The sequence below is a fragment of the Streptomyces sp. NPDC091387 genome, assembly GCF_044756945.1.
Lineage (GTDB): Bacteria > Actinomycetota > Actinomycetes > Streptomycetales > Streptomycetaceae > Streptomyces.
The window spans coordinates 168175-281362 of the sequence record NZ_JBIVTZ010000009.1 but is presented as its reverse complement, the minus strand read 5'-3'; the positions used below and the strand labels follow the sequence as shown (position 1 = coordinate 281362).

98 protein-coding genes, 4 pseudogenes, 1 CRISPR repeat array and 1 riboswitch (1 of these 104 cut by a window edge) are annotated in these 113188 nt (G+C 71.4%); of the genes and pseudogenes, 54 read left to right on the top strand and 48 right to left on the bottom strand.

Annotated elements, in window-relative coordinates; all coding sequences use genetic code 11:
• The first annotated feature begins 276 nt into the window (after nt 1-276).
• The 6 genes from ACIQM0_RS20585 to ACIQM0_RS20560 all read left to right on the top strand — a co-directional run bounded on the left by ACIQM0_RS20585 (nt 277) and on the right by ACIQM0_RS20560 (nt 10508).
• Complete coding sequence (locus ACIQM0_RS20585) at nt 277-4566, top strand: discoidin domain-containing protein (RefSeq protein WP_401288586.1); 4290 nt, start codon at nt 277-279, stop codon at nt 4564-4566.
• A 330-nt stretch (nt 4567-4896) separates the two neighbouring features.
• Nucleotides 4897-6324, top strand: a complete 1428-nt coding sequence (locus tag ACIQM0_RS20580; protein ID WP_401288584.1) for an extracellular solute-binding protein — start codon at nt 4897-4899, stop codon at nt 6322-6324.
• A gap of 88 nt (nt 6325-6412) precedes the next feature.
• Complete coding sequence (locus ACIQM0_RS20575; RefSeq protein WP_401288581.1) at nt 6413-7372, top strand: carbohydrate ABC transporter permease; 960 nt, start codon at nt 6413-6415, stop codon at nt 7370-7372.
• A 15-nt stretch (nt 7373-7387) separates the two neighbouring features.
• Nucleotides 7388-8347 (top strand): carbohydrate ABC transporter permease, encoded by a 960-nt coding sequence (locus tag ACIQM0_RS20570; RefSeq protein ID WP_401288579.1) that lies wholly within the window; start codon nt 7388-7390, stop codon nt 8345-8347.
• A gap of 118 nt (nt 8348-8465) precedes the next feature.
• Entirely contained in the window at nt 8466-10091 is a 1626-nt protein-coding gene (locus ACIQM0_RS20565; RefSeq protein WP_401288576.1) for a glycoside hydrolase family 13 protein, read from the top strand.
• A 90-nt stretch (nt 10092-10181) separates the two neighbouring features.
• A complete protein-coding gene (locus tag ACIQM0_RS20560) occupies nt 10182-10508 on the top strand; it encodes a cupin (RefSeq protein WP_385032056.1) in 327 nt (108 codons plus the stop codon).
• Between the two features lie 10 nt (nt 10509-10518).
• Here ACIQM0_RS20560 and ACIQM0_RS20555 read toward each other — a convergent pair.
• Nucleotides 10519-11349 (bottom strand): annotated as a pseudogene (locus ACIQM0_RS20555) (RNA polymerase sigma factor).
• 54 nt (nt 11350-11403) lie between these two features.
• Entirely contained in the window at nt 11404-11760 is a 357-nt protein-coding gene (locus ACIQM0_RS20550; protein WP_401288573.1) for a YciI family protein, read from the bottom strand.
• Nucleotides 11761-11913: 153 nt separating this feature from the next.
• Here ACIQM0_RS20550 and ACIQM0_RS20545 point away from each other — a divergent pair, with 153 nt between their 5' ends.
• From ACIQM0_RS20545 to ACIQM0_RS20500, 10 genes are all read left to right on the top strand, one after another.
• A complete protein-coding gene (locus ACIQM0_RS20545) occupies nt 11914-12540 on the top strand; it encodes a GNAT family N-acetyltransferase (protein ID WP_401288571.1) in 627 nt (208 codons plus the stop codon).
• Between the two features lie 99 nt (nt 12541-12639).
• On the top strand, nt 12640-13512 hold the full coding sequence (locus ACIQM0_RS20540) for an ABC transporter substrate-binding protein (RefSeq protein WP_401288569.1): 873 nt from the start codon (nt 12640-12642) through the stop codon (nt 13510-13512).
• A gap of 188 nt (nt 13513-13700) precedes the next feature.
• Nucleotides 13701-13964 (top strand): type B 50S ribosomal protein L31, encoded by a 264-nt coding sequence (locus tag ACIQM0_RS20535; protein WP_401288567.1) that lies wholly within the window; start codon nt 13701-13703, stop codon nt 13962-13964.
• 175 nt (nt 13965-14139) lie between these two features.
• Complete coding sequence (locus tag ACIQM0_RS20530) at nt 14140-15381, top strand: beta-ketoacyl-[acyl-carrier-protein] synthase family protein (RefSeq protein ID WP_401288806.1); 1242 nt, start codon at nt 14140-14142, stop codon at nt 15379-15381.
• A gap of 69 nt (nt 15382-15450) precedes the next feature.
• The gene (locus tag ACIQM0_RS20525; protein ID WP_401288565.1) at nt 15451-17358 is read left to right on the top strand and encodes an acyl-CoA dehydrogenase; all 1908 of its coding nucleotides are present in this window, start codon (nt 15451-15453) and stop codon (nt 17356-17358) included.
• A 246-nt stretch (nt 17359-17604) separates the two neighbouring features.
• A complete protein-coding gene (locus ACIQM0_RS20520; protein WP_401288563.1) occupies nt 17605-17865 on the top strand; it encodes an acyl carrier protein in 261 nt (86 codons plus the stop codon).
• A complete protein-coding gene (locus ACIQM0_RS20515; protein WP_401288560.1) occupies nt 17862-19085 on the top strand; it encodes a beta-ketoacyl-[acyl-carrier-protein] synthase family protein in 1224 nt (407 codons plus the stop codon). Before ACIQM0_RS20520 ends, ACIQM0_RS20515 begins: the two co-directional genes overlap by 4 nt.
• 89 nt (nt 19086-19174) lie before the next feature.
• A riboswitch (cobalamin riboswitch) is annotated at nt 19175-19363 on the top strand.
• 35 nt (nt 19364-19398) lie between these two features.
• Nucleotides 19399-20466 carry an ABC transporter substrate-binding protein gene (locus ACIQM0_RS20510; RefSeq protein WP_401288557.1) on the top strand — a complete coding sequence of 356 codons (1068 nt, stop codon included), beginning with the start codon at nt 19399-19401 and terminating at the stop codon, nt 20464-20466.
• Entirely contained in the window at nt 20463-21572 is a 1110-nt protein-coding gene (locus ACIQM0_RS20505) for a FecCD family ABC transporter permease (protein ID WP_401288555.1), read from the top strand. Before ACIQM0_RS20510 ends, ACIQM0_RS20505 begins: the two co-directional genes overlap by 4 nt.
• Nucleotides 21569-22357 carry an ABC transporter ATP-binding protein gene (locus tag ACIQM0_RS20500; protein WP_401288553.1) on the top strand — a complete coding sequence of 263 codons (789 nt, stop codon included), beginning with the start codon at nt 21569-21571 and terminating at the stop codon, nt 22355-22357. The genes ACIQM0_RS20505 and ACIQM0_RS20500 overlap by 4 nt, the downstream gene beginning before the upstream one ends.
• Nucleotides 22358-22454: 97 nt before the next feature.
• Here ACIQM0_RS20500 and ACIQM0_RS20495 read toward each other — a convergent pair whose 3' ends face one another.
• A complete protein-coding gene (locus tag ACIQM0_RS20495; protein WP_401288551.1) occupies nt 22455-23465 on the bottom strand; it encodes a PRC and DUF2382 domain-containing protein in 1011 nt (336 codons plus the stop codon).
• 406 nt (nt 23466-23871) lie between these two features.
• Between ACIQM0_RS20495 and ACIQM0_RS20490 the strand changes: the two genes are divergently transcribed.
• The 6 genes from ACIQM0_RS20490 (at nt 23872) to ACIQM0_RS20465 (ending at nt 30729) form a co-directional block, all read left to right on the top strand.
• The gene (locus tag ACIQM0_RS20490) at nt 23872-24672 is read left to right on the top strand and encodes an IclR family transcriptional regulator (RefSeq protein ID WP_401288549.1); all 801 of its coding nucleotides are present in this window, start codon (nt 23872-23874) and stop codon (nt 24670-24672) included.
• Between the two features lie 114 nt (nt 24673-24786).
• Nucleotides 24787-26454 carry an OPT/YSL family transporter gene (locus ACIQM0_RS20485; RefSeq protein ID WP_401288547.1) on the top strand — a complete coding sequence of 556 codons (1668 nt, stop codon included), beginning with the start codon at nt 24787-24789 and terminating at the stop codon, nt 26452-26454.
• A 74-nt stretch (nt 26455-26528) separates the two neighbouring features.
• Complete coding sequence (locus tag ACIQM0_RS20480) at nt 26529-27593, top strand: hypothetical protein (RefSeq protein ID WP_401288544.1); 1065 nt, start codon at nt 26529-26531, stop codon at nt 27591-27593.
• A gap of 93 nt (nt 27594-27686) precedes the next feature.
• Complete coding sequence (locus ACIQM0_RS20475; protein WP_401288541.1) at nt 27687-28988, top strand: alpha/beta fold hydrolase; 1302 nt, start codon at nt 27687-27689, stop codon at nt 28986-28988.
• 51 nt (nt 28989-29039) lie between these two features.
• Nucleotides 29040-29765 (top strand): adenosylcobinamide amidohydrolase, encoded by a 726-nt coding sequence (locus ACIQM0_RS20470; protein ID WP_401288539.1) that lies wholly within the window; start codon nt 29040-29042, stop codon nt 29763-29765.
• A 55-nt stretch (nt 29766-29820) separates the two neighbouring features.
• A complete protein-coding gene (locus tag ACIQM0_RS20465) occupies nt 29821-30729 on the top strand; it encodes an NAD(P)-dependent oxidoreductase (protein ID WP_401288536.1) in 909 nt (302 codons plus the stop codon).
• A gap of 54 nt (nt 30730-30783) precedes the next feature.
• Here the strand turns inward: ACIQM0_RS20465 and ACIQM0_RS20460 are convergent, their stop codons facing one another.
• The 15 genes from ACIQM0_RS20460 to ACIQM0_RS20390 all read right to left on the bottom strand — a co-directional run bounded on the left by ACIQM0_RS20460 (nt 30784) and on the right by ACIQM0_RS20390 (nt 48322).
• Entirely contained in the window at nt 30784-32049 is a 1266-nt protein-coding gene (locus ACIQM0_RS20460) for a sulfite oxidase (RefSeq protein ID WP_401288534.1), read from the bottom strand.
• Nucleotides 32050-32092: 43 nt separating this feature from the next.
• The gene (locus ACIQM0_RS20455; RefSeq protein ID WP_401288804.1) at nt 32093-33265 is read right to left on the bottom strand and encodes a homoserine O-acetyltransferase; all 1173 of its coding nucleotides are present in this window, start codon (nt 33263-33265) and stop codon (nt 32093-32095) included.
• Nucleotides 33262-34623 carry a bifunctional o-acetylhomoserine/o-acetylserine sulfhydrylase gene (locus ACIQM0_RS20450; protein WP_401288531.1) on the bottom strand — a complete coding sequence of 454 codons (1362 nt, stop codon included), beginning with the start codon at nt 34621-34623 and terminating at the stop codon, nt 33262-33264. The genes ACIQM0_RS20455 and ACIQM0_RS20450 overlap by 4 nt, the downstream gene beginning before the upstream one ends.
• A 130-nt stretch (nt 34624-34753) precedes the next feature.
• Nucleotides 34754-34846, bottom strand: coding sequence for a putative leader peptide (locus tag ACIQM0_RS20445; protein WP_363021751.1), 93 nt, complete (start codon nt 34844-34846; stop codon nt 34754-34756).
• A 260-nt stretch (nt 34847-35106) separates the two neighbouring features.
• Nucleotides 35107-35604: a thioesterase family protein gene (locus tag ACIQM0_RS20440; protein WP_401288529.1), complete on the bottom strand. Its 498-nt coding sequence runs from the start codon at nt 35602-35604 to the stop codon at nt 35107-35109.
• Nucleotides 35601-36629, bottom strand: a complete 1029-nt coding sequence (locus ACIQM0_RS20435; RefSeq protein ID WP_401288526.1) for a 3-hydroxyacyl-CoA dehydrogenase NAD-binding domain-containing protein — start codon at nt 36627-36629, stop codon at nt 35601-35603. Before ACIQM0_RS20435 ends, ACIQM0_RS20440 begins: the two co-directional genes overlap by 4 nt.
• A 53-nt stretch (nt 36630-36682) precedes the next feature.
• Nucleotides 36683-37576 (bottom strand): 3-keto-5-aminohexanoate cleavage protein, encoded by an 894-nt coding sequence (locus tag ACIQM0_RS20430; protein WP_024490438.1) that lies wholly within the window; start codon nt 37574-37576, stop codon nt 36683-36685.
• A gap of 115 nt (nt 37577-37691) precedes the next feature.
• Entirely contained in the window at nt 37692-38579 is an 888-nt protein-coding gene (locus ACIQM0_RS20425; RefSeq protein WP_401288524.1) for a TetR family transcriptional regulator C-terminal domain-containing protein, read from the bottom strand.
• 101 nt (nt 38580-38680) lie between these two features.
• Nucleotides 38681-39553, bottom strand: coding sequence for an RNA polymerase sigma factor SigF (locus ACIQM0_RS20420; RefSeq protein WP_401288801.1), 873 nt, complete (start codon nt 39551-39553; stop codon nt 38681-38683).
• 437 nt (nt 39554-39990) lie between these two features.
• Nucleotides 39991-40593 carry a helix-turn-helix domain-containing protein gene (locus ACIQM0_RS20415; RefSeq protein ID WP_401288521.1) on the bottom strand — a complete coding sequence of 201 codons (603 nt, stop codon included), beginning with the start codon at nt 40591-40593 and terminating at the stop codon, nt 39991-39993.
• A gap of 68 nt (nt 40594-40661) precedes the next feature.
• A complete protein-coding gene (locus tag ACIQM0_RS20410; protein WP_401288518.1) occupies nt 40662-42596 on the bottom strand; it encodes an ABC transporter ATP-binding protein in 1935 nt (644 codons plus the stop codon).
• Nucleotides 42596-43423 carry an ABC transporter permease gene (locus ACIQM0_RS20405; RefSeq protein ID WP_401288516.1) on the bottom strand — a complete coding sequence of 276 codons (828 nt, stop codon included), beginning with the start codon at nt 43421-43423 and terminating at the stop codon, nt 42596-42598. The genes ACIQM0_RS20410 and ACIQM0_RS20405 overlap by 1 nt, the downstream gene beginning before the upstream one ends.
• Nucleotides 43420-44478, bottom strand: coding sequence for an ABC transporter permease (locus ACIQM0_RS20400; protein ID WP_401288513.1), 1059 nt, complete (start codon nt 44476-44478; stop codon nt 43420-43422). The genes ACIQM0_RS20405 and ACIQM0_RS20400 overlap by 4 nt, the downstream gene beginning before the upstream one ends.
• Entirely contained in the window at nt 44475-46634 is a 2160-nt protein-coding gene (locus ACIQM0_RS20395) for an alpha/beta fold hydrolase (RefSeq protein WP_401288510.1), read from the bottom strand. Before ACIQM0_RS20395 ends, ACIQM0_RS20400 begins: the two co-directional genes overlap by 4 nt.
• A gap of 44 nt (nt 46635-46678) precedes the next feature.
• Nucleotides 46679-48322, bottom strand: coding sequence for an ABC transporter substrate-binding protein (locus tag ACIQM0_RS20390; RefSeq protein ID WP_401288508.1), 1644 nt, complete (start codon nt 48320-48322; stop codon nt 46679-46681).
• Nucleotides 48323-48746: 424 nt separating this feature from the next.
• On the opposite strand from ACIQM0_RS20390, the gene ACIQM0_RS20385 reads away from it, so the two are divergent.
• The 8 genes from ACIQM0_RS20385 (at nt 48747) to ACIQM0_RS20350 (ending at nt 56028) form a co-directional block, all read left to right on the top strand.
• Nucleotides 48747-49667, top strand: a complete 921-nt coding sequence (locus ACIQM0_RS20385; RefSeq protein WP_401288505.1) for an NADP-dependent oxidoreductase — start codon at nt 48747-48749, stop codon at nt 49665-49667.
• Nucleotides 49664-50422 (top strand): GNAT family N-acetyltransferase, encoded by a 759-nt coding sequence (locus ACIQM0_RS20380; RefSeq protein WP_401288502.1) that lies wholly within the window; start codon nt 49664-49666, stop codon nt 50420-50422. The genes ACIQM0_RS20385 and ACIQM0_RS20380 overlap by 4 nt, the downstream gene beginning before the upstream one ends.
• Nucleotides 50423-50611: 189 nt before the next feature.
• Entirely contained in the window at nt 50612-51820 is a 1209-nt protein-coding gene (locus tag ACIQM0_RS20375) for a PP2C family protein-serine/threonine phosphatase (RefSeq protein ID WP_401288499.1), read from the top strand.
• Between the two features lie 170 nt (nt 51821-51990).
• Nucleotides 51991-52662, top strand: coding sequence for a TetR family transcriptional regulator (locus ACIQM0_RS20370; protein ID WP_401288496.1), 672 nt, complete (start codon nt 51991-51993; stop codon nt 52660-52662).
• On the top strand, nt 52659-53432 hold the full coding sequence (locus tag ACIQM0_RS20365; protein WP_401288493.1) for an SDR family NAD(P)-dependent oxidoreductase: 774 nt from the start codon (nt 52659-52661) through the stop codon (nt 53430-53432). Before ACIQM0_RS20370 ends, ACIQM0_RS20365 begins: the two co-directional genes overlap by 4 nt.
• Before the next feature lie 58 nt (nt 53433-53490).
• Nucleotides 53491-54531, top strand: a complete 1041-nt coding sequence (locus ACIQM0_RS20360; RefSeq protein ID WP_401288491.1) for an NAD(P)-dependent alcohol dehydrogenase — start codon at nt 53491-53493, stop codon at nt 54529-54531.
• A 111-nt stretch (nt 54532-54642) separates the two neighbouring features.
• Nucleotides 54643-54969: a DUF6191 domain-containing protein gene (locus ACIQM0_RS20355; protein ID WP_363021777.1), complete on the top strand. Its 327-nt coding sequence runs from the start codon at nt 54643-54645 to the stop codon at nt 54967-54969.
• A gap of 75 nt (nt 54970-55044) precedes the next feature.
• Nucleotides 55045-56028: a tetratricopeptide repeat protein gene (locus tag ACIQM0_RS20350; protein WP_401288487.1), complete on the top strand. Its 984-nt coding sequence runs from the start codon at nt 55045-55047 to the stop codon at nt 56026-56028.
• A 71-nt stretch (nt 56029-56099) separates the two neighbouring features.
• Here the strand turns inward: ACIQM0_RS20350 and ACIQM0_RS20345 are convergent.
• From ACIQM0_RS20345 to ACIQM0_RS20335, 3 genes and pseudogenes are all read right to left on the bottom strand, one after another.
• A pseudogene (locus tag ACIQM0_RS20345) lies at nt 56100-56780 on the bottom strand (SMI1/KNR4 family protein); the annotation flags it as partial.
• A 199-nt stretch (nt 56781-56979) separates the two neighbouring features.
• Nucleotides 56980-57582 (bottom strand): phosphatase PAP2 family protein, encoded by a 603-nt coding sequence (locus tag ACIQM0_RS20340; RefSeq protein WP_401288484.1) that lies wholly within the window; start codon nt 57580-57582, stop codon nt 56980-56982.
• Nucleotides 57582-58226, bottom strand: coding sequence for a DedA family protein (locus ACIQM0_RS20335; protein WP_401288481.1), 645 nt, complete (start codon nt 58224-58226; stop codon nt 57582-57584). Before ACIQM0_RS20335 ends, ACIQM0_RS20340 begins: the two co-directional genes overlap by 1 nt.
• A 266-nt stretch (nt 58227-58492) precedes the next feature.
• Between ACIQM0_RS20335 and ACIQM0_RS20330 the strand changes: the two genes are divergently transcribed.
• The 3 genes from ACIQM0_RS20330 to abc-f all read left to right on the top strand — a co-directional run bounded on the left by ACIQM0_RS20330 (nt 58493) and on the right by abc-f (nt 61750).
• Entirely contained in the window at nt 58493-58849 is a 357-nt protein-coding gene (locus tag ACIQM0_RS20330; RefSeq protein ID WP_401288798.1) for a BlaI/MecI/CopY family transcriptional regulator, read from the top strand.
• Complete coding sequence (locus ACIQM0_RS20325; protein WP_401288479.1) at nt 58846-59784, top strand: M56 family metallopeptidase; 939 nt, start codon at nt 58846-58848, stop codon at nt 59782-59784. Before ACIQM0_RS20330 ends, ACIQM0_RS20325 begins: the two co-directional genes overlap by 4 nt.
• Nucleotides 59785-60106: 322 nt before the next feature.
• Complete coding sequence (gene abc-f / locus ACIQM0_RS20320) at nt 60107-61750, top strand: ribosomal protection-like ABC-F family protein (protein ID WP_401288477.1); 1644 nt, start codon at nt 60107-60109, stop codon at nt 61748-61750.
• Between the two features lie 11 nt (nt 61751-61761).
• On the opposite strand, the gene ACIQM0_RS20315 is transcribed toward abc-f, so the two are convergent.
• The 6 genes and pseudogenes from ACIQM0_RS20315 to ACIQM0_RS20290 form a co-directional block, all read right to left on the bottom strand.
• Complete coding sequence (locus ACIQM0_RS20315) at nt 61762-62268, bottom strand: NUDIX domain-containing protein (RefSeq protein ID WP_401288475.1); 507 nt, start codon at nt 62266-62268, stop codon at nt 61762-61764.
• Nucleotides 62269-62323: 55 nt separating this feature from the next.
• A complete protein-coding gene (locus tag ACIQM0_RS20310) occupies nt 62324-62734 on the bottom strand; it encodes a PTS fructose transporter subunit IIA (RefSeq protein WP_401288472.1) in 411 nt (136 codons plus the stop codon).
• Entirely contained in the window at nt 62731-63345 is a 615-nt protein-coding gene (gene dhaL, locus ACIQM0_RS20305) for a dihydroxyacetone kinase subunit DhaL (protein ID WP_401288469.1), read from the bottom strand. Before dhaL ends, ACIQM0_RS20310 begins: the two co-directional genes overlap by 4 nt.
• A gap of 59 nt (nt 63346-63404) precedes the next feature.
• Nucleotides 63405-64391 (bottom strand): dihydroxyacetone kinase subunit DhaK, encoded by a 987-nt coding sequence (dhaK, locus tag ACIQM0_RS20300; RefSeq protein ID WP_385346099.1) that lies wholly within the window; start codon nt 64389-64391, stop codon nt 63405-63407.
• A gap of 250 nt (nt 64392-64641) precedes the next feature.
• A pseudogene (locus ACIQM0_RS20295) lies at nt 64642-65539 on the bottom strand (right-handed parallel beta-helix repeat-containing protein); the annotation flags it as partial.
• A gap of 13 nt (nt 65540-65552) precedes the next feature.
• On the bottom strand, nt 65553-65948 hold the full coding sequence (locus tag ACIQM0_RS20290; RefSeq protein ID WP_401288466.1) for a molybdopterin-binding protein: 396 nt from the start codon (nt 65946-65948) through the stop codon (nt 65553-65555).
• Nucleotides 65949-66187: 239 nt separating this feature from the next.
• Between ACIQM0_RS20290 and ACIQM0_RS20285 the strand changes: the two genes are divergently transcribed.
• Both ACIQM0_RS20285 and ACIQM0_RS20280 read left to right on the top strand, forming a co-directional pair.
• A complete protein-coding gene (locus ACIQM0_RS20285; RefSeq protein ID WP_401288464.1) occupies nt 66188-67693 on the top strand; it encodes an MFS transporter in 1506 nt (501 codons plus the stop codon).
• 10 nt (nt 67694-67703) lie between these two features.
• Complete coding sequence (locus ACIQM0_RS20280) at nt 67704-68735, top strand: glutathione S-transferase C-terminal domain-containing protein (RefSeq protein ID WP_363021798.1); 1032 nt, start codon at nt 67704-67706, stop codon at nt 68733-68735.
• Between the two features lie 6 nt (nt 68736-68741).
• Here the strand turns inward: ACIQM0_RS20280 and ACIQM0_RS20275 are convergent, their stop codons facing one another.
• A complete protein-coding gene (locus tag ACIQM0_RS20275) occupies nt 68742-69242 on the bottom strand; it encodes a tetratricopeptide repeat protein (protein WP_401288461.1) in 501 nt (166 codons plus the stop codon).
• 194 nt (nt 69243-69436) lie between these two features.
• Between ACIQM0_RS20275 and ACIQM0_RS20270 the strand changes: the two genes are divergently transcribed.
• The 4 genes from ACIQM0_RS20270 (at nt 69437) to ACIQM0_RS20255 (ending at nt 75582) form a co-directional block, all read left to right on the top strand.
• Nucleotides 69437-71659, top strand: coding sequence for an NADP-dependent isocitrate dehydrogenase (locus ACIQM0_RS20270; RefSeq protein ID WP_363021801.1), 2223 nt, complete (start codon nt 69437-69439; stop codon nt 71657-71659).
• A gap of 327 nt (nt 71660-71986) precedes the next feature.
• Nucleotides 71987-73714: a cytochrome c oxidase subunit I gene (gene ctaD / locus ACIQM0_RS20265; protein ID WP_401288459.1), complete on the top strand. Its 1728-nt coding sequence runs from the start codon at nt 71987-71989 to the stop codon at nt 73712-73714.
• 29 nt (nt 73715-73743) lie between these two features.
• Entirely contained in the window at nt 73744-74091 is a 348-nt protein-coding gene (locus ACIQM0_RS20260; RefSeq protein WP_401288796.1) for a hypothetical protein, read from the top strand.
• Nucleotides 74092-74220: 129 nt separating this feature from the next.
• Entirely contained in the window at nt 74221-75582 is a 1362-nt protein-coding gene (locus ACIQM0_RS20255) for an NAD(P)/FAD-dependent oxidoreductase (RefSeq protein ID WP_401288457.1), read from the top strand.
• A gap of 58 nt (nt 75583-75640) precedes the next feature.
• Here the strand turns inward: ACIQM0_RS20255 and rho are convergent, their stop codons facing one another.
• The 4 genes from rho to mutA all read right to left on the bottom strand — a co-directional run bounded on the left by rho (nt 75641) and on the right by mutA (nt 82176).
• Entirely contained in the window at nt 75641-76798 is a 1158-nt protein-coding gene (gene rho / locus ACIQM0_RS20250; protein WP_401288454.1) for a transcription termination factor Rho, read from the bottom strand.
• 306 nt (nt 76799-77104) lie between these two features.
• Complete coding sequence (gene meaB, locus ACIQM0_RS20245; RefSeq protein WP_401288451.1) at nt 77105-78103, bottom strand: methylmalonyl Co-A mutase-associated GTPase MeaB; 999 nt, start codon at nt 78101-78103, stop codon at nt 77105-77107.
• A 12-nt stretch (nt 78104-78115) separates the two neighbouring features.
• Nucleotides 78116-80317, bottom strand: coding sequence for a methylmalonyl-CoA mutase (gene scpA, locus ACIQM0_RS20240; protein ID WP_401288449.1), 2202 nt, complete (start codon nt 80315-80317; stop codon nt 78116-78118).
• Nucleotides 80317-82176, bottom strand: a complete 1860-nt coding sequence (gene mutA / locus ACIQM0_RS20235; protein ID WP_401288446.1) for a methylmalonyl-CoA mutase small subunit — start codon at nt 82174-82176, stop codon at nt 80317-80319. The genes scpA and mutA overlap by 1 nt, the downstream gene beginning before the upstream one ends.
• A gap of 221 nt (nt 82177-82397) precedes the next feature.
• Here mutA and ACIQM0_RS20230 point away from each other — a divergent pair, with 221 nt between their 5' ends.
• From ACIQM0_RS20230 to ACIQM0_RS20215, 4 genes are all read left to right on the top strand, one after another.
• Nucleotides 82398-82826 (top strand): DUF6325 family protein, encoded by a 429-nt coding sequence (locus ACIQM0_RS20230; RefSeq protein ID WP_401288444.1) that lies wholly within the window; start codon nt 82398-82400, stop codon nt 82824-82826.
• A gap of 54 nt (nt 82827-82880) precedes the next feature.
• Nucleotides 82881-83156 carry an SHOCT domain-containing protein gene (locus ACIQM0_RS20225; RefSeq protein ID WP_401288441.1) on the top strand — a complete coding sequence of 92 codons (276 nt, stop codon included), beginning with the start codon at nt 82881-82883 and terminating at the stop codon, nt 83154-83156.
• A 348-nt stretch (nt 83157-83504) separates the two neighbouring features.
• Nucleotides 83505-84302: a tyrosine-protein phosphatase gene (locus ACIQM0_RS20220; RefSeq protein ID WP_401288439.1), complete on the top strand. Its 798-nt coding sequence runs from the start codon at nt 83505-83507 to the stop codon at nt 84300-84302.
• A gap of 141 nt (nt 84303-84443) precedes the next feature.
• Nucleotides 84444-85379, top strand: a complete 936-nt coding sequence (locus tag ACIQM0_RS20215; protein WP_401288436.1) for a hypothetical protein — start codon at nt 84444-84446, stop codon at nt 85377-85379.
• A gap of 75 nt (nt 85380-85454) precedes the next feature.
• Here ACIQM0_RS20215 and ACIQM0_RS20210 read toward each other — a convergent pair whose 3' ends face one another.
• Nucleotides 85455-85913 carry a hypothetical protein gene (locus ACIQM0_RS20210; RefSeq protein ID WP_401288434.1) on the bottom strand — a complete coding sequence of 153 codons (459 nt, stop codon included), beginning with the start codon at nt 85911-85913 and terminating at the stop codon, nt 85455-85457.
• Nucleotides 85910-86485 carry a hypothetical protein gene (locus ACIQM0_RS20205; RefSeq protein WP_363021819.1) on the bottom strand — a complete coding sequence of 192 codons (576 nt, stop codon included), beginning with the start codon at nt 86483-86485 and terminating at the stop codon, nt 85910-85912. The genes ACIQM0_RS20210 and ACIQM0_RS20205 overlap by 4 nt, the downstream gene beginning before the upstream one ends.
• Between ACIQM0_RS20205 and ACIQM0_RS20200 the strand changes: the two are divergent.
• Together ACIQM0_RS20200 and ACIQM0_RS20195 are read left to right on the top strand one after the other, a co-directional pair.
• Nucleotides 86466-87068: pseudogene (locus ACIQM0_RS20200) on the top strand (recombinase family protein); the annotation flags it as partial. The gene ACIQM0_RS20205 and the pseudogene ACIQM0_RS20200 sit on opposite strands and share 20 nt — an antisense overlap.
• Before the next feature lie 64 nt (nt 87069-87132).
• A complete protein-coding gene (locus ACIQM0_RS20195) occupies nt 87133-87813 on the top strand; it encodes a hypothetical protein (RefSeq protein ID WP_401288432.1) in 681 nt (226 codons plus the stop codon).
• Here ACIQM0_RS20195 and cutA read toward each other — a convergent pair.
• Together cutA and ACIQM0_RS20185 are read right to left on the bottom strand one after the other, a co-directional pair.
• On the bottom strand, nt 87810-88133 hold the full coding sequence (cutA, locus tag ACIQM0_RS20190) for a divalent-cation tolerance protein CutA (protein ID WP_401288429.1): 324 nt from the start codon (nt 88131-88133) through the stop codon (nt 87810-87812). The genes ACIQM0_RS20195 and cutA overlap by 4 nt on opposite strands.
• A gap of 970 nt (nt 88134-89103) precedes the next feature.
• The gene (locus tag ACIQM0_RS20185) at nt 89104-92853 is read right to left on the bottom strand and encodes a hypothetical protein (RefSeq protein ID WP_401288427.1); all 3750 of its coding nucleotides are present in this window, start codon (nt 92851-92853) and stop codon (nt 89104-89106) included.
• A 202-nt stretch (nt 92854-93055) separates the two neighbouring features.
• Here ACIQM0_RS20185 and ACIQM0_RS20180 point away from each other — a divergent pair, with 202 nt between their 5' ends.
• Entirely contained in the window at nt 93056-93247 is a 192-nt protein-coding gene (locus tag ACIQM0_RS20180; protein WP_401288424.1) for a hypothetical protein, read from the top strand.
• Nucleotides 93248-93498: 251 nt separating this feature from the next.
• Here the strand turns inward: ACIQM0_RS20180 and ACIQM0_RS20175 are convergent, their stop codons facing one another.
• The 7 genes from ACIQM0_RS20175 to ACIQM0_RS20145 form a co-directional block, all read right to left on the bottom strand.
• Nucleotides 93499-94221, bottom strand: coding sequence for a type I-E CRISPR-associated protein Cas6/Cse3/CasE (locus ACIQM0_RS20175; RefSeq protein WP_401288421.1), 723 nt, complete (start codon nt 94219-94221; stop codon nt 93499-93501).
• Nucleotides 94218-95066, bottom strand: a complete 849-nt coding sequence (cas5e, locus tag ACIQM0_RS20170; protein ID WP_401288418.1) for a type I-E CRISPR-associated protein Cas5/CasD — start codon at nt 95064-95066, stop codon at nt 94218-94220. The genes ACIQM0_RS20175 and cas5e overlap by 4 nt, the downstream gene beginning before the upstream one ends.
• Entirely contained in the window at nt 95063-96412 is a 1350-nt protein-coding gene (locus tag ACIQM0_RS20165; protein ID WP_401288416.1) for a type I-E CRISPR-associated protein Cas7/Cse4/CasC, read from the bottom strand. Before ACIQM0_RS20165 ends, cas5e begins: the two co-directional genes overlap by 4 nt.
• Nucleotides 96409-96993, bottom strand: a complete 585-nt coding sequence (gene casB, locus ACIQM0_RS20160) for a type I-E CRISPR-associated protein Cse2/CasB (protein WP_401288414.1) — start codon at nt 96991-96993, stop codon at nt 96409-96411. The genes ACIQM0_RS20165 and casB overlap by 4 nt, the downstream gene beginning before the upstream one ends.
• Nucleotides 96990-98528, bottom strand: a complete 1539-nt coding sequence (locus ACIQM0_RS20155) for a type I-E CRISPR-associated protein Cse1/CasA (protein WP_401288412.1) — start codon at nt 98526-98528, stop codon at nt 96990-96992. The genes casB and ACIQM0_RS20155 overlap by 4 nt, the downstream gene beginning before the upstream one ends.
• A gap of 957 nt (nt 98529-99485) precedes the next feature.
• Nucleotides 99486-99815, bottom strand: a complete 330-nt coding sequence (locus ACIQM0_RS20150; protein ID WP_401288409.1) for a DUF6233 domain-containing protein — start codon at nt 99813-99815, stop codon at nt 99486-99488.
• A 5-nt stretch (nt 99816-99820) separates the two neighbouring features.
• A complete protein-coding gene (locus ACIQM0_RS20145) occupies nt 99821-100171 on the bottom strand; it encodes a hypothetical protein (RefSeq protein ID WP_401288793.1) in 351 nt (116 codons plus the stop codon).
• Between the two features lie 399 nt (nt 100172-100570).
• A CRISPR array of direct repeats spans nt 100571-100727; the repeat unit is 29 nt; unit sequence GTGCTCCCCGCACCCGCAGGGATGGTCCC.
• Between the two features lie 96 nt (nt 100728-100823).
• Between ACIQM0_RS20145 and ACIQM0_RS20140 the strand changes: the two genes are divergently transcribed.
• Nucleotides 100824-101393 (top strand): GNAT family N-acetyltransferase, encoded by a 570-nt coding sequence (locus ACIQM0_RS20140; RefSeq protein ID WP_401288406.1) that lies wholly within the window; start codon nt 100824-100826, stop codon nt 101391-101393.
• 44 nt (nt 101394-101437) lie between these two features.
• On the opposite strand, the gene ACIQM0_RS20135 is transcribed toward ACIQM0_RS20140, so the two are convergent.
• The 3 genes from ACIQM0_RS20135 to ACIQM0_RS20125 form a co-directional block, all read right to left on the bottom strand.
• Nucleotides 101438-101827, bottom strand: coding sequence for a VOC family protein (locus ACIQM0_RS20135; RefSeq protein ID WP_401288403.1), 390 nt, complete (start codon nt 101825-101827; stop codon nt 101438-101440).
• A 179-nt stretch (nt 101828-102006) separates the two neighbouring features.
• Entirely contained in the window at nt 102007-102834 is an 828-nt protein-coding gene (locus tag ACIQM0_RS20130) for a VOC family protein (RefSeq protein ID WP_401288401.1), read from the bottom strand.
• A 176-nt stretch (nt 102835-103010) separates the two neighbouring features.
• Complete coding sequence (locus ACIQM0_RS20125) at nt 103011-103343, bottom strand: DUF6479 family protein (protein WP_401288399.1); 333 nt, start codon at nt 103341-103343, stop codon at nt 103011-103013.
• A gap of 198 nt (nt 103344-103541) precedes the next feature.
• Here ACIQM0_RS20125 and ACIQM0_RS20120 point away from each other — a divergent pair, with 198 nt between their 5' ends.
• The 7 genes from ACIQM0_RS20120 to ACIQM0_RS20090 all read left to right on the top strand — a co-directional run bounded on the left by ACIQM0_RS20120 (nt 103542) and on the right by ACIQM0_RS20090 (nt 112488).
• Nucleotides 103542-103931, top strand: coding sequence for a hypothetical protein (locus ACIQM0_RS20120; RefSeq protein ID WP_401288397.1), 390 nt, complete (start codon nt 103542-103544; stop codon nt 103929-103931).
• A gap of 139 nt (nt 103932-104070) precedes the next feature.
• Nucleotides 104071-104637: a 2Fe-2S iron-sulfur cluster-binding protein gene (locus ACIQM0_RS20115; protein WP_401288395.1), complete on the top strand. Its 567-nt coding sequence runs from the start codon at nt 104071-104073 to the stop codon at nt 104635-104637.
• Nucleotides 104634-105620 (top strand): FAD binding domain-containing protein, encoded by a 987-nt coding sequence (locus tag ACIQM0_RS20110; RefSeq protein WP_401288392.1) that lies wholly within the window; start codon nt 104634-104636, stop codon nt 105618-105620. The genes ACIQM0_RS20115 and ACIQM0_RS20110 overlap by 4 nt, the downstream gene beginning before the upstream one ends.
• A 19-nt stretch (nt 105621-105639) precedes the next feature.
• Complete coding sequence (locus ACIQM0_RS20105) at nt 105640-107739, top strand: xanthine dehydrogenase family protein molybdopterin-binding subunit (protein WP_401288389.1); 2100 nt, start codon at nt 105640-105642, stop codon at nt 107737-107739.
• Nucleotides 107740-107936: 197 nt separating this feature from the next.
• Nucleotides 107937-108452, top strand: coding sequence for an ATP-binding protein (locus ACIQM0_RS20100; protein WP_401288386.1), 516 nt, complete (start codon nt 107937-107939; stop codon nt 108450-108452).
• A gap of 189 nt (nt 108453-108641) precedes the next feature.
• Complete coding sequence (locus ACIQM0_RS20095) at nt 108642-110054, top strand: NADP-dependent succinic semialdehyde dehydrogenase (protein WP_401288383.1); 1413 nt, start codon at nt 108642-108644, stop codon at nt 110052-110054.
• A gap of 46 nt (nt 110055-110100) precedes the next feature.
• Nucleotides 110101-112488, top strand: a complete 2388-nt coding sequence (locus ACIQM0_RS20090) for a phosphoketolase (RefSeq protein WP_401288379.1) — start codon at nt 110101-110103, stop codon at nt 112486-112488.
• A 64-nt stretch (nt 112489-112552) separates the two neighbouring features.
• Here the strand turns inward: ACIQM0_RS20090 and ACIQM0_RS20085 are convergent, their stop codons facing one another.
• Both ACIQM0_RS20085 and ACIQM0_RS20080 read right to left on the bottom strand, forming a co-directional pair.
• Nucleotides 112553-112876, bottom strand: a complete 324-nt coding sequence (locus ACIQM0_RS20085) for a plasmid stabilization protein (RefSeq protein WP_207314601.1) — start codon at nt 112874-112876, stop codon at nt 112553-112555.
• Between the two features lie 41 nt (nt 112877-112917).
• Nucleotides 112918-113188 carry the final stretch of a chemotaxis protein gene (locus tag ACIQM0_RS20080; RefSeq protein WP_401288376.1) on the bottom strand. 845 nt of this gene lie beyond the right edge of the window, so the window shows 271 of its 1116 coding nt (coding positions 846-1116); its start codon lies off the right edge, out of view; it ends in the stop codon at nt 112918-112920.

Genomic DNA, 113188 nt, shown 5'->3' with positions numbered 1-113188 from the left:
TTTACGCAAATCGTTTGCGTAAATTGCAGGCTGCTTGCGAGCGCGTCGATGAGCCATCTATTGCCTTATTTGTCACGGCAGTTGAGGCGGTGTGGGGTAGTCCGTTTACGTTTCAGGTTCTGCCGCGACAGTGGACTACCCATCAATTCTCTGCAACTCTCTGACCGCAATACGCAAAAGCCCATCCTGTGGGTGCAGGAATCCATGCCCCAGCAGGTACGCAGAAAGAGCCGCGCCTTGGACGCGCCCTGCGCCGAGGCCGAAGATCGGGGACATATGAGACCGCAACGCTGGAGATGGCGGGTCCTTTCCGCCACTGTCACCACCAGCCTGCTGATGATCGGCTGGCCGGCACTCAACGCCTCTGCGGCCGGCGGCCCGAACATCGCCGCCGGCCAGAAGACGGCCGCGAGCAGCGCCGGCAGCGGGAAAGCCGCGGGGAACATCTCCGACGGTGACCAGTCGACGTACTGGGAGGGGGCGAGCAGCGCCCTGCCCCAGTGGGTGCAGAGCGACCTGGGCAAGGTCACCCGCGTCGACCAGGTCACCCTGAAGCTTCCCGCCGACTGGAAGAGCCGCCGGCAGACCCTGTCACTCCAGGGCAGCGCCGACGGCACCAGCTTCTCGACGCTGAAGACCTCGGCCGCCTACACGTTCGCACCCGGCAGCTCCAACAAGGTGACCATCAGTTTCCCGGCCACCCGGGCCCGGTTCGTACGGGCGAACATCACCGCGAACACCGTCGCGAAGAACGGCCAGCTCGCCGAGCTGGAGGTCCGCGCGGCGGCCGAGTCGTCGGTGAACCTGGCGGCCGGCCGTACGCTGACGGCCAGCAGCTACACCCAGACGTACACCGCCGCCCAGGCCAACGACGGCAACGCCGCCAGCTACTGGGAGAGCCGCAACGGCGACCTGCCGCAGTGGATCCAGGCGGATCTCGGGTCCTCGGTACGGGTGGACCGGGTGGTGCTGCGCCTGCCGGACGGCTGGGAGACCCGGAGCCAGACGCTGAAGATCCAGGGCAGCGCCAACGGCTCGGACTTCACCGACCTGACGCAGTCCAAGGCGTACACCTTCAGTCCGACGGCCGGTGAGTCGGCGACGATCACCTTCGACGCCACGACCACGCGCTACGTACGCGTCCTCGTCTCCGCCAACTCCGTCCAGCCGGGCGCCCAGGTCTCCGAGCTGGAGATCTACGGCCCCGTGTCCGGTGACACCCAGGCGCCGACCGCGCCGACGCAACTGGCGTACACCGAACCGGCCACCGGGCAGATCAAGCTGACCTGGAAGGCGTCGACGGACGACACCGCCGTCACCGGCTACGACATCTACGCCAACAACACGCTGCTCACCAGCGTGGCCGGCAACGTCACCACGTTCACCGACACCCGTCCGGCCGGTGCCACCGTGTCGTACTACGTCCGGGCCAAGGACGCGGCGGGCAACACCTCGGCGAACAGCAACACCGTGACCCGTACCGGGGATTCGGGTGACACCCAGGCGCCGACCGCACCGGGCAACCTGAGCTTCACCGAGCCGTCCGCCGGGCAGATCAAGCTGGTCTGGCAGGCCTCCACCGACAACAAGGGCGTCACCGGGTACGACATCTACGCCAACAACGTGCTGCGCAAGAGCGTCGCGGGCGATGTCACCACCTACACCGACACCCAGTCCGCCGCGACCACGGTCTCCTACACCGTCCGCGCCAAGGACGCGGCGGGCAACGTGTCGGGCGACAGCAACACCGTCACCCGCAACGGGAGCACGAGCGCGGCGTCCAACCTCGCGATCGGCAAGCCCATCTCCGCCTCGTCCGTGGTGCACACGTTCGTCGCGGAGAACGCCAACGACAACAGCCTGACCACCTACTGGGAGGGCGCCGGGGGAAGCTACCCGAACACCCTGACGGTCAAGCTGGGCGCCAACGCGGAGACCGAGAGCGTCGTCGTCAAGCTCAACCCGGACAGCAGCTGGGGGGCCAGGACCCAGAACATCCAGGTGCTCGGCCGTGAGCAGAGCGCCTCGGCCTTCACCAGTCTGGTCGCGGCCAAGGACTACGCGTTCAGCCCGGCCGGCGGCAACGCGGTGACCATCCCGGTCAGCGGCCGGGTGGCCGACGTCCAGCTCAAGTTCAACTCCAACACCGGCTCCGGTGCCGGTCAGGTCGCGGAGTTCCAGGTCCTGGGCGCTCCGGCACCCAACCCGAACCTCCAGGTCAGCTCGGTGACCGCGGCTCCCTCCGCGCCCGTCGAGTCGGACCCGGTCACCCTGACCGCGACGGTGCGCAACAGCGGTTCGGTCGCGGCGCCGGCGAGCAAGCTCGAATTCCGGCTCGGCGGTTCCAAGGTCGCCACCGCGTCCGTGGGCGCGCTGGCCGCCGGGGCCTCCACCCAGGTCAGTGCGGAGATCGGACCGCGTGACGCGGGCAGCTACGAACTCAGTGCCGTCGCCGACCCGGCGAACGAGGTCATCGAGCAGAACGAGACCGACAACACCTACACCAGCGCGACCGCGCTGGTCGTCAAGCCGGTCGCCAGCTCGGACCTGGTGGCGACCGGGGTCAGCACCTCCCCGTCCGCCCCGTCCAACGGGCAGAACGTCACCTTCTCCGTCGCCATCAAGAACCAGGGCACGGTGGCGTCCGCGGCGGGCGGCCACGCCATCACGCTGACCCTGCTGGACTCCAAGGGCGCCACGGTGAAGACCCTCACCGGCACCTACACCGGGGCCATCGCCGCGGGCGCCACCAGCGCCCCGGTGAGCCTGGGCAGCTGGACGGCGGCCAACGGTTCGTACTCCGTGAAGACGGTGATCGCGGACGACGCCAACGAACTCCCGGTGAAGCGCGAGAACAACACCTCCACCAGCTCGCTCTTCGTCGGCCGCGGCGCCGACATGCCGTACGACATGTACGAGGCCGAGGGCGGCGTCACCGGCGGCGGCGCCCAGGTCGTCGGTCCGAACCGGACCGTCGGCGACGTCGCGGGCGAGGCTTCCGGCCGCAAGGCCGTGACCCTCAACAACACCGGCAACTATGTGGAGTTCACCACCAGGGCGAGCACCAACACCCTGGTGACCCGGTTCTCCATCCCCGACTCCGCCGGCGGCGGAGGCATCGACTCCAAGCTGAACCTCTACGTGGACGGCGTCTTCCTCAAGGCGATCGACCTCACCTCGAAGTACGCCTGGCTGTACGGCGCCGAGACCGGTCCCGGGAACTCCCCGGGCGCGGGTTCGCCGCGGCACATCTACGACGAGGCGAACGTGATGCTGGGCAGGACCGTCCCGGCCGGCAGCAAGGTCCGGCTCCAGAAGGACGCCGCGAACACCTCCACCTACGCGATCGACTTCGTCAGCCTGGAGCAGGCCACCCAGATCGCCAATCCGGACCCGGCCGCCTACGCCGTGCCCGCCGGATTCACCCACCAGGACGTCCAGAACGCCCTGGACAAGGTGCGGATGGACACCACGGGCAAGCTGGTCGGCGTCTACCTGCCGGCCGGTGACTACCAGACCGCGAGCAAGTTCCAGGTCTACGGAAAGGCCGTGAAGGTCGTCGGCGCCGGTCCCTGGTACACCAGGTTCTTCGCACCCTCGGGCCAGGAGAACACCGACAACGGATTCCGTGCGGAGGCCAGCGCGAAGGGCTCGTCGTTCGCGAACTTCGCGTACTTCGGGAACTACACCTCGCGCATCGACGGCCCCGGCAAGGTGTTCGACTTCTCCAACGTCTCGGACATCACCATCGACAATGTCTGGAACGAGCACACGGTGTGCCTCTACTGGGGTGCGAACACCGACAGCATCACCATCAAGAACTCCCGGATCCGTGACACGTTCGCCGACGGCATCAACATGACCAACGGCTCGACGGACAACCACGTCGTCAACAACGAGTCCCGCGCCACGGGCGACGACAGCTTCGCCCTGTTCTCGGCGATCGACTCCGGTGGCTCGGACATGAAGAACAACGTGTACGAGAACCTCACCTCGATCCTGACCTGGCGCGCGGCGGGTGTCGCCGTCTACGGCGGCTTCGACAACACCTTCCGCAACATCCTGATCGCGGACACCCTGGTCTACTCGGGCATCACGGTGAGCTCGCTGGACTTCGGCTACCCCATGAACGGATTCGGGACCGAACCGACGACGATCGAGAACGTGTCGGTCATCCGCTCGGGCGGCCACTTCTGGGGGACGCAGACCTTCCCCGGGATCTGGCTGTTCTCCGCCTCCAAGGTGTTCCAGGGCATCAGGATCAACAACGTCGACATCGTCGACCCGACGTACAGCGGCATCATGTTCCAGACCAACTACGTGGGAGGACAGCCACAGTTCCCGATCAAGGACACCGTGCTGACCGACATCTCGATCTCCGGCGCCCGCAAGAGCGGGGACGCCCTGGAGGCCAAGTCCGGCTTCGGGCTGTGGGCCAACGAGATGCCGGAGGCCGGCCAGGGGCCCGCCGTCGGTGAGGTCACCTTCAACGGCCTCAAGCTCAGCGGCAACGCGCAGGACGTGAAGAACACGACCTCCACCATGAAGATCAACATCAACCCGTAGCGGCCCTTGCGCACAGGGACGCCGTCCGGTCAGCCGGACGGCGTCCCGTGGTGCGCAAATTCCTTGCGTCCGCACGTGCGAAGTTTGCGGGAACGGAACTGGCGACCGGTCACGAACCATGCGGAACCACCCCTGGCGTGCTGTCTCGGCTCTCTGGAGCCGAGTGGCACGCCTCTGTCGTGCATCACACGGGGCATGCAATGGACTGTCAAACTTTTACGAAAACTGCGCGAGATATTGCGTTCACATGTCGGCGCTGGTTGAGTGTGCCTCGCCCCGGCAGAGAGCCGGCCGCGGGCCTTCCATGCTCATGCCCGAAGGGGACCATCGATGAGAAGTGCTGGGTTCAGCCGCACACGCCGTACAAGCCGTGCCTCAGCGGCCGCCCTCGTCACCGCACTCGCCCTGACCGCTCTCGCCTCCTGCGGCACGAGCAGCAGCAGCGACAGCGGTGACAAGGACAGTGGATCCAAGGGTTCGTCCGACCCGTCGGCCCCGCTCGACCCGAAGACGAAGGTGACGATCTCGATCGACTGCATGCCGCCGGCGGCCAAGGCCGCGGAGCTGCGTGAGTGGAACGAGGACATCAAGACGTTCAACAAGACCTACCCGAACGTCACGATCAACGGAAAGTCCACCCCCGGGCAGTGCCTGGAGCCTCCCCGCTTCACGGCCATGCTGAAGGGGAAGTCGCAGCCGGACGTCTTCTACGCGTACTTCACCGACCTTCAGCAGGTGCTGGACAACGACGGGGCCACGGACATCTCCGCCTACGTCAACGACAAGTCGGTGCCCGCGCTCAAGGAGATCCAGCCCCAGGTCATCGATGTGGCCCGCAAGGACGGCAAGCTCTACGCACTGCCGACCAGCAACTACACCATGGGCCTGATGATCAACCGGAAGCTGTTCACACAGGCCGGTCTCGACCCGAACACCCCGCCCGCCACCTGGGACGAGGTCCGCGCGGCGGCGAAGAAGATCGCGGCTCTGGGCAAGGGCATCGCCGGCTTCGGCGAGTACAGCGCCGGCAACAACGGCGGCTGGCACTTCGCGGCCACCCAGTACGGCCTCGGCGGGGACGTCGTGGACGCCTCCGGCAAGAAGGCGGCCTTCAACGACGCCTCCGGCAAGCAGGTCCTCCAGCAACTGCACGACATGCGCTGGGAGGACGACAGCATGGGCAAGACGCAGCTGCTGAAGTGGGGAGATCTGCAGAAGCAGATCTCCACCGACAAGCTCGGCATGTTCCTCGCCGCCCCCGACGACATCGCGTACATGGTGCAGCAGCTCGGTGCCAAGTACGAGACCTTCGGCCTGGGCCCGATCCCCGGGGCCAAGGGCACCCTCTTCGGCGGCAACAACTACATGATCAAGAAGGGCAGCTCGCCCGACCAGATCAAGGCCGCTGTCGCCTGGCTGAACTTCAAGAACCTCACCCCGGGCAAGGGTCAGTTCGACTGGGCCCGCACCAAGGCCGACAAGTTGCCCGTCGGGCTGCCGCAGCCGAACTTCTTCCTGGGTGACAGCAAGGCCAAGGACGACGCCTCACGCACCACCAACGCGTCGATGCCCATCGAGAACTTCAAGGCCTTCATGGACAACCCCGTCCAGGGCAAGGCCGAGCCGCCGAAGGCGCAGGAGATCTACAAGATCCTCGACAACGCCATGTCCGGTGTCCTGACCAACAAGGGCGCCGACATCGACAAGCTGCTCTCCACCGCCGAGCAGCAGGTCAACCAGGTTCTGGCGAACCAGTAACGGACGCGCGGGGCCGGGTCACGCGGACCCGGCCCCGCATCCGGACCCGTCCGACTGCGCTTCAGTTCACCGGCACCGAGGAGACACCATGTCGGCCCCTACCCTGTCCAGCGGCAAGGCGACCAGGCCACACCACGGACACGCAGGACCCACCCGCCCGAACTCCGCCCGCGACGAGTTCCTGCGTGTTCTGCGCCGCAACATCTCAGCGCACGGCTTCCTGATCGGAGCGGTGCTCTGCTTCTCGTTCTTCTCCTGGTATCCGATGGTCCGGGAATTCATCCTGGCCTTCCAGAAGACCGAGAACGGCAAGACCACCTGGGCCGGCTGGTCCAACCTGTCCTACGTCGTCAACGACCCGGCGTTCTGGCAGGCCTGGCGCAACACCCTGCTGTTCACGGTGCTCGCGCTGGTGTTCGGCTTCGCCGTCCCGTTCGTCGTCGCCGTCGTGCTCAACGAGTTCCGGCACGGACAGGGATATCTGAGGCTGCTGGTCTATCTGCCGGTGATGCTGCCGCCGGTCGCCTCCGTACTGCTCTTCAAGTACTTCTACGACCCCGGCTACGGGCTCTTCAACCGCATCCTGGAAATCCTCCATCTGCCCGCACAGCAATGGCTCCAGGACACCGACACCGCCATGCTCTCGGTCGTCATCGCGGCGACCTGGATGAACATGGGCGGCGCGACGCTGATCTACCTGGCCGCACTCCAGGGGATTCCAGGTGAGCTGTACGAGGCGGCGGAACTGGACGGCGCCGGACTGCTGCGCAAGGTCTGGCACGTCACCATCCCGCAGACCCGGCTCATCCTCTCGCTGCTCCTGCTGATGCAGATCATCGCGACGATGCAGGTCTTCACCGAGCCGTTCCTGCTCACCAACGGCGCCGGCCCCGAGGGTTCCACCACCACCGTCGTCTACCTCATCTACCAATACGCCTTCAACTTCAACAACTACGGCAGCGCGGCGGCACTCGGCCTCGTCCTGCTCGTCGTCCTCGCGGGAGTCTCCGCGGTGTACGTACGACTGAGCCGCAGCAGCGAAGACTAGGACGGGAGCACGACCATGGCATCGAACACGCTTGTCTCCCGGCGCGGGAGCGACGGACGCAAGGCCGCACGGCGCAAGGACCGGCGCCCCGCCGACGTCGCGCGCCAGCGCACCCTGATCTCGCCGGCCCAGCTCGGCAGGGGCCGCGGCAAGGCCGTCTACTGGATCATCTTCGCCGCGGTGATCCTCCTGTTCACGATGGTCTTCCTTGGACCGCTGTACTGGATGGTCACCGGCGGCCTCAAGACCACGCAGGAAGTGGTGCAGAGCCCGCCCACGGCGTTCCCCAGCTCGATCCACACGGAGAACTACAGCCGGGCCTGGTCCGTGATGGACCTGTCCAAGCTGCTCTTCAACACCCTGTACTACGCCTTCGGCGCGCTCGCCTTCCAACTGATCTTCGACGTCGCCGCCGCCTACTCGCTGTCCAAGCTGCGGCCGGTGTTCGGCAAGGTCATCCTCGGCATGATGCTGGCCACCCTGATGATCCCCGCCACCGTCCTGGTCGTACCCCAGTACCTGACCGTCCTGGACGTGCCGATCTTCCAGCGCAACCTGCTGAACTCGCCGTGGGTGATCTGGCTCCCGTCCGTCACCAACGCCTTCAACATCTTCCTGCTGAAGCGGTTCTTCGACTCCATCCCGAGAGAACTCCTGGACGCCGCCGCCATCGACGGCGCATCACCCCTGCGCACTCTGCGCTCGGTGGTCCTGCCGATCTCCCGGCCGATCCTCGGCGTCGTCTCCATCTTCGCCGTCGTCGGGGTGTGGAAGGACTTCCTCTGGCCCATGCTCACCCTGCCCGACCCGAGCAAGCAGACCCTGAACGTGGGGATCTACTCGCTGGCCAACGGAGTTCCGGAGAACGTGCTCATCGCCGCGCTCACCATCGCGTCCATCCCGACGCTGCTCATCTTCCTGATCTTCCAGCGCAACATCATGGGCGGTCTGACCGCGGGCGGCCTCAAGGGCTGACGCCTCCGCCACACCACCCGCACAGCCGTCCTCCCCTCAGCACTCCGCCGCCGGCTCGACCGTCCTGCCCCGCATGCGGGCCGGCGGCGGAGTACCACCTGCCCGAAAGGAACGTCACGTGGCAGCCAACCGTCCGTCCGAGGCCACCGCGAACTGGTGGCGCGACGCAGCCATCTACCAGATCTATGTACGCAGCTTCGCCGATGGCGACGGTGACGGCACCGGCGACCTCGCGGGGGTACGGGCCAGGCTGCCCTACCTCGTCGAACTCGGCGTGGACGCACTCTGGTTCACCCCCTGGTACCTCTCGCCGCTCGCCGACGGCGGCTACGACGTGGCCGACTACCGCACCATCGACCCCGCGTTCGGCACCCTGGCCGAGGCGGAGAAACTGATCGCCGAAGCCCGCGAGCTCGGCATCCGCACCATCATCGACATCGTGCCCAACCACGTCTCCGACCAGCACGCCTGGTTCCGGGCAGCCCTGGAAGCCGGTTCCGGCAGCCCCGAGCGCGACCTCTTCCACTTCCGCAAGGGGCGCGGCCCGGACGGTGCGATTCCGCCCAACGACTGGGTCTCCGAATTCGGCGGCACCCCCTGGACCCGGCTGGACGACGGCGAGTGGTACCTCCACCTCTTCGCCACCCAGCAGCCCGACCTCAACTGGGCGCACCCGGCGGTCCGCCAGGAACACGAGGAAGTGCTGCGGTTCTGGTTCGAACGCGGTGTCTCGGGCGTACGGATCGACTCCGCGGCCCTGCTCGCCAAGGACCCCGCACTGCCCGACTTCGTCGAGGGCAGCGACCCGCACCCCTTCATCGACCGCGACGAACTGCACGCCATCTACCGCTCCTGGCGCGCCATCGCCGACGAGTACGGCGGCGTCTTCGTCGGCGAGGTCTGGCTCCCCGACACCGAACGGTTCGCCCGCTACCTGCGCCCCGACGAACTGCACACCGCTTTCAACTTCAACTTCCTGGCCTGCCCCTGGGACGCCGGACTGCTGCGGACCGCCATCGAGGACACGCTCGCCGAGCACGCCTCGGTCGGCGCCCCCGCCACCTGGGTCCTGTGCAACCACGACGTGACCCGCACCGTCACCCGCTACGGCCGCACCGAGACCGGCTTCGACTTCGACGCGAAGACCTTCGGCACGCCGACGGACCTGGTCCTTGGCACCCGCCGCGCCCGCGCCGCCGCCCTGCTCTCGCTGGCCCTGCCGGGTGCGGCCTACCTCTACCAGGGCGAAGAACTCGGCCTTCCAGAGGTGGACATCCCGCTGGACCGCATCCAGGACCCGATGCACTTCCGCAAGGGCGGCACCGACCCCGGACGCGACGGCTGCCGGGTACCACTGCCCTGGTCGGCGCAGGGACCGTACGCCGGATTCGGCGCCACCGCCGAACCCTGGCTCCCGCAGCCGGCCGACTGGCCCTCGTACGCCGCCGACCTGCAGAGCGACGATCCGGAATCGATGCTCACCCTGTACCGCGAGGCGCTTCGGCTGCGCCGCGGCGAACCGGGGTTCGGGACGGCGGGAGAGCCCGGCATCCGCCGGCTGACCTGGCTGGACGCGGCGCCCGGCGTGCTCTCCTTCGCCCGGACCGACGGACTCGTCTGCGTGGTCAACCTGGCCGCGGAGGCGGCCGAGCTGCCCCGCCACACCGCGGTACTGCTGGCCAGCGGCCCGCTCGACGGAGCGGGCAGGCTCCCACAGGACACCGCGGTGTGGCTGCGGGCCTGACCTCCGGACACCGGACGCACCTGCCCATGGGCCCGGCGGGGCCCATGGGCAGGATCGCGGGGGAACGAGGGCTGCGGCACAGTAGGGCATATGGACGCTCCGAATGACCTGAATGCCCTCGCCGACGAGCACCTGGCCGCAGCCCGCACTTCCCCGCACGGCCGCAGCGCCCACCTCCTGCTGCACGAGGACCCGCTGCGGCAGACCGTCATCGCGCTGACCTCGGGCTCCGCGCTCGATGAGCACAACGCCCCGCCCGCCGCCTCCCTCCAGGTGCTGCGCGGCACGGTCCGGCTCACGGCCGCCTCCGGCGATGTGGAACTGGCACCCGGACGGCTGCACCCCATCCCGCAGGAGCGGCACGGGCTGCTCGCGCTGGAGGACGCCGTGGTGCTGCTGACGGCGGTCAACGGCTGACAGCCCCCGGTCAGCCGTCGGGCAGCGCCCGGCGGCGGCGCAGCAGGAAGTCCCGCCCGGCCGTGTTCCGCGTGCGGTCCGCCGCCGCGTCGTAGGCGGACGCGGCCTCCTGGGTGCGGCCCAGCCTGCGCAGCAGATCGGCCCGCACGGCATGGAACAGGTGGTGGTCCGCCTGCTCCAGCTGGTCGACCAGTGCCGGCGCCGCTTCCGGACCGGCCACCTCGGCCCGGCCGCAGGCACTGCCGCACGAGCGACTGCCCCTCCGTGATCAGCTCGTTGAAGACCAGGTACACAACGGCGAGCACCGAGCGGAGCCGCTCGGGCAGATCGGCGTCGGAGGCACCCGGTAAGGGATCCGGGCGTCACGGATCTTGGCCTTCGCGCGCACCAGCCGCTGCGCCATGGTCGGCTCCGGCACCAGGAAAGCGTGAGCCGGTTCCGCGGTGGTCAGGCCGCCGAGCAGCCGCAGGGTCAGGGCGATCCGCGCGGTGGTGGGGAGCGAGGGGTGGCAGCAGGTGAACATCAGGCGGAGCCGGTCGTCGCGCACGGGGCCCTCCTCGGGCGGTTCGCTCCCGGCACGCAGCAGCGCGGCCTGCGCGTGCCGGCCGGTGCGGGAGGCCTCCCGGCGCAGCCGTTCGACGGCCCGGTTGCGCGCGGTGGTGATGATCCAGTCGGCCGGTGCGGGCGGCAGCCCGGTCACCGGCCACCGGTCGAGCGCGGTGGTGAACGCCTCCTGGACCGCTTCCTCCGCGATGCCGATGTCACCGAACGCACCGACGAGCACGGCGACGCACCGGCCGTACTCGGCGCGGAAGAGACGCTCGATCTCCCGCGCGGACAGGGCCGGTTCGTCCGGTCCGCCGCTGCCGGGCGGGCCGGACGGGAGGGCCCGTCATCAGGCCTCCACCTCACCCTCGAACGGGCGGACCTCGATGGGCAGCCCGATCGCCAGTGCGGCCTTGCGGCCCCAGTCGAGCCCGGCGTCCAGATCGGGGGCCTTGATGATGCTGAGCCCGCCGAGGTACTCCTTCCCCTCGATGTACGGCCCGTCGGTGAGCACCGTGCCGCCGTCCTCCGCCCGTACGACGGTGGCCGTGCTCGGGGCACTCAGGCCACCGTCGAAGACCCAGGCCCCGGCCTGTCGGAGCTCGCGGTGGAACTCCTCGACGTCGCGCATGATCCGTTCCATCTCCGCGGGCTCGGGCGGCACACCGTCGGCCGGTGTGACGACGCTGAGCAGGTAGTGCTTCATGGAGTGCCTCCTCGGGTACGACGCCGGTGACGTACCGGCCTCTCACCCTCTATACGAACGGCCGCCGCCCGGATCGACACGGAACACGGCCGTGTTCGACGATTTCTTCTTCCTAGTCTTTTGGGAGCGCTCCCAAAACGGCAGGATGAGGGAATGACCCCGCGAACCGGCCCTCGCGCCTACCACCCGGACGACCGTGCGGCCCTTGCCGACATCTGCGTCCGGACGGCGGACAACGGTGGCGACTCCCGGCACCTGTACCCGGACCTGGAGCTGATGCCGTCGATATTCGCCGCACCGTACGCGTACCTCGAACCCGACCTGGCCTTCGTGATCGACGACGGCACGGGCCGGGCGGTCGGATACATCATCGGGACGGCGGACACCCCGCGGTTCGTGACGGAGTTCCGCGAGCGCTGGCTGCCCCGGGTCGAGGACCGCTACCCGCGACCCGTGGACCCGCCGCGCGGGCCGGCCGACGAGATGATCGCGCTCCTGCACGACCCGGAGCGGATGGTCCTGCCCGAACTGGCCTGCCACCCGGCCCACTTGCACATCGACCTGCTCCCCGAGTGGCAGCGCCGGGGGTACGGGAGAGAGCTGATGCGCACGTTCCTGGCAGCCCTGCGCGCCAAAGGGGTCGAGGGGGTGCACCTGTCCATGCTCACCGCCAACACCCCGGCCAGGGCCTTCTACGACCGGCTCGGCTTCGCCGAGCTCCCGGTACCGGACCCCGGGCCCGTCAGCTATCTGGTGCGCGGCACGCAGCCGGACCTGTAGAGCGACGCCGTGCCGGGGGTGCCACGCCGGAACGCTGGGCAGGTACAGGTGTACGAGCCCGAAACGGGGCGAAGCGGCCGGTGGCGAGAGGCGTGTGACGTGAGCGAACAGACCGTATGGCAGTTCTCCGACGACCGTGGACAGGTGTCGTCCGCCGAGCGGCGCCCGACGCGGGTGCTCGCCTACGTCCAGGCCGGAGCGACCTTATGGGACCACGGGATACAGCCGATCGGGATATTCGGCTCCGGCCATGACGACCCGGCCGTGCCCGACACCGCGAAGACCGGATCGCTGCCCCTGACCGAGGTCGCCTACGCCGGCGCGGGCGCCACGCTGGACGTGGAGACGCTGCTGAGCGGCGAGCCCGACCTCGTGGTGGCCGTCAGCTACGGCGGCGGCCAGGTCTACGGCCTCGCCCCGGAGACGGCCAAGCACCTGGAGGAGCACGTCCCCGTCGTCGTCATCGACGTGGGCCAGGCACGCACCCTCGCGGAGACCGGCGACCGCTTCGCCCTGCTGGCCCGCTCGCTGGGCGCGGAGGAGCCCCCGGCGGCCGCGCGGGAGCTGGATGCTGCCCGGGACCGGCTGCGCACGTTCGCCGCGGGACCGGACCGGACCAGGGTCCTCGCCCTGTCCCCGGCCGGACAGGAACAGGCGCACCTGGCCCGCCCCCGCATGTGGCCCGAACTGCGGGTGCTGGCAGAGCTCGGCATCGACCTGGTGGAACCGGCCGAGGGCCCCGGTGCGAACTGGTCCACGGTCGGCTGGGCGGAGGCCGGGGCGCTGCGCCCCGCCGTCGTGCTCGCCGACATCCGGGTCAACGCCACCCCTCTCGACGAGCTCCGGACGAACGAGGCGTGGGCGGCGATCGAACGCACCGCCCGGGTGGTGCCCTGGAACCCGGAACCGGTGTGCAGCGCGCGGGCCCACGCCCGGTTCCTGGCCCTGGTGGCCGACGCGCTGGAGGCGTAGGGGCCTTCGTTCGGATCAGGCCGGAGCAGGACGGAGCAGGACGGATCGGGGAGCGGGCGTACGGCGCCACCGCGGCAGACGTGCGCCGATGCCCCCGTACGGACGTGTGCGATCGCGCGGGACGCCGCGGTTCGCGAGGCTGGCCGGGAGTGTCCGTCCCGGTACCCGCACGTCCCCAGGAGCAGGCCATGCAGCAGGACAAGCACCCTTCCTACCGTCCCGTCGTCTTCCGTGACCGTTCGGCGGGCTACGCGTTTCTGACCCGGTCCACCGCGTCGAGCGAGCAGACCATCGACTGGGACGACGGCAGCACCTACCCCGTCATCGACGTGGAGATCTCCGCCGAGAGCCACCCCTTCTTCACCGGGAAGGCCCGGGTGGTCGACACCGAGGGCCAGGTCGCCAAATTCGAGCGCAGGTACGGCGAGGACGGAGGCGCGGACGCCTCCTGACCCGTACGGCATCCGAGTCCCCGGCCCCTTCCCACCGGGCCGGGGACTCCGCCCGTCCCGACCGCACGCGCCGCCGCACGGGAAGTGACCCGTTCGGCCCAGTGTGCGCAACCTGGACCGGGGCCCGGCCGTTCGACCGAGGGCGGGCGTGAACGATGACGGGGAGGGCCGCGGCATGGTGCGGGACGGGTCGGCGACGGTGGTGACGGGCCTGGGGCTCGTGACCCCGGTGGGCGCCGATGAGCAGACCTTCTGGGCGGGGCTCTGCGCCGGGACCGGAGTGGCCCGGCACTGTGAGGAACTGGCCGGTCTGCCGGTCGACTTCGCCTGCCGGGCCGACGGACCGGACCTGGACGAGGCGGTCGGCGGGCGCGCGGTCTTCCGGATGGCGCGGTTCGTGAAGATGGCCCTCGTCGCCGCCCGCCGTGCCGTGGCGGACGCCGGGCTCCGCCCGGACCGCTGGGACGGCGGCCGGGTGGGCGTCGTACTGGGCGTCGGCGTGGGCGGTGTCTCCGTACTCGTCGACAACGTCCGCAGGCTGGACGCGGACGGGCCGCTCGCGGTCTCCCCGCTCCTCGTGCCGATGATGATGCCGAACGCGGCCGCCGGGGAGGTCGCCATCGACCTGCGCGCCCACGGGCCGAGCCTGGCCCCGGCCACCGCCTGCGCGTCGGGCGCCACCGCGATCGGCCTCGCCCGCGACCTGCTGACGAGCGGCCAGTGCGATGTGGTGGTGGCGGGCGGCGCGGAGTCCGTGGTGACTCCGCTGGTCGTGACCGCGTTCGCCGGGATGGGGGCGCTCTCGGTACGCACCGGTGATCCGGCGGCCGCGTCGAGGCCGTTCGCCGCGGACCGCGACGGGTTCGTCCTCGGCGAGGGCGCCGCCGTCCTCGTACTGGAACGGGCCGGGGACGTCCGGGCCCGTGGCGGGCGGGCGCGGGCGGTGCTGGCCGGTACGGGCGCTGCCACGGACGCCCACCACCCCACCGCACCCGACCCGGGCGGCCGGGGCGCCCAGCGAGCGGTCGAGGCGGCACTGGACCGGGCGGGCTGGGCCGCCCGCGACGTGGACCACATCAACGCACACGGCACCTCCACCCCGCTGAACGACGCCATAGAGAGCGCGCTCATCGCCCGGCTCTTCCCGCACCGGCCCTCGGTGACCGCACCGAAGGGCGTCATCGGACACACCCTCGCGGCGGGCGGCGCGATCGAGGCGGTGGCCACCGTACTGACCCTGGAACACGGCCTGGTCCCGCCGATCGCCAACCTCGACGCGCCGCCGGCGGAGTCCGGCCTCGACTGTGTGACCAAGGAACCCCGCAGACAGCGCGTCGAGCGGGCCCTCAGCCACTCCTTCGGATTCGGCGGCCACAATGTCGCTCTCGCCTTCCAACGGGCCCCGACACCCCACTGAACAGGAAGAAAAGGTCGGTCAATACCGGAAATCCGGGTGTCCTGACTGTTTCCTGATCGTTCCTGTCGTATGACCACAACGATCGACTGCACCGCTGTGACCGAGCCCGCCACGGAACGCGTCGCGGACCGGCTCACCACGGTGCTCCTCGGCCCGCACGCCCGCGGGGAACACGGCTTCTGGCAGCGGATCATCGCCACCGAGCCGTTCCGCAGGCCGGCGTTCCCCCCGCCCGGCCCCACCTCCGACGAACAGCTCGCACTGGCCTACGCACGCCTGCGCACACTCAACAACGCCCTGGACAGCGGCGCCAGGCTGGCCGCCGACCCCCGCGGCCTGGCCGCACTGCACGAATGGCTCGCCCCGGTCGACACGACCCTCGCCACCGTCGCGGGAATCCACTACAACCTCTTCCTCGGCAGCCTGCTGGACCACGACACCGACCGGTCCCGCGATCTGTCGGACTTCCTCGCGATGCGACGCGTCGGGACCTTCCTCTGCACGGAGGTGGCGCACGGCAACGACGCCGCCGCGGTCGAGACGACAGCTACCTACGACCGTGCCCGGGACGGATTCGTGCTGCACACACCGCACCTGGGCGCGCAGAAGTTCATGCCCAACACCAGCCAGGCCGGCGGCCCCAAGTCGGGGCTCGTCGCCGCCCGGCTGTTCGTCGGGGGAGTCGACCACGGAGTCTTCCTGCTGCTGGTACCGCTCACCGACTCGTTCCAGACCCTGCCCGGGGTACGGATCCGCAGGCTTCCGGCACGGATGGGCAGCCCCGTGGACCACTGCCTGACCTCCTTCGACCAGGTATTCGTGGGACGTGAGGCGCTGCTCGGCGGCGCACAGGGGCAGGTCGGCGACGACGGGGTGTTCCGCAGCGGCACCGCCGGCCGCAGACGCCGATTTCTCGCCTCCATCGCCCGCGTGACCACGGGCCGCATCTGCATGAGCGCGAGTGCGGTCGGCTCCGCCCGGACCACGCTCGCCATCGCGGTCCGCTACTCCGGCCACCGGTACATCTCCGGGGGCCGCGCGTTGCCGCCGCTGGCGGTGATCGCCCACCGCAGCCACCACGGCCCGCTCGCCGGGGCCATGGCCACCGTCTTCGCGATGAGCCTCCTGCACCGGCGGGCCCTGGACCGCTGGGAGGCGGCGATGCACGGCCCGGCGCCGGAACGCGAGGCAGCAGGACAGCTGGTCGACATCGCCAAGGGATGGATCACCTGGCAGGCCAGGTCCGTGATCGTCGAATGCCGCGAACGGTGCGGCGCCCAGGGCCTGCTGGAGAGCAACGGGATCACCGAACTCGTCACCGGGGTGGAGGGTGCCATCACCGCGGAGGGCGACAACCTGGCCATCCACACCAAGGCGGCATCCGAGATGGTCATCTCCGCGATGCCCGCGGCGCTGGACGAGGGGGGATTCCCGGACGGCTCGCCGGCCTGCGGCCTGGACGATCTGCGGTACCTCGGCCGGCTCCTGGCCCAGGTGGAGCGGATCCAGTTCGCCCGCTCCCGCGCACGCATGGCACGGGCCCCGCACGGTGGACCGCTGAAGCGGTGGAACGCGGGGTCGGGGCCCGCGCTGCGAGGCGTCGAGGCGCACGCGTACCGGCAGGCGGCCGACGCCTACGCGGAGGCCGTCGAGGGCCTGCCCGAGGGGTCCGCCCGCGAGCGGCTGACCGATCTGGCCCGGCTGTTCGCGCTGCGCTGGATCGAACGCAACAGCGGGGACCTGCTCGTCGCCGGCCACCTCACGGCCGGCCAGGTCGACGGACTGACGGAGACCATCGAGCAGCTCGTCACCGCCGTCGCCGCCCACCTGCCGGAACTCGCCGCCTCCTTCGGGCTGCCGGAGGAACTGCTCGCCGACTGGCCCATCGCGGGAGCCCGCTACGCCGAGGCGTACGACGACCCGGACGCGTCCTGGCACACGGGCGGACGGCTGGCGCCCGCCGGGGCCGAGTGGTGAGGGCCCGGCCGCTGCTCCGTGCGGCCGAGGCGGCACAGGGGCTGGGAGTCGGCGTCGTGCTCCTGGCCTTCTGGGGCACCGCGGCCGTGTTGTCGCGGTGGTGTCCAGGGGCACGCGCCCACTGAGGCGAATCGGTTCGCCGCAAGGCGTAACTGGACGGACTCTGCTCAGTTACTCCGGCGTCGGGGCGGTGAGAGGCACCGCCCCGTACACCCCCGCCGGACGGGCATGATGGAGAGGAAGACCATGAGCGCGATTCACCCCACGATCACCGAGGTACTCAGCCGTACCTTCAGGGTGCCTGTGGCCGAGATTCTCCCCGAATCCACGATGGACAGCCTGGACATGGACTCCCTGGCAGTCGCCGAGTTCGCCGTCGTCATGAGGGAGGCCCTCGGCGTCGAGCTGGACCCGAACACCCTGCACAGGGACACCAGCCTCGCCGGGCTCACGGAGTTCCTCCGGGCGTCGGCCGGGGGCGAGGCCCCGGTGGGCGCCGCCCGATGAAGACGCCGGCCATCGCCGTCACCGGCCTGGGAATGATCACCCCGGTCGGTAACGACACCGAGTCCACCTGGGACGGCGTGTGCGCCGGGGTCAGCCCGGCCCGCACCGTCCCCGCACTCGCAGGGTGCGCGATCGACTTCGCCTGCACGGTCGACGGCATCGACCTGGACGCCGCGATCGGTCGCCGTACGGCCTTCCGCATGGGCAGGTACGCCAAATTCGCCGTACTCGCCGCGCGGGAGGCGGTCGCCGACTCGGGGCTCGACCCGGGCGGCTGGGACGGCAGCCGGGTCGCGGTCGTCGTCGGCACCAGCAGCGGCGGCTCCGCCGGTCTCACCGATCAGGCGCTGGTGCTGGAGCGGCGCGGGCCCGAGGCGACCTCGCCCTCCGGGATCCTGCTCACCATCCCGAACATGCCGGCCGCCGAGATCGCGATCGAGATGGGCGCCACGGGCCCGAGCCTGGCGCCCTGCACCGCCTGTTCGTCCGGGATCACCGCACTGTCCGTGGCCCGGGACCTGCTCGTCACCGGGCAGTGCGATCTGGCCATCGCGGGGGCCACCGAATCGACCCTCTTCCCGATCGCCATGACCGGATTCGCCAGATCCGGCGCGGCCGCCCACGCGGACGGGGACCTGTCCCGGCTCAGCCGGCCCTTCGCGGCCGACCGGGCCGGGCTCGTCATGGGGGAGGGCGCCGCCGTCATGGTGCTGGAGCGCGCGGCCGACGCCGAGGCCCGGGGCGCCGAGCCGCGCGCGCTGCTCGCGGGCACCGGCGCCACCACCGACGCCCACCACCCCACCAGCCCGCACCCCGACGGCCGGGTCGCCCAGGCCGCCGTCGAGGCCGCGCTGCGCGACGCTGGCTGGCAGGCCGCGGATGTCGAGCACATCAACGCCCACGGCACGGCCACACCGCGCAACGACGCGGCCGAGGCCGCCCTCATCGGCCGGGTCTTCCCGCACCGGCCGCCGGTCACCGCGCCCAAGGGCGTACTGGGCCACTGCATGGGCGCGGCCGGAGCGATCGAGGCGGGACTGACGATCCTCACCCTCCAGCGCGGAATCATCCCGCCGGTCGCCAACCTGGACGCGCCCGCGCCCGGGTTCGACATCGACTGCGTCACCAAGCAGCCGCTGGTGCTGCCGGTCCGGCGCGCCGTCAGCCACTCGTTCGGATTCGGTGGACACAACGCCGTGGTCGCGCTCCTGCGGCCCTAGCGACCGGGCCGGTGGAGGGGGCCGGTGGAGCGGGCCGGGACCCCGCCCGTTCTGTCGGCCGCACCGCCGCTGAGCTGCGTGGAAGCCCGTGGTAGCGTGCCTGGGCCAGTCGAACTCCACGTAGGGGTCAGGGAATCCGGTGCGAATCCGGAACTGACGCGCAGCGGTGAGGGGGACGGGCGGGGCCAACGGCCACTGGGAGACCCATGGGTTCCCGGGAAGGCGTCCCGACCGTACGAACCCGAGTCCGAAGACCTGCTGGCACCCGCGGTCCGGCACCGGGTCGCGGAACTCCGTACACCGGGCCCCGCGCATGGGCCCAGAGACGCCGAGGTACTCCGTGCCGCCCATAGCCGGCCACGCCCGCTCCGCCGCCCTGCTCACGGCCGGAATCGTCCTGCTGACCGCCTGCGGCGGTGGGGGTGACAGCTCCGCAGCCAAGCCCACCGGGGGCGAGGGCTATCCGGTGACCCTGAAGAACTGCGGGCGCACCGTCACCGTGGACGCCGCCCCGCGCCGGGCCGTCCCGGTCGACCAGGGGTCCACCGAGATCCTCCTCTCGCTCGGCCTCGCCGACCGGCTGGCCGCCACCGCCACCTGGACCGACCCGGTGATGAAGGGGCTGGAGAAGGCCAACGCCGGCGTCCCGAGGATCTCCGAGAACCGCCCCTCGTCGGAGAAGGTCCTGGACCAGGAGCCCGACTTCGTCAGCGCCTCCTTCGAGTCGACGCTCGCCAAGGGCGGCGTCGCTCCCCGGGAACAGTTCGAGAAGCTGGGCGTCCCCACCTACGTCTCGCCCGCCGACTGCACCGCCAAGGACAACAGCAAGGACGGCGACGGAGTCCGGACCGGAGCGCTGACCATGGACAGCGTCTACGGCGAAGTACGCGAGCTGGCGAAGGTGTTCGGGGTTCCGGAGCGGGGCGAGAAGCTCGTGGCGCAGCTGCGTGCCCGGGTACGGAAGGCCACCGACGGCATCGACGCCTCCGGCGCCACCCTGATGTACTGGTTCGCCAACGCCGAGTCCCCGTACCTGGCGGGCTGTTGCGGGGCGCCCGGCGTCATCACGCGCGAGCTCGGCGCGAAGAACGTCTTCGACGACACCCATGAGGAATGGCCGCAGATCAACTGGGAGACGGTCGCCGACCGCAACCCGGACGTGCTGGTCATCGGCGATCTGACCCGCAAGTCGGAGACCGCGGAGAGCGCCTCGCGGAAGATCGCGTTCCTGGAGTCCAACCCCGCCACGAAGAACATGGACGCCGTACGGCACAAGCGCTACGTGCTGCTCAGCGGCCAGGCCATGAACCCGTCGATCCGTACGGTCGAGGGCGTGGAGCGCGTCGCCGCCGGGCTGCGTACCTTCGGGCTCACGGGGTGACGGACACCGAACGGGCCGCGCAGGCGGGGGAGCGCGCACTCCCCGCTGCCGGTGAGCGCGGACGTCCCGGCACCAGGGGAACCAGAGGCATCCGCGGCATCCGCGGCGGACTCCTGTGGGCCGGTGGGTTCCTGCTGCTCGTCCTGTCCGTCGCGGTGGCCGTCACCATCGGCCCGGCCAGGATCTCCGTCGGCGACGTCCGGGACACGGTCGCCGCCCACCTCGGGCTCGGGGAGTCGCCGCTCAGCCCGATCCGCGACGGCATCATCTGGAACCTGCGGATGCCCAGGACCCTGCTCGCCGCCGTCTGCGGCGCCGGGCTCGCGGTCTGCGGCACCGTCATGCAGTCGCTGCTGCGCAACCCGCTCGCCGACCCGTTCGTCCTCGGCGTCTCCTCCGGGGCGTCGACCGGCGCGGTCGTGGTCGTCGTCCTCGGGGTCGGCGGGGGAGCGGTGTCCCTGTCGGCCGGCGCGTTCATCGGGGCGCTGTGCTCCTTCGCGCTGGTCCTGCTGCTCAGCCACACCCTCGGTGGCAGCACCGACCGGGTGGTCCTGTCCGGGGTCGCGGCCATGCAGCTGTTCTCCGCGCTCACCTCCTTCGTCGTGATGACCGCCGCCGACGCCGAGCAGACCCGCGGCGTGCTGTTCTGGCTGCTGGGCTTGCTCGGCGGCGTCGGCTGGACCGATGTGTGGACCTGCTCCGCCGTGCTGGCCGTCACGCTGCTGATCTGCCTCGGCCATGCCCGTACGCTCGACGCCTTCGCGTTCGGCCAGGACGCGGCCGCCACCCTCGGCGTCCATGTCGGCCGCACCCGGATCGTCCTGCTCTGCACGACCGCGCTGCTGACCGCCGCACTCGTCAGCTCGGCCGGCGCCATCGGCTTCGTCGGCCTGGTGCTGCCGCACGCGGCCCGCGCGCTCACCGGTTCCGGGCACCGCAGGCTGCTGCCGGTCACCGCGCTGGCCGGGGCGGTGTTCCTGGTCTGGGTCGACACCCTCGCGCGCACCGTCCTCGATCCGCAGGAGGTTCCGGTGGGCGTCGTCACCGCCCTGATCGGCGTGCCCGCCTTCGTCCTCGTCCTCTACCGCACCCGGCGGTCCGCATGATCCCGCCCGCCCGCGGCGGGCTGCGGGCCGAGCGGGTCAGCCGGGAGGCGGGCGGCCGCCTCATCCTGGACGGGGTCTCACTGGAGCTGCCGCCCGGCGCCACCGTCGGGCTGATCGGCCCGAACGGATCGGGGAAGTCGACCCTGCTGCGGATACTGGCCGGAGTCCTCGCCCCGGACGCCGGCACGGTCACCCTCGACGACGACCCGCTGGCCAGGATCGGCCGCCGCACGGTGGCCCAGCGGGTCGCGGTCGTCGACCAGCACTCCCTCACCCAGGTCGAGCTGAGTGTCGTGGACGTCGTGCGCCTCGGCCGTATCCCGCACCGCCGCGCCTGGTCGGCGGCGACGGCCGCGGACGAGGCCGCGGTGGGCGAGGCGCTGGAGCGGACCGGCCTCACCGGCCGCCGGGACCAGTCCTGGCACACCCTCTCGGGCGGTGAGCGCCAGCGCGTCCAGATCGCCCGCGCCCTGGCGCAGCAGCCGCGCGAACTGCTGCTGGACGAGCCGACGAACCACCTGGATGTCCAGCACCAGCTGGAACTGCTGTCCCTGGTCACCGCGCTTCCGCTGACGGCCGTCATCGCCCTGCACGACCTCAATCTGGCCGCGATGTTCTGCGACCGGATCGTGGTGATGAACGCGGGCCGGGTGGTCGCGGGCGGAGCCCCGGACGAGGTGATCACCCAGGAGCTGATCGCGGAGGTCTACCGGGTCAGGGCCGTCGTGACTCCTGACGGCCCGGAGGGGCGGCCCTCGGTGCGCTTCCGGCCGGGGCGGCCCTGACCCGGGGGGCCCGCGGCACACGAGAGGGCGGACCCCGCGGTGCGGGTCCGCCCCTCGCTCCTGTCCGGTACGGCCGGTACGGCGCGGTGCGCGGGGGTCAGCGGCGCCGTCCCTGACCGAACTCGCCGCCCATGTCCTTGCCGCCGATGTCCTTGCCGTCCTTGGTCATGCCGTCCGCGTAGTCGATCTGCTCCTTGCGCAGTTCCGCGGAGACTTCCTTCTGCTCGGTCACCTTCTCCGTTTCCATCCGCACCCGCTCGACCGGCACGGTCTCCTTCCGCATCGTGGCGCGTTCGGCGTGCAGGGTGACCTCCACGTCCTGTTCGTTGATGTCCGAGCGGGCGGCCTTGTCGCCGGGCTGGAGCGGTTCGCGCACCACGCGCACCTCTTCGTGCGACACGGGCACGGTCCGGGTGACGTTCTCGGTCACGACGTACTTGTGCAGCCGGGCCTTGCCGCTCTCGTACTCCTCGGTGCCGATGCGCAACTGCTCCTCGGAGCGGATGAGTTCCTCCCTGCCGCTCAGGCCGGCGGCGGACCGTTCGGCGCCCGCTCCGGCCAGCGGCCGGGCCGTACCGGAGGTGTCGGCGTCCCGGTGCTTGCCCGTGCCGGCGCCTGCCGTACCGGCGGTGCCGGCCGTCGCCCTGCGCTCGGCGGAGGCGGCGCCCACGGCCCCGGCTCCTGCCCCGGCGGCAGCGCCCGCTCCGGCCGCGCCCATGGTTCCGGTCCCGGACGTCGTCGGGGCACCGGTGCCGGCGGCACGGTCACCGAGCTTGCCGCCGGTGTTCCTGGTCAGTCCGTAGTGCCGGTAGAGCTCTTCCTCCTCGGAGACGGAGAGATGAGCGTCCGCGTCCACCCGGGGGGCTTCCTTGACGCGGTCCTTCGGATGGGAGATGTGCAGGTCGGAGCCCACGCGACGGGCTCCGGCGAGAGGCACGAAACTCTCCTTCATACCGAACAGGCCGGTCTTCACCGTGATCCAGTCCGGTCGGCCGGTGTTGTCGTCGACATACACCCGCCCCACGTTGCCGATCTTCTCGCCCGCGGTGTCGTACACCGTCAGGCCGTCGAGCTCTCCGGAATCCGTGAAACCGTCAGCGGCTCCCATGACCGATTCCTCCTACCCCGGGCGCGTCCTGTGGGTGGGTCCAGCAGGGAAGGCGCGTCCGGATTCCATCGCGCCTCACCCGGATGGACGCTGCAACTTCCCGGCCGGTGGGGGCGGGGTGCCGTACCCCCGGTGTGTGGGCGCAGGCCCCGTGCGATGCCGCTGTGGGCCGTAAAGCCGAGTTAGGCCAATCGAGTGACGGGCGGGCGGTCGCGGCCCGCACGCTGGGCCACCGGTGCGCGGTCCTCCGTCATGGCCCCTGAGCAGGCCGTTCCCGCCGCGAGGCGAATTTCCGGCAAACCCTTGACACCCGTTGGGCGTGGCAGCATCCTTTCGCCAGAAATCGCAACGCCGTTGCGATTTCCGCACCGACAGATGGACGAAGTGGACGAAGGAGGCCCGGCCCATGGCTGAGCGCGGCACGGACACCACCACCGCGGCCCGCGACGGACAGCAGGCCCCCGGAGTGCTGCAGACCGTCGACCGGGCCCTGCTCGTCCTGCTCACGTTCACCGAACAGCGGCCCGAGTGGGGCGTCAGTGAACTGGCCCGCCACCACGGCTGGGACAAGGCGGTCGTCCAGCGCCTGCTCACCACCCTGAGCGCGCGCGGCTTCCTGCTCTGCGACGACAACAGCCGCCGCTACCGTCCCGGTCCGGCCCTGTCCCGGCTGGCCAGGGTCAGTGAGCACAGCGGAGTGCTGTCCTCGATCTCCCGGCCGGTACTCGCCCGGCTCCTCCGCGAGACCGGCGAGAGCATCGTCCTCAACGTCCCGCACGGCGGCAGCTACCGCTGCGAAGCCGCCGTCGACGGCACCGGACCCGTCCGCTACACGGCGATCATCGGCGCCGTCATGCCCGGTCACGCCGGGGCGTCCGGGCACACGATCTTCGCGTACCACCCCGAACGCGAGATCCGGCAGATGTTCGGCGCCACCGGACTGACGCGCTTCAACGACCGCACCATCACAGACCTGGACGCCCTGCTCACCTGCTACGCACAGGTCCGCGCCGACGGGTACTGCGTCAGCCACGGCGAGTACGACGAGGCCGTCACCGCGGTCTCCGCCCCCGTCTTCCAGGGCGACGGCGTCCCCGCCTCCCTCACCGTCATCGGCCCCTCCCACCGCGTGGACCGGGCCGCCGGCACCCTCGTGACGCTGGTACGCGCCGGGGCGGCGGAGATCACCGCCGCCCTCGGCGGCTGAACCAGCCCAGCCCAGCCCCGCCCGCGGCCTCCCGTAATGCCGCACGCCCCGGCTCCGCCCTGCCGCGGAGACCCGGACATGCCTCTCAGCCCTGCAAACCGAAGGGGGTGCCCCATGGCGCACCACGTCTCCGCGCCGCACCCTGCCCCGCCGCCGTCCGTCCCCGACGAGCCCCGGTCGCACCCCAGGGTCATGGAACCCGTGCTGCTGGTGATCCTGGTGGTGCTCTCCGCCGTGGGAGCCGTCATCGGCATCGACCTGGTTTCCAAGCTGGGCATCTCCGCCAACACCTCGGTCGTCGGCGCACTCGTCGCCATGCTCATCGGCCGCATCCCCCTGGGCTTCCTGCGCCGGATGCGGTCCGTGCACCGGCAGAACCTCGCCCAGAGCGCGATCTCCGCCGCCACCTTTGCCTCCGCGAACGCTCTGCTGACATCCGTGGCCGTGCCGTACGTCTTCGGGCGCACGGACCTGGTCTGGCCGATGCTCGCGGGCGCGTTCATCGGGCTCGTCGTGGACGCCTGGGTCCTCTACCGCGCCTTCGGCTCCCGGCTGCTGCCCGCCGACGCGGCCTGGCCGCCCGGCACCGCGGCCGCCGAGACCATCAAGGCCGGCGACCGCGGAGGACGCCGGGCCCTGATCCTCGCAGGTGGAACCGTAGTCGGCCTCGCCGGAACACTCTTCAGCCTGCCGCTCTCCGCGGCCGGGGTCGCCTTCCTGGGCAACGTCTGGGCGCTGATGATGTTCGGCATCGGACTGATGCTGCGCCAGTACGGCCCGGACCTCTTCCACACCGATCTGGGCGCCGGATACATCCCGCACGGCGTCATGGTCGGCGCCGGAGTCGTGGCACTCGGCCAGGCCGTGCACCTGCTGCTCGGCCGTCGCGAGCGCAAACGAACCGAGGCCGTCGAGGAGACCCCGAACGCCGCACCCGTCGAGGAGGCGGACCCGAGCACCGCGTACACCGTCGACGAACGCGCACTGCGGCTCTCCCTGATCCGCGGCTACGCGCTCTTCACCGGGGGCGCCGTGGTCCTCGGCGTGCTCGGCGGGCTGATCGGCGACATGAGCCCGCTCGGCCTCGTCGGCTGGGTGCTGTTCGCCGCCTTCGCCGCGCTGGTGCACGAACTGATCGTCGGCCTCGCCGCCATGCAGTCCGGCTGGTTCCCGTCCTTCGCCGTCACACTGATCTTCCTCATCCTCGGCCTCGCCATAGGCATCCCGTCGGTGCCGCTCGCGCTGCTGGTGGGATACGTCTCCGCCACCGGCCCGGCCTTCGCCGACATGGGGTACGACCTCAAGGCCGGCTGGCTGCTGCGGCGCGAGCACCGCCCCTGGGACCCCTTCGAGCGCGAGGGCCGCCGCCAGCAGTTCCTGGCCGCCCTCATCGGTTTCGCGGTCGCCCTCGCCGTCGTCGCCCTGGCCTGGCGCTCGTACTTCGGGCAGGGACTCATCCCGCCCGTCGCCAAGGTGTACGCCGACACCATCAAGAGCGGGCTCAGCGACCCGGACGCCGTGCGCACCATGCTCCTGTGGGCCATCCCCGGCGCCGCCATCCAGCTGATCGGCGGCACCCGCCGGCAGATGGGCGTCATGCTCGCCACCGGCCTCCTCATCCTGACCCCGCAGGCCTGCTGGCTGGTCCTCGGCGCCCTCGTCGTCCGGGTCGGCTACCGCAAGCTGCGCGGCCCGGCCGCCGACGAGGAACTCAACCTGGTGGGCGCCGGACTGATCGCCGGCAGCTCGCTCGGCGACTCGGCCCAGATCCTCAAGGCCTGACGGCCCCGCCACCCCTGAACCACTTCCCGCACCACCGCACCACTCAGCACCACCCGCACGGCAAGGAGACCCCCATGGACATGTACAGCAGGCTCGAACCGCGCCCCGAGTACCTGAGCTTCGAACTCGCCCTGGCCGCCCGCAAGCTCGTCGAGGAGGTCATGCTCGTCAAACGCGGCGAGCACGTCGTCCTCACCGGCGACACGAGCAGCGACCGCCGCGTCATCGAGGCCACCGCGCAGGCCGTCGCCGCCGCCGGCGCGCACCCCGTCGTCGTCTGGTACGAGACGCTGCCCGGCGCCTCCATGGAACCGCCCCGGCCCGTCGCCGGAGCCATCGCCGACGCCGATGTGTGGATCGAGTTCGCCGTCTCGTACCTGATGCACTCCGACGCGTTCCGCACCGCCATGGCGAACGGCTGCCGCTACACCAACCTCACCGCGATGGACGTCCAGATGCTGGTCGCCACCGTGGGCCGCCCCGACTTCCAGGGCGTCATACGCCTCGGCAAGGCCCTCGTCGCCCTCCTGGAAGCCGCCGACGAGGTCCGGATCACCTCCGCCAACGGCACCGACCTGGTGGGCCGCAACGGCGGCCGGCCGATCAACCTGCGCGGCAAGCCCGCGGAGAAGCCCGGCGAAACGGTCATGCTGTCCGGCCAGATCTCCTGGAACCCCCTCGAAGAGACCCAGGAAGGCGTGCTCGTCTTCGACGGCGCCCTGTGGCCGCCGGACGAGATCGGCCTGCTGCGCTCCCCGGTCCGCTGCACCGTCGAGAAGGGCGTCGTCACCACGATCGAGGGCGACGCCGACGCGGACACCTTCCGCCGCTGGATGGAGTCCTTCGACGACCCGAACATGTTCCGCGTCGCGCACTGGTCGCTCGGCTTCAACCCCGGCGTCCTCGCCCCGACCGGCCGCATCGTCGAGGACGAGCGCGTCTTCGGCTGCGTCGAACTCGGCATCGGCACCAAGGGCGCCTGGATCGGCGGCGAACCGTGGGTCTCCGCCGCCCACACCGACGGCAGCGTCCTCGGCCCGTCCATCTACCTCGACGGCGTCGCCATCGAGGAGAACGGGCGCTACGTGCACCCCGACCTCGTCGCCATCTGCCGCGCCCTGGGCGTCGCAGGCTACTGACCTCCAGGGCGGGCCCGCACCCCCGGGTGCGGGCCCGCCCGTCACCCGTGAAACCGTTCCGCGACGCGAGATACGCGACGTGAGAGGAGCGCCATGCCCACCCCCGCCCCCGTCACCTACCGCCACGGCGGCCTGGTCTGCACCGACCACACCCTGGACGTGCCGCTCGACCACGGCACCCCCGAGGGCCCCGCCGTCGCGCTCTTCGCCCGCGAAGTCGTCGCCGAGGGCCGCGAGAACGAGGACCTGCCCCGTCTCCTGTGGCTCCAGGGCGGCCCCGGCGGCCGCGCCGAACGCCCCAACGCCGCAGGCGCCTGGCTGCGCCGGGCGCTGACCGAGTACCGCGTCGTCCTCCTCGACCAGCGCGGCACCGGCCGCTCGACCCCCGCGGACCGGCGCACCCTGGCCCGCTTCGGTACCGACTCCGAGGCCGCCGCCGGGTACCTCGCGCACTTCCGCGCCGACTCGATCGTCCGCGACGCCGAACTCCTGCGCCGCCGGCTCCAGGGCGAACAGCCGTGGAACGTGCTCGGCCAGAGCTTCGGCGGCTTCACCACGCTCACCTATCTCGGCCTCGCCCCCGAAGGGCTCACCCGGGCCTACATCACCGGCGGACTGCCGACCCTCACCGGCCACGCCGACGACGTGTACCGCGCCGCCTACGCCCGCACCCTCGCTCACAACGAGCGCTACTTCGCCCGCTACCCGGGCGACCAGGCGCTCGCCGACGCCGTCGCCGCACACCTGGACACCCACGACGTCCGGATGCCGACCGGTGAACGCCTCACCGTGCGCCGCTTCCAGACCCTCGGCATCAACTTCGGCACCGCGGCCAAGTTCGACGCGCTCCACTACCTCCTGGAGACCGCCTTCACCGACGGAGCCGAGGGGCCGGAGCTGACCGACACCTTCCTGCGCGGGGTCGACGCCGCCGTGTCCTTCGCCGAACGCCCCCTGTACGCCGCACTCCACGAGCCGATCTACGCCCAGGGCGGCCGCGCCACCGACTGGTCCGCGCACCGCGTCCGCCAGGAGTTCCCCGCCTTCGACGCCACCGCCGGGGGCCCGCTCCGGTTCACCGGCGAGATGGTCTACCCCTGGCAGTTCGAGGAGGACCCCGCGCTCGTCCCGCTGCGCGGCGCCGCCGAGGCGCTCGCCGCCCGCACGGACTGGCCGGCCCTCTACGACCTGGACCGGCTCGCCGCCAACGAGGTCCCCGTCGTCGCCGCCGTCTACCACGACGACATGTTCGTCGACCGGGAGCACGCCCTGGCCACCGCCGACGCCGTACGCGGCCTGCGCACCTGGGTCACCGACGCCTACGCCCACGACGGGGTCAAGGCCGACGCCGCCGTACTGGACCGGCTGCTCGCGATGGGCCGCGGCGAGGCCTGAACCGGACACCGGGGGCGGGCACCGACCGAGGGCGCCCCGCCCCCGGCGCATATGATCCACGGGACCAGGGGCCGATCACCGGCCTGCCGCGACACCGAGGGGTGCCCCATCCGTTCCGTACGCATCCGGCTGCCCGAACAGCGCGGTGAACTGCTGGCCCGGCACGAGGACGGCGTGGACCTCCACCACCTGGTGTGGCGGCTGGGGCCCGGGTGGCGGGTGTGCAGCAGCGCCGTGCTCGGCGGCGGCATCGGCCCGCGCGACTGGATCCTCAACGCCCAGGTGCCCGGCGGCTATCCGCGGCTGGACCCCGACCGCCACCTCGCCGAGATCGCCGGGGCCGAGCACCTGACCGGGCCCGGCGCCGGACTGATGACGGCCGCCGATGTCACCGCCTACACGGTCGCCGCGGACGAGGGCGTGACGGCGACCGCCACCTGCGGCCTCGGCGTACGCGGCTGGGCGGCGGCCCCGGCCGAGGACACCGCAGCACCGCCGCGTCCCGGCACGGTCAACATCGTCGTCGTCCTCCCCGTGCCGCTCTCCGACGCCGCACTCGTCAACGCCGTCGCCACCGCCACCGAGGCCAAGGTCCAGGCCCTCCTCGACGCCGGACTCGACTGCTCCGGCACCCCCACCGACTCCGTCTGCGTCGCCGCCCCCGCACCGGACGCCGGACCGGGCGAACCGTTCGCCGGGCCGCGCTCGCGCTGGGGCGCGCGACTCGCCAGAGCCGTGCACGCTGCGGTACTCGAAGGCGCGCTGACGCAATCCTGAGCATCCGAAACGCCGCGATCCGACCCCGGCGCGGCCGACGAAGGGAATCGCCCTCATGAGCGCAGCAACAGCCGACGCCACCCCGCAGCGGCCGGTCGTCGCCGTCCTCGGCACCGGAATCATGGGGTCGGGAATGGCCCGGAGCCTGCTCAGGGCCGGGCTGGAGGTCCGCGCCTGGAACCGTACGCCGGCCAGGGCGGAGCCCCTCGCCGCGGCCGGCGCCACCGTCACCGACACCGCCGCGCAGGCCGTACGCGGCGCCGACGTCATCCTCACCATGCTCAACGACCAGACCTCCGTCGCCGCCGCGCTCACCGCCGCGTCCGACGGAGTGCACCGCGGCCAGGTTCTGCTGCAGAGCTCCACCGTCGGACCGGACGCCTCGGTCGAGCTGGCCCAACGCGCCGCGGACCTGGGCCTCGTCTACCTCGACGCGCCGGTCTCCGGAACGAGGCAGCCGGCGGAGCAGGGCGCGCTGACCGTCTTCGTCTCCGGACCGTCCGCCGCCCGCGGGGTGGCCGCGCCCGTGCTCGACGCGATCGGACAGCGCACGGTCTGGGTCGCAGAGGAACCGGGGGCCGCCTCCAGGCTGAAGCTCGTGGTCAACACCTGGGTGATCAACATGGTGGGCGGCGTGGCGGAGTGCCTCAACCTCGCCGAGGGGCTGGGCGTGGACCCGCAGCTGTTCCTCGACGCCGTGAAGGGCGGCCCGCTCGACTCCGGCTATCTGCACGGCAAGTCCGCCGCGGTCCTGTCCGGTGACCTCACCCCGAGCTTCGCGCTGAGCACGGCGCTCAAGGACACCCGTCTCATCCTCGACGCCGCCGAGCGGACCGGGGTACGGCTGGATCTGACCGCAGCCTCGGCCGCCCGCTTCGAGCGCGCGGAAGCGGCCGGTCACGGCGGCGAGGACATGATCGCCACGTACTACGCGGGCCGGGCCACGGAGCAGGACGGCGGCTGAGCCCCGGGCAGCCCGGTGGGGGCCGGGCGACCCGCCCCGGCCCCCATTGCCGCGTCAGACGACCCGCACCTCGTGCCGGACCACGGCGTCGAAGAGATAGCCCTGCGTGTTGGGGACGGCTCTTTCCGGCTGGGTGCGGCCCGACCGGTCCGTCGCCCGCGCCAGCAGGACGGCCGGGCCGCGCTCCCTGGGCACCCAGTCGGCCGACCAGCGCACCCAGCTTCCGCTCCTTGGTTCGTCGCGCAGCCGGGCGTGACGCCACCGCGCACCTCCGTCGGTGCTGACCTCCACCGTGCGCACCGGTGCCCCGCCCGACCAGGACCTGCCCGTCAGCACATGGCGCCGGCGGGCACGGAACGAGGCCCCGGGTGTCACCTCGAAGGCGCTCTTCAGTGTCTGCCGCGTCAGCGGCGCACTGCCCTCCGCCGGATAGCCGGGGCCGAACAGCCGGTACAGGCCGGTGTTCCACGGGGACAGCAACGGCGACGCGCTCACCTCGATGTCCCCGACCCACTTGATGTTCGCGACACCGACCCAGGACGGCACGATCAGACGCACCGGATGGCCGTGGTCGGGCGGCAGCGGTTCGCCGTTCATCTCGAAGGCGAGGATGACGTCGTCCAGTGCCTTCGCGACCGGCAGCGGTCTGCGGACCCGGCCCAGGTTGATCCCGTCACTGATCACCTCGTCGTCCAGCCCGCGCGGCAGCACGTCCACCGCGCTCCGGGCGATGCCCGCGCGGCGCAGCACATCGGCGAGCCGCACCCCGCTCCAGCGGGCCGTACCGATCGCGCCGAGGGTCCAGGCCGTGCCGCTGACCTGCTCGTTCTGCTGCGTCGTGTAGTAGCTGCGGGCGTTGCCCGCACACTCGACGAACGAGGTGACGGTGGCCGTGGGCAGCGCCCGCAACTCGTCGTACGTGAACTCCACCGCCGGGCCCCGCAGCCCGTCGCCCCACACCTTCAGCCGCCAGCCGGACGCGTCGATCCGCGGGGTGGTGGTGTGGTTGCGCACGAAGAAGCGGTCGGCGGGAGTGAGTAGCCCGGTCGGGCGCAGCGCCGCGAAGTTGGTCTCGGCGTTGGTGCCGCGCACCGTGAACACCTCGGGCGGCAGCGGCTTCACGATCCCGGGGGCGGCCGCCCCGGGTGCCGCCTGCGCGGGGGCCGCGAGACCGGCGGGCAGCCCGGCGGCTGCCGAGGCGGCCGACACCAGCCGCAGCAGATCACGGCGTTCGATACCTGCGGAGCGCGCGGCGCCACGCGACCACTGACGCAGCCGCATCCCGTCGTACGCGTCCTCGGACGGCGGAACGGATCTCATGAACAACTCCCGGGTCGAGTGGATGAAAACAGCGGTGAGAGGATCAGCGGCCCGGATCCGGCCGGACCGGCAGCAACTCCCTTACGATAGAGCCCACTTGGGCCGTCTCGATCAGGAATCCGTCGTGGCCGTGCGGCGACTCCACGATTCGGACCCGGTCGGCGCCGGGCAGCAGCGCGGCCAGCTCCGCCTGCTGGGCGGGGGGATAGAGCCGGTCGGAGTCGATGCCCGCGACCAGCGCCGGCATCCGCGCACGGCGCAGCGCCTGCGCGGCGCCACCCCGTCCGCGCCCGATGTCGTGCCCGTTCATCGCCTCGGTCAGCGTGACGTAGCTCCCCGCGTCGAAGCGGTGCACCAGTTTCGCCGCGTGATGGTCGAGATACGACTCCACCCGGTACCGCCCGCCCTGACGGGGATGTTCGCCCGGCTGGGCCTCGCCACCGAACCGGGAACCGAGCTCCGGCTCGCTGCGGTAGGTGACATGGGCGATCCTGCGGGCCAGGCCGAGGCCCCGGTGCGGGCCCTCGCCGGGTGCCGCGTCGTGGTAGTGGCCGCCGCGCCACCCGGGGTCGGAACAGATCGCGGAGATCTGTACGGAGCCCCAGGCGATCTGCTCCGCGGACGCCGCGGCGGGCGCCGCGAGCACCAGCAGCGATCCGGTGCGCTCCGGCCGGCCGACGGCCCATTCGAGCGCCCGCATGCCGCCCATCGACCCGCCGACCACCGCCGCCCACCGGCCGATGCCCAGCGCGTCGGCCAGCGCCGCCTCCGCCGTCACCTGGTCACGGACCGTCAGATGGGGGAAGCCGCCGCCCCAGCGCGCCCCGTCCGGGCGCCCGGACGACGGACCGGTGCTGCCCTGGCAGCCACCGAGCACATTCGGGGCGACGACGAACCAGCGCTCGGTGTCCAGCGCCTTGCCGGGGCCGACCAGCGCGTCCCACCACCCGTCCGAGGGGTGGCCGGGCTCCGCGGGCCCGGCCACATGGCTGTCCCCGGTCAGGGCGTGCAGCACCAGGACCGCGTTGGAACCGTCGGCCGCCCGGCGTCCCCAGGTCTCGTACGCCAGTTGCACACCGGGCAGTTCGTCGCCCGACTCCAGCGGCAGCGGCCGGTCCAGGCGCACCCAGGAGCGGCGGCCCGGCGGATCCCCCTCCCGCCGGCCTCCGGTGGCCGGCGGGAGGGGGAGTGCGGTGGAGGGGGCCGTCCGGTTCAGGACGCCGCCTTCGCGGCCCGGAATCCCGCCTCCAGATCGGCCTTGAGGTCGTCCACGTTCTCCAGCCCGACGGAGAGGCGGACCAGTCCGGCGGTCGCCCCGGTGGCGGCCAGCTGCTCCTCGGTCAGCTGGCTGTGCGTGGTCGACGCGGGATGGATGATCAGGCTCCGTACGTCACCGATGTTGGCGAGGTGGCTGAACAGTTCGACCGCGTCCACGAACCGCTTGCCCGCCTCCACCCCGTCCCGCAGCTCGAAGGCCAGTACGGCACCGGCGCCACGCGGCAGATAGCGGCGCCCCGCCTCGTACCACTTGCTCGATTCGAGCCCGGCGTAGTGGACGGCCGAGACCTCGTCGCGGCGCTCCAGCCATTCGGCCAGCGCCAGGGCGTTCGCGGTGTGCCGCTCCAGCCTGAGACTCAGCGTCTCCACGCCCTGGAGCAGCAGGAAGGCGGAGTGCGGGGAGAGCGCGGGGCCGAGATCGCGCAGCAGCTGTACCCGGAGCTTTACCGCGAAGGCGCTGGGGCCGAGGTCCGGCCAGTAGCGCAGACCGTGGTAGCTCGGGTCGGGGGAGCTGAAGTCCGGGAACCGCTCCGCGTGCGCCCCGAAGTCGAACGTACCGCCGTCCACGACCACACCGCCGATGGTGGTGCCGTGCCCGCCGAGGAACTTGGTCGCCGAGTGGATGACGACGTCCGCGCCGTGCTCGATCGGACGCAGCAGGAACGGCGTGGGCACGGTGTTGTCGACGACCAGCGGCACCCCGGCCGCGTGCGCGGCGTCGGCGACCGCCCGGATGTCGAGGACGTCACCGCGCGGATTGCCCAGCGTCTCCGCGAACAGCGCCTTGGTGTTCGGCCGGATCGCCGCCGACCACGCCTCGATGTCGTCGGGGTCGTCGACGAACGACACCTCGATGCCGAACCGGGGGAGCGTGTGGCGCAGCAGGTTGTACGTGCCCCCGTACAGCGAGGTGGACGAGACGATGTGGTCCCCGGCGCCGGCCAGCGTCAGCAGGGCGAGGGTCTCCGCGGCCTGTCCGGAAGCGAGGGCCACCGCGGCGACTCCGCCTTCCAGCGCGGCGATCCGCTGCTCCAGGACGTCCTGGGTGGGGTTGTGGATCCGGGTGTAGATGTTGCCGGGCTCGGCGAGCGAGAACAGGTCCGCGGCGTGCTGGGTGTCCCGGAAGACGAACGACGTCGTCTGGTAGATCGGCACGGCACGGGCGCCGGTCGTCGGGTCGGGGACGGCCCCGGAGTGGATCTGCTTGGTCTCGAACGACCAGGCCGCACCGGGTTCCTGGCGGTCCTGGCCCTCGGGGGTGTGCCCTGCGGTGACGGAGTCTACGGGCTGGCTCATGGTGTTCCTCTGTGGTTCTCGGTGCGGGCGTGGTCAGGCACCGGTGCCGGCGGGCCGCGGGCACGCCGAAGCCAGGGCGGTGCCTGGGGCGGGAGTCAACGCTGCGGAGGCGTCCGTGCGGGTCAGTCGCTCAACGGAGCGCGGCGCGGCGGCTACACGCCGAGGACGCGAGGCGTCCCAGATCGACGTGGCGCCGCGAGACGAGTATCACGGTCGCGGGCATGCGGCGAGCGTGACAGCGGGCCTGGTGCGCGTCAACCGCCCGGTGCCTCGCCCGAGCCGCCCGCAGGGACTGTTCGAGGCGTACGCGTCAGGGGCGCGGGCCGGCGGCGCGCCCTACCCGTACAGCTCCGGACCTGCCCGGACGTGCGCGGGCGGGCGGGGAACAGCCGACTGCCCGGACCACCGGGGGAACCGGTGGTCCGGGCAGGGGGCGTGGCACGATTTCATCCGGCCGCAACACCAGCGGCTCGCGGCCGTCGTTCAGCGTGCCGCCGGTACCTCGACGATCGAGCGGCCCGCCCAGGAGGGGGCCGCCTCCGTGAGGGCGACCAGGCATTCGCGCACCTGGTCGGGGAAGGGTGCGGTGCGGCCGGCCTGCTGATCCACATGGAGGGCGAGCAGTTCGGTGGTGGCCACGGGCTCGGCGTCCGGGCCCGGTTCGGCGTCCTCCTGCGCGTCAGACCCGAGCACGTACAGCTCATGGGCGAACCGGGTCTTCTTCGCGTCGGCGCCCAGCACCCGGGTACGGACGGCGAGCCGGTCGCCCTCCGAGACGTCGCGCAGATACCGGATGTGGGACTCGACCGTGTACAGCGAACAGCCCGTGCGCTCGCGGTACTCGGAGTGCAGACCGGTCTCGATCATCATCCGGTCGGTCGCGAAACCGAAGACGAGTACGTAGAACGCCTCGCTCATATGGCCGTTGTAGTCGATCCACTCCGGGCGCACGGTCTCCCGGTGCAGCGGCAGCGCACTCATTCGGCCGCTCCCTCGGTGCGCCGCCCGGCGAGCCGGCCGGTGGCGCGCAGGACGTCGATGACGCCGCGGTCGCGTTCGGCGACGAGGTCGGCGATGCTGCGGCCGCCCGCCGCCTCGTCGCAGCCGCGCACCACCGCGTCGTACAGCTCCCGGTCCAGTTCGGGGGCTTCGAGGCGCGTCCACGGGGCCTTCAGGGAGGGGCCGAAGTGGTCCAGCATGTGGGCCATGCCGCCTTCGCCGCCCGCGAGCGCGAAGGTGAGCATCGGCCCCATGCACGCCCAGCGCAGCCCCGGTCCCTCGGTGATGGACGCGTCGATCTCCGCCACGGTCGCCTCACCGTTGGCGACCATGTGCAGTGCCTCCCGCCACAGCGCCTCCTGGAGGCGGTTCGCGATGAAGCCGGGGACCTCGCGTTCCATCGTGATGACGGACTTGCCGGCGACCTCGTAGAAACGGGACGCCCAGCCGACCGCGGACGGTGCGGTCAGCTCGCCGCCCACCACCTCGACCAGCGGGATCAGGTACGGCGGGTTGAACGGGTGCCCCACGACCAGCCGTCCGGCGCCCGCGGCCCGGGTCTGCATGTCGCTCATCGGGTAGCCGGACGTCGAGGACGCGATCACGACCCCCTCGGGTGCGGCCGCGTCGAGGCGGGCCAGCAGGTCGCGCTTGAGCTCCAGCTTCTCCGGAGCGCTCTCCTGGACGAACTGGGCGTCGGACACCGCCTCTTCGAGCGTGGCCATGACCGTGAGCCGGTCCGGCGAAGCCCCCTCGGCGAGGCCGAGCTGCTCCAGCGCAGGCCACGCGGCGGCCACCAGCCGGCGGAGCTTCTGCTCGGCGTCGGGGGCCGGGTCCCAGGCGGTGACGTCGTAACCACGGGCCAGGAAGTGCGCGACCCAGCCACCACCGATCACTCCGGCGCCCACGCACGCCACCCGGCGTACGTCCTCGGGGGCGCAGGGAGCGGGGGCGACCGGCGCGGGCTGTACGGATGGCGTGGGCTGTGCGGGCTGTGCGGCGTTCATCGTGCTTTTCTCCAGAACGGGTGGGGAGCGGGACGGTGCGAGGCGCGTGCCGGTCAGCCGCGGGGCTTGAGCCCGAGCCGCTGCCGCGCCTCGTCCGGGGTGGCGACCCGGGAGCCCAGCGACTCGGTGATCTGCACGGCACGCTCCACCAACTGGGCGTTGGTGGCCTTGACGCCCTTGCCGAGATACAGGTTGTCCTCGAGGCCGACCCGGACATGGCCACCGAGGAGGATCGACTGCGCCACCCACGGCATCTGCATCCGGCCCAGCGCGAAGCTCGCCCACTGCGCGCCCTCGGGCAGCATGTTCACCATCGACTGGAGCACCCCGGGGTCGGCGGGCGCCCCCCACGGGACACCCATGCAGAGCTGGAAGACGGTCGGGGCGTCGAGCAGCCCCTCGGCGAGGAGCTGCTTGGCGAACCACAGCTGCCCGGTGTCGAAGATCTCCAGCTCCGGCCGTACGCCCAGCTCCTGGATGCGGCGGGCGCCGGCCCGGAGCATGTCGGGGGTGGAGACGTACAGATTGCTGCCGTCACCGAAGTTCAGGGAGCCGCAGTCGAGCGTGCAGATGTCCGGCAGCAGGTCCTCCACGTGGGGAAGGCGTTCGAGGCCGCCGACCAGGTCGGTGCCCGGCAGCTGCCGCAGCGGGGCGTCGGGGTCGATCACCAGGTCGCCGCCCATTCCGGCGGTCAGGTTGATGACGACGTCGGTCCCGGTCTCCTTGATCCGCTCGACGACCTCCCGGTACAGGCGGGGGTCGCGGGACGGGGCACCGGTCTCCGGCTCACGGACGTGGATGTGCACGACAGCGGCCCCGGCCCCGGCCGCCTCGACGGCGGAGCGGGCGATCTGCTCGGGGGTGACGGGCACGTGGGGGCTCTTGCGGACCGTGTCACCGGCCCCGGTGAGGGCACACGTGATGATGACGTCCTGGTTCACGGGCATGCGGAAGCGGCTCCTGAATCGAGTGGGATCGAGGGGGATCTGATGAGTCGAACGATTCGAATGAATCGAAGGGGAAGCAAGCAGACGGAAACGGGTGCGGCGAGGAAGGCCGAGGTCAGGCGGCGGTCAGGGTCGCGTCCACGTAGCGGAGCAGTGCACCGTGCATGTCCTCGGCGCTGGTGCCCGGTTCCCCGGGCGTCGTCGCGAGCACCTGGGAGGCCAGCCCGTCGATGAGGGCGGTGAGACTCAGCGCGGCCGCCTCCGGATCGACCGGCCGGAAGACCTCCTGGGCGACGCCGCGCCCGATCACATCGGCGACCGTCGCCCGCCACTGCCGGTAGTACTCGACGTGGAGTTCACCGACCGCGGTGGAGCGCGCGGCCTCGGCCCAGAGATCGAGCCAGACGCTCCACTGGCGCCGCTGCTGGGGGGTGTACGGGGTCTGGAGCTCTATCAGCAGACGGAGTTCGTCGCCGGCGTGGTCCATGTCGGCGGTCCCGGCGGCCCGTCTCGCGGTGTCCTCGTCCATGCACCAGCGGGCCGCCGCCTCCAGCAGTTCGTCCCGCCCGGGGAAGTGGTAGTGGATGGCGGCGGTACTGGTCCCGCAGGCCTCGGCGATGTCCGAGACCCGTACGGAGTGGAAACCGTGCTCCGCGATCAGCCGGACGGTCTGCCGGACGATCTGGAGCGGTCTGCCGTCCGCTGAGGGCGGCGCGGCAGCGGCGTTGCGGGCGCGCCGGGGGCGGGCGGCCGACGGCGGAGCCGCGGCCTGCTGCTGGGGCGCCGCGCCGTGTTCCGCGTGCGCCCCCAGCAGCCAGCCGGCGTCGACCTCCGCGATGTCGGCGACCCGGGCCAGCTCGGCGGTGGTGAAGCGACGGGTGCCGCCGAGTGAGCGCGAGAGCTTCGACGGATCGATGACCATCCGCCGCGCGAACTCGCGCTGACTCACTCCGGCATCCCGGATCACCTGCCGGACCCGCTCGGCCACCTCGTTGTGCTGCATGGTCAGCCACCGTACCCACATGTTGAGAGGATCTCAACGTCAGGTCCGATTAATGCGCTGCTGGGATGCGTATTGAGGTGCTGACTGATGTGTCAGTCAGTTCACTCGTCGATGAGCATCCCGTTGCGGAGCTTCCCAAGAATCCGGCTGATCAGGCGGGACACGTGCATCTGTGAGATGCCGAGCTCCACGCCGATCTGTGACTGCGTCAGCTCCTGGCCGAAACGCATCTCCAGGATGCGCTGCTCGCGTGCGTCCAGATCGCCGAGCAGCGGTGCCAGTGTCTGCAGGTTCTCCACCGTCTCCATGGCGGGATCGGCCTCGCCGAGCGCGTCGGCGAAGGTGCGTCCCGGAGTGCCGTTCCGGCCGGTTTCCGTCGCGTCGGTCGGCATGTCCAGGGACCCTGCCGTGTATCCGTTGGCCGCGACGATCCCCTCGGTCACCTCGCCCTCGGTGATCCCGAGGTGCTCGGCCAGTTCCTGGACCGTGGGGTCGCGGTCGAGCTCCGTGGCCAGGGACTCCTTCGCCTTGGCGATGTCGACGCGCAGCTCCTGGAGCCGGCGCGGCACATGGACCGCCCAGGTGGTGTCGCGGAAGAACCGCTTGATCTCACCGACGATGTACGGGACCGCGAAGGAGGTGAACTCGACCTCGCGGGACAGGTCGAACCGGTCGATCGCCTTGATCAGCCCGATCGTGCCGACCTGGACGATGTCCTCCATGTCGCCGCTGCCGCGGTTGCGGAACCGGCCCGCGGCGAACCGGACCAGCGAAAGGTTCATCTCGATGAGCGTGTTGCGCGCGTACTGGTGGTCGGCGGTGCCCTCCTCCAGTACCTGGAGCCGGTCGAAGAACAGCTTCGACAGTGCCCGCGCGTCCTTGGGCGCGATCTTTCCGGCGTCCTCGATCCACGGCAGTTCGTCCGTCGCCCCAACGGTGTCCGCGGCGCTCGTGCTGCCGGTCACGCCGGTCATGCCTGTGGTGTCCACCATGACCGCCGCGTGTGCCGCGGTGGTCGCGGCAGGCTTTCCTGCCGCTGTCGACCGTGCACTCTCCGCTCGCTCCGTACCGGCGGTCTGCGCAGTGTGCGCCGTCATCTCGTCACGCTCCCCTGGTCGTAGGCCATGAGGTGTAGGCGTATGCCCGCAGAGAGCCTTCCCATGCGGGTAAGTGAGAGTGGATCAGGTCACAACACGTCATTGGCCGAGAATCGACGTGATCCCTCGCCGTGTCTGTGCAAGGTCACGCGGCCGACAGCAGAACCGCCCCACCGGTACGGGGGAGCCCGGTGGGGCGGTCGTCACCAGAGTGCCACAGGCTCGGGTGCGTTGGACGCCGACCGGCGCATATCCAGCGGTAGTTGAGTCGAAATCGACGGTGCCCCGACCGGCGGCCCGCAGGCGGGACGGTGTCAGTCGCGCGGGTATCCGACGATCGTGTGGGTGACCGCGGGGGATTCCTCGGTGGTGTAGTAGTGGCTGCTGAGCCCCGAGAACCGGGCGGTGTCGCCCGCGTCCAGGAGATGGGGAACATCGTTCACCACCAGCGTCACCTGGCCGGACATCACCAGCACGTACTCCACCGAGTCGGCGCCGTGCGAGCTGACCTGACTCTGGGCGTGCGGGTGCAGGCGGGTCCGGTAGATCTCCATGCGGCCCTGCTCGTGGCCGGAGTACAGCAGGGTGACCGAGGTCTCGTCCTCCGGTTCGACCAGCCCGGCGGCGCGGACGATCTCCGGCCGGAGCAGCGGCTGGCGCAGCAGATCCGTACAGTTCGTGCCCAGCGCGTCGGCGATCCGGACCAGCACATCGACCGTCGGGTTGGCCTCGGCCCGCTCTATCTGGGACAGCAGCCCCTTGCTGACGCCGGTCGCGGCCGACAGTTCGCGCAGGCTCCAACCGTGTTTCAGCCGACGCCGGTTGAGATTACCGGCCAATGACGTCCGTACGCCGGCGGAGCCGGGCCGAGGGGTCTCCGGCGCGGGCCGGCCGGCGGTGGCGGGCGGCTCGGACACGGTTCCTCCTCGCTCTGGGGGCTCTGCGCAGGTCAGCGGCACACTCTACCGGTGCGGCCGTCGGACCGTCAGTTTCGGCCCGTGGTCCCCGTTCGGCGCGGCAGCGCGTCGATCATGCGCCGGGTCCAGGGGTGTTGAGGGGTGTCCAGTACGTCGGCCGGGGTGCCCTGCTCGACGATCCGGCCCTCGTGCATGACGGCCACCCGGTCCGCGATCTGCCGCACCACCGCCAGGTCATGGGTGATGAACAGCACCGCGAAGCCCTCGGCGCGCTGGAGTGAGGCGAGGAGGTTGAGCAGCTGGGCCTGGACCGACACATCCAGCGCCGCCACCGACTCGTCGCAGATCAGCAGCCGGGGCCGGGCGGCCAGCGCCCGTGCCAGGGCCACCCGTTGACGCTCACCGCCGGAGAGCGCGGCGGGACGGCGCGAGGCGTACGACGCGGGCAGCCCGACCTGCCCGAGCAGTTCGGCCACCCCGGTGGCCGAGTCACCCCGCTCCCGTCCCGCCGCGGCGGCCAGCGCCTCGCGCAGGGTCGCGCCCACGGTGCGCAGGGGGTTGAGCGAGGAGTACGGGTCCTGGAACACGATCTGCACCTGTTCCGCCAGGCGCCGCCGGTCCGCGGTGCCGGGGCGGCGTCCGGCCGACAGGGCGATACCGCCCACGGAGACCGTGCCGCCGTCGAACGTCTCGAGACCGACCGCGATCCTCGCCAGCGTCGTCTTGCCCGAGCCGGACTCGCCGACCAGGGCCGTCACCGTGTTCCGCGGCACGGTCAGACTCACCTCGCGCAGGGCGGCACGGTCCCCGGCGGACGAGCGGAACGTGCGGTCGACGGAGCCGGCCACCAGGGCGGCGTCCCGCTCCGGGGGCCCGGCGGAGGCCCGGCCTGACCCCGGCTCCGGCTCCGGCTGCGGCGATGCGGTCTTCCGGAGCGCCGGCTCGGTGAGGGAGGGACCGATCCCGTCGATCCGCACACACGCGGACATGCGCCCGGTTTCGCGCCCCGCGCCTGACGGCGGCACGAGCACGACCGGCCCGCTGCGGCACACCTCGGCCGCGTGTGCGCACCGGCCGGCGAACGGGCAGCCGACGCCCCGGGATCCAGGGGCGGGCACGGAGCCCGGGATGGCCGGGAGTTCCGCGAACCGCTCACGCACGGACGGCTCGGAGGCCAGCAGCCCAGCCGTGTACGGGTGCCGGGGGTCCGACTCCAGCTCGTCCGGGCGGCCGTGCTCCAGCACACTGCCCGCGTACAGTACGTACACCCGGTCGCAGGCGGAGAACGCGACCCGCAGGTCGTGGGTGATCAGGACCAGCCCCATGCTCCGCTGCCGCTGGAGCCCGCGGAGCAGATCGAGGACGGCACCCTGGCTGGCCGCGTCGAGCGCGGTGGTCGGTTCGTCCGCGATCAGCAGCTCGGGGTCGCCCGCGAGGGCCGCGGCGGCCGCCACGCGTTGCCGCATGCCGCCCGACAGTTCGTGCGGGTAGCGGTCGGCGACATCGGGGCCGAGTCCGACCTCGGCGAGCCGCTGCTCCACCGCCGCACGGCGGGCCGTCCTGCCCGGACGCCTGCGGTTGCCGCCTTCGAGGTCGCGGAGCCCGTCCGCGATCTGGCGTCCGCAGGTGAGCTGCGGGTGCAGCATGGTGAACGGGTCCTGCATGAGCAGGGTGACCCGTCGGCCCCGCAACGCGTGCCGCTCGCGCGGGGACAGCGTGAGGACCTCCTGGCCGTCGATCCGCACGGACCCGCCCGCCACCGCGGTACCCGACGGCAGCAGACCCGCCACGGCCCGCATGGCGAGGGACTTGCCGCTGCCGGACTCGCCGACGATGCCGACGCACTCGCCCGGCCCCACCTCGAGCGAGACGCCCTCCAGGATCGGGACCGGTCCGTCCGCCCCCGCCGTCGCAATCACCCGCAGGCCGTCGACGGCGAGCAGCGGGCCGGTGGCCGGTGCGGGCGGTGCGGTGCGGCTGTCCGTTGCCGGGTGCGCTGCCATCAGGACCTCCCACGGTCGGAGAACGCCTCGAACAGCCGGTCGCCGAGGAGGTTGAGGGCCACGGCCGCGGCGATGATGAGCACCGCCGGTGCCAGGGCCGCGGAGGGGTTGTCGTACAGCAGAGTGCGGTTCTCCGCGAGCATCCGGCCCCAGTCCGGGGCGCCCGGTGGTACGCCGAGTCCGAGGAAGGAGAGCGAGCTCAGCGCGACGATCGCCCCGGCGAAGTTCAGCAGGGTGTTCGCCACGACGACGGGCAGCACATTGGGCCAGATGTGCCGGGTCATCACCGTGAAGCGGGAGAGCCCGAGGGTCTCCGCCGCCTCGACGTAGGCGCGGTGGCGTTGTTCCAGCACGGCCGAGCGCACCAGCCGGATGTCGGCCGGTGAGGTCAGTACGACGAGGACGCCGACGGCCAGCGCGTACCCGCCACCGCCGATGCCGGCGACGACGATCGTCACGAGCAGGGCCGGCAGCGCCAGCAGCAGATCGGCCCAGCGCCGCACGACGGTGTCGATCCAGCCGCCCCGGTACCCCGCCAGGAGCCCGAGCACATTGCCGATGACCATGGACCCGAGGGCCACCAGCGCGGCACCGGCCAGGGTGCTCCGCGCTCCGGCGACCACCATCCCGGTGATGTCCCGGCCGAGTTCATCCGTTCCGAGCAGATGACCACCGCCGGGCATGGCCGCGCCGGTCGCCAGATCCTGGGCGTCCCAGTCCGGCAGGAGCAGCCGGCCCACGGTGGCGGCCAGCGTGAACAGCACCAGCAGCACGGAGCAGCAGACGGTGAGCGCGGAGAGCCGGCGGCGGGCGGTGCGGGTCTTCATCGGTCCTCCTCCGTACGGACACCGGCCGGGTGGGCTGCGGCGGTTGCGGGCGCTCCCCGGGCCGCCTTCGCCGTCGGCGCGGTCCGCAGCCGCGGGTCCAGCAGCGGCTGGAGGAGATCGGTCACCAGGTTCGCCAGGCAGACCAGGGCGGCGATGAGCAGCGCCTCGGCCTGGACGACGGGCACGTCCCGGAAGGTGACCGAGTCGACGAGCAGTGAGCCGAGGCCGGGCAGCGCGAACACCTGCTCCACCATGACCGTTCCGGCGAGGAGATAGGCGAGGACCAGACCGATCCCGGTGACCACCGGGACGAAGGTGCCGCGCAGCACGTACCGCAGGAGGATGTCCCGCTCCCGGACACCCCGGGCACGGGCGAACGTGACGTGCTCCCGGTCCAGTTCACGGATCACCGCTGCCCGGGTCAGTTTGAGCAGGACGGCGGTGACGGCGAGCCCGAGGGCCAGGGCCGGCAGTACGAGGTGCGTCAGCCGGTCGGTGCCCGAACCCTCGCCCGGCCCGTACGCCGGGAACCAGCCGAGCATCAGCGCGAACACGTAGATGAGCAGCAGACCGCCCGCGAAAGCGGGGGTGGACAGTGCCACCACGCCCATGCTCTGCACGGCCCGGTCCACGGCCCGCCGGCTGCGCAGCCCCGCCAGGACCCCCAGCGGCAGGCCGAGGAGCAGCGCCACGGCGAAACCGAGGCCGACCAGTTGCCCGGTGAGCACGAGCCGGTCGCCGAGAGCGGCTGCGACGTTCTCACCGGTACGGATCGACGTACCGAGGTCGAGATGGACGGCGTCGCTGAGCCAGTACCAGTACTGCACGGCCATCGGGCTGTCGAGGTGGTAGCGGGACCGGACGGCGGCCAGCGCCTCCGGGGTGGCGCTGCGCGGCCCGAGCAGTGTCTGGGCCGGATCACCCGGGGCGGCCTGCAACAGGGCGAACACGGCGACGGACAGCACGACGAGCAGCCCCAGCGTGCCGCCGAGGCGCCGTACGACGAGCCGGGCGGGAAGAGCGGTCCGCAGCCGCGAACGGGCGGTGGCCGTCATCGCTCGCCTCCGGCCGGGGCGGCGGGAGCCGGGTGGGGGACGGCGGGGCCGGAAGGCGTCAGGGGGGTGTCGCCCTCCGGCCCCGCCATGGAAGCCGTGCCGGGGATCGGCTCGGGGGAAGCGTCCCCCGGCACGGCGGTTCGGTGGGCGGCCGGGGGCCGCGGGGCCAGGTGGACGGCGAGCCACTCCTCGACCCGGGCGGCGGCATCGAGGAGATGCCCGCCGTCGGTGAACTCGTGTCCTTCGTCCGGGTAGACGTACATCTCGACAGGGGCGCGTGCGGCCCGCAGCAGCGAGCGGTACAGCTCGTGGCCCTGGCCGACCGGAGTGACCCGGTCCGCGGAACCGTGCACGATGAGCGTCGGGGTTCCGGTGCCGCCGAGGGCGAAGACGGGGGAGCGCCGGATCAGTTCGCCGGGTGCGTCCGGGCCGCCGATCCCGTAGGTCCGGTCGTAGCCGCCGCCGATGTTGCTGGTGTGCGTGAAGCTCAGCCAGTCGGTGGGAGCGGAGACGACCACCGCCGCCCTGAAGACGTCGGTGCGCGCCGCGGCCTGGGCCGCCAGGAAACCGCCGTAGCTGTGTCCCAGGACAGTGGTCCGGTCCGGATCGGCGAGCCCGGTGTCCACGAGGTGGCGTACGCCGGACAGCACGTCGTCCAGGTCGGCGCCGCCGACATCGCCGATCACGGCACGCGCGTGTTCGAGCCCACGGCCGCTGCTGCCGCGCGGGTTGGGCAGCAGCACCAGATATCCGGCGGCGGCCAGCGCGGGGGCCAGTCCCAGCACATCGCCCGGCGCGTACGACGCGGACCATAGCCAGGCGGGTCCGCCGTGCACCAGAACGGCGAGCGGCCGGGGCCCGGCGCTCTCCCCGCTGGAGAGCAACAGCCCCTGCACGGTGCGGCCGTCGGGGGCGGACCAGTCGGCCCGTCCGGTACGGACACCGGCGAGGTCCGGGTCGGCAGGGGAGTTGAGCGCGGTGACGGGCGCCCAGTTCCATGCGTCGGGACCCTCGGTGCGGGAGACCACGGCCTCGGGCGGACGGCCCGGCGCGTCGAGCACGGTCGCGGCCAGCCGCTGGTCGCCGCTGAGCGACAGACCCGGCTGGAAGCCCGCCCCGCCGAGCGTCACGGCCGCCGACCAGAGCGGGCCGGTGCGGTGTCCGGTACGCCCGGCACGGGAGCCCGTCCCGTCCCAGCCCGCGAACCACAGCGAGTGGGGCGTGGATTGCACGCTGTCGTCGAACTCCAGCCAGGTCGCGTCCTCGACGCCCGGCACCGATGCGGTGCGCCCGGACTCCAGGTCGATCAGGACCGGGCGTCCGGACACGATGGAGATGCCCTCGCAGACCGCCGCGGACCGGCCGTCGGCGCGGAGCGCGGGCGCGCCCAGCTGCCCCTGCGGCACGTACACCGTCCTGGCCGTACGCGCGCCGAGATCCAGGGCGGCGAACCTCGCGCCGTAGTACCCGGCGGGCAGCGTGTCCTCGCAGACGGTGGCCACGGCGGTGTCCCCGCCGCGCCAGGCGACGTTCCACACGGTCAGCCCGTCCGGCCCGGTCTCCCTCATCGAGCCGTCCGCGAGGTCGACGAGATACAGCGAACGGCGGCCGGTGCCGGGGGCGAAGCGCTCCGGCGACGGTACGGCTCCGAGCCGGACCGGCAGGCCGAGGTTCATCCCGTCGCGCTCGGCGCCGTCCCGGGCGCAGAGCAGCAGCGCCCGGCTCCCGTCGTCGGACACCAGCAGCTCCTCGACCGCGCCGGGCACGTCCGCCACGGTGCGTACCGCTCCCGACTCCGTGTCCAGGGCCGCCAGCCGCACCTCGGTCCCGGCCGGCCCCGCGCTTTCGGCGATGTGCAGCAGCGTCCGGGAGTCCGGCAGCCAGCGCGGGCTGTGACGGTCCGTCGGAACAGCCGGCTCCGACGGGGCGAGGAGCACGGGCGGCCGGACCTCCGCGTCGGGCAGCAACCCCGCGGGTACCGGGGCGAGGACCAGCTCGGCCCGCTCGGGTCCGGCCGCCGCCACGGCGACGGCCCGGCCGTCCGGGCTGATCCGGGCCTCGACCGGGTGGACCAGTCGCAGCATGGCCTCGCGGACCCGCCGCACGATGATCGCGGCGTGCCGCTGCGGCGTGCTGGACGCGGCGGGACTGGGCATGGTGGTCCGTTCTGGTGCGGGGAGCCGGGGGAGCGGTCTGCGGGTCAGGCGGCTTTGCGGATCCGGGTCGCCCACGGTCCGATGAAGGTGAACGGCCCCGGATCGGGCAGGACGAGCTCCTTGGACAGCGCGGTCGCGGTCTTGGCCCACCACAGCGGGAGGTAGGGCAGATCGGCGCCGGCCGTCTGTACCGCGTTCATCAGTTCCCGGGCGCGGACGTCCTTGTCGGCGGACGCCTTCGCGGTGTTGAGCGCGGTGTTGACGGTCCTGTTGTCGTAGTGCGCGATGTCCGTCGCCGTGGCCGCGCCGTTGAGGTACGGGTCGGCGAGCTCGGCGGGGTCGCCGGTGACGGGGAAGTACCACAGGAACTGCAGCCGCTGCTTGCCGGAGCCGAGTTCCGCCACCCACTGTTCCAGGGTGATCTCCTTGACGTTCAGCGTGATGCCGAGCTTCTTGAGCGAGGCGGCGAGTGCGAGTGCCGCCTTGCCGAGCTGCGGACCGCTGCTGGGGTAGTGGAGTTCGGCCGTGAAGCCCTTCGCCACCCCGGACCTGTCCAGTTCGGCACGTGCGGCGTCCAGGTCGAACGGCACGGCGGGGATCGCGTCGTAGCCGGAGCGGACCTTCTCCGCGGACATCAGATCGCCCCACATGTCGCGCGAGGGCAGCGCGTCGGCGACCTCGGCCCGGCCCTGGAGGATGCCCTTCACCATGCCCTCGCGGTCGGTGGCGTGGGCGATGGCGCGGCGCACCCGGATGTCGTCGAACGGGGCCGTGGTGGTGTCGAACGCCAGGGACACCACGGAGCGGTCGCCGGTGTAGGTGACACGTGCGCTCGACTCCCAGCCGTGGGCCTCGTCCGACGCGAGGTTGAGAGCGCCGTCCACCGCACCCGACTTCATCGCGACCAGCCGGGTCCCGGCGTCCGGTACGAAGGACAGCTTGAGCTTCCGCACGGCGGGCTTCTCGCCCCACCAGGCGTCGTTGCGCTCCAGCAGTACGTGGTCGTCGGCGGCGAACTCGGTGATCCGGTACGGGCCGGTGCCGAGCAGCAGGGTCTTCGGGGTGCCGATCCGTCCGGCATTGCGGGTGAGGAAGGCGCGGCTGCTGACGAGGAGTCCGCCCGCGGTCGTCGTCCAGGCGAACATCGCGTCGGGCGCCTTGAGGCGGATCGTCACCTCGTGGTCGCCGGTGGACTTCACCGAGGTGACACCCGCGTAGGCGTATCCGAGGGCGGAACCGTTCGCCGGGTCCCGGATGGCCTCGACGGAGGCCACCACGTCGTCCGCGGTGAACGGGGTGCCGTCGCTGAAGGTGACACCGCGGCGCAGCGTGAAGACGTATGTCCTGGCGTCGGGCTGCCGCCAGGACGTGGCGAGGCCGGGTGTCAGCTTCCCGGACGGGTCGACCGAGAGCAGGGACTCCTGGGCCAGCACCGCGACCAGGTAGTTCAGCACCCCCGACTCCCGGCCTACGTCGAGGCTGGAGATGGAGGAGGGCAGAGCGAGAACGAGACTGCCGATCGGCACGTCGGCGCCGAGCGCACCCGTCGCCGGCCCGGTGCTCGTTCCGTTCGCGGGCGGGGGTGCACAGGCTGCGAGCACACCGGACGCGGCCAGGACGCCCGCACCCGCACCGGCGAGGCGCAGCAGTCGGCGTCGGCTGAGGTTGCCACCGGGTTCCGAGGTCATCGGGAACCACCCATCTCGCATCTGTCCATTGGAACTGCCCAACTGGGCGTGGACAGTAGCCGAATGGCTTGGGGGCGTCAACGGACGCCGGATGAGTGACCACGGTGTGGACATCTGATCGGGATCTATCCGGACATCCCGGAGAGAAAGGCTGCAGAGGGGTGGCCGTCCCGCGACCTGTGGGAACCCCTCACCGGGTGACGATCCGCCGGAGCGGCACGGGGCCCACCCGGCGTACGTGGTCCCGAGCCCGCCGCCGTGCCGGGCGCGGGAGCGTGTGGGTGGCGGCCGCCGGGCATCCGACCGCTTTCGTTGCGGCCTCGTGAATCCGGCGTCACGCGGGAATACCCGCACGCGAAAGGGCCTTCCTGCTGCTGCAGGGACCCGGGCGGCCGGGTGCCGAGGGACAGGAGAGTGGCAGCTCATGCCGAAGGCGTACGTGTTCACCCGCAACGGCGGTCCGGAGGTGGAGGCCCTCGTCGAGAGGGACGCCCCGGTGCCGGGCCCCGGGCAACTGCTCGTCGCCGTACGGGCGGCGGGGGTCAACCCGGTCGACTGGAAGCTGCGCACGGGGTACACCAGGCCCGGCAGCGAACCGCAGCCGTTCCCCACCGTCCTCGGCAGCGAGGCCGCCGGAGTCGTCCGGGCGATCGGCCCGGACGCCGAGGGATTCGCGGTCGGCGACGAGGTCTTCGGCAACCCGGTGACCGGAGGTTACGCCGAGTACACCCTGCTGCCCGTCGCCGTGACCGCGCACAAGCCGGCCGGGCTGTCGTTCACCGACGCGGCGGCACTCCCGGTCGCGGCGGCCACCGCGTACGACGGGGTCCGCCAGCTCGCCCCAGCCCCCGGTTCGACCCTGCTGGTCACCGGGGCCGGAGGCGGCGTCGGGAACGCCGTGCTCCAGCTCGCGCACCACGCCGGCGTCCGGGTCATCGGCGCGGCGAGCGCGGCCAAGAAGGACTTCGTCGAATCGCTCGGCGCGGTGCACGTCGAATCCGGCGCCGGACTGGCCGACCGGGTACGGGCGTCGGCCCCCGACGGCATCGACGCGATCTTCGACCTGGTCGGCGGCGACACCCTGCGGGAAGTGGCCCCGCTGCTCGCCGATCCCGCCGCACTCATCAGCGCCGGGGGCAAGCCGCTGGCGGCCGAGCTCGGCGGTGCGGCCGTCGCCCGCGCCCGCACGGCGGCGGTGCTCGACGCGGTGGCGGACCTCGTCGTCACCGGGGCCCTGCGGACGCATGTCACCCGGACCTACCCGCTGACCGAGGCGGGCGAGGCGCTGCGCGCCGTCGAGAGCGGCCATGCCCGCGGGAAGATCGTGATCGAGGTCGGCGCATGAGCGCGCGGCGTTCCTCCTCCGCCGTCATGCATCCGCTGGACGACCCGGTCGGCACCTCGCTGACCGGCCCGCACGCCCATTTCGCCGAACGGCGCGGCCGAATCCTGCGCTACCCGGCCGATGTCACCCCCTGGGCCGCCGTCCCGGACCGGCCGCAGGCCGCGGACTGGGCCGACGCCGCGGCGCTCGCCGGCCCCGGGGGATCCGTCACCCTCACCGCGTTCCGCGAGCCGCCGCCGGCCGACTGGGAGGTGACCTTCCACGCCGAGGGCGTCCAGCTCGTCGACGCGGGTGTCGCGGCCGCCCCGGACCCGGAGGCCGTCCGGCTCGGACCCGCCGATGTGTCCGAGATGCTCGACCTGGTCGCACGCACTCGTCCGGGACCGTTCCTGCCCCGGACGGTCGAGCTCGGCACCTACCTCGGGATCCGGCGCGAAGGGGTCCTGGTCGCGATGGCCGGGGAACGGCTGCACCCGCCCGGCTGGAGCGAGATAAGCGGTGTCTGCACGGACGAGTCCGTACGGGGACAGGGGCTCGCCACCCGGCTGCTCCTCGCCGTCTCCCACGAGATCAGGGAACGCGGTGAAACGCCGTTCCTGCACGCCGCGGCGTCCAACGTGCACGCGGTACGGCTCTACGAATCCCTCGGATTCGCGCTCCGCCGCCGGACGTCGTTCCTGGCGGCGCTCGTACCGGGCGGCATCCCGGCACACCCGGCGCCGGGGGAGCCGGCCGGCGCCGCGGCCCGCGGCTGAGAGCCGCGGCCGTCCGACGGGACAGAGGACGTCCGTCCGGGACTTCCGTCCCGTAACCCACCGCTCCACCCTGGCCGGGGACCTTCGGCGTGCCGCCTGAGGCCGAAAGCCCCGTGTGCCCGCGTCCCGGCCCGGGTGCACTGGAAGAGAGTGCCGGGACACGCCCGGTGACTGCGGGAGGAGATGGCCGTGACGATCGGGGTACAGCGTCCGTCGACGACGCGCAGCGCGGAGTCGGTCACCGATGCGGAGCGGGCGGCCGCCCGCTCCCGGATCGGCACCCCGGCCCTGTTCGGCAGCCTCACCCTGCTGTCCCTGTTCGTGGTGGGACTCGATGTCCTCACCGGCGACGACCTGCGGCTCATACCGCTGCTGGTCGTGGTGCCCGCGCTCGTCTCGGTCTTCTGCACCGTCCGGCAGACCGTCGCCGCGGCGGTCTGGATCATGCCCATCGTCGTCATCTCCCGGCTGGTGTCCGGCGGCACCTTCTGGGACATCCTGAGCGGTGTCTGCTTCACCGTGCTGGCCTGCGCGGTGGGTGTCGGCGCCTGTTCGCTGCGCATCCGGCACGCCACCGAGATCGCCAGGCTGCGGTCGGCCGCCGTCGCCCTCCAGCGGCAGATCCTGCGCCCGCTGCCCGTGCTGACGGACCAGGTCCTCGTGGACGGCATCTACGCGCCGATCGAGGAGGACCACCTGGTCGGCGGCGACATCTACGAAGTCGTCCAGTCCCCGTACGGCACCCGCGTCATCATCGGTGACGTACAGGGCAAGGGCCTTGCCGCCATAGGGGTCGGCTTCGCCGCGCTCGGCGCCTTCCGGGAGGCGGCCATCCGTGAGCCCGCCCTGACCGGGGTGGTGGACGCGGTCGAGGACGCGGTCGCCCGGCACAACGCCTTCTCCGCCCAGACCGGCGAGATCGAGCGCTTCGTCACCGCGCTGGTGCTCGGCTTCGACGGGGAGGGCCGGGTGCAGGCGGTCAACTGCGGCCACCTGCCGCCCCGGCTGCTGCACGAGGGGGTGGCAGCCGCCGTTCCGCTGCGCCGTACGTCGGTGCCGCTGGGCATGGCGGAGCTCACCAGCGAGGCACGGGTCGCGGAATGGCTGGACTTCCCGCCCGGCGCGACGCTCCTGATGTTCACCGACGGAGTGACCGAGGCCCGTGACGCCTCGGGAGCCTTCTATCCGCTCGACGCCCGACTGAGCGGCTGGACCCGGCTCGCCCCCCGCGAACTGCTGGACACGCTCCACGCGGACCTGGAGGCCTTCTCCGGCGGCGTGCGGCGCGACGACATCGCGGTGCTCACGCTGCGCGGCTCGTCCTCCGGCAGCCGCCACCGCCCCGTGACGGCCGGCGCCGACGCACGGCGTGCCGCAGAGGCGTTCAGCGGGCGGTAGGCCGGCCTCCGAGGCCGTCTCCGAAGCCGCAGGGCCGGAAGCCGCAGTGCCCCGCATCCCGCACGGCACATCCCGCATTCCCGATGCCCGGATGCCTCGACGCCCGGACACTTTGATGTCCCGATGCGGCACATGTCGCAGTGGGACATTATTGGGTGTACGGTGCAGTTATGAATCGGGAACGGAAGACCCCGGAGAGGCGGAGCCGCAAGGCCCGCCGGACCCGGGACACACTGGCCCAGGCAGCGTTCGAGCTGGTGCTCGACCGGGGTCTGCGGGACGTGACGGTCGAGGAGATCGCGGAACACGCGGACGTCGACCGCCGCACCTTCAGCCGGTACTTCACGAGCAAGGAAGCCGCCGTCCTGGACTCGGTCCGGGGCGACGGCGACCGGATCAACGACGCCCTGCGGGCCCGTCCCGCCGACGAACCACCGCTCACCGCGTACCGCAGGGCCGTCCTGGACTGGCTGGCGGACCCGGAGGCGGAGGCCTGGCACCGCCGCCCGAGGATCTTCGAGCTCCTGGTCCTCGCCGAGCGGGAACCGGCCCTCTACGCCGCGTTCCACCACATCCGGGTGGATGCCCAGGAGGACTCGGTCGCCATCGTCGCGCACCGGCTCGGGACCGACCCGCGGCAGGACATCCGTCCCGCCGTCACGGTCGCCGCCGGAGCGGGAGCGCTCCTCGCCGCCCAGGCCGCCTGGGTGCGCGGAGGCTGCCCCGAGGAGCTGCCCCGACTCGTCGAGCAGGCATTCGACGCCCTTTCTGGAGAGCTGTTCGCACGGCTCCCCGCCGAACCGGCGTCACACAGCACCACGGAAGGAAACGGAACATCATGAGCACCACCCCCACCACCACCGACCAGGAATTCGCCGGACGCACGGCCCTCGTCACCGGAGGGGCCTCCGGTATCGGACTGGCCCTCGCCCACCGGCTGGCCGCCGCCGGCGCGTCCGTGGTCGTGGCCGACTACGACGAGGAGAGCGCCCGCAAGGCGGTCGCCGCGCTGGAGAACACCGGGGCCAAGGCCGCGGCGGTCGCCATGGACGTCACCGACCCCGCCTCCGTCGAGGCGGGCGTGCGCTTCGCCGTCGACACCTTCGGAGCCCTGCACCTCGCGGTGAACAACGCGGGCATAGGCGGCCCGAGCAGCCCGACCGGCGAGTACGCCGTCGAGGACTGGAACCGGGTCGTCGCCACCAACCTCAGCGGCGTCTTCTACTCGATGCGCTACGAGCTTCCCGCGATCGTCGCCGCAGGCGGTGGCGCGGTGGTGAACATGTCGTCGATCCTCGGCACCAACGGCTTCGCCGGATCGCCCGCCTACGTCGCCGCCAAGCACGGCGTCGTCGGCCTCACCAAGACGGCGGCACTCGAGTACGCGGCACAGAACGTCCGCGTCAACGCCGTGGGACCTGGCTTCATCGACACCCCGCTGCTGCGCAACACGGACGGCCCCGCCCGCGACCACCTCATCTCGCTGCACCCGGCCGGACGCCTCGGCACCGCCCAGGAGGTGGCGGAACTCGCCGCCTTCCTGCTCTCCGACCGCGCCTCGTTCATCCACGGCAGCTACCACCTGGTGGACGGCGGCTACTCCGCCTCCTGAGTGGCGTACGGGGGCTTCGGGGGCGAGAAGGAGAACACCAGAGGTCAAGGAGGACCCCATGAAAGCCGTCCAGTACCGCACCGTCGGCGCCGCACCCGAGGTCGTCACCGTGCCCGACCCGGAACCCGGCCCCGGACAGGTGCTGCTGAAGGTCACCGCCGCAGGTGTCTGCCACTCCGACATCGCGGTGATGAGCTGGCCCGCGGACCAGTTCCCCTACGATCTCCCGCTCACCCTCGGCCACGAGGGCGTGGGCACCGTGGCCGCACTCGGCGACGGGGTCGGCGGACTCACGGTGGGCGAGTCCGTAGCGGTCTACGGCCCCTGGGGCTGCGGTACGTGCGTCAAGTGCGCCGAGGGCAAGGAGAACTACTGCCTGCGCGCCAAGGAGCTCGGCATCAACCCGCCCGGTCTGGGCTCGCCCGGCGCCATGGCCGAATACATGATCGTCGACGACCCGCGTCACCTGGTGCCGCTGGGCGACCTCGACCCGGTCCAGGCCGTGCCGCTCACCGACGCCGGCCTCACGCCGTACCACGCGATCAAGCGCTCCCTGCCGAAGCTGGTGCCCGGAGCGACCGCCGTCGTCATCGGCACCGGCGGACTCGGCCACGTCGCCATCCAGTTGCTGCGCGCCATGACGGCCGTCCGGGTCATCGCCCTGGACGTCACGGAGGACAAGCTCGCCCTCGCCCGCACCGTCGGAGCGCACGAGACCGTTCTGTCCGACGAGCACGCCGCCGCGCGGATCCGTGAACTGACCGGCGGCATCGGCGCGCAGGTCGTCCTCGACTTCGTCGGAGCACCGCCCACCGTGGCCACGGCGGGCGGTGCGGCCGCCATCGACTCCGACGTCACGATCGTGGGCATCGGCGGCGGGGCGCTGCCGGTGGGCTTCGGCTCCCTGCCGTTCAACACGACGGTGTCCGCCCCGTACTGGGGATCGCGCTCCGAGCTGGCCGAGGTGCTCGATCTCGCCCGCGCCGGTTCGGTCGAGGTGCACGTGGAGACGTACTCGCTGGACGAGGCCCCGCTGGCGTACGAACGGCTGCACGACGGCAAGATCAGCGGCCGGGCCGTCATCCTCCCCAACGGCTGACCGCCCGAGCCCCTTCCTCACGACCCTGCGGGCCGTCGCACTGTGCGCCGGCCCGCATCGTCATACCCGCGACCGATGCGCTCCGCGCCCCACGCGGTGAATACTGCCCGCATGGAATTCGCCGCGATGATGACGCTGCCCGGACTGGTGATCGGCCTGACCGTCGTCGCCCTCCTCGATCAGCTGATGCTGCGTGCGGGCCGGGCCGGTCTGCTGCCGTGGCGCAACAGCGCCCGCCAGGGCCAGGTGTCGGCGACCGGTTTCGAGCAGTTGCACGCGACCTTCTCGCCCGGAAAGCAGAGCGAGCTCAAGGAGCGGCAGAGCGCCCTGCTGCTGCGCGACGACGAGGAGGACGGCGCCCCGCCGCACCGTTCCACCGTGGACCTCGACAGCGGCCTCGCCGTCATCCGCCTGCCCGGCCGCGAAGTCTCGTCCTGAGCTGATCACTCGTAGCGGTACCGCCGTCCAAGCGGCAAGGATCACAGAACCCTTGGCCATGGATATTCTCTGCAGATGTCGAATCAGTCAGTGGCGGCGGGAGTCGGACTCGCCGGAGTGATGGCGCACTGCGGCGGAAGCCCGGTCGGCGCCATGGAGTTGCTGGTGGGGGCGGTAGCCTCGGCACCGACAGCCCCGGAGCCCTATGCCGCCCTCGCCGAGTTGTGGCGGGACCGGCGCTCGGAACTGAAGGAGAGCCTCGAAGGAAACGGCTCCTTGAGCTCTGTGCTGGCACAGGCCTACTTCCGGTTCCTCGACGGGGACATGGACGACGCGGTGATGTCCCTCGGTTCGGTCACGGGCGCGCGGCCCGACGTGGCATGGGGCGCCGCACCCTGGTTCGGCGACGCGCGCCTTCTCGGCGCGGTGACTGCCGAGGCACTGGCCGAGGCGTGTCTGCGGACACTGGACTACGGCCACGACCTGGACACCGACGAGATGCGCAACCGGTTCGCGCCCTGGTTCCACGCGATCGAGGTGGTGTCCGAACGCAGCCCTGTCCCGGAGTCGCTGGCCGCCATGGCTCGGCTGCCCCGGTCCTGCGGCCGCTACGAGCTGTGCTTTGCCCTGTGTGATCGCGCCGACGCCGTCGATCAGGTCATGTGGACCGCAGTCGCGCGAGCGGCCACCTGGCGGGTGATGGGCGACCTGGACCAGGCCGCGGCGGCCTTCGCGTCCGCTCTGACCCGGGACCCCGCCAACTGGTCCCTCTACCTGGATCTGGCGGACGTGCGTGCGGAGCAGGGCGACTTCGCCGCAGCCGCGAAGCTCGTGGAGCAGGGCCTGGAACACGCACCCCACGAAATCTCCCTGCGCGCGGCGGGCGCCGCCTACCGCACGCGTCTCTCCGGTTCACCTGACGACCTGATGGCCCTGATCGGCCTGGCGCCGGAGCTCGAGAACACCACGTACCGAAACCTGCTGATCGACTACGCGTGTGCGGGGCCGGAGCTCCCTGAGGGAATCGTGGCCAAGGCCCGCAGCATCCGCAGGAACTGAATGACCTGCGGTGCCAACCGGTTCCAGTCAGGAGGGCCTTGAGGCTCCTGTTCAGGACGGCGGGCCCGCCACGGCTCCGACCCGGCTGTGCGCTCGGCCTTTTCCAACCAGCCGGTGTACCAGCGGGCGAACCTCACTGGCATGGCGTCGTCGTCGAGGAGCGGCGCGAGGTCGACCCCGTCCGCCCGGCGGTCGGACCAGACCGTGCCGCGGTGGCTGCCGCTGATGATCAACCATTCCCTCTGGGCGCAGCCCAGATGGGAGATCGGGATGGCGCCGGTGGTGCGGTCCGGGGCGAACATGACGGACTCCCACCGCTCGTCCCACACCCCTATGGCGTCGTCGAAGTCCTCGATGGCGTCGAAGTCCTCCTCCTCGGGGTACTGGGCAAGGAGGTCGTCGAGCAGCTTCGTTTTGTCCGGGCCCCGGTCGGGGAACGGCTCGGCAAGCCTCGACGGATCGGCCAGCTCCGCGCCGTCGCCCTCCCAACTCCAGCGGCCTCGCACCCGCCGCACCGGGAACAGGCCGTACGCGGGGCCGGCGCCACCCGCTGCGACATGGAGCAGGAAGGCCCGGTACTCCTCCGGCAGCCGCGCGCCTGTCTGAGCCTCCAGTTCGGCAAGCTCGCCCCGGGTGAGCGGCTCCTCCATGACCCACCCGTGCCCCGGTGCCCCGAACACCTCGACGCTCCCGGGCCCCGCACCCGCCGCCTCGACCCGCTGACGTACGCCCGCCCACCACTGATCAGTCATGCGCGGACCGTATGCGCAGCCACTGACACCGGAAGCAGACACCGTCCGGTCCGCCGCCTTCGCAGGTGCGGCCGGCCGCGGCGGGACGAGTACGCCCTGTCGCCGACGGGACGGCCGGGCGCGTGGGCGTCCGTCACCCGGCCGGGGCACACGGATCTCTGCGGCCCCGGGGATCAGTCTCGGTGCGTCCCCCACCCGCTCACCGCACTGCCACCAATGGACGCAGCCGGCTGTCGCGCAGCCGGACCACCGCCGGGGCACAGTGCCCCGCCGCGACAGCCAAGGGCCAGGCGACGAGCGCGCCGATCAGCAGCCCGACGAGCACATCGTGCGGATAGTGCGCCCCGATCCACACCCGGGACGTCGCCATCAGCAGCGCGGCCGGCACCGCGACCGCTCCGAGCCGCCGGTCGGTCAGCCAGATCACCATGGCCGCGGCCGCCGCGATGGCGGCGTGATTGCTGGGGAAGGACCAGTCGCCGAGCGCCGGGCACGCCTCCACCGTCACGACGTGCAGCGTCCGGCAGGGCCGTTGTTCGTGAAAGGCCGACTTCACCACGTCGTTGACGAGATACGTGGCGACCACGACGAGCGGGGCGCAGAGCGCCACGGCGGTACGCGCGGGATCCGCGGAACGGGAGCGCCACCAGGACGCGAGCATGAGCACCGCGAACAGGGCGAGCCCGTAGTTCGACCACACGCGGACGGCGGAATCCAGGACGGCGGGGGAGCGCTGGGCCAGTTCGGTGACCCAGGTGTACAGCCCACCGTCGAGCGAGGTGGCCGCGGAGGCGAGCCGCATCAGTTGTTGTCTCCTTCGGGAGTGCGCCGGCTACGGGAGCGGAGCAGTTCGGCGGCGAGAGGGATCAGGGAGACCACGACCACGACGGCGACGATCGGCAGCAGATAGCGGTCCACGTTCGGCACCGAGGACCCCAGCGCGTATCCCGCGAGGACCAGACCGGCCGTCCAGACCACGCCACCGACGACCTGCCACAGGGCGAACACCCTGGCCGGGACGTCGAGTACCCCGGCCAGCGGGTTGAGCACCGTGCGCACGACGGGGACGAAGCGGGCCAGCACGATCGCGCGGGCGTAGCCGTATCTGGCGAGCAGCTCCGCCGCGCGGCCGGTGCCCTCGTGCAGTCGCTTGGAGCGGCTGCGGGCGAGCAGTGCCTGGCCGCCCCGGCGGCCGAGCCAGTAGCCCGTCTGCGCACCGAGCAGCGCTCCGGCCGCCGCGGCGACGAGTACGTGTGGCAACGACAGCTCGACCGGACCGTGGGTACCGGAGACGCTGAGCAGGCCCGCCGTGAACAGCAGCGAATCGCCGGGGAGGAAGAAGCCGACGAGCAGCCCCGTCTCGGCGAAGAGCACGACGGCGACGCCGAGCGCGCCGAACGTTCCGAGCAGCGAACCGGCGTCCAGCAGGTTCACCGCTTGCGGCATGGACGCCAGTGAGAGTACGGACACGGTGGAGGGTCTCCCATAATGGTGAGCGGGTGCCCTGTGGAACACCCGGACTGACTACAGTGATGTAGACGGTCGACATCACTGTAGACGCCCGAAGGGGGAGGAGAGTTCCCATGCCACAGGTGAACGGGATATCCGACGGAGAATCCGCCCCCCGGCCGTACGACGGACCGGACAGCGGGCAGACACTCCCGGCCGGGCAGGAGCCTGCCCCGCGAACCGCCGCGGCCGGTCACGTCCCGGTGGAGCGGCGCCCCTCGGGCGAGCTGGAGTCCACGATCCTGGCGGCCCTCTGGGCGGCCGGCACCCCGCTCACCGCCGGTCAGGTGCAGGGCGCGATCGGTGCGGAACTCGCGCGGACCACCGTCACCACCATCCTGTCGCGCCTCCACGACAAGGGCACGGTCGCCCGCACCAGGTCGGGACGCGGATTCGCGTACACCCCCACCGAGGACGCGGCCGGGCTGACCGCCCGCCGGATGCACAGCGAACTGCGCAAGGACGAGGACCGCGGCACAGTGCTGGCGCGGTTCGTGTCGCAGCTCAGCGACGAGGACGAGCGGCTCCTGCGCGATCTGCTCGACGGGGACGCGCGATGATCTACGCCGTATGGATTCCGCTGCTGGTGCCCTTCCTGGTGGTTCCCGCGGCCCGTCGGCTCGCGGATGCCCTGTCACCCGTCCGGGCCGTACGGCTGCTCGCCGCGACGGGCGCCGGCCTGGCACTGTGCACCGTGTGCGCACTGGCGCTGCTGGTGGTGCCCGGGGCCGGCCGGCTGTCCGCCGTCGCCGCCGCCGGAGAATTCGTGCGCCCGCTCGCCGCCGCCGAACCGGCCGTCGCCGTACCGCTCGCGGCCGCCGCGCTGGCGCTGCTCCTGGGCTGCGCCGCGGCCGTGACCGGTGCGGCGCGCAGCCACTGGCTCCAGCTCCACCGGGCCGCAGGCCCCGAGCGGGGCGACGGGAGCGAGCTCGCCGTGCTGCGTGACACCCGCCCCGACGCCTACGCGCTGCCCGGACGGCCCGGCAGCCCCGGCCGGATCGTCGTCACCACCGGCATGCTGCACGCCCTGGAACCCGCCGAGCGGGACGCGCTCCTGGCCCACGAGCGCGCGCACCTCACCGGGCGCCACCACCTGTACCTCGCCGTCGCCGAGCTGTCCGCCCGCTGCCACCCGGCGCTGCGGGCCCTGCGCGCCCCCATGGGATACGCGCTGGAGCGCTGCGCGGACGAGGCCGCCGCGCACGCCGTCGGAGACCGCAAGGTCGCCGCCCGTGCGATCGGGCGCGCCGCGCTGGCCGCCCGGACGGCCGGAGAAGACTCCGCGCCCCATCCCGCCCCGGCCCTCGGCGCGGTGGCCGGACCCGTTCCGCGCCGGGTCGCCGCCCTGCTGGGCCGGACCGCCCGGCGCCCGCGCCTCGGCCTCGCCGCCGCCGCGACCCTGATCGCCTGCCTGGCCGTCTCGGGAGCGGCCGCTCTCGACGCGACGTACGACCTGCACAGCAGCATCGAGGTAGCCCAGGGCGAGAACCCGTAGTACCCGCCCGGCCTCCGCGTACCCGCCCGGCCTCCGCGTACCCGTCCGGCTTCCGCCCGTCCGGCTTCCGCCCGATCGGGGAAAACGGCCTGACAGCCCACGCGCCCCCGTGCTTAGACTGGCCCCATGGGTTCGTACTACTTCTTCCGCTGATTCCGGCCGGGACACCACAGAGCGACACCAGCGACACCAGCGGCACCGGGCGTGGCCGGGTGTCCGACCGGGTCACCTCGTGTGGCGTCCCCTCCCGCCCGTTCAGCGCCCCCGCCCGCCGCGCCCGTCATGGGCCGACGAGGCATGTCACCCGAGGGAAGAGTGACCCATGTCCCCCAAGCACGACCGCGCCCAGCTGGCCATGAACGACGTCTCCAAGGCGTACGGAGTCCGCACCGTCCTCGATCAGGTGTCGCTCACCGTCCGTCCGGGTGACCGCGTCGGAGTGATCGGTGAGAACGGCTCCGGAAAGTCCACTCTCCTGCGGCTGCTGTCCGGTGCCGAGACGCCGGACAGCGGCGAGATCACCGTCCGGTTCCCCGGCGGCACCGGCTACCTCTCCCAGACACTCGCGCTGATCCCCGCCCACACGGTTCAGGACGCCGTCGACACCGCCCTGGCCGGACTCCGCGCGCTGGAGCAGCGGATCCGTACCGCCGAAGCCGCACTCGCCGCGCCCGGCGGCGCGGACGACGCCCGACTCGCCGCGTACGGAGACCTGCTGACGGAGTACGAGGAGCGCGGCGGCTACCTGGCCGATGCCCGGATCGATGCCGCGCTGCACGGCCTCGGACTCGGGCACCTCGCCAGGGAACGCCCGCTCGGCACACTCTCCGGCGGCGAGCGGTCCAGGCTCGCGCTCGCCTGTGTACTGGCGTCCGGTCCCGAACTGCTGCTGCTCGACGAGCCGACCAACCACCTCGACCTCAGGGCCGTCACCTGGCTGGAGGACCACCTGAGTGCCCACCGCGGCACCGTCGTCGTGATCACCCACGACCGGGCGTTCCTGGAGCGGACCACCACCGTCATCGTCGAGGTGGACCGCGATCTGCGCAGCGTCGTCACGTACGGGGACGGCTGGGACGGCTACCGCACGGCGAAGGCGGCGGCCCGGCGCCGCTGGGCGCAGGACCACCAGGAGTGGCTGGACGAACTGGCCCGCACCGAAGAGCTCGTGGGCGCCGCGGGCCGACGGCTCGCCGGGGCCGGGAAGGACCCCGGGGAGGGCTTCGGCAAGCACCGCCGTTCGCACGAGGCCAAGTTGTCCGGGCAGGTCAGAGCCGCCCGGAGCCGACTGGAGGCACTGCACAGGGCGCCGGTTCCCGCCCCGCCGCGGCCCCTGCGGTTCACCGCCGCCCTGGCACTCTCCGCCGACGGAGAACGGCCGTCGGGCCCCCTGGTGGAGCTCGACTCCGTCGCGGTCGGCGACCGGCTGCGCATGTCCGCACTGCGGGTGGCGGCCGGACAGCGCCTGCTGGTCACCGGAATCAACGGCGCCGGCAAGTCGACCCTTCTGCGGGTCCTGGCAGGAGACCTCGCCCCCGGGACCGGTACCGTGCGCCGACGGGCCCGGATCGGGTATCTCCCGCAGGAACTCCCGACCAGGCCCACCCGCCGCACGCTCCTGGCGACCTTCGCGGCCGGACGGCCCGGCCACGCCGACGAGTACACCGACACGCTTCTCGCGCTCGGACTGTTCCGCCCCGAGGACCTGAGCGTTCCGGTCGCCGACCTCTCCGTCGGGCAGCAGCGGAGGCTTGCGCTGGCCCGGCTGGTCACCCGGCCGGCCGATCTGCTGGTGCTCGACGAGCCGACGAACCACATCGCCCTCGGCCTGGTGGAGGAACTGGAGGCGGCGCTGGCCGCGTACGCCGGAGCCGTCGTGGTCGTCTCGCACGACCGCAGCTTCCGCGGCCGCTTCACCGGCGACCGGCTGGAACTCCACGAGGGCGCACCGGTCGGCGCTCCCTGACCCGCGGAACGTCAGGACCCGTCGTGCGCGGACGGCTCCCGCCCGCCCGTCACCACGTCGCGCAGCCGGTCCACGAAGACCCGCTGGCCCTTGACGAGGCGCTCGGCGGCAACCTCCGGCGTGCACCAGGCGAACCGGTCGATCTCCGGGAACTCCTGCTGCACGCCGGACCCTCGCGGCCACTCCATCGTGAACGTCCCCGGAACGGCCGCCGCCGGATCGAGGTCGGCCTCCACCGCCCACACCGTCACGAGCTTGCCGCCGGACTGACGGGACTCGCCCAGCGCCACCCACGCACCGTCCGGGACCGGGTGGCCGAACTCCTCCTCGAACTCCCGCCGGGCCGCGGCCGCCGCTTCCTCCTCAGGGCCGTACTCACCCTTCGGAACCGACCACGCCGCGCTCTCCCGGCCCGCCCAGAACGGCCCGCCCATGTGCCCGATGAGGACTTCGAGACCGGGCTCCCCGGTGGTACGGAACAGGAGGAGCCCGGCGCTGCGCCGCTCGTTCGGTGACATGCGTCAAGTGTGGGTGAACGGTGCGGGAGGCGGGCCGCCGACACGGCGGCCCGCCCTACACCTTGCGGTAGCCGTACGCCTCCGACGCGGCGGCCGCCACAGCCGAGAGATCGCCGCCCGCCGACGCGGTGACCACCGCGGCCACCGCACCCTCCACGAACGGGGCATCCACCAGCTGTGTCCCGTCCGGGAGTTCGTCGCCCTCGGCCAGCATCGCCTTGACGGTGAGCACCGCGCTGCCCAGGTCGACCAGTACGGCGACACCCGCGCCGCCGTCCACCGAGCGGGCGGCCTCCGCGATGAGCTCCGCACTCGTCCCGAGGCCACCCGCCGGCGTACCGCCGGCGGCGGCCACCGGCGCTGTCGCACCACCGGCCGCGAGCCCCCTGGCCAGCGCGGCAACCGCCTCGGCCACCGGCCCGCTGTGTGAGACCAGCACGATCCCGACCTGCTGGCCCGCGTTCACGCGTCACCCCCGGCCGTGCCGTCGGTCTCTGCGAGGGCGGCGATCAGCAACGCGGAGGACGCGGCCCCCGGATCCTGATGTCCGATGCTCCGTTCACCCAGATAGCTGGCCCGGCCCTTGCGCGCCTGCAACGGGACGGTGGCCACCGCGCCCGCCCGCGCCGCGTCCCGCGCCGCCTCGAACGACGTCCCCAGCGCCTCGGCCGCCGGCAGCAGCGCATCGAGCATCGTCTTGTCCCCGGCCTGGGCCCCGCCCAGCTGGGCCACCGCCGCCACGCCCGTGCCGAGCGCCTGCGCCAGTTCCTCGATGGTCACGGTGGACGCGTCTCCCAGCGCCTTGCCCGTGCGCCGGAGCAGCGTCCCGTACAGCGGACCGGACGCCCCGCCGACGGTCGAGATCAGCTGTCTCCCGGCGATCATCAGTACGGCCCCCGGTGTCTGCGGTGATTCCTTCTCCAGGGCGGCCACCACCGCGGTGAACCCGCGCTGCAGATTGCTGCCGTGATCGGCGTCGCCGATCGCCGAGTCGAGTTCGGTCAGGTGCGCCGCCTCGCGGTCCACAGCGGCGGCGGTCGTGGTCATCCAGCGGCGGAAGAAGTCGGCGTCGAGCACTAGATCTCCTTGGGTCCATCGAGTGTGACGGCGTGCGCGGCAACGCGGGACACGGAGGGTCAACGGCCCCAGCGCAGGGCAGGCGTCTCCACCGGCGCGTCCCAGAGCCGTACCAGCTCCTCGTCCACCTGGCAGAGCGTCACCGAGCAGCCCGCCATGTCGAGCGACGTCACGTAGTTCCCCACGAGCGTACGAGCCACGACGACGCCCCGCTCGGACAGCACCCGCTGCACCTCGGCATTGAACCCGTACAGCTCCAGCAGCGGGGTCGCGCCCATCCCGTTGACCAGCGCGATCACCGGCCCGTGCGGGCGCAGGTCCTCCAGTACGGCGTCCACCGTGAAGTCGGCGATCTCCCGCGACGTCATCATCGGACGCCGCTCGCGCCCCGGCTCGCCGTGGATCCCCACCCCGAGTTCGAGCTCGCCCACGGGGAGGTCGAAGGTGGGGGAGCCCTTGGCGGGTGTGGTCACGGAGCTCAGCGCCACGCCGAAGCTGCGCGACGACTCGTTCACCTGGCGCGCGATGGCCGCCACCCGGTCCAGCGGAGCGCCCTCCTCGGCCGCCGCCCCGGCGATCTTCTCGACGAAGAGCGTCGCACCCGTGCCCCGTCGCCCCGCCGTGAAGAGGCTGTCGGTGACCGCGACATCGTCGTTGACGAGTACCTGGGCGACCCGTACCCCCTCCTCGTCGGCCAGCTCGGCGGCCATCTCGAAGTTGAGCACGTCACCGGTGTAGTTCTTGACGACGAAGAGCACGCCCGCACCGCTGTCGACGGCGACGGCGGCCCGCACCATCTGATCCGGCACCGGGGACGTGAACACCTCGCCGGCGCACGCGGCCGACAGCATTCCGGGCCCGACGAACCCGGCGTGCAGCGGCTCGTGCCCGGACCCGCCGCCGGAGACCAGGGCGGTCTTTCCGGCCACGGGCGCGTCACGCCTCACGACGACACGGTTCTCGACATCCACGGTCAGATCCGGATGGGCGGCGGCCATCCCGCGCAGAGCATCCGCGACCACGGTTTCGGGGACGTTGATCAGCATTTTCAACGGTGACCTCCCAGTAGAGCCATCAGGTGGCGCCCTGATCAGGTTTTCGCAGCTCAGGGGCCGCTTGGCGAGTCGTCGAGCCCGGCGGCGGACGGCCTTCTTGGGTCGGGGCCGACGGGACCGTGTGACTCGTCGCCAGTGTACTGACGGCCTGTCATCGCCGGGGTGAGGTGCGCCCCGGTGGCTCGACGCCCCGGCCGGACCGTGGCCCCGGCCGGGGCGTCACACTGGGTGACGCCGTGGGCTACGGCGTCACCGGAGTGCCGCCCAGTGTGACGACCAGGTGGCCGTCGGCGGCGAAGGACCAGTCCAGCGCGCCGGCGTACGAGGAGCACCTTGAGCCGTTCGTACCGGACCAGAACTCGTTCGACGCGTCGGCCGTGCCGATGATGCGGTCGTTCGTTCCGCTGCCGCTGCGGCAGGACACGTTGTCCTGGAACACCGAAGTGCCGCCGTCGAAGGAGAAGTTGCGCTCGTCGTTGTCGATGCCGATGTTGCCCGACACCGTCATGTGGCCCGGGTTGCTGTTGTAGGTGAACCCGTGCTTGCCGTTGCGGTAGGCGATGCTGCGCCGGATGACGTGGTCGACGGCGATGTCGTCGCCGCCGAGCTTGTAGCCGTTGCGGTCACCGTTGGAGTTCTGGCTGCCGTCGGTGAGGGTGCCGTTCTCGTAGGAGAGCGAGTCCTCGATGGTCACCGGGCCGATGGGACCCGTGTCGGTCTTGGTGTAGAGGTCCCAGCCGTCGTCGATGTTGTTGTGGGAGACGGCGTAGCGGAAGACGTTTCCGGGGCCCACGGTGAGCTTCGCGGCGAAGCCGTCCGCGTCCTCGCCGTCGGAGTCGGCGTTGTCGTGCGTCTCCGCGCTCAGGACGAGGTTGTTGGACGGCCACTCGTCGTGGGGGGGTGCTGGAGAGGATCCGCGAGAGCTGAAGCCCCGTGTCACGGTTGAAGCGCGTCACGGTGCGCTCGATGATGTTGTCGCTGCCACCGACGAAGATCCCGTTGTCACCGGCGTGCTCGACGGTGATGCCGTTGATGTGCCAGAACGAGCCGTTCACGGCGAGCCCGCGGTTCGCCGGGTCCTCGCTCATGGCCGAGAAGTCCAGTACCGGGGTCTCACCCGGATAGGCGGAGAGCTGGGTGCCCGGGTCGGGGTCAGGCGCGGTCGATGTGCACACTGGTCGACTTCACCCGGGCGGTGGCCTGCATGCCCACCTCGAGGCCGAGCTCCTCGACCGCCTCGCGGGTCAGCAGTGACACGAGTCGGTGCGGACCGGCCTGGATCTCCACCTGCGCCGCCACGTCCCCGAGCTTGACGGCCGTGACGATGCCGGGAAAGGCGTTGCGGGCCGAGGTGTACGACGCGTCGTCCTCGCCGGCGCCCCCCTGTGCCACCTCGACGGAGAACGCGGCCAGGTCGCGGCCGTCGATGAGGCGGCGCCCGCCGTCCTCGCGGTGGGTCGCCACGCGTCCGGCGTCCGCCCAGCGGCGCGCGGTGTCCGGGCTGACGCCGAGCAGGCGGGCGGCCTGCCCAATGGTGTAGGACTGCATATGCCGCACCTTAGGGATGTATAGCTCGCATGTGCAAGCTTTTTCTGTGCATTTCTTGGTGGATGCGAACATTTGGCGACCGCCCTCGCCGCTGTTCGCGCTCTGCGGCCGGCCGCCCGGTCCGCACCCTGCGCGTACACCGTCCGCATACCGGCGACCGCGCCAATGTAGCGCGCGGCGCACGGCCGGGTGGCCCTGCCGGGATGAGGAATCGGGGCGTGCGACCTAGTGTGCGAGCCATGGCAGAGAGTGCGGCGTACCGGGGTTCCGGGGGGCGGGGTGCGGAGTCCGCCGCCGGGCCGGACGCGCCCGACCCCCGGCGGTGGCGGGCACTCGCGGTGTGCCTGGTCGCGGGCTTCATGACGCTGTTGGACGTGTCGATCGTCAACGTCGCGCTGCCGTCCATCCGGGAGGGTCTGCACACCCCGGAGTCCGACCTGCAGTGGGTGCTGTCCGGTTACGCCCTGGCCTTCGGGCTGTTCCTGATTCCCGCCGGGCGGCTCGGCGACGCACGCGGGCGCCGCGAGGTCTTCATGGCCGGGCTGGTGCTCTTCACGCTGTCGTCCGCGGCCTGCGGAGCCGCCCAGTCCAGCCTCTGGCTGGTCATCGCCCGACTGATCCAGGGCCTGGCCGGCGGGCTGCTGTCGCCCCAGATCTCCGCCCTCATCCAGCAGATGTTCTCGGGGCGCGAACGGGGCCGCGCCTTCGGCATGTTCGGCACGGTGGTCGGCATCTCCACCGCCGTCGGCCCGCTGCTGGGCGGACTGCTGATCCAGGCGGCCGGCGCGGAGGAGGGCTGGCGCTGGGTGTTCTACGTCAACCTGCCGCTCGGAGCCGTCTGCCTCCTGCTGGCCCGCAGGCTGCTGCCGGACACCCCGTCCGCGGGCCCGGTGCGGCTGCGGGACCTCGACCCCCTCGGGGTCCTGCTGCTGGGCGCGGGGGTGCTGACGCTGCTGCTGCCCTTCGTCCAAGCGCAGCAGTGGCGGGGCGACGGGAAATGGCTGCTCCTGCTGGCGGCCGCGGCGCTGCTCACCGCCTTCGTCGGCTGGGAGTCCCGGTGCGACCGCCGCGGCACCCAGCCGGTGGTGAACCTCTCGCTGTTCCGCGTCCGCTCCTACTGGCTGGGCTGTCTGCTGATCCTGCTGTACTTCGCCGGATTCACCTCGATCTTCTTCATCACCACGCTCTACCTGCAGAGCGGGCTGCACTACACCGCGCTGATGGCAGGTCTCGCGATCACACCCTTCGCCCTCGGGTCCGCCGCCGCGGCCGGACCCGGCGGCAGGCTGGTCGGCCGGTACGGGCGCCCCCTCGTCGTCATCGGCATGGCGACCGTGGCAGTCGGACTCGGGGCCACCGCACTCGCCGTCCACCTGGTGCCCGGCAGGGGCGCCGGCTGGGCGATGGCGGCCCCGCTGCTGCTGGCCGGACTGGGCAGCGGCCTGGTCATCGCGCCCAACCAGACCCTGACCCTGTCCCAGGTGCCGGTGGCCACCGCGGGGAGCGCCGGCGGCACGCTCCAGACCGGCCAGCGCGTCGGTTCCGCGATCGGGATCGCCGCGGTCGGCTCGGTCTTCTTCGCCCAGGTGGGCTCCGCCGGCTGGTCCAGCGCTTACGACCGCGGGCTGATCGTCGCCGTCGCCTTCGTGGTGGCCGGACTGATCGTGGCGCTGGCCGACGTGGGCGGGGAACGCCGGGGCAGAAGCCGTACACAGCGGTCCGCCCACCATGAGACCCCGTCGTAGGGAGAACGCGATGAACGACCCCGCCGGCACCGAACCGGACGGCAACACGGAGTACGGCCACAAGCCCTTCAAGCGGTCCAGGAGCCATTTCGCCGACCGGATCACCGCCGACGGCCGCGACGGCTGGCCCGTCGAGGCCGGCCGCTACCGCCTGGTCGTCAGCCGCGCCTGCCCCTGGGCGAGTCGCGCCCTGGTCTCCCGCCGGCTGCTCGGCCTGGAGAGCGCGCTCTCGCTCGCCGTCACCGATCCGCTGCAGGACGACCGCAGCTGGCGCTTCACGCTGGACGAGGGCGGCCGGGACCCGGTCCTCGGCATCAAGTACCTCGGCGAGGCGTACGACGCGCGGGAACGCGGATACCCCGGCGGGGTCAGCGTCCCCGCCGTCGTCGACATCCCCAGCGGCAAGCTCGTCACCAACGACTACCAGCGGATCACCCTGGACCTCGCCACCGAATGGACCGCGCTGCACCGGCCCGGGGCGCCCGACCTCTACCCCGAGCCGCTGCGCGAGGAGATCGACGAGGTCATGGAGGGCATCTACCGCGATGTCAACAACGGCGTGTACCGGGCCGGGTTCGCGACCGGGCAGGACGAGTACGAGGCCGCGTACAGGGATCTGTTCCGCCGCCTGGACCTGGTGTCGGAGCGCCTCGCGAGCCGGCGCTACCTCGTCGGCGACACGATCACCGAGGCCGACATCCGCCTCTTCACCACGCTGGTGCGCTTCGACGCCGTCTACCACGGACACTTCAAGTGCAACCGCTCGAAGCTGGCAGAGGACCCGGTCCTGTGGGGCTACAGCAGGGACCTCTACCAGACCCCCGGCTTCGGTGACACGGTCGACTTCCACCACATCAAGCAGCACTACTACCGCGTCCACACGGGCATCAACCCCACCGGCATCGTGCCCGTCGGCCCCGACCTGTCGGGGTGGCTGACCCCGCACCACCGGGAGCAGCTGGGCGGCCGGCCTTTCGGCGACGGCACCCCGCCGGGGCCGGTGCCGGCCGGCGAGGAGGTCCCGGCGCAGGGGCGGCCCTGACGGGCTCTACTCCGTCTCGTCCAGGCGGTCGGCGTAGTACTCGATCGCGGGGCGGTACGCCTGGACCCGGTCGTCCGCGCTGGTGGCCGCCGTGACCTCGAGGAGCGTCCGTACGGCTTCGCGGGAGTCGCCGAGGTTGTACAGCGTCATCGCCAGGAAGGTCAGCAACGAGGCATCGTGCGCGAACTCCTCCAGGCCGCGGTGGAGCACCCCGCGTGCCGCCTCGTAACGGCCCAGCACCCGCAGCGTGCTGCCGAGGCCGAGGAAAGCCCCGTGGCGGTCCTCGGCCGCGAGCCCCGGGCCCTCCAGCGCGCGCTCGTAGAACGGCACGGCCTGTGCCTCCAGGCCCAGGGAATCGTGCGACCAGGCGGTCTGGTAGGCGATCGCCGCGTCCTGCGGATACCTCGCCGCCAGGGCCAGCAGTCGCTGGTGCGCCTGCGGGTCCTTCTGCTCGCGCAGCCGTACCGCCTGCGCCAGCGGCTCATCGTGTTCGAATTCCGTGCTCATAGCGCCGCACGCTGCCAGGGCCGCGGCCCTACGGCAAATCATTGACAAAGCGCGGCGGCCGGCGCGTCCGCCCACCGGGGCGCGGGGCGGTACGTCGGGTTCCGGTCCGTGCGGGGCAGGGCCCTGTCGAGACAGCGCCGGTCACGAGATATCTTGATGTCAAGCAATGTTGCAGACGTGGAGCGGAGCACAGGGTGACTGACTCGACCATCATCTATACACACACCGACGAGGCCCCGGCCCTGGCGACGTATTCGTTCCTGCCGGTGATCGAGGCCTACGCCTCGAAGGCCGGGGTCACCGTGGAGAGCCGTGACATCTCCCTGGCGGGCCGGATCATCGCCAGTTTCCCCGACCGCCTCCAGGAGAACCAGCGCATCGAGGACGCGCTCGCCGAGCTGGGCGAGCTGGCCACGACTCCCGGGGCCAACATCATCAAGCTGCCGAACGTCTCGGCCTCGATCCCGCAGCTGAAGGCCGCGATCGCCGAGCTCCAGGCGCAGGGCTACGCGCTGCCGGACTACCCGGACGACCCGAAGTCCGACGAGGACAAGGACGCCCGCGCGCGTTACGACAAGATCAAGGGCAGCGCGGTCAACCCCGTCCTGCGCGAGGGCAACTCCGACCGCCGCGCTCCCGCGTCGGTCAAGAACTACGCCAAGGCGCACCCGCACCGCATGGGCGCCTGGACGGCCGACTCGAAGACGAACGTCGCGACCATGGGCGCCGACGACTTCCGCTCCACCGAGAAGTCCGTGGTGATCGAGGACGCGGGCTCGCTGCGCATCGAGCTGGTGGGCGACGACGGCACCACCACCGTGCTCCGTGAGTCCGTACCGGTGCTCGCGGGCGAGGTCGTGGACGCCGCCGTCATGCGCGTCGCCGCGCTGCGCGAGTTCTTCACCGAGCAGGTCGCGCGCGCCAAGGCCGAGGACGTGCTGTTCTCCGTGCACCTCAAGGCCACCATGATGAAGGTCTCCGACCCGATCATCTTCGGCCACGTGGTCCGCGCCTTCTTCCCGAACACGTTCGCCAAGTACGGCGAGGCGCTCATCGCCGCCGGCCTGTCCCCGAACGACGGCCTCGGCGGGATCCTCAAGGGCCTGGACTCGGTGCCTCACATCGGTGCCGAGATCAAGGCCTCGTTCGAGGCCGAGCTCGCCGAGGGCCCCGCCCTGGCGATGGTCGACTCGGACAAGGGCATCACCAACCTGCACGTCCCCAGCGACGTCATCGTGGACGCCTCGATGCCGGCCATGATCCGCACCTCCGGTCACATGTGGGGCCCGGACGGCGAGGAGGCCGACACCCTCGCGGTGCTGCCCGACAGCAGCTACTCCGGCGTCTACCAGGTCGTCATCGACGACTGCCGCGCCAACGGCGCCTACGACCCGGCCACGATGGGCTCGGTGTCCAATGTCGGTCTGATGGCGCAGAAGGCCGAGGAGTACGGCAGCCACGACAAGACCTTCGAGGTCCCCGCCACCGGCACGGTGCGGGTCGTCGACGGCAACGGCAACGCCGTCCTGGAGCAGGTCGTCGGCGCCGGTGACATCTTCCGCATGTGCCAGGCCAAGGACCTGCCCATCCAGGACTGGGTGAAGCTCGCCGTCACCCGTGCCCGCGCGACCGGCGACCCGGCCGTGTTCTGGCTCGACGAGGACCGGGCGCACGACGCCAAGCTCATCGAGAAGGTCAAGACCTACCTGGCCGAGCACGACACCGACGGTCTCCGGATCGAGATCATGTCCCCGGTGAAGGCCACCGCGTTCTCCCTGGAGCGCATCCGCCGCGGCGAGGACACCATCTCGGTCACCGGCAACGTGCTGCGTGACTACCTGACCGACCTGTTCCCCATCCTCGAGCTGGGCACCAGCGCGAAGATGCTCTCCGTCGTCCCGCTGATGAACGGCGGCGGTCTGTTCGAGACGGGCGCCGGCGGCTCCGCGCCGAAGCACGTGCAGCAGCTCGTCAAGGAGAACTACCTGCGCTGGGACAGCCTGGGCGAGTTCCTCGCCCTCGCCGTCAGCTTCGAGCACCTCGCGCAGACCACGGACAACGCCGGCGCCCAGGTCCTCGCGGACACCCTGGACCGCGCGACCGCCACGTTCCTCAACGAGGACAAGTCGCCCAGCCGCAGGCTCGGCGGCATCGACAACCGCGGCAGCCACTTCTACCTGGCGCTGTACTGGGCCCAGGAGCTGGCGCGGCAGACCGCCGACGCCAAGCTCGCCGAGGCCTTCGCGCCGCTCGCCAAGACGCTGGCCGAGCAGGAGCAGACCATCGTCGACGAGCTGATCGCGGTCCAGGGCAAGCCGGTGGACATCGGCGGCTACTACCAGCCCGACCCGGCCAAGGCGTCTGCCGTCATGCGCCCGTCGGCGACGTTCAACCAGGCGATCGCGAGCCTCGCCTGATCCGATCCGGTGGACGGGGGAGGCCCTGCCGCTTCCCTCACCCGCACCGCTTCTGACCGCTCCGCCCCGGCCGACACACCGTCGAGCCGGGGCGGAGCTGTTTCCGGGAGCGGACGGGGGCCGCGGAGACGCTCGTCCGGGGACGCCCTGACGGGTGAATGTCGCGCCACGGCGGTCGCAGGGCCACCTTGGGTGGCCACCCGGCTGGTTTGCTGCAACCGGAAACTCGCGCGACGTGCGGGGAGGGCCGTTCGGCCGACCCCGGTGGAGGCGGCGCCACGCCGGGTGCGCAGTCCACCCGCGGAAGACAACCGAAGGAGCGTCCCAGTGACGACGACGGGCACAACAGGGACGGCGGAGGACGACGAGGCGTACGCCAACGAGCTTCCGGTACACAGCAGAGAGCCGGGAAACGTCGTCATCAGGTGGATGACCACCACTGACCACAAGACGATCGGCACGATGTACCTGGTCACATCGTTCGCGTTCTTCCTCATCGGCGGTCTGCTCGCGCTCTTCATGCGCGCCGAGCTGGCCCGTCCGGGCACGCAGATCATGTCGAACGAGCAGTTCAACCAGGCGTTCACGATGCACGGCACGATCATGCTGCTGATGTTCGCGACGCCGCTGTTCGCCGGGTTCGCGAACTGGATCATGCCGCTGCAGATCGGCGCGCCCGACGTGGCGTTCCCCCGGCTGAACATGTTCGCGTACTGGCTGTACCTCTTCGGTTCGCTCATCGCGGTGGGCGCCTTCCTCACCCCGGACGGAGCGGCGGACTTCGGCTGGTTCGCCTACTCCCCGTTGACGGACGCGGTCCGCTCGCCGGGCGTCGGCGCCGATATGTGGATCATGGGTCTGGCCTTCTCCGGATTCGGCACGATCCTCGGTTCGGTCAACTTCATCACCACGATCGTCTGCATGCGCGCACCCGGCATGACGATGTTCCGCATGCCGATCTTCGTCTGGAACGTCCTGCTGACCGCCGTCCTGGTCCTGCTGGCCTTCCCGGTCCTCGCCGGTGCGCTCCTGGCGCTGGAGGCAGACCGCAAGTTCGGCGCGCACGTCTTCGACGCGGCCAACGGCGGCGCGCTGCTCTGGCAGCACCTCTTCTGGTTCTTCGGCCATCCGGAGGTCTACATCATCGCGCTCCCGTTCTTCGGGATCGTCACCGAGATCATTCCGGTCTTCAGCCGGAAGCCGGTCTTCGGCTACATCGGTCTGGTCGGTGCGACGATCGCCATCGCGGGTCTGTCCGTGACCGTGTGGGCGCACCACATGTTCGTCACCGGCGCTGTGCTGCTGCCGTTCTTCTCGTTCATGTCGTTCCTCATCGCGGTGCCGACCGGGGTGAAGTTCTTCAACTGGATCGGCACGATGTGGAAGGGATCGCTGTCCTTCGAGACACCGATGCTCTGGGCCATCGGCTTTCTCGTGACGTTCCTCTTCGGCGGACTGACCGGGGTGCTCCTCGCGTCGCCGCCGATGGACTTCCACGTCTCGGACTCGTACTTCGTGGTGGCGCACTTCCACTACGTGGTCTTCGGCACCGTGGTCTTCGCGATGTTCGCCGGGTTCCACTTCTGGTGGCCGAAGTTCACCGGCAAGATGCTGGACGAGCGGCTCGGCAAGATCACCTTCTGGACGCTGTTCGTGGGCTTCCACGGCACGTTCCTGGTGCAGCACTGGCTGGGCGCGGAGGGTATGCCGCGCCGCTACGCGGACTACCTCGCGGCGGACGGCTTCACCACGCTCAACACGATCTCGTCGATCTCCTCGTTCCTGCTCGGCCTGTCGATGCTGCCGTTCCTGTACAACGTGTGGAAGACGGCCAAGTACGGGGAGAACGTCGGGGTCGACGACCCGTGGGGTTACGGCCGTTCGCTGGAGTGGGCGACGTCCTGCCCGCCGCCGCGGCACAACTTCATCACGCTGCCGCGCATCCGTTCCGAATCCCCGGCGTTCGACCTCCACCACCCGTCCGTGCGTGAGCTCGACGAGGCCGCCAACCACGGCGGCCGACCGGTGACGGCCCCGGGGGACCGGCGGGCGTGAGCGGAACGGCCGGCGCGGAGGAGGACCGGATGGGCCCCGACCCCGACAAGGACAGCGCCCGCGGGCTGGCCCAGATGGAGGGCTATCTGCTGTGGAACGCCGAGATCGAGGAGGCGCGACGGTTCGCCCGTCGCTTCACCGACGAGCTGCCCTGGCTCACCACCGCCCAGCGCGAGGACGTGGAACGGGTCTACGCGGCCGACCGCGCCGAGGCCTCGCGGGTGATGCTGGTCCGCGTCTCCGCCCGCGCCACCGAACTGCGCGGCGAGTACAGCCGGCGGTACCGCACGCTCAGGGCGCGCTGCGTCGCCGCCGCCGTGGTCTGCCTGGGCACGGCCGGCGGCGCCTGCACCGTGGTGACGTACCTGGTCAGGTGATCACCTGTGGTCCTTTCCGGCGCCCCAGCAGGCGAAGTCGCACCTGTCTCGTGAAGATGAGAGGTGACGGGCGCGTGTGACGGGCAGGCGAACGGATGACCGTGCAGACCCCGAGAAGGGACGAACACTGTGGCACGACCCAGGATTCTCGTTGTCGGAGCCGGATTCGCCGGGGTCGAGTGCGTACGACGTCTGGAACGCCGGCTCCGTCCGGGTGAGGCGGACATCGCGCTCGTGGCGCCGTTCTCGTACCAGCTCTACCTGCCCCTGCTGCCCCAAGTGGCCTCCGGTGTGCTCACCCCGCAGTCGGTCGCGGTGTCACTGCGCCGCAGCAGCCGGCACCGCACCAGGATCATTCCCGGCGGGGCCATCGGAGTGGACCCGATGGCGAAGATCTGCGTCGTCCGCAAGATCACCGACGAGATCGTCAACGAGCCGTACGACTACATCGTGCTCAGTCCGGGCAGCGTCACGCGCACCTTCGACATCCCCGGACTGCTCGACAACGCCCGGGGCATGAAGACCCTGGCGGAGGCCGCCTTCGTACGCGATCACGTCATCGCGCAGCTCGATCTCGCGGACGCCAGCCACGACGAGGAGGAGCGGGCCTCGCGGCTCCAGTTCGTGGTGGTCGGAGGCGGGTACGCGGGCACGGAGACCGCGGCCTGTCTGCAGCGGCTCACCACCAACGCGCTACGGCACTACCCCCGGCTCGACCCGAAGCTGATCAAGTGGCACCTGATCGACATCGCCCCGAAGCTCATGCCCGAACTGGGCGACAAGCTCGGTCAGAGCGCGCTGAAGGTGCTGCGCGACCGCGGGATCGAGGTGTCCCTGGGCGTCTCGGTCGCCGAGGCGGGACCCGACAGGGTGACCTTCACCGACGGCCGGGTGCTGCCCTGCCGGACCCTGATCTGGACCGCGGGCGTCACCGCCAGCCCGCTGGTCGCCACCTTCGACGCGGAGACGGTACGCGGCCGGCTGGCGGTCACCCCCGAGCTGAGCCTGCCCGGCCACGACGGCATGTTCGCCCTCGGTGACGCGGCGGCCGTACCCGATCTGGCCAAGGGCGACGGCGCGGTCTGCCCGCCCACCGCGCAGCACGCCATGCGCCAGGGCCGCAAGATCGCCGACAACCTCCTGGCCACCCTCCGCAACCAGCCCCTCCGGCCCTATGTCCACACGGACCTCGGGCTCGTCGTGGACCTCGGTGGCAAGGACGCCGTCTCCAAGCCGCTCGGCATCGAGATGCACGGCATCGGCGCCCAGGCCGTGGCCCGTGGCTACCACTGGTCGGCGCTGCGGACCAACGTCGCGAAGGCGAGGGTCATGACCAACTGGCTGATCAACGCGGCCGCGGGCGACGACTTCGTCCGCACCGGATTCCAGTCCCGCAAGCCCGCCACCCTGCGCGACTTCGAGCACACCGACAGCTATCTCACGCCTGAGCAGGTCCGCGAGCACACCGCCTCGCTGAACACCCGGATGTGACGCGCGGCAAACGGCGGGCCCGGCCGGAATCCGGCCGGGCCCCGCCGCCTGTGTCAGCTCAGGCGGCCGGAACGGTGTTGCGGATCAGCTTGAGGAAGGCGGCGTTGTCCGGGGTGTGCCGGATCCGGTCCAGCAGCGTTTCGAGTGAGGTCTGCGCGTCCCTGGAGTGCAGGGCGCGCCGCAGGCCGCGTACGGCCGTCAGTTCGTCGGCGGGTACGAGGAGTTCGTCGCGGCGGGTGCCGGAGGCCGCGACGTTCACGGCGGGGTGGATACGCTTCTCGGCCAGGGCGCGGTCGAGCCGCAGCTCCATGTTGCCGGTGCCCTTCAGCTCCTCGAAGAAGTACTCGTCGGCCCGGGAGCCGGTGTCCACGAGAGCCGTGGCCAGAATGGTCAGGGAACCGCCCTCCTCGGTGAGCCGCGCGGCGCCGAAGAGGCGCTTGGGTCCGAGCAGGGCGGCGGCGTCGACGCCGCCGCTGAGAGTGCGGCCGCCTGCCGCGGCCGCGTTGTTGTGGGCCCGGCACAGCCGGGTGAGGGAGTCCAGCAGGATGACGACGTCCCGGCCCTGCTCGACCAGCCGCTTGGCGCGTTCGAGTGCGAGCTCCGCCAGCGCGATGTGCTCCTTGGCGGGGCGGTCGAAGGTCGAGGCGTAGACCTCGCCCCGCACCGAGCGCAGCATGTCGGTGACCTCCTCGGGACGCTCGTCGAGCAGCACCACCATCAGGTGGCACTCGGGGTGGTTCTCGGCGACCGAGGCCGCGATCTGCTGGAGCAGGACCGTCTTGCCGGTCCGGGGCGGGGCCACGATGAGCCCGCGCTGTCCCTTGCCGATCGGGGCGACGAGATCGACGACGCGCGTCGAGGGACTGCCCGAGGGTGTCTCCAGGCGCAGCCGCTGCCGGGGGTGGAGCGGGGTGAGGTCACGGAAATGCGGGCGGCCCCGAAGGGCTTGCGGGGGAAGGCCGTTGACGCGCTCGACGGTGCTCAGGGCGCGGGGCCGGTCGCAGGTCCCCTCGACGAAATCGCCCTTGCGCAGGCCGTGCCGGCGGATGAGCGTGGCGGGGACCTGGACGTCGCGGGGGGTGGCGTGCCCGTCGGCGGGGCGCAGGGTGCCGTGCCCCTGGGGGGTGATGTCGAGGACACCTGCCGCGGCCGTGGAGGCGGCGGGCTTGGCTGTGACGGGATTGGTGGTGACGGGGTGTTCGAGTGTGGTGGTCATGCGGGGGTGGTCCTTTCGCGGACATGCGAATGAAGGGGCCCGGCAGAAACGGGGGCGGAGATATCACGCCCCGGACGACGGGCAGGAAAGCCCGGTGGGAGAGCCCGTACCGGACTGAGGAAAGTAATGCGGTGAAGCTGGATCGCCGGTCGCAATGAACGGGCGCATCAGCGTGATGAAAAACCAACCAGTACCGGCGCCCTCATCTCTGGGCGTACACAAGTACCAAGGGAAATGTACCACGGCTGCCGGGAACGGACGGCAGCCGTGGTGCGGATCACTCCACCTACGCGGGGGAGCGGGCGGTCAGACCGTCGGCCCCGGGCCCCGGAACGCCTCCAGGATCTGTTCCGCCGCCAGCGTGGCCGGCAGGGTGCCCTCCCGTACCCGCAATTCGAGTTCCGGTGCGAGCGCACGCACTCCGGGATGGCTGCGCAGGCTCTCCAGCAGCTCCTCGCGCACCATCGTCCAGGTCCAGTCGACCTGCTGCTCGCGTCGTTTGGCCGCCAGCCGGCCGGTCGATTCGAGGAGCGTCCGGTGCTGTTCCAGCCGCTCCCACAGGGTGTCGAGGCCGCTTCCCTCGCGGGCACTGCACGTCAGCACCGGCGGGGTCCAGGCCGCGTCCGCCGGGTGCATCAGCCGTAGCGCGCCCGCCAGTTCGCGTGCGGCGGAGCGGGCGTCGCGTTCGTGGGGCCCGTCGGCCTTGTTGACCGCGATGGCGTCGGCGAGCTCCAGCACGCCCTTCTTGATGCCCTGCAACTGGTCGCCGGTGCGGGCCAGCGTCAGCAGCAGAAACGTGTCGACCATGTTGGCGACCGCCGTCTCCGACTGGCCGACCCCGACCGTCTCCACCAGCACCACGTCGTACCCCGCCGCCTCCATCACCACGATGGACTCCCGGGTCGCCTTCGCCACGCCGCCCAGCGTGCCGGCGGTGGGGGAGGGGCGCACGAACGCCGCCGGGTCCACCGCGAGCCGCTCCATCCGGGTCTTGTCGCCCAGGATGGAGCCGCCGGTACGGCTGGAGGACGGATCGACGGCCAGCACCGCGACCCGGTGCCCGAGGCCGGTGAGCATCGTGCCGAGGGCGTCGATGAACGTCGACTTGCCTACCCCGGGCACACCGCTGATGCCGATGCGGCGGGCGCTGCCGGAGTGCGGCAGGAGCTCGCGCAGCAGTTGCTGGGCCAGGGCCCGGTGGTCGGGCCGGGTGGACTCGACGAGCGTGATGGCGCGCGCGATGTGCGCCCGTCGCCCGTCGAGTACCCCCTTCGCATAGCTGTTGAGATCGATCCTCGCGGCCATGGGTTCAGCGGCTCACAGCTCGTGGCCGAGTGAGGCACCGAGCCGCGTCACCAGGTCGTGGGCCGCGTCCGGGATCACCGTCCCGGGCGGGAAGACGGCTGCCGCGCCCGCCTCGTGCAGCGCCTCGATGTCCTGCGGCGGAATCACCCCGCCCACCACGATCATGATGTCCTCCCGGCCCTCGGCCGCCAGCTCCTCGCGGAGCGCCGGTACCAGGGTGAGATGGCCGGCGGCCAGCGACGAGACGCCCACGATGTGCACGTCCGCCTCGACCGCCTGCCGGGCGACCTCGCCCGGCGTCTGGAACAGCGGGCCGACGTCCACGTCGAAGCCCAGGTCGGCGAAGGCGGTCGCGATCACCTTCTGCCCGCGGTCGTGCCCGTCCTGGCCCATCTTGGCGACCAGGATGCGCGGGCGCCGTCCCTCCGCCTCCTCGAACGCGTCGACCAGCGCGCGGGTGCGGTCCACGGACGGCGACTCCCCTGCCTCGTTGCGGTACACACCGGAGATCGTACGGATCTGGCCCGAGTGCCGGCCGTACACCTTCTCCAGCGCGTCCGAGATCTCGCCCACGGTGGCCATCGCCCGCGCCGCGTCCACGGCCAGCGCCAGCAGATTGCCGTCGAGCCCGGGACCCGGCTCCCGGCCCGCCGCGTCCGTCAGCGCGCGCAGGGCGTCCTGGCAGGCCCGCTCGTCGCGCTCCTCGCGCAGCCGCCGCAGCTTCTCGATCTGCTGGGTGCGCACCGAGGAGTTGTCGACCTTCAGCACGTCGATCTTCTCGTCGGTCTCGACCCGGTACTTGTTGACGCCGATGACCGGCTGGCGCCCGGAGTCGATACGCGCCTGGGTGCGGGCCGCGGCCTCCTCGATGCGCAGCTTGGGGATGCCGGCGTCGATGGCCTTGGCCATGCCGCCCGCCGCCTCGACCTCCTCGATGTGCTGCCAGGCCCGCCGCGCCAGGTCGTACGTCAGCTTCTCCACGTACGCGCTGCCGCCCCACGGGTCGATGACCCGGCCGGTGCCGGACTCCTGCTGGAGCAGCAGCTGGGTGTTGCGGGCGATGCGCGCGGAGAAGTCGGTCGGCAGGGCGAGTGCCTCGTCGAGCGCGTTCGTGTGCAGCGACTGGGTGTGCCCCTGGGTGGCGGCCATCGCCTCCACACAGGTCCTGGTGACGTTGTTGAAGACGTCCTGCGCGGTCAGCGACCAGCCCGAGGTCTGTGAATGGGTGCGCAGCGAAAGGGACTTGGGGTTCTTCGGCTCGAATTCCCGGACCAGCTTGGCCCACAGCAGCCGGGCCGCCCGCAACTTCGCGATCTCCATGAAGAAGTTCATGCCGATCGCCCAGAAGAACGACAGCCGGGGCGCGAACGCGTCCACGTCCAGCCCGGTGTCCCGCCCGGCCCGCAGGTACTCCACCCCGTCGGCCAGGGTGTACGCCAGCTCCAGATCGGCCGTGGCCCCGGCCTCCTGGATGTGATAGCCGGAGATGGAGATCGAGTTGTAGCGCGGCATCTTCTGCGAGGTGAACGCGAAGATGTCGGAGATGATCCGCATCGAGGGCTTCGGCGGATAGATGTAGGTGTTGCGGACCATGAACTCCTTCAGAATGTCGTTCTGAATGGTCCCGGCCAGCTTCTCGGGCGGCACTCCCTGCTCCTCGGCGGCCACGATGTACAGCGCGAGTACGGGGAGCACCGCGCCGTTCATCGTCATCGACACCGACATCCTGTCCAACGGGATGCCCTCGAACAGCTGACGCATGTCGTAGATCGAGTCGATCGCCACCCCCGCCATGCCGACGTCGCCGGTCACCCGCGGGTGGTCGCTGTCGTAGCCCCGGTGGGTCGGCAGGTCGAAGGCGACGGAGAGCCCCTTCTGCCCGGCCGCGAGGTTGCGGCGGTAGAAGGCGTTGGACTCCTCGGCGGTGGAGAAGCCCGCGTACTGCCGGATCGTCCAGGGCTGGTTGACGTACATCGTCGGGTAGGGGCCGCGCAGATACGGCGCGATGCCCGGGTACGTACCGAGGAAGTCGAGACCCTCCAGGTCCTGGCCGCTGTACAGCGGCTTGACCGCGATGCCTTCAGGGGTCTCCCACAGCAGGTCGCCGGCGGAGCTCCCGGAGGACTCCTTCACCGCCGCACGCCACTGGTCCTCGGTCACCTCGGCGCCGCCGCCAGGACCGAGCTCGATGTCGGAGAAGTCGGGGATCCGCATTACGCCACACCCATACGGTCGAGAACGGAGGAGAGCACGGCCACCACGTCGCAGCCGGCGAAGACGTACTCGTCGACACCGGCGTAATCGCCCGGCCGCCCCGCCAGGAACACCCGCCGCGCACCCGCCGACACGAGCGCCCCGGCCACCTCGCCGGCCTGCTCCGCGTAGAGCGCGTCACTGGAGCACAGGCACGCCACGTCCGTCCCGGCGGCCGCGAACGCCGCGCCCGCCGACGAGGCGTCCACCTCCACCGGTTCGTGGACCGGCTCGATGCCGCCCGCCTGGAAGAGGTTCGCGGCGAACGAGGCCCGAGCGGTATGCGCGGCGGCGGGGCCGAGCGCGGCCAGGAACACCCGCGGCCGACGGCCGGTCGCCGCCAGATGGGCGTCCGAGCGGGCACGCAGCGCCTCGAACGCCTCGTCGCGGCGGACCACCGGCAGGCCGCCCGGCGCCGCGGCCGACGGCACGGCCTCGCGCTCCACCGCACGCTCGGCGAGCTGCGGGAACTCGCTGACGCCGGTGATCGGCTCCTTGCGCCGCGCCAGGTTCTTCTTGCGCGCCGCCCAGGTCGCCGCCAGCCGCTCCGCGAGCATCCCGGAGTCCAGCGCGGCCGCCTGGCCGCCCGCCCGCTCGATCTCCTGGAAGAACGCCCAGGCGGCGTCCGCGAGTTCGTCGGTCAGCCGCTCCACGTACCAGGAGCCGCCCGCCGGGTCGATGACCCGGGCCAGATGCGACTCCTCCACCAGGATCGTCGACGTGTTACGGGCGATGCGCCGCGCGAACGCGTCCGGCAGGCCCAGCGCGTGATCGAACGGCAGCACGGTCACCGCATCGGCCCCGCCGACACCCGCGCCCAGACAGGCCAGCGTGGTCCGGAGCATGTTCACCCACGGATCGCGCCGCGTCATCATCACCGGCGACGTCACGGCGTGCTGACGCTGCGCCCCCGCCTCCGCGGCGCCGCAGACCTCGGCGACCCGTGCCCACAGTCGGCGCGCCGCCCGCAGTTTGGCGATCGTCAGGAACTGGTCGGCGGTGGCCGCATACCGGAACTCCAGCTGCGCGCAGGCCTCCTCGATACCGAGCCCCGCCTCGGTCAGCGCCCGCAGGTAGGCGACCCCGGTGGCCAGCGAACTGCCCAGCTCCTGGGCGGCCGAGCCGCCGGCCTCGTGGTACGGCATCGCGTCCACGGTCAGCGCCCGCAGACCGGGATACTCACCGGCGCAGCGCTGCGCCCAGCGGACCGCTGCCGTCAGGTCCGGTGTGACGCCGCTGCGGGCCGCCTGTCCCAGTGGGTCGGCGCCGAGGCTGCCGCGTGCCGACTGCGGCGACAGGCCGCGCTCCGCGTACAGGCGTAGCAACTCCGTCGCCGCGGCGTCGAGTTCGTCCCCCGCGTCGAGCACGACCGGTGCCAGGTCGAGATGGACGCCGTCCAGCGCCCGTGCGAGACCGGAGACCGGCACGCCGCCGCCGGTGTCCCCCACGGTCAGCCACAACGAGGTGACACCGTTCTCCAGATCAGCGAGCACGGCCTCGTTGAGCCGGGCGGGATCCGGCAGGCCGTGGCGCTGTCGAACGCCCCAGCCGCCCGCCGTGCTGCCCTCGGGCTTGCTGCCGCGGGTGAAGGGGGCGAAGCCCGGGAGGCCGGTATCGGGCGCGTCGTCGCGCGAGGTGTAGAGGGGGCGGGTGATGAGCCCGTCCTCCACCGTGGTGGACAGCGCTTCCTCGGCGGCCGAACCCGAAACGTCCTTGCCCGACTTGCGCAGCACACCCTCGACGAGGCTCTGCCACTGCTCATGGGCGGGGTCAGGGAATTCGGCGGCCAACGAAAGCCCGTCAGCAGGCAGGACCGTCATGCCCAGATGCTAGGGCAGGTCTCAGATGGGCAGCAGAGGCGCCGGCTGTGACCTTGCCCTCTCCGAACGCGCTTGATCCTTTACGTACTGTCGAGTAACCCCCGGGAGGGTGATTCATTCGGCGCCCCGACCGTAGGGGCCGTCGGGTGATTTGCCGCAGTGCGGCAGTAAATGACCGAAGTTATGCTGCTGGCAATCCATCCCTCCGGAGAGGACATCCCGTGGCAGTGGGACCTGTGGAGTACCTCGTCGTGGCCTTCCCCGGCAGCCGGTCCACCGGCGCGATCGCCCCGGCGCCGGCCGACGCGGTCGCGTCGAAGGCGGTGCGCATCATCGACCTGACCTTTGTGTGCCGGGCCGACGACGGCACGGTCGAGACCGTAGAGCTGGACGATCTCGACCCCGACGACCTCGTCTCGTTCGAGCCGGTCGAGGGTGAGGTCACCGGGATGCTGAACGACGACGACATCCGGCAGCTGGGCGAGAGCGTGCCTCCGGGGAGTTCCGCGGCGCTGATCGTGTGGGAGGACCTCTGGGCGGTACCGCTCACCGAGGCCGTCCGCGTGTCGGGCGGACAACTCGTCGCGCATGACCGGATCCCCGCCGAGGTCGCGGAGGCGGCCCTGTCCGCCGCCGGTTCCACCCGCTGAGACCGCACCCGCACCGGAAGGGCGTACGACATGCCGATTTTTCGAGGAGCCGGAATGAACCGCCGCGGGCCCGGCCTGCTCGGCGTGGCGGCGCGCACGGCCGTCGTCGCGGGCACCGCCTCTGCGGTCAGCGGCCGGGTTCAGCAGTGTCAACAGGCGAAGTCCGGCGAGCGGGACGCGGGACAGGCTGCCGAGCCTCAGCAGCAGGCCCCCGAGCCGTCTCCGGATGATCTGATCGGCCAGCTGGAGCGACTGGGTGCGCTGAAGAAACAGGGAATCCTCACGGACGCCGAGTTCGCGACGCAGAAGAACAGGCTTCTGGCGGAATGACCGCGGCCGCCCCGACGGAACCGACGCACACATTCCCCGCCCGCCGGTCACGGGTGTGTGCGGCGCATTGACCCACGGTCGGTCCCGGAGTGTGTACTCGACCGGCCGGGGCGCCGGACAGGACATCCGTGCGGACCCTGCCACGATTCCGCTCCCGCCCTTTCCCGTTGTTGGAGCCGCGGGCCGACGGTGCAGTGGTGACGCCTCGCCCCTGCTTCTTTGTGTACCGGCGTGCTCGACCGGTCATCCCCGGCGTTTTCCTTTGTCGATTTCTCGACCTCATGCGACTTTTGATCCGGCCAAGCCGATATCAATTCGGATACGTGTCGGGAAAAGAGGAAGTTCATCGTGCAAACCGTCAGGGCCGTCCCGGCAGTCTCCGTTCTCAATCTGCGCGACCTGGGCGGCATCGCCCTGGAATGCGGCCGTCAGGTCCGGCCGGGCCGGGTGATGCGCTCCGGCCAGCTCAGCGGGCTCGATCCGGCGGACGACGCCACGCTGGCGGCGCTCGGTGTCCGCACGGTCGTCGATCTGCGGACCGCGGACGAGCGCGCGTCGGCCCCCGACCGCCTGCCGCCCGGGGCCCGGCTGTTCGTCGCCGACGTGCTCGGGGACAACCCGGGCGTGGCGCCCGCCCGGCTCCGGGCCCTGCTCTCCGACACGGTCGAGGCGGAGCGGCTCCTCGGCGACGGAAAGGCCGAGGAGGTGTTCGCGGAGACGTACCGGCAGATGGTGCTCTCGCCGCGCGCCGGGGCCGCGTACCGGGCGTTCGTCGACACGGTCGCCGACGGGGCGGCGTGCCCGGTGCTCTTCCACTGCACCGCGGGCAAGGACCGCACGGGCTGGGCGGCCGCCCTGCTGCTGCTCCTGCTGGGCGCCTCGCGGGACGTGGTGAGGATCGAGTACCTCGCGGTGAACCCGGTGGTGCGGGTCGCCTTCCGGCCGTACGTGCAGAACTTCCTCGACGCCGGAGGCGATCCGGAGATCGCGTCCGCGATCATCGAGGTCCGTCCCCGCTACCTCGACACGGCGCTGGACGCCATGGATGAGCGGTGGGGAGGGCTCGACGGGTATGTGCGCGACGGGCTGCGCATCCCCGAAGCGGTCCTGCGGCGGCTGCGCACCGAACTCGTGGCCCCCGCCTAGCTGCGCTCCCGCCGTCTTCCGTCCCGCTCTCCGCCTTCTGGTGACCGCACTCCGTTCTCCGTCCGCCTCCGGGTTGACTTGATACCCCTAGGGGGTATGTTGGGGTGCATTCGAAGCGGCTGTTTCCCGGAGGAGAGCGCCATGAACAACGGATTGAAGATCACCGCCTACGCCGCCGCGCTCGCCGCGACCTTCGGCGTCGCCTACGGAGTCGGCAACGGTGTCGACCCGCTGGTCGCCGCCGAAGCGCGACCCGCGCCGGAACACGGCGGGCACGGTATGGAACAGGAGGGGGCCGCCGGGGCGGCGGCAGCTCCGGCGGGCGGGCTGGAGGCCTCCGACGGGGGCTACACGCTGGAGCTCCAGACGCCTGTGGTCGATGCCGGGGCCCGCACGGGGATACGGTTCGCCGTCGTCGAGGACGCCACCGGTCGCCAGGTCACCGCCTACCAGCGCGAACACGGCAAGGAACTGCACTTCATCCTGGCCTCGCGCGACCTCGGCACGTACCGGCATCTGCATCCCGTCCGCGCGGCCGACGGCACCTGGTCCGTCCCGGCCGATCTTCCGGCCGCCGGTGACTACCGGGCGTTCGCCGATTTCACCCCGGCGGCCGAAGGTGCCCGCAACCTCGTCCTCGGCGCCGACCTCGCGGTCTCCGGCGACTACCGGCCGAAGGCCCTGCCCGCCGCGCGCGCCACCGCCGTGACCGACGGCTACCGGGTGGAACTCGACGGCGGGCTGAAGGCCGGACGGGAAAGCGATCTCAAGCTCACCGTCAGCAGGAACGGCAGGCCCGTCACCGACCTCCAGCCCTATCTCGGCGCGTACGGGCATCTCGTCGCCCTGCGCTCAGGCGACCTCGCCTACCTGCATGTGCATCCCGTCGACGGCGGTCCGGGCCCGGCTGTCTCCTTCGCGGCGACGGCCCCCAGTGGCGGCACGTACCGGCTGTTCCTGGACTTCCGGCACGGCGGCAAGGTGCACACCGCCGTGTTCACGGTCGACGCGGGGAAGCAGGCCGGGCCGGACGCGGGCCGGGAGCGGTCCCCGGCCCCCGACGGGCACGCGCACTGACCGGGAGCGGCGTGGTGCCGTGCGGGCCGGCGCGTCGCGGAACATGTCGCCGACGTCGGTCCGTGACCACACGCCTCAGACGTTCAGCAGCCGTTCGGTGAGATCGCGGTACTGCTGCAGAGTGATCCGCAGTTCCTCGGTCCGGGTCTCGGATTCCTCGCCCTGCTGCTGCGCGTTCATCTCGCGCCGGCGCTCCTTGAGGGCGCTCGCGAGGCCGTCGACGGCCGTGTCGAAGACGCTTTCGGCTTCCTCGACCGCTCGCAGGGGGCTCTCGACGAATTCGGTCACCGCATGCTGGAGCCGCAGGGCCAGCTGCTCCTGATCGCTCTCCGGGAAGAGCGGCCGGTTCGCTGAGGCGGCGGCCGAGGCGGCGGATGCGGCGGCCCGCTCAGGGGCTACCGGAGGCTGCTCGACGGCCGGTTCAGGAATGACCGGTGCCCGCTCGGCCGCCCGGTCGGGGGATACCGGCGTCTGCTCGGCGGCTTCCGGTGATTCGGTGGGGAACGAGGATGTGCGTTCGGTGTCGTACGTCATGACGTGCCACTTCCTTCCGCGTGGTGCCGGTCCCGGTGGACCGGGCTCTGCGTACCGGTGGAGACCAGGACGTCGAAGAGGCCGCGAGCCTCGATCATGGCCTCCCGCATCTCCTCCGTGCCGCTGTCGCCCCGCTTCACGGAGTGGACCCGGCGGTAGCCGTTGATGTGCTCGGCATGGTGGACGGAGAGGGCGGCGGTCTGCTCCTCGAAGTCGCTGCCGTCGGGGAATCCCCTCTCGCGTGCCAGCTCGGCGAGGAGGGCGTCGGCCTCGGTGACCGCCTGGTGCGGCTCATCGACGAACCGGCCCTGGGTCTCGGTCCAGCGCTCGGTGTACCGCGCACGGTCCTCGGGTGACAGCGGACGCTCATCGAGGGAGCGGTGACGCTTCAACCGCTCGCTCAACTCGTGCCGAGCGGCCTTGACGTCGCCGTCGTGACGGGCGACCGTCCGGTCGTACTCGGGTCCGAAGCGGCGCTGCAGACCGCGCTCGCCCGGCTGCCGGCCGAAGGCGAAGAAGAGTCCCGCGGCCACCACCAGGACGACCGCGACAATGATTACGACGGTGGTCATCCTCACCACTCCTGTCGGTTCTCGGTCTGCCCTTTGCTGTGCTGCACACTCACCATCCCTTTCGGTCCGTGTACCGGACGAGGTTCCGTCCGGGCGTGTCACTCGTGTACCCCGCCGCACGGATTCATGCCCGAGCGAGGCGAGTTGTCCGCCGGACGAGAAACACGCAGCTACAGGCGGCATCCCTCCGTTCGGCTATCGCCCTGTAGCCCGGTATGCAGATGGCAAGACAGCCACCTACCTGGAGCAGGACCCTGCCATGGTCAAGGTGTTGCAGGAGATGCGACGTCAGATCCTTGCCGGCCAGTACTTCTTCTCTGTGGCCAAGGCTCTGAACGAGAAGGGCGAGCACACAGCACGGGGCAGGGCACGTATCCGCAAGGGCAAGCCTGTCCATCGCCGTGGCGCAGCAGAAGGCGTACCGGAGCAGTGGAGTGAGGCAACCATCAAGGCTCTGCTGTCTGACCCCGCGCTGCTCGGCAGCAAGAAGCACAAGGGTGAAGTTCTGTACGACGGTCAGGGTCAGCCGGTACGGGTGGCTGACCCCATCTTCACTGATGACGAGTGGCAGGCGCTCCAAGCTGCGGTTGAAGCGCGCAGCCGGACCACAGTGCGCCGAGTCAACGGCACGTCACCTCTGTACGGGGTTGTGTACTGCGGGGAGTGCGGCAGTAAAGCAGTACACAAGTCCTCTTACCACAACCCTCGCGGCGCAGGACGCGCAGGACTCCGACCTCTACGGCAACAGCCTGGCCTTCCTCGCCTACAAGACCCTCGCAGACGACCGACGTACCGCCGCCGCTTTCGCGCAGGACTCCTGCGCGACCATCACCGACCGGACGCCGGCGACGGTCCGCGCACTCCTGCACGAGCGGCTGGCCTGGGCCTGCGCCGTCACGGGCGACGCGGGCGGCACGGAGCAAGCCCTCGCCGCCGCCCGCCAGGACCTCGACGACGCGCAGGCCGGCGAGCCTCAGCCCGGGTGGTCCACCTGGGTCGACCACAACGAACTCGACATCATGACCGGCCGCTGCTGGACAGAACTCCGCCGCCCACTGCGCGCGGTTCCCGTCCTCACCGCCGCACTCGACCGCTTCACCGACGACCACGCTCGCGACAAAGCACTGTACCTGTCGTGGCTCGCCGACGCCTATCTCATGGCCGGTGAGGTAGAGCAAGCAGCTGAGACCGTGCGCCGCGCGCTCGGACTCGCAACTGGCGTGGCGTCCACCCGACCGCGACAGCGGATCACCCCACTGCTCGACCGGCTACGGCCTCACGCGGGTATCGCTGCCGTCCGCGACCTCCTGGAGCGGACGGCAGGCTAGGGAGTCTCGACTGAGTCCCGGATCCACTTCAGGCACTGCTCAGCGCCCGCTGTGATCGGGATCGCGTACACCTCAGGGTTGTCCCACGGGTGACGTTCGAGAAGATCTGCCTCCAGCTCCGGGTACCGGTCCGCGGACGTCTTGAGGAGAAGCTGCCACTCCTCGCCGGTGCCGTAGGCGCCGAGGTGCCAGAAAACGCTGGTGACCGGCCCGATGATCTGCGCACCTGCGGCAAGGCGACGCTGAACTGCAGGCCCCGCAAGGTCCACTGCCTGCTGCTTCGTCTCGGTGGCCGTCGACACCTGCACGTAGTCGGTCATGGCAGGGAGCCTAAACAGGTGGGGGAGGGATCCGACAGAGCGCCGATGAGGCGACCCTCGGTGACGCTCGCTTACGATCGCGTCCGTGGGCAATCGAACTGACCGGCGAACTGATGCGGAGGGAAGAAGCGGCACTTGAGGCGCAGCGCGTGGCGACCTCTCCGTCGCATGGTCCCCGGGGCCGGTCACCTTGCCGACAACGGGGAAGTTGGTCAACCATGCGTTCCCAGCCTGCTCGCGCAGCGGCCGTGGCCCCACAGCCGCGAGTCGCAGCACCGCCGCCAGCGACTGCTGCGCCTCGGGCGTCGAGGGCTGCGGTATGACCTGTCGGGTACGTGGGGTGGTTTGGGTTTTGTGGTTGAGAAGCGCGGTTTGTCGGAGTCGGTGAAAGTCATGCGGAATGGCTCTCTCGGGTGACAAACTCCCAGTTCAGCAAGAGCGCTTCCCGCGCGTGCGGGGATGTTCCCCCGATGGACTACCGGGACATGTACCGGTGGGAGTGCTTCCCGCGCGTGCGGGGATGGTCCCCGGGTCGCCGTGGTGACGATGACCATGGTGCCGTGCTCCCCGCACATGCGGGGATGGTCCCTACTGGATCGGCTACTCCAGCCCAGCCCAGCCCAGTTGTGTTCCCCGCGCCTGCAGGGGCGATCCCGCCTCGGCGGGATCGCCAGTGAGCCAGCGCCCCCTGCGCGTCAGGGGATGGCCCTCACATGGCGTCCATGCGTGCCTCGCCCCATGCGCACTCCCCGCGCCCGCAGGGATGTCCCCTGCCTCGGCGTTTTCACGCGAAATGCATTCAGGTGTTCCCTGCAGCCGCTGGGACGGTCCGCGGGCCTTCGGGCTCTACACGACCAGGATTCTGGCACCGCTGGGGCAACCCTGGTTCTTGCACTGCACCATCGCTGCCCTCAGACGGCCGAATCGATCGCCGGGCGGTAGCGCGGTCATTCAGAGGTTCGCGACGCGGTCAGGCCATCAGGTTCGGGGAGACGTGCGATGCGCGTAGGTGGACCATGACGATGTCTCGGACGGCGGCAACCGCTTCAGGGGCGAGACGAGCCAGAACTGGGATCGCGTGATGCCAGCCGGCGGTAGCTAGGGCGTGGTGGAGAAGTTTGATGGGCGCCTCGTTGTCGGGGCGGGTGGCTGGGGTCACCTTCAGTGCCAGGTGCTGGATGGCGTGGGTGAAGCGGTCTGTGCCGATGGAGTCAGGGACGGGGCACGGGCGGGAGGGGACGCGGGCGAGGTGTGATGCCACTGCGGTCAGTGCCGCCGCCCTCTGGTGCGGGGCAGCGGGGAGCGCGGCCACCCGCTGGGCGGTGGCCGTGTCGCGTAGAGCCGCGTGAAGCACTGCTAGAGGGGCAGTGGGAAAGTGCCTGCTCCCGCGGTTGTCCAGGTCTCCTGCCAGCCAATCCAGCTGCCGGGCGGGTTCTTCTCCGGCACCGATGCGCAAGAAGGCGTCCAAGAGGACACTTTCGGGATGCCAGGACTGTGGGCTACTTCGCGCTACTTGCTCACGCGCCCTTTCCATCACCGCGTCGAAGAGCGACTGCTGTGCAGAGGGCAGGTGGGCAGTAGCCGGGAGGAGCTCTGCCAGTGAGGTCAGCGGGCCTTCGCTGTGGATCGCATGCCGTGCGGCGTCCAGGCGCTTCAGCAGTGGATGGATCAGTTCGCCCGCCGCTTCAGGGTCGTGCGTCGAGAGTTCTGCGGCGACTGCGATGCGCGCTGCCTGGTCCGCCTTTCGCCAAGCGGCTCGCCTGCCCGCACGGTCCGGCCGCTTGTGCTGCGCGATGAGGTCCAGGGAGGGCTCCACCTCACCTGCACACGCCAGCGCCTGCGCAGCATAGGCCCAGCTCGCGTCGGACGCGGTCGCGGAGGCAGCCGCACGTGCTGCTTCCCGTGCGTGGTGGCGCGCTGTGGCCGGCTCGAGCGAATCCGCAGTAGCCAGCGCCGCGGCAGCGTGTATGCGCACCCTGTCGGCCGGGTGCTGCACCAGTTCCAGCAGTGGCTCAAGACTGGAGGCCGCATCCGTACGGATCAGCGCACCCGCCAGGTCCGGCAGCCACGCGGGACTGCGGTCCATTCCAGGACCAGCCGTGGGCAGGAGGGCCAGCGCCTGCTCCAGGTGGTGTTCGGCGTCGTTGACGGCGCCGCGATCGGCGAGTTGGAAGGCCTGGTCGGCGCATGCTCGGGCCTCGGTGAAGGCGTGGTCTTCATCCTCGTCGGGGGCAGACGCTTCCGGCTGGTCTGCCACCTCCAGAGGTAGGGCGCGTTGCCCGAGCTCCAGCACACGTGCCGCTGTTTCCGGTGTTGCCCCGACATCGGCGACGGCCTGGGAGAGCCTGGTCAGCGTGTGCCGGAAGCCGAATTCGATATGAAAGGCATCCGCTGCCGAAGGCAGACCGGCGTCCGCGTGCAGCGTGCGCTCAAGGTGCTGGCACGCCGTGGCCACGAGCTGCTCGGCCTGCGCTGGCCGATCGTGCGCCACGAACGAGGCGGCGACAGCGATCACGGAGACGTTCTCCAAGGTCGGCGCGTCCTGCCACACCTCAGCCGCGTGCGCCAGGACGCGGTCGTGGAGACGGTCCGCTCGATCAGGGGCCACGGATACCACCGTCTGCCAGAGCTGAACGGCTCCGGCTGCGACGCCACCCTCGGCCGGGTCTTCGGCGCCGAGTGTCTCAGCCTGCTCTTCCAGCTCGTCCAGGAGTTCTGCCGCGAGCTCCGGGTGGTCAGGTGCCAGCAGGCGGGCGGCCTGCGCCCGGGCCTCGTTGCGGTCCGTACTCGTGCCGTGTGTGGAGCGGAGCAGATCGAGGCCGTCCTCGTACCCGTGCCGGAGGTCGCCGCTCCTGCCCCGCCCTCGGGCCGTCTCCAGCAGCGCGAGGGCCGCTTGCGCTGCTGCGGCTTCCGCTTCGTCTGCGGCGTGGCCGAGTCGGTCTGCTTCCCGCAGTGCCACACGTGCCCACTCGCCCGCCTCACGGGCAGTGGCGGCGGCCTGCTCGTCGTCCATCGCCAGCAGTACGCGTGCCACGCCGGTCAGGTTCAGGGCCTTGTCGACGGCGTTCCCCGACGCGCCCGCCAGGGCGCGGGCCCGTTGCGCGTCGTCGAGCCGGGCGATGGCCCGCGCCACGGAGGCCGGCAGAGGTTGTACGTGGGCCAGCAACATCTCCCGAGAGGCGGCAGCTGCTGCCGCCTCGGCCACGTCCAGCGGCGCCGAGTCGTCCCTGACGGAGGAAGTGATGAGGTCGAGCTGCGCGAGTGCGACATCGGGCCCGGAGCGTTGAGCGAGGCGGAGCTGGCGCTGAGGGTCGAGGACAAGGGCCGTGAGCTCCTTGGTGCGTCGCTTCTCGTGCAGCAGCCGGGCGTAGCCGGTGAGGAGATAGTTCGGGGTGTCCTCGGGCCAGCCCTCCTCCCGATACTGCTGGGCCCATCGGTCCAGTTCGTGGGTACGTTCGCTGAGGAAACGCCTCCCCAGCTCCTCGGAGGCAGTTGCGTGGAGCGTGCTGTGGGCCAGCACGAAAGTCTGCCTGCCGGCTTCGGCCTCAGCCGCTGTCCTTACATCCAGAGGGAGGAGGTCGGTGCGGGTCGGTGCCATGGATCGGGCGACCACTGTACGGAGTCTCTCCTGCACGTCGTGCGGCGTGATGTCGAGGAGTTCGCCCAGGTCCGAGGCGGTGAGCGCGCCTCGCGCGGCGACGAGCAGCCCCAGGAGGCGCCGGCCGATGTCGCGGTCGTCGAGCAGGGTACGCAGCTCTGCCATGGCGGCGTCCCGGATGACCCGTGCAGCGGGGGAGTCGGTCAGCCATCGAACGATGGCGGGATCCCGCAGGGGGTGGTCCGGCGCCAGCTTCACCGGAACGCGCGGGTGGGGCCGCCCGGTGACGATGACACGCATGCCGCACGGGGGGACCTTCGGTAACAGCCCGGCGATGCCCGGCTCGTCGAGGTTCACGTCCGCGTCCTCGTCGAGCCCGTCGATGATCATTACCAGGCGTCGATGGCGCCCCACGCACTCACGAGCCGCTGCCTTGTACAGCGGTTCGAGGTTCGGCTTCTTCAGGTCCAGAGCAGGGCGACGTCGGTTTCCTGCCGCAGCCGCCAGTTGCGTCCCGATCGTCTGTACGAAGCCGTCGCGGCGGTTGGTGCCAAGGCGTCCCGCGATGACGTAATGCGCGACGTCCACCCCGGTGGGCAACGCCTGGGTGGCGAACCAGGCCACCAGAGCGGTCTTCCCCGCCCAAGGGCCCGCTTGCCACCACAGGTAGGAGGGCGCGCCGTCGGGGGCCGTGACGAAGGCCTGCAGCTCCGCCACTTCCTCCTCCCGATCTTCGAGATCACCGGGAAGGACGTCCAGGAGGGCGTGGGAAGGCCCACTCAGTAGACGTCCCCGGGACGCTGCGTGCACTCGTGGGCCGCGGCCCCCTTGTCCGCCACTGCTGACATCCTGCGCTGCTCTCAGCCAACGCCCCCATGCACCCTCAGCCGTTTTGCGGTGGCCCGGTGAACGTTGCGCCGCGCGGTCCTCCAGGCACGGGATCAGCGCCTTCATGACGTACTCGACGTGCTTCGGCTCCTTCGGGGGCGCTTTGCTGAACCAGTCACCAAGACTCGACTTGGAAACCTTGAAGCCGTGCTTCTTGGCAAGGTTGATCAGGGGTGGGTACCCCAGTTCGTCATGGCCGCCGGCGGCTTCGTACAACGCCTTCAGCTTGCTCATGAAGGTCGGCGCCTCTCCGGCACCGCTCGGCCCACTGCCTGCGGAAGACTTCTCCGGACGCATTTTCCTTCCTCCCTTGACCTGTGTAAACGCCGCTGGTTCATGCTTTCGGACATCGCCGGACGCTGTACGGAAGGCGGATACCTAGGGGACCGCGCCCGGCGGAGAAGACCATCGGGCGACGACCCTGAGGGGGATCCGCATGTCCGTTCTTCTGACTGCTTTGGAGTCCGTGTTCCAGGAGGCCGCCACCCTTTCCGCGGCGACCGGCCTCGCCTACACGGGAGCGGTTGTCACGGTGGCGGCGTCATCCGTTCTCTTCCGTAACTCGCAGCGCCGGCGCGACGCCCGGGCGACGCTGGCGATCCTGATGCGTCGTGGCGAGAAGCAGTGACACCTGTGGGTCTGGTCTCGGCGGGGCCATAGGGCCTACTCTCGGCCGCTATTGATGTTTCCCGCCTGTGCGGGGATGGCCCCCGTTAGGAGCAACTCCTCAATGGGCCCCGCGTTTGCGGGGATGGTTTCCGCCAACGCGCGCCATCTGCTGGCAGCTGGCGCCCCTGCGCGGATGACGACGCATCGTTGTACGCCGTCCTGTGGAGCCGGATCCGATCCGGCTCCACAGGACGCCCGCCGATATTCCACTCAGCGGGCCAGCACCAGTCCGCAGCTGTACGCGCGTGCATGGCCGACGCCGTTCGACAGGACTCCTACCAGGGTTTCCGGGTCGGTGACGGTCAGGGAGCCGCGGATCTCGGCGCGGCCGATACGGACCTGCTTGCTCCGGTGGGCGCTTGAGACCGTCGGCAGCATACGGATCCCCAGGGCGTCGGGGTCGGCGGTGGCGCCGATGCGGGCGACGCCGTCCTCGGCGTTCGCCGGGTCCCCATCGGCCTGGAGACGCCGTGAGAACCAACGCTTTACGTGTTCCGGCGTGGTGTGAGCGGTCCGTATGCCACGGGCCTTCTCCGAGGCGGGCTTCCCCGACGGCCTGCTACGGGTGGGGTTGACGACCGTACGGAAGCCGAAGACCTCGCCCGCTTTGAAGGTGCGGTCGACGGTGATGATGTACGGGGCGGCGGTGAAGGCCTCCCGCGGTATACGGGCCCAGTCACCCGGGATCCTGGACTGCACGACCAGGACAAGGGCCGCTGCCTTGAGGTCCACCGACCAGGTCGACAGGACACCCATCTGGGCGCGCGCCTCCGGCACGCCGTCCTCGACCCAGCCGCGGAAGCCGCTCATGACAGTGCGGTGCATCTCCTGGGCATCGACCAGGGACTTCGCGACCAGGGGGTGGCGGGCGTTCAGCGAGAGGACGGAGTGGGTGGCGACGAAGCGGGCCGTCGAGGCCCGTGTGCTGTTCACGGGATGATGTCCCATCCGGTTGCGGTCGGTGCGATGGTGATGCGCGTACGGATCTCCCAGCGCGTGACGTGAGCCCGGTGGGCCGGGTCGAAGCTGACCGGCTGGTCGGTCACCTGCAACGCCCCGCGCGTGCCCGACGGCACCTGGACCCATGCCCAGGGTCGCCGGTCCGAGGAGTCGGGCCCGTCCGGGCCAGGGAGCAGGAGCTTGGAGGCGAAGGCGGTGGCGATGGTGCCGGGCAGGATCTCCGCGGCCAGGGTCCCCGAGGGCGGGCAGGACTTCCGGCCGAGCCACAGCAGCCGCTTCGGGTGCTCCAGGGCGTACGCGATGTCCTCCAGCAGCGCTCGGTCCTGGTGCTCGAGCCCGACGACGAACGCCGCGTCCGACAGATACCAGCGCTCCGTGATCATCGCTGAGCGCGACAGCTCGGCCGAGACGAGAGCCCCGGACACAGGGTCGGCCGTGATCTTCTTCGGAGCCCCGTACCATCCGGCCAGCTCGTGGTGTCCGAAGCCCGGCCCGTCTGCCGCTGCCATGCTCGCGGCGACCGCCGCGGCACGTCGGTAGTCGGTGATGACGTCTCGCGGCCGCAGCGGGAACCGGCCGGCGCCGACCGTGTGGTAGTCGCGCACCGGGGTCCCCGGGTGGTCGGCGCGGACACCGAACACGAGCGCGGCGAGGTCGTCCACGGGGTCGGTCCGATCCCGGCCGAGGGCCGCAGCGCACATGCCGATGACCGCCGACTTGGTGGGGCGGACGTGTGTGTCGCGGTGAGAGAACCGGCTCGCCACCCCCCAGGACTGCAAGGGAGCGGCGAGCCGCACGAGCAGAACATGCGTGGTCACGCCGTCAGCTCCCCGGCCGAGGCCACGGTCACGGCGCCGGTGTCCTTCAGGGTGCCGAGGAGTTCGTTGATCTGAGGGTCGTACGTGAGGACGCGCCCGGCCTGGATGTCGGGCCGGCGGCTGCTGACGAACGCGTGGTGCTTCAGCAGCCGCCTGACGGCCGCCGGACCGGCGGGCCCCTCGCCGTCCTTGTCTAGAGGGTTCTCGTCGATGGGAGCCTGGAAGGCAGCCGCGTAGTTGTACGGGCGCTCGCCCTCGAAGGCGAGAACCAGGGCCGGCAGCGATCCGGTGGAGGCCGTCGAGTTCCTCTTCGCTTCGGGGAAGGCATCGACGAAGGCGGTGACGAACTCGGCCTCGGCCGCCACGGACGCTTCCTCGGCCTCCTGAGCGGTCATCCCCGCCGCCTGGAGATTCCTGCGCAGCCGCAGGCGGTCGAGGACCGCGTGCCGGTAGAAGGTGCCGGTGATCAGGGACTGGTAGCCGGTCATGCCAGCGCCGGCGTCATCCGCTGCGTCGAGGAAGTCCAGGGCGTTCTTCTTGCGGTCGAGCTTCGCGTCGTCGGCCGCGGCGTAGAAGTCGTCGACCTGCTCAGCCTCGTGCACGGTGAAGGCATGGCTGCTCTGAACGGCGCCGTCGACGTTCGGGGAGTCCGCGATCTCGGCGAGGAAACGTCCGTACAGAGCGATGTCGATGGCGTCGCGCGGGGCGAGCGCGGTGAGGACTGCATCCCGGGTTGCCTTCGGCACCGCGGGCAGCTTGGCATCGGCCGCGGGCGCCTCGTCCTCGTTCGGCTCTACCTGTCCGCCGTTCTTGCGGGCGCCCTTCTTCCCCTTGGCCGCGGCCGCCGCGGTCTGCGCTGCCAGGTACTCCTCGGTCCAGGACCGGACCGACTCGGCCTGCTCGTCGATGTGCGCGGCAATCCGTGTGCCCGCGTCCGAGGGGGCGAACAGCAGCACCTTGGTCAGGTTCGCGACGGATTTCTTGCTGGGGTCCCCGAACTTCAGGCCGGTGGCCTCGATGACGGCGCGTGCGGTACGGACGGCTTCCTCCTCCTCCCAGCCGTGCTCGGAGGTGAGTGCACGGGCGGTGATCAGCGCCCATTCACGAGTCCGGACACCGGTGCTGTGGCCGGCAAGGGCGCCGAGGCCCGCATTGGCACGGTCACGGGTGTGGACGCGCTCGGCCCTCCGTCGCGCCTGACTGGTGATCATGTGCCGTTCGGTGCCGCCGTAGACGATCGACTTCGGCGAGCCGTTCTCGTCACGCACGGGGAGGACAGCCACCAGGGTCTCCAGGAGGTGCAGGGAGAGGAACTGGCTGCCGGTGGACGAGGCATTGCTGGTCACGTGGTGGAGTCCTTCTGGGGAGAGGCGGCGGCAGTCGAGGAGGTGGGCGGCCGTTCGGCGGGAGTGCGGGCTGGAGGCATGTGAAAGGCCACACTCCATTCGTACGCAACGCGGGCTTTGCGGTCGTGCCAGCGGTTCAGGTCGTCGACGAGCCGGGCCCAGGACGGTGGCTGCTGGTCGCAGGCGCGCAGACGTGCGACGGCGTGTTGCAGATGCCGCCAGGGAACGCGACGGCTGGACACGATCCGGTCGACCAGACGAGCTGCGCCCGGGTTGTCCGGCCCGCGACCGGTGCCACTGCCGATGCGGCGTGCGGCCTCGCCGAGGTTTCCGTACCCGAAGGCCGGCTTCGACCGTCCCTGGTGGTAGACGGCGAACAGGAAGGCGACCTGGCCGTAGACCTCGCGTTGGGCCTCGGTGGGGCTGTACCAGAGGGCCCGGAAGTGGGGCTCTCGTTGGACACGCGGACGCCGTAGCTCGGCGAGGCTCGCATAGTCGTGGTTGTGGACAAGGCTGGCGAGCCAGGCCGTGAGCGCGGCGCTGTTTTCACTGGTGCCGGGACCTGTGCCGGTGGTGGTCATGAAGTCTCCTCTCGGAGTTCGGCCGGGGCCTTCGGCATGGCGAGCTCGTCGTCGAACCGCCTCAGAGCGGCGGCCCGGGCCTTCGCCCCTTGCGAGTTCCTCGGCAGAGGGTCGAGGCATTCGGCCAGGAACCTGCGGGCGGCGATGGCGACAGTGGCCGCGTACTCGTGGAGGGAAGACTGGACGTCCTCTCCCAGCGTGGTTTCCTCCATCAGCAGGTCGAAGGCCTCCCGCGTCGCTGCCCAGTGCTGACCACGCGCGTCGAAGCGCGCAATCTGGCTCGTCTTGTCAGCCGGTTTAGGGTTCGGATACGCCACGGTCCAGGCCGCGTACGCCGCCTTGGACAGAGCGGATGCCACGAACTCCGCGATGTCCGAACCGCGGTAGGAGGCCAGGTACAGCCTGGCCTCCAGGCCGGGGGCGAACGGGAAGGTGCCGTCCACCCATGCGATGGCCGTGGTCTGCTTGGCCACGAGCCCGACCGTCCACAGGTCGATGCGTCGCGGGGGCTGCTGTCCGGGCTCGGGGGCTACGTCCTCGGCCGGGAAGAGCGCGAGTCTGCGGTACAGGGTGCCACCGTCGTTGCCGCCGCCTTCGGAGCGTGCCTCGACGACGGCCGCGTAGAGGGCGTGAGCCTGTCGCCAGACGGCCCGCGTGGCCGAGGCCCACAACGGCTTGCTGGTGCCGTCGGCCCTCTTGGCATACACCGCGTCCTGCAGGTGCTCGTTCGTCAGGCTGAGCAGCTCGCCCGCGCCGAGCAGCACCCGGTCCACGTGATCCCCTACGCGGGTCGGACGGAGCAGGATCGACCGGCCGAGGTAGCTGTGCAGGTCGGCCGGGCCTGTGACGGCGCGGCCGCTCGGTTTGGCCGTGAACCCCCGACGCTCCTTGCCGGCGGTCCACGTACGGTTCAGCTCTCCCGGAGGGCCGGAGACCGGAGCCAGGTTGAGGCGCAGCGTCTCCCCGAGGCTGGATCCGAGTGCGAGCACCCGGATCCGGGTGCCGAGGCGGGTGGCGGCGAGGTTGGTGATGGTGGCGCCGAGCGTCTCCTTGCCGGAGATCCTGGCTCGTCCGGCCGGACCGTACACATGCTGGGTGAGCATGGCCCGGAACGCCTGGGCGACGGGGAGCGGGCTGGGGTGCTCCAAGTGGTGATGGTCGAAGAACTGGTTGTAGTCCCCGACCCGCTCGATCACCAGCTGCGCCGGCCCGGCCCCGTGTTCGTCGAGGAACGGAGCCAGGAGGGCGTTCTGCCCCAGGGGCTCCACGGGATGGAACAGGTCCCAGACCTCTTCTTCGGGACGCTGGGCGAGCCAGTCGCCGACGGGTCGGAGCGCGTCCTTCTGGTCCACCCAGGCGGGCCACTGCGTTGCCGACTCCGGATACGTGCCGGAGGCGTAGCAGATGGCCAGCAGGAACTCGATGACCGCGACCTTCTCTCCCGGCGTGCCGCCTTCCACACTCCGCACTGAATCGGCATCGTAGAGCAGCTCCACCAGGCTCAGATCGACGAGCCGGTCGTCGAGGGTCAGCACCGGGATACAAGGGGACTCCCGGGGGTCCCACCGGGGGCGTGCGGCCCCGTTGCGCAAGGCGCCTAATCCATCCACGCTCTTCCGACTCCCCCTTGCTCATAACGGTTGCCTGCTTGAACGAGACAGGACGCTAGCAGCCCGAAGTCTCCGGGACGGCAGATTCCGAGAATCCCAAACTCACTGCACGTCACAGCAGTTGACGGTCGCAAGGCATCTGAGAGCGTGCGTCTGCTGGTGCACCGCAGCTGTCCCGGGTGACACACTCGTAGGGAGCAGCGAGAGTGCTCCCGGCACCCCACCCGCACCACGCGGGGATGGTCCTCTGGATCACGGACACCTGGACAGCGTCGGCCTGTGCGCCCCGCACCGGCGGGGACGGGTCCAAGGGAATGGCGCCCGGCGGCCTGGAGTGGGCGAGGCGCCCCCCATAGCAGTGGGGATGGCCCCAACGTCGTCATCAAGATGAGCGAGGGCACGTAGTGTTCCCTGCGTCTGCGGGGGATGGCCCCGAGCCGATGTCGCTGTACGGCACGCGGTCGCTGTGCTCCCTGCGTCCGCGGGGATCGTCCGAGCTGGTGCGCGTAGAGCGCCTGGTCGGTGCCGTGCTCCCCGCGCCGTGGGGATGGCGTTCCATGCGCGCCGGTTCACGGAGCCAGAAGGCACGGTGTGCTCCCACCTCCTGGGATGGCCCCAAGGATCCCCGCGCCGTTGCGGCTCTGATGCCGTGCTCCCCGTAACCGTGCGGAGATGGCACCATGGTGGTGATCTGCTCGACCAGGCCGGTCAGATGCTCCCCGCGCACCCTGCGGGGATGGCCCCTACGACCTCACGTCCTCCGCACCAAGTGCTGGTGCTCCCTGTGCATCCGCGGGGTGCCGGATCCGCGTCTCGTGCGCCATGTGCTCCCTCCCGGGGGAGGCCCGGGACGGACGGGCACTCGATATCGGGGCCGCCGTCTCACCCCAAGCCGGTCTGCGGGTTGCAGATCTGGCAGGCCTCGATGTCGGGTTCGGCCAGCGCGATCAGGGCTTCCTCGCGGCTGATGTAGCCGAAGTCGTTCTTGTAGAGCGTGCAGGCCCCGCGGTGGAGCAGTGCCTTGTCGCTGGAGCGCTGCGGCTGAATCCTCCACGACTGCTCGGCCCGCGCCCGCTCCCGCCGGCGCTTGTCCTGCTTCTCCTCGGCTTCGAGCTCGCGGACCTTCTGATCGGCGCATCGCAGTTGCCACGCGAGGTACTCGCGCGTCGCCCGCCATTTCTCGAGCCGGGATATGGGACCGGAATCCGGCATCGGTTTCAAGCCGCCTTGTCGCCCACGGCCGACTGCTCGTGGGCGTGCTTGAGCGTCATCCGCCCTTGAATCACATCGCCGCGACCCAGCGTCGACCAGAACGGATGCGTGGACACCACGGCGCTCAGCGCCAGCAGCTCGAGTCGCAACCGGGCGACCTCCCGGTGTTGCTCCTCGGTGTATCCGGGGCTGTCGGCCTTGGAGGACCGGTAGCCGCTGTGCAGCTGCTTGTCACTCTCCCAGCCGGACATCGGCTCGGCGGACCAGGGCAAGGTCCGTGCGTACTGCTCGTAGGCGGACCAGGTCCGGTGAAGCGAGAGCTGGGCTTCGCGCAGGTCCTGGGGAAAGTCGTACATGGTCACCACCGAATAGTACAATTGTTCGAATTTATTAAGCCAGCGCCACGCCTGGCGAGATGGATCTGTGGTGATCGTTCAGTCGATTGGCCGCCTGCGCCTACTCAGGCGGCCAGTGGTGCCTGGGTGATGACGGCGGAACTCGCTGCTCACCTTCCGGTGTGCGGCGGGCGGGCGTGGAGAGAACGCTATGGCCGGGGCCTGCTGTGGCTCATGGGCGCGCTTGATTTTCGTGATGTCGAGTGAGGCGTCGCGGACGCCGCTTTCGGCGGCCGGGAGAGTGTGCTGGCGCAGAACGAATGGACGATTTGGGCTCTGCGGGTGAGATAGGCGCTTTGTCGGAGTCGGTGAAAGTCATGCAGAACGACACCCCGGCCTGACAAACTCGCAGTTCAGCAAGAGTGCTCCCCGCACCCGCAGGGATGGTCCCGACCACGGCAGCCTCCGCCGCATGGCCGGCGAGTGCTCCCCGCACCCGCAGGGATGGTCCCGCCTGTGTGACGGGCACCTCCTGGACGACCTTGTGCTCCCCGCACCCGCAGGGATGGTCCCTTCTTGTACCTCGGCACATGCTCCCTCTCTGTCAGCCTTGGGTGAGACATCCCGCTCTGTCGGGTTAGCCTGAGAGGGCGCGACAGGAGAATCACCCCTTATGACCAGCACCGAACCGGCCGGGTCCGACCCGGCGCCGAGGCCGAAGCGCCGCACTTTTTCCTCGGAGTGCAAGCTGCGGATCGTCGCCGAGTACGACGCGGCGCCCGGCGAAGGTATACGGGTCAGGCGGGCCGCCGCCCGGGACGCGAAGCGGCTGACCCGGCTGGTCCGGGCCTCGCGGGCCTATCAGGGCCCGTACGCCCCGATGGTCGCCGGATACCGGGTGGGACCCGACTACATCGAGACGCACCGGGTCTTCGCGGCCGTGGAGGAGGGGACCGGACGGCTGCTCGGCTTCTACTCCCTCGTCCTGGATCCGCCCGAGCTCGACCTGATGTTCGTCGCCGACGACGCGCAGGGCTCCGGCATCGGACGACTGCTCGTCGGACACCTGCTGGACGAGGCGCGGGATGCCGGGCTCACGGGTGTGCGCATCGTCTCGCACCCGCCGGCCGAGGGCTTCTACCGGAGCGTGGGAGCCGTGCGGACCGGGACCGAACGCGCCGCGCCGCCCGCGGTGATGTGGGACCGGCCCGAACTGCTGCTCCCGGTGCTCCCGGTCGGCTGAGGACGGGGAAAGGCCCGGCCGGGCCCCCGGACCGGCGCCCGCCGTCAGGACTCGTAGCCCCCGTACGGGCGCGTGATGATCTCCATCGCATGACCGGCGGGGTCGATGAAGTAGACGCCCCGGCCGCCGTCGTTGTGGTTGATCTCGCCCGGGTGCCTACGGTGCGGATCGGCGTAGTACGCGGCTCCGAGCTCCTGGATACGGGCGTACGCCGTATCGAACTCCGCCTCCGAGATGAGGAAGGCGTAGTGCTGGGGGGTGATGGACTCGGCGGGAATGGCCGCGAAGTCCAGGGTGACCCCGTTGGCCGTGGTGACCGGGATGAACGGGCCCCACTCCTCGCCCGTCTCCAGCCCCAGGATGCCGGCCAGGAACTCTGCGGATTCCCGGTTGTCCCGGGCGTGAATGATGGTGTGATTCAACTCGACTGACACTGTGGAATGCCTCCAACGGGCATCTCACGGGCACCTCCACGCCTCACCCGGACGGTGACCGGCGCGCGATGCCGTACCGGCGATCCTAGGCGCACCCCTCCCGGATCGTCGAGGCATTCCGGTCACGCCCGGTGGCGGTGATCGCGTCCGGGACCGCGGCGCGGGGGACACCCCGTTCGTCAGGCCGGGGCGGTCGTGGCGGGATTGTGGATGTCCGTGAGGGTGAAGAGCCCGCCGTCCGGGTCGAGCAGCGTCGCCTCCCGTACGTCGGGCCGCGACACCTCCTCGACGAGCGAACCGCCGTGCCTGCGCGCCGCGGCGACGGCGGCGGCCACGTCGGGGACGGGGAAGTTGACCTGCCAGTGCGGCCGGAGCAGCGGATCGGGGGCCGCCTCGACCGCGCCCGAGCTGATCCGGGCCAGCTGACGGCCGCCGTAGGTGACGATCACCTCGTCCTTCGCGTACGACACCTCGCAGGAACCGGGCTGCCCGCTCGCCCAGTCCAGCACCTCGCCGTAGAAGATCGCGGAGTCGAAGGCGTTCCTGGTGCGCAGCCGCAGCCAGGCGTGCGAATGGCCGTCGGGCGCGGGCGGCGAGGTCGCGGGCTCGGTCCGCTCCCAGATGCCGAACCCCGCGCCCTCGCGGTCGGCGGCCAGCGCGCCGCGCCCCTTGCCCAGGGCCAGCGGCCCCACCGCCACCGTGCCGCTGCGCTCACGGATCCGGGAGGCGGTCACATCGGCGTTCTCGACGGCGAAGTAGGGCGTCCATGCCACCGCGACCCGGAACGTGGTCGCCACCGCACCGATACCGGCGACGGGTACATCGCCCCGGCGGGCGACCGAGAACTCCTGGCCGAGCTTGCCCGGCCGGAAGGTCCAGCCCATCACCGGGCCGTAGAACTCCTGCGCCGACTCCAGGTCCCGGGTCATGAGATTGACCCAGCAGGGCGCCGCGGGCCCGGTCAGGGGCGCGGTCGCGGATGCCGAACCAGAGGTGCTTGCGGTCATGGTCCTACTGCCTTCATGGAGTGTGCGGCGGATGTGCGCCGGTGGCCGGCGGGCCCTCACCAGCCTCACCGGGGGCGGCCGCTCCCGCAACACGCGGCGGCGGCGGCCGCCGCGCGCACGGTCTCGGGCAGCGCGGAACCCGGCCGGGCCCCGGCCGGGTTCCGTCCCCGCTCCGCTCAGTCGCGCTTCTCGTCGTTCTCGGGGCGGTCCGTCTCGTCCCCGTGTTCACCGAGCTCGTAGGGGTAGAGCCCGCGCCCGTCGGCCGGGAAGCTGTCGTCGGCGTGGACGTCGCGCTCCTCGATGTGGGCGCGGTGGTCCGGCGCCACCGGCTGCTCCTCCGGCCGGGGCGGGGGCGGGTCCTGGGCGCGCCGTCGCTTGCCCAGCCACACGGCACCGATCAGCAGAGCCACCAGGATCACTCCGACAACGCCCAGAACCACCCCGGCCGCGTTCCGCCCGTCCGCGAGGGTGAGGGCCAGGGAATTCAGGGCTCCATGCGATACGTCCATGCATGCGGGATACCCCGGGACCGGGCCGTCACTCGGTAATAGGGTCGAATTCATGTTTTAAGTGGATACACGAGCAAAAAGCGTTTCGATCGGCACGGGACCGGCCGGGGCCCGCATTCGCGCGGCTGCGGGGCCGCTCATGTCGCAGACACCCGGCCGCGGGGAGAGCCTGGAGGTAACCCTCAGGAAGGAACCGCGGTGAACAGCACAAGGGAAGCGCAGGCGGAGGAGAACAAGCAGGGCGGGGAGGTGTCGGTTGTTCTCAGCGGGTGCGCGAAGGACGACGCGGGCACGGTCTTCGACGTGCTGCGGGCCGCATTCGCCACCGACCGGGCCTCGGTCGATGTGCCGCAGGACGTCACGGGCAAGCAGCCCACCGCCTGGGTCGCGACCGTCGACGTGGCCGAGGAGCGGGTGGTGTCGGGGCCGGTGGAGCTCGCCGCACCCGTCACGCTCGACGCGCAGGGCGGCTACTGGGCGGTCGAACGGCTCAGGCACAGCCTGGCTGGAGCCTTCGCGGTACGGGTCGTGGGCACCGTCTCCGGGGACCAGGAGGAGGAAGTGCGGCTGCGGCTGGCGAGCAAGTAGGCCGGCCGCCCGACGCGCCGCGTCCGCCCTGGGCGGGGGCACGGAATCCTGGCGCCTCTCTGGTAGAAAGCAGACAAAGCGACCCGGGGTGAAGTAGGCGACCCGGGGTGAAGCGACCCCGAGCGAAAGGCCCCGGCACGTGGACCCCACCACCCAGCGGGAGGACGGCGGGGGAGACCCGCGGGCGACCGCCGGCCGTTCCACCCTGACCCTGAACATCAACGGAACCGAGCGCACACTGACGCTCGACCACCGCACCACGGTCCTGGACACGCTGCGTCAGCACCTGGCCCTGACCGGCGCGAAGAAGGGCTGCGACCACGGCCAGTGCGGTGCCTGCACCGTCCTGGTGGACGGTCGGCGGGCGAACAGCTGCCTGCTCCTGGCCGTCGCGTACGACGGCTCCCGCATCACCACGATCGAGGGCCTGGCCGACGGCGACCGGCTGCACCCCCTCCAGGCGGCCTTCGTGGACCGTGACGCGCTCCAGTGCGGCTACTGCACGCCCGGCCAGATCTGCTCGGCCGTCGGAGTGCTGGGCGAGGCCGCCGACGGCTTCCCCTCCCACGCCACCGGGCACACCGCCCCCGTCACCGCCCCGGCACCCCTGGACGCCGCCGAGATCCGCGAGCGGATGAGCGGCAACCTGTGCCGCTGCGGCGCGTACCCCCGCATCGTCGAGGCGATCGGGGACGTGGCGTCGTGAAACCCTTCGGCTATCTGCTCGCCGGATCGGTCGCCGAAGCGGTCCGGGAGAGCGCGGCCAACCCCGGAGCCCGGTTCCTCGGCGGCGGCACCAACCTCGTCGACCTGATGAAGCTGGGGGTGGAGACCCCCGGCCTGCTCATCGACGTCAGCCGGCTCCCGCTGGACCGGGTGACGGACACCGCCGACGGCGGACTGCGCATCGGCGCGGCGGTACGCAACAGCGACCTGGCCGCCCATCACGCGGTACGCACCCGCTATCCCGTCCTCTCCCAGGCGCTGCTGGCCGGTGCCTCCGGGCAACTGCGCAACACCGCCACCACCGGCGGCAACCTCCTCCAGCGCACCCGTTGCCCGTACTTCCAGGACACGTCCAAACCCTGCAACAAACGCGAGCCCGGCAGCGGCTGCCCGGCCCGCGAGGGTGCCCACCGCGATCTCGCCGTCCTCGGCCACTCCGCGCAATGCGTCGCCACCCACCCCTCGGACATGGCGGTCGCCCTGGCCGCCCTCGACGCCACGGTCCTGCTGCACGGCCCCGACGGCGAACGCGCCGTGCCCGTCCCCGACTTCCACCGGCTTCCCGGGGACAGCCCGGAGACCGACACCGTGCTCCGGCCGGACGAACTCGTCACCGGCGTACTCCTGCCGCCGCTCCCCGACGGCACGGCCTCCCTCTACCGCAAGGCCCGCGACCGCGCCTCGTTCGCCTTCGCGCTGGCCTCCGTCGCCGCGGTCCTGCGCGTCCGCGACGGCCGGATCGAGCACGCGGCCCTCGCGTTCGGCGGTCTCGCCCACCGCCCCTGGCGGGCCCGCGCCGCCGAGGAGGTACTCCGCGGCGCACCCGCCACCGACGAGACGTACGAGACGGCGGTCGACGCCGAACTCGCCGCGGCCCGCCCCCTGCGCGACAACGCGTTCAAGGTCACCCTGGCCCGCCGGCTGGCCGTCGACGCCCTGGCCGAACTCGCCGCCCGCCCCTGAAGAGCCGAGGACTCCCACCATGAGCCACACCCCCCAGCCCCTGGGCGCTCCCGTCGTCCGCCGCGAGGGGCGGGACAAGGTGACCGGCGCCGCGCGGTACTCCGCCGAACGGAACCTGCCCGGCTGCCTGTACGCCTGGCCCGTGCCCGCCACCGTCCCGCGCGGCCGGGTCACCGCGATCCGCACCGACGACGCACTGGCACTCCCCGGAGTCCGCGCCGTCCTCACCCACGAGAACGCGCCGCGGACCGAGAAACCGGACGACCCGATCCTCGCCGTCCTCCAGGACGACCGCGTGCCGCACCGCGGCTGGCAGATCGCCCTCGTCGTGGCCGACACCCTCGAAGGGGCGCGGGCGGGTGCCGAGGCGCTGCACATCACCTACGAGACCGCCCCGCACGACGTCGTCCTGACCGAGGACCACCCCGGTCTGTACACCCCGCGGACCGCCAACGGCGGCTATCCGGCCGTACGCGAACGCGGCGACTTCGACCGGGCCTTCGCTGCCGCGCCCGTACGGATCGACGCCACGTACACGCTCGGCGCCCTGCACAACCACCCCATGGAGCCGCACGCCTCGACCGCCCACTGGTCGCCGGACGGGCACCTCACCCTGTACGACTCCGGCCAGGGCGCCACCACGGTGCGCGACAGTCTCGCCACCGTGTTCGGGCTGCGGCCGGACCAGGTCACCGTCGTCTCGGAGCACGTGGGCGGCGGCTTCGGCAGCAAGGGAACCCCGCGCCCGCAGACCGTGCTCGCCGCCATGGCCGCGCTCCACACCGGTCACCCCGTCGAACTCGCCATGCCCCGGCGCCACATGGCCGCCGTCGTCGGTCACCGCGCGCCCACCGTCCAACGTGTCCGGCTCGGCGCAGAGGCCGACGGAACCCTCACCTCGGTCGCCCACGAGGTCATCTCCCACACCTCCACCGTCAAGGAGTTCGTGGAGCAGGCAGCCGTACCGGCCCGGGTGATGTACGGCTCCGCGCACAGCCGCACCGTCCACCGGGTCACCGCCCTCGACGTCCCGAGCCCGTCGTGGATGCGGGCCCCGGGCGAGGCTCCCGGCATGTACGCGCTCGAATCGGCCCTCGACGAACTCGCCTCCGCGCTCGGCATCGACCCCGTCGAACTGCGCCTGCGCAACGACCCGGCCGACGAACCCGACTCCGGGAAACCCTTCAGCAGCCGCGGCCTGGCCGCCTGTCTGCGCGAGGGCGCCGCCCGCTTCGGCTGGCACGACCGCGACCCCCGCCCCGCGATCCGCCGGGAAGGGGCGCTGCTGCTCGGTACGGGCGTCGCCTCCGCCACGTACCCCGTCTACATCAGCGCCTCACACGCCTCGGCCCACGCCGCAGCCGACGGCTCCTACCGCATCGCCGTCAACGCCACCGACATCGGCACCGGCGCCCGCACCGTCCTCGCCCAGATCGCCGCCGGCGTGCTGGCGACCCCGGTGGAGAACGTGACGGTCGACATCGGCAACAGCGAACTGCCGGACGCCCCGCTGGCCGGCGGCTCCTCCGGCACGGCCTCCTGGGGCTGGTCGGTGCACAAGGCGGCGACCGAACTCGTGCGGCAGCTCGGCGAGCGCACCGGACCGCTGCCCGACGGCGGTGTGACGGCCACCGCCGACACCGGGAGCGAGACGGCCGCCGAGTCCCCGTACGCCCGGCACGCCTTCGGGGCGCAATTCGCCGAGGTCGCCGTGGACAGCCGCACCGGCGAGGTCCGGGTACGCCGGATGCTCGGAGTCTTCGCCGCCGGACGCATCCTCAACTCCCGTACCGCGCGCTCCCAGTTCGTCGGCGGAATGACCATGGGGCTCGGCATGGCGCTGACCGAGGGCAGCACCATGGACCCCGTCTTCGGGGACTTCACCGAAAGCGACCTCGCCTCCTACCACGTGCCGTCCTGCGCGGACGCGGTCGGTATCGAGGCGCACTGGATCGACGAGGAGGACCCCCACCTCAACCCGATGGGCAGCAAGGGCATCGGCGAGATCGGCATCGTCGGCGCGGCGGCGGCGATCGGCAACGCCGTCCGGCACGCCACCGGTACCCGGCTGCGGACCCTGCCGCTCACGCCGGACCGGCTGCTGCCGCACCTGCCCTGAGAGGCGCTGCCGGGTTTCCCCGCCGTCGGCAAACGCGCCGGTCACCGGGGGCGCGGGGCCGGATGTGTTGCGCAACCGGCTCTACCGGGTCACTCTATGGAGTGACCCAGAAGTGACATCCGCTCACTCTTTGCATTCGGGGGGTCGTTCGTTCAACGGGGCGAAGCACGTGGGCCTCGATGTGAGGAGCCTCGACGATGACCGTTCCACTCGACCGGCACTATCTGGTCGAACTCCAGGTTTCGGCAGAGCGCGTGTCCCAGCTGCGGCGGATCATCGCCGCGCATCTGCGCCACTGGAGTCTCGAACTTCACATCCGGCCCGTGTGCCGTGCTGTGGAGGAGCTGCTGACCAACGTCCAGCGGCACGTCGGTGACGACAACACCTGTGTCCTCGAACTCCGCTGGTCAGGACGGCACCTCACGGTCTCCGTCTCCGACAACGGTGCCGAGATGCCGCGGCTGCTCCACGAGGGCGGTGGCCTCAGCCGGGTGATGGCCCTCAGCGACAGCTGGGGCACCTGCCGGACCGCCGAGGGCAAGGTCGTCTGGTTCACCCGGTACGCGCAGGAGCCGCAGCACATCGCGCTGGTGCCGCTCCCGCCGCTGCCCGGAGTCCGCGAGTTCCGCCGTACGCCCGCCCTGGTCGCGGACTTCCCCACGGCCGAACCCGCCCGGGCCGACGCCCCTGCCCAGGCCCCGGCCCTCGTCTGAGACGCGCGGCACGGAGCGGCGCCGGTACAGCCCGTCCGGCTGCCGCCCCGCAGTCCTCCCGGCCGGTGTGGATCGCCTGCGTCCCGCACGCATGGTCCGCGTCGGCCGGGTAGGCGTGTGACGGGCCCGCGTTGCGCCACCGCGCGCGGCGCGGCACGGTCGGAGTACCGAGGCAAGGAGGCCACAGTCATGCCCATCGCGACGGTCAACCCCGCGAACGGCGAGACGCTCAGGACGTTCGACGCCCTGGGAGCGGACGAGATCGAGCGGCGGCTCGCCGCGGCGGACACCGCCTTCCGGGCGTACCGCACCACCGGTTTCGGCGAACGGTCCCGTCTGATGAACCGGGCCGCGGACCTCCTCGACGAGGACCAGCAGGACATCGCCCGCACCATGACCCTGGAGATGGGCAAGCCGGTCAGGGCGGCCCGCGCGGAGGCCGCGAAATGCGCGAAGGCCATGCGCTGGTACGCCTCCCACGCCGAGGGACTCCTCGCCGACGAGCACCCCGCGCCCGCCGACGTCGAGGACTCCGGCGCCTCCCGCGCCTACGTCCACTACCGCCCGCTGGGCACCGTGCTCGCCGTGATGCCGTGGAACTTCCCGCTCTGGCAGGTCGTACGGTTCGCCGCCCCCGCCCTGATGGCGGGCAACACAGGGCTGCTGAAGCACGCGTCGAACGTGCCGCAGACCGCGCTCTACCTCGGCGATCTGTTCCGCAGGGCCGGATTCCCGGAAGGCTGCTTCCAGACCCTGCTGGTGGGCTCCGGAGCGATCGAGGCGATCCTGCGCGACCGCCGGGTGGCCGCGGCCACCCTGACCGGCAGCGAACCGGCCGGCCGCGCGGTCGCGGCCGTCGCGGGCGACGAGGTGAAGCGGACCGTCCTGGAACTGGGCGGCAGCGACCCGTATCTCGTCCTGCCCTCGGCCGACGTCGCCAGGGCCGCCCGCATCGCCGTCACCGCACGGGTCCAGAACAACGGACAGTCCTGCATCGCGGCCAAGCGGTTCATCGTGCACACCGAGGTCTACGAGGAGTTCGCCGAGCGCTTCACGGTGGGGATGCGCGACCTGACCGTCGGCGACCCGCTGGAGGAGTCCACCGACGTCGGCCCGCTCGCCAGCGAGCAGGGCCGCACCGACCTGGAGGAACTCGTCGACGACGCCGTACGGCAGGGCGCGGGCGCGCTCTGCGGCGGCGGCCGGCCCGAGGGGCTCGGCGGTGGCCTGGAACACGGCTGGTTCTACGCCCCGACCGTCCTCACCGGCATCACGCCCGCGATGCGGATCCACCACGAGGAGACCTTCGGCCCCGTCGCCTCGCTCTACCGGGTGAACAGCCTCGACGAGGCGGTGGAACTCGCCAACGACACCCCCTTCGGGCTCAGCTCCAACGTATGGACCCGCGACGCCGAGGAGAGCCGGCGCTGCGTCCGCGACCTGGAGGCGGGCGGGGTCTTCTTCAACGGGATGACGGCCTCGCACCCCGCGCTGCCGTTCGGCGGGGTGAAGCGCTCCGGATACGGGCGCGAGCTCGCCGGACACGGCATCCGCGAGTTCTGCAACGCCACGACCGTCTGGTACGGGACCGAACCGCAGTGACCGCGTCCCGCGCCACCGGCACTGTTCCGCCCGCTGAGAGGTGACCATGAGCGACGCCCCACCGACCATGCCGACGGCAGGTCCGTCCGACGAAGAGATCTCCGCGCTCGACGCCCACTGGCGGGCGGCCAACTACCTGGCCGTCGGCCAGATCTACCTGATGGCCAACCCGCTGCTGACCCAGCCGCTCGCCCCCGAGCACATCAAGCCCAGGCTGCTCGGCCACTGGGGCACCTCGCCGGGCCTCAACCTCGTGTACACGCACCTCAACCGCGTCATCGCCGCACGCGGTATCTCCGCGCTGTGCGTCTGGGGCCCCGGACACGGCGGTCCGGCGGTGCTCGCCAACTCCTGGCTCGAGGGCAGCTACTCGGAGACGTACCCCGACATCAGCAGGGACGCGGCCGGCATGGGAGCGCTGTTCAAGCAGTTCTCCTTCCCCGGCGGCGTGCCCAGCCACGTCGCGCCCGAGACCCCCGGCTCCATCCACGAGGGCGGCGAACTCGGCTACTCCCTCGCCCACGCCTACGGCGCCGCCCTCGACCACCCGGATCTGCTCGTCACCTGCGTCATCGGCGACGGCGAGGCGGAGACCGGACCGCTCGCCGGCTCCTGGCACGCCAACAAGTTCCTCGACCCGGTCCACGACGGAGCCGTCCTGCCGGTCCTCCACCTCAACGGCTACAAGATCGCCAACCCGACGGTGCTCGCGCGCCTCCCCGAGGACGAGCTCGACGCCCTGCTGCGCGGCTACGGACACGAACCCCTGTACGTGGAGGGCGACGACCCCTTCACCGTGCACCGGGCGATGGCCGCCGCGATGGACCGGGCCGTCGACCGCATCGGGGAGCTCCAGGCGGCCGCCCGCAGCGGACGCGACACCGCACGCCCGCGCTGGCCCATGATCGTGCTGCGCACCCCGAAGGGGTGGACCGGCCCCGCCGAGGTCGACGGGGTGCCCGTGGAGGGCACCTGGCGCGCTCACCAGGTGCCGCTGCCCGGGGTCCGCGACAACCCGGCCCACCTGCGTCAGCTGGAGGAGTGGCTGCGCTCCTACCGGCCCGAGCAACTCTTCGACGCCCAAGGGCGGCCCTCGGCCCAGGTCCTGGCCTGTGTGCCCGGGGGCACGGACCGGCTCGGTTCCTCGCCGTACGCCAACGGCGGGCTGCTCCTGCGCGACCTGCCCGTTCCGCCGCTCGACGGGCACGGGGTCAGGGTGGACCGGCCCGGCACCGTACAGCACGAACCGACCCGGGTCCTGGGTGGACTGCTGGAGGCCGTCATGGCGGCCACCGCCGACCGCAGGGACTTCCGGGTCGTCGGCCCCGACGAGACGGCCTCGAACCGGCTCGACGCGCTCTACGGGGCCACCGGCAAGGCGTGGCAGGCCGGGACGCTGCCCACCGACGAGCACCTCGCCCGCGACGGCCGCGTCATGGAGATCCTCTCCGAGCACCTGTGCCAGGGCTGGCTGGAGGGCTATCTGCTCACCGGCAGGCACGGACTCTTCTCCTGCTACGAGGCGTTCGCGCACATCGTCGACTCGATGGTCAACCAGCACATCAAGTGGCTGCGGACCTCGCGCCGGCTGCCCTGGCGCCGCCCCATCGCCTCGCTCAACTACCTCCTCACCTCGCACGTCTGGCGCCAGGACCACAACGGCTTCTCGCACCAGGACCCGGGCTTCGTCGACCACATCCTCAACAAGAGCCCCGAGGTCGTCCGCGTCTACCTGCCGCCGGACACGAACACCCTGCTGTCCGTGGCCGACCACGCGCTGCGCAGCCGCGACTACGTCAACGTGATCGTGGCCGGCAAGCAGCCGAGCTTCGACTGGCTCACCCTCGACCAGGCCCGTGCGCACTGCGCGCGGGGCGCCGGGGTGTGGGAGTGGGCGGGCACCGAGGACGGCAGCCGCGAGCCCGATGTGGTGCTCGCCTGCGCCGGGGACGTACCCACCCTGGAGATCCTGGCCGCGGCCGGTCTGCTCCGGCGCCACCTGCCCGAGCTGGCGGTACGGGTGGTGAACGTCGTCGACATGGCCCGGCTGATGCCCCACGGCGAGCATCCGCACGGGATGCCGGACTCCGAGTACGACGCCCTCTTCACCCGCGACAAGCCGGTGATCTTCGCGTACCACGGCTATCCCTGGCTGATCCACCGGCTGGCCTACCGCCGCACCGGTCACGCCCAGTTGCACGTGCGGGGCTACAAGGAGGAGGGCACGACCACCACGCCCTTCGACATGGTGGTCCGCAACGACCTCGACCGCTACCGGCTGGTCATGGACGTCATCGACCGGGTTCCGGGCCTCGGCGTCCGGGCCGTTGCGGTGCGTCAGGCGATGTCCGACACGCGCACCCGCCACCACGCCTGGATCCGCGAGCACGGCACGGACCTGCCCGAGGTCGCCGACTGGACCTGGGAGGGCTGAGGCCCGCACCGCATACGGCAGGGCCCGGACGGCCGCACCGTCCGGGACCTGCCGCATGCCTGGGTCAGCGGCCGACCGCTCGGGCCAGCTGGGCCTTCGTCATCGACGAACGCCCCTTGACGTTCTTGTGCTTCGCCTCTTCGTAGAGCTGGTCGCGGGTGGGGCCCTGTGCGCCGCTGTGCGACCGCAGGCCGCCGCGCCGGGAGGACGAGATGTCCTCGGTCGACGTACGGCTCGCGGTCCTCGACTCGCCGGAGCGGGCACGCTCCTTGTTGACGGTCCGGGCCGCGATCTCCTCGGCCCGGTCCTCACCGACCCCGCGCTCCTGGGCGGACTCCTTGATGTGCTCGTACTGCCGTTCCCGCTTGGGACTCGATCCGCGTGGCATCGTGTGCTCTCCTCTCACGGGGGCTCTGTCCGCCCCGGACGTCAGTAGCGCAGCGCCGCCGCGATCCGCCCGTGCTCCTTGAGCGAGTCGTCCGCGACGAACACCACGTCGGCGCCGCTGTCCAGCGCCGCCTCGACCAGCTCGTCGACGATGTCCTCGCGGACCTTCTCGTCCGCCGGGTCCGCGGCATCTCCGCTCACCGGCTCCAGGTGCCCCTGGGCGACCCGGACCGTCTGCTGGTAGTGCTCCTCCACCGCCACCAGACCGGCACGCGCCTCCCGCACGGCGGCCCACACCTCGTCGAGACCACCG

Excerpts from the sequence above, each read along its gene's own strand:
- scpA (WP_401288449.1), bottom strand. The coding sequence starts at position 80,317 with ATGCGGATCCCCGACTTCTCCGACATCGAGCTCGGTCCTGGCGGCGGC.
- ACIQM0_RS20095 (WP_401288383.1), top strand. The coding sequence starts at position 108,642 with ATGCCCATCGCGACGGTCAACCCCGCGAACGGCGAGACGCTCAGGACG.
- rho (WP_401288454.1), bottom strand. The coding sequence starts at position 76,798 with ATGACCACCACACTCGAACACCCCGTCACCACCAATCCCGTCACAGCC.
- ACIQM0_RS20510 (WP_401288557.1), top strand. The coding sequence starts at position 19,399 with ATGGGCCCAGAGACGCCGAGGTACTCCGTGCCGCCCATAGCCGGCCAC.
- ACIQM0_RS20325 (WP_401288479.1), top strand. The coding sequence starts at position 58,846 with ATGATCTACGCCGTATGGATTCCGCTGCTGGTGCCCTTCCTGGTGGTT.
- ACIQM0_RS20545 (WP_401288571.1), top strand. The coding sequence starts at position 11,914 with ATGACCCCGCGAACCGGCCCTCGCGCCTACCACCCGGACGACCGTGCG.
- ACIQM0_RS20410 (WP_401288518.1), bottom strand. The coding sequence starts at position 42,596 with ATGGCAGCGCACCCGGCAACGGACAGCCGCACCGCACCGCCCGCACCG.
- ACIQM0_RS20515 (WP_401288560.1), top strand. The coding sequence starts at position 17,862 with ATGAAGACGCCGGCCATCGCCGTCACCGGCCTGGGAATGATCACCCCG.
- ACIQM0_RS20405 (WP_401288516.1), bottom strand. The coding sequence starts at position 43,423 with ATGAAGACCCGCACCGCCCGCCGCCGGCTCTCCGCGCTCACCGTCTGC.
- ACIQM0_RS20290 (WP_401288466.1), bottom strand. The coding sequence starts at position 65,948 with ATGCAGTCCTACACCATTGGGCAGGCCGCCCGCCTGCTCGGCGTCAGC.
- ACIQM0_RS20425 (WP_401288524.1), bottom strand. The coding sequence starts at position 38,579 with ATGCAGCACAACGAGGTGGCCGAGCGGGTCCGGCAGGTGATCCGGGAT.
- ACIQM0_RS20335 (WP_401288481.1), bottom strand. The coding sequence starts at position 58,226 with ATGCCGCAAGCGGTGAACCTGCTGGACGCCGGTTCGCTGCTCGGAACG.
- ACIQM0_RS20460 (WP_401288534.1), bottom strand. The coding sequence starts at position 32,049 with ATGAGATCCGTTCCGCCGTCCGAGGACGCGTACGACGGGATGCGGCTG.
- ACIQM0_RS20480 (WP_401288544.1), top strand. The coding sequence starts at position 26,529 with ATGGACATGTACAGCAGGCTCGAACCGCGCCCCGAGTACCTGAGCTTC.
- ACIQM0_RS20205 (WP_363021819.1), bottom strand. The coding sequence starts at position 86,485 with ATGACCACCGTCGTAATCATTGTCGCGGTCGTCCTGGTGGTGGCCGCG.
- ACIQM0_RS20445 (WP_363021751.1), bottom strand. The coding sequence starts at position 34,846 with ATGCCCGCGACCGTGATACTCGTCTCGCGGCGCCACGTCGATCTGGGA.
- ACIQM0_RS20100 (WP_401288386.1), top strand. The coding sequence starts at position 107,937 with ATGACCGTTCCACTCGACCGGCACTATCTGGTCGAACTCCAGGTTTCG.
- ACIQM0_RS20315 (WP_401288475.1), bottom strand. The coding sequence starts at position 62,268 with ATGTCACCGAACGAGCGGCGCAGCGCCGGGCTCCTCCTGTTCCGTACC.
- ACIQM0_RS20485 (WP_401288547.1), top strand. The coding sequence starts at position 24,787 with ATGGCGCACCACGTCTCCGCGCCGCACCCTGCCCCGCCGCCGTCCGTC.
- ACIQM0_RS20585 (WP_401288586.1), top strand. The coding sequence starts at position 277 with ATGAGACCGCAACGCTGGAGATGGCGGGTCCTTTCCGCCACTGTCACC.
- ACIQM0_RS20380 (WP_401288502.1), top strand. The coding sequence starts at position 49,664 with ATGAGCGCGCGGCGTTCCTCCTCCGCCGTCATGCATCCGCTGGACGAC.
- ACIQM0_RS20450 (WP_401288531.1), bottom strand. The coding sequence starts at position 34,623 with ATGAGCCAGCCCGTAGACTCCGTCACCGCAGGGCACACCCCCGAGGGC.
- ACIQM0_RS20420 (WP_401288801.1), bottom strand. The coding sequence starts at position 39,553 with ATGACCGGCGTGACCGGCAGCACGAGCGCCGCGGACACCGTTGGGGCG.
- ACIQM0_RS20140 (WP_401288406.1), top strand. The coding sequence starts at position 100,824 with ATGACCAGCACCGAACCGGCCGGGTCCGACCCGGCGCCGAGGCCGAAG.
- ACIQM0_RS20400 (WP_401288513.1), bottom strand. The coding sequence starts at position 44,478 with ATGACGGCCACCGCCCGTTCGCGGCTGCGGACCGCTCTTCCCGCCCGG.
- ACIQM0_RS20525 (WP_401288565.1), top strand. The coding sequence starts at position 15,451 with ATGACCACAACGATCGACTGCACCGCTGTGACCGAGCCCGCCACGGAA.
- ACIQM0_RS20210 (WP_401288434.1), bottom strand. The coding sequence starts at position 85,913 with ATGACGTACGACACCGAACGCACATCCTCGTTCCCCACCGAATCACCG.
- ACIQM0_RS20340 (WP_401288484.1), bottom strand. The coding sequence starts at position 57,582 with ATGCGGCTCGCCTCCGCGGCCACCTCGCTCGACGGTGGGCTGTACACC.
- ACIQM0_RS20535 (WP_401288567.1), top strand. The coding sequence starts at position 13,701 with ATGCAGCAGGACAAGCACCCTTCCTACCGTCCCGTCGTCTTCCGTGAC.
- ACIQM0_RS20580 (WP_401288584.1), top strand. The coding sequence starts at position 4,897 with ATGAGAAGTGCTGGGTTCAGCCGCACACGCCGTACAAGCCGTGCCTCA.
- ACIQM0_RS20180 (WP_401288424.1), top strand. The coding sequence starts at position 93,056 with ATGTCCGTTCTTCTGACTGCTTTGGAGTCCGTGTTCCAGGAGGCCGCC.
- ACIQM0_RS20365 (WP_401288493.1), top strand. The coding sequence starts at position 52,659 with ATGAGCACCACCCCCACCACCACCGACCAGGAATTCGCCGGACGCACG.
- ACIQM0_RS20550 (WP_401288573.1), bottom strand. The coding sequence starts at position 11,760 with ATGAAGCACTACCTGCTCAGCGTCGTCACACCGGCCGACGGTGTGCCG.
- ACIQM0_RS20280 (WP_363021798.1), top strand. The coding sequence starts at position 67,704 with ATGAACGACCCCGCCGGCACCGAACCGGACGGCAACACGGAGTACGGC.
- ACIQM0_RS20475 (WP_401288541.1), top strand. The coding sequence starts at position 27,687 with ATGCCCACCCCCGCCCCCGTCACCTACCGCCACGGCGGCCTGGTCTGC.
- ACIQM0_RS20385 (WP_401288505.1), top strand. The coding sequence starts at position 48,747 with ATGCCGAAGGCGTACGTGTTCACCCGCAACGGCGGTCCGGAGGTGGAG.
- ACIQM0_RS20105 (WP_401288389.1), top strand. The coding sequence starts at position 105,640 with ATGAGCCACACCCCCCAGCCCCTGGGCGCTCCCGTCGTCCGCCGCGAG.
- ACIQM0_RS20465 (WP_401288536.1), top strand. The coding sequence starts at position 29,821 with ATGAGCGCAGCAACAGCCGACGCCACCCCGCAGCGGCCGGTCGTCGCC.
- ACIQM0_RS20440 (WP_401288529.1), bottom strand. The coding sequence starts at position 35,604 with ATGAGTGCGCTGCCGCTGCACCGGGAGACCGTGCGCCCGGAGTGGATC.
- ACIQM0_RS20215 (WP_401288436.1), top strand. The coding sequence starts at position 84,444 with ATGAACAACGGATTGAAGATCACCGCCTACGCCGCCGCGCTCGCCGCG.
- ACIQM0_RS20285 (WP_401288464.1), top strand. The coding sequence starts at position 66,188 with ATGGCAGAGAGTGCGGCGTACCGGGGTTCCGGGGGGCGGGGTGCGGAG.
- ACIQM0_RS20570 (WP_401288579.1), top strand. The coding sequence starts at position 7,388 with ATGGCATCGAACACGCTTGTCTCCCGGCGCGGGAGCGACGGACGCAAG.
- dhaK (WP_385346099.1), bottom strand. The coding sequence starts at position 64,391 with ATGCTGATCAACGTCCCCGAAACCGTGGTCGCGGATGCTCTGCGCGGG.
- abc-f (WP_401288477.1), top strand. The coding sequence starts at position 60,107 with ATGTCCCCCAAGCACGACCGCGCCCAGCTGGCCATGAACGACGTCTCC.
- casB (WP_401288414.1), bottom strand. The coding sequence starts at position 96,993 with ATGACCACCACCGGCACAGGTCCCGGCACCAGTGAAAACAGCGCCGCG.
- ACIQM0_RS20130 (WP_401288401.1), bottom strand. The coding sequence starts at position 102,834 with ATGACCGCAAGCACCTCTGGTTCGGCATCCGCGACCGCGCCCCTGACC.
- ACIQM0_RS20490 (WP_401288549.1), top strand. The coding sequence starts at position 23,872 with ATGGCTGAGCGCGGCACGGACACCACCACCGCGGCCCGCGACGGACAG.
- ACIQM0_RS20395 (WP_401288510.1), bottom strand. The coding sequence starts at position 46,634 with ATGCCCAGTCCCGCCGCGTCCAGCACGCCGCAGCGGCACGCCGCGATC.
- ACIQM0_RS20495 (WP_401288551.1), bottom strand. The coding sequence starts at position 23,465 with ATGGGAGCCGCTGACGGTTTCACGGATTCCGGAGAGCTCGACGGCCTG.
- ACIQM0_RS20500 (WP_401288553.1), top strand. The coding sequence starts at position 21,569 with ATGATCCCGCCCGCCCGCGGCGGGCTGCGGGCCGAGCGGGTCAGCCGG.
- ACIQM0_RS20390 (WP_401288508.1), bottom strand. The coding sequence starts at position 48,322 with ATGACCTCGGAACCCGGTGGCAACCTCAGCCGACGCCGACTGCTGCGC.
- ACIQM0_RS20355 (WP_363021777.1), top strand. The coding sequence starts at position 54,643 with ATGGAATTCGCCGCGATGATGACGCTGCCCGGACTGGTGATCGGCCTG.
- ACIQM0_RS20430 (WP_024490438.1), bottom strand. The coding sequence starts at position 37,576 with ATGCCCGTGAACCAGGACGTCATCATCACGTGTGCCCTCACCGGGGCC.
- cutA (WP_401288429.1), bottom strand. The coding sequence starts at position 88,133 with ATGACCGACTACGTGCAGGTGTCGACGGCCACCGAGACGAAGCAGCAG.
- ACIQM0_RS20470 (WP_401288539.1), top strand. The coding sequence starts at position 29,040 with ATGATCCACGGGACCAGGGGCCGATCACCGGCCTGCCGCGACACCGAG.
- ACIQM0_RS20150 (WP_401288409.1), bottom strand. The coding sequence starts at position 99,815 with ATGCCGGATTCCGGTCCCATATCCCGGCTCGAGAAATGGCGGGCGACG.
- ACIQM0_RS20125 (WP_401288399.1), bottom strand. The coding sequence starts at position 103,343 with ATGGACGTATCGCATGGAGCCCTGAATTCCCTGGCCCTCACCCTCGCG.
- ACIQM0_RS20575 (WP_401288581.1), top strand. The coding sequence starts at position 6,413 with ATGTCGGCCCCTACCCTGTCCAGCGGCAAGGCGACCAGGCCACACCAC.
- mutA (WP_401288446.1), bottom strand. The coding sequence starts at position 82,176 with ATGACGGTCCTGCCTGCTGACGGGCTTTCGTTGGCCGCCGAATTCCCT.
- ACIQM0_RS20435 (WP_401288526.1), bottom strand. The coding sequence starts at position 36,629 with ATGAACGCCGCACAGCCCGCACAGCCCACGCCATCCGTACAGCCCGCG.
- ACIQM0_RS20260 (WP_401288796.1), top strand. The coding sequence starts at position 73,744 with ATGGGCCCCGACCCCGACAAGGACAGCGCCCGCGGGCTGGCCCAGATG.
- ACIQM0_RS20350 (WP_401288487.1), top strand. The coding sequence starts at position 55,045 with ATGTCGAATCAGTCAGTGGCGGCGGGAGTCGGACTCGCCGGAGTGATG.
- ACIQM0_RS20370 (WP_401288496.1), top strand. The coding sequence starts at position 51,991 with ATGAATCGGGAACGGAAGACCCCGGAGAGGCGGAGCCGCAAGGCCCGC.
- ACIQM0_RS20085 (WP_207314601.1), bottom strand. The coding sequence starts at position 112,876 with ATGCCACGCGGATCGAGTCCCAAGCGGGAACGGCAGTACGAGCACATC.
- ACIQM0_RS20520 (WP_401288563.1), top strand. The coding sequence starts at position 17,605 with ATGAGCGCGATTCACCCCACGATCACCGAGGTACTCAGCCGTACCTTC.
- ACIQM0_RS20560 (WP_385032056.1), top strand. The coding sequence starts at position 10,182 with ATGGACGCTCCGAATGACCTGAATGCCCTCGCCGACGAGCACCTGGCC.
- ACIQM0_RS20185 (WP_401288427.1), bottom strand. The coding sequence starts at position 92,853 with ATGAGCAAGCTGAAGGCGTTGTACGAAGCCGCCGGCGGCCATGACGAA.
- ACIQM0_RS20530 (WP_401288806.1), top strand. The coding sequence starts at position 14,140 with ATGGTGCGGGACGGGTCGGCGACGGTGGTGACGGGCCTGGGGCTCGTG.
- ACIQM0_RS20275 (WP_401288461.1), bottom strand. The coding sequence starts at position 69,242 with ATGAGCACGGAATTCGAACACGATGAGCCGCTGGCGCAGGCGGTACGG.
- ACIQM0_RS20145 (WP_401288793.1), bottom strand. The coding sequence starts at position 100,171 with ATGTACGACTTTCCCCAGGACCTGCGCGAAGCCCAGCTCTCGCTTCAC.
- meaB (WP_401288451.1), bottom strand. The coding sequence starts at position 78,103 with ATGGCCGCGAGGATCGATCTCAACAGCTATGCGAAGGGGGTACTCGAC.
- ACIQM0_RS20225 (WP_401288441.1), top strand. The coding sequence starts at position 82,881 with ATGAACCGCCGCGGGCCCGGCCTGCTCGGCGTGGCGGCGCGCACGGCC.
- ACIQM0_RS20360 (WP_401288491.1), top strand. The coding sequence starts at position 53,491 with ATGAAAGCCGTCCAGTACCGCACCGTCGGCGCCGCACCCGAGGTCGTC.
- ACIQM0_RS20090 (WP_401288379.1), top strand. The coding sequence starts at position 110,101 with ATGAGCGACGCCCCACCGACCATGCCGACGGCAGGTCCGTCCGACGAA.